We start from the raw sequence: 115343 nt of genomic DNA on the forward strand, positions 1-115343 counted from the left end.
TAATGACTCCTGATCTAACATTGCATCCACGCCGCCTCTTCATTTTCAGAATCAGTGGCAATTGTGCCTCAGGTGGGTCAATTTTAAATTACCGTTAGTGGGTCAGTTTTACATTGCCGGTGACAAATGCAATTTGAATCCCATTTTAAATTCCATGGCCTAAAGACCAGGCTACAGATGGGTGCTTTAGCCCCGCAGGCTAAGAATTTTGCAAATTACACAGCTAAGTAGTACTTTTGACTAATAAATCGTTCTAGAAACCAAAACAATAAATTTAGATATATGCAACATACTGTTTTTATTATATATTTTGATTGGTATTCAATTTGCTTTTAAATACATCAAAGCACACAACGACAGTCATAACGAGGAAGATAGATGGACATTTTACTAGTATTTGTTTTACCCATAGTCATTTTGGCCATGGTTTTTGGGCATAAACAAAAAATGATGGATGCAAAATTGAAATTGGAAGCGGGCTCTGGCAATGTCACCGCCTTAGAAGCTGAACTTAAAGCAATCAAGGAGCGTCTCAACACCCTTGAAGCTATCGTTACTGATGACAAATACCAACTGAAACAAGAATTTTCAAAATTATAAACTGTCATTTAATAACCTAGAACCAAATTCACTATAAAAAGCGTGCAGTTAGACACGCTTTTTACGCGTTTATTCTGTACAATTCCTGCCATTATAAAGTTCCACTCCTTACTCAATCAGTTAATAAGATAATCGATTCATGAAAATACTTATCATTGGCGGCGGTGGTCGCGAACATGCTTTAGCATTCAAATCAGCTCAAAATGACTATGTAGAAACCGTTTATGTAGCTCCTGGAAACGCTGGTACCGCAATAGAAGATAAATTGCGCAATGTCGATATACAAGCAGATGACGTCGCCGGATTACTTGAATTTGCTGAACAAAATGCCATTGATTTAACCATAGTAGGACCAGAAGCTCCCTTGGTACTTGGTGTAGTTGATGCATTTCAAGCTAAAGGCTTAACCATATTTGGACCGTCTAAGGCGGCTGCGCAATTGGAAGGCTCTAAAGCCTTTACCAAAGACTTTCTAGCTCGTCATAACATCCCTACGGGTGAGTATCAAAACTTCACTGAAATTGAACCTGCATTGGCATATTTGAAACAAAAAGGCGCGCCCATTGTTATTAAAGCCGATGGTTTAGCCGCAGGCAAGGGTGTAATTGTAGCAATGACAGAGCAAGAAGCTGAAGATGCAATTCGTGATATGTTAGCTGGAAACGCCTTTGGTGACGCTGGCAGCCGCGTGGTTATTGAAGAATTTTTGGATGGCGAGGAAGCCAGTTTTATCGTAATGGTAGATGGTAAAAATGTCCTATCTTTTGCCACCAGCCAAGATCACAAACGAGTTGGTAATGGCGATACTGGCCCAAATACAGGCGGCATGGGAGCATACTCACCGGCTCCAGTAGTCACCCCAGAAATCCACCAGCGCATAATGGACGAAGTGATTTACCCAACAGTTGAAGGAATGGCAAGTGAAGGCAATCCTTATTCTGGCTTTTTATATGCTGGTTTGATGATTATGGCTGACGGCACACCTAAAGTAATTGAATACAATTGTCGATTCGGCGATCCTGAAACCCAACCCATTATGTTACGTTTGCAATCCGACATTGTTGCCCTTTGTTTGCAGGCCACAAAAGGCAAACTGGATGAAGCTAATATTGAATTTGACTCCAGAGCGGCAGTAGGGGTAGTTCTTGCGGCAGGGGGTTATCCTGGAAGTTATGCTAAAGGGAAAGAGATCCAAGGGCTAGAGCTGGCTTCACAGACCGAAGGTAAAGTATTTCACGCTGGCACAAAATTAGTGGATGCTAAAGTCACCACTAACGGTGGCAGAGTGTTGTGTGCCACCGCTTTAGGAAACTCAGTAACAGAAGCCCAAAAGAACGCCTATAATTTAGTTCATAAGATTAATTGGGACGGTATGTTTTATCGCGACGATATTGCCTATCGCGCCATTGCTAGAGAACAAAATTAAATTGGATATCAAAGATAGCAAACCAGGCCAACAGGGTGATCCATTACATGGCATCACCCTAAAGAAAATGCTTGAAGCACTGCATAAAGAGTATGGCTTTGAGGGCTTAGGTTGGAGAATTAAAGTAAAATGCTTTATTGAAAATCCAAGTATGAGCTCAAGTCTGAAGTTCCTTAGGCGAACGCCGTGGGCCCGCAAGAAAGTCGAAGAACTCTACTTATCTACCTTCTGTAAAAAGTAGATTTTCGATAGTAAGCGCTCGCTTACGAAGCCACATATCTAACGTTGCTGCAAGGCTGCGTACATCATACAAGGCGTTGTGAATATGCCCTTGCAGTGATATTCCATGGAAACGAGCCAAAGCACCACTTGACTGTTCAACGCCTTGTAAACCTAAATTGCGAATAATCATCTGCAAATTGTGAAAGCCACGTTGAAAATCTGGTAGTTGTAAGGAATATAATTCACAATTTTGACGTAGCACAGATAAATCGTTGCCCCATGAAAATACGGGGATATCCCCTTAATTACAGAAAAGATGGAATTGTTTTAATGCAGAAGCAAAATCAACCCCCATTTCATCAATCATAGCTTGTTCAATACCGGTTAAGTTTGTTATGTAATCACTAAGTTGCGGGTTAATAGTGGGGCGTATTAATTCATTGAAACTAGCCAGTATTGAAGCTGAGTCACGGGTCATACGAATTTTAACCGCAGCAATTTGAATAAGCTCTCGATGTTCCCAGTTTTCAGACCAGTTTCGCTGCTTGGAACCATGCCAGGCAGTAAATTCCTTATCAAAGAGCACACACTCAAGTACTTGCATCAATTTCCACAAAGCATATAGTTGATTTAATCTATAAACTTATAATGTCTCAGTATTATATAAAGTCAAACCATTATGCTTAACCAGTTAGTTTTAGGTTCGTTCATCATCATTTTAACGATTATCGTTCAAGTGATATTTTTAGGTATATTATCATCTCGTTTTGACCAGATACGAAAATTTGAAACCAGAGATTATATGCACATCAAGAGTCCTATTGTCATTGTACTATCGGTTCTGTGGTTAGTCTTAGGCATCACTATCAATACCTGGATATGGGCATTTGCGTTTCTGTTTGTTGGCGAATTTACTGAGCTGGAAGAGGCACTGTACTTTGCCATTGCGTCCTTCACAACACTTGGATTCGGTGATGTGATTTTAAGCCAACAATGGCGAATTATGGGCGCACTAAGTGCCGTAAATGGACTCCTAGTCTTCGGCTTGAATTCTGCATTTCTAGTGGAATTAATCGGTATCACTTGGGGTAAGTACAAACCCAACAGAAAATAACCTGTCACTACGGGGTAATATAGATGCTTGCTAAAACATTATTAAAGACCTTTGCTATTATAAAACCCGACTTATCAGTCGCGACAAAAGACGTTAGCGACAGTATTTACCAGCAGCTAGACCACGAGTTTTCAGGGTTTAAAGATCATTCTTTAGTCTCAGCCCATAGCTTTAAGGAGAATTGGCAAACGTGGGAAATGCACCCTACAGGAGACGAGTTAGTGGTTTTGTTGTCTGGACAATGTAAGTTAATCATCCGCGTGGGGAAGCAAGACCAAGAACAAATATTAAAACAACAAGGTGACTTTGCCGTCGTGCCAAAAGGTCATTGGCACACCGCCCATTGCAACGAACCTACCAGTTTACTGTTTATAACCCCAGGTGAAGCCACCCAAAATTCAAGCACCCCAAATTAGCTTAATTTCAGAATTGAATTAAACTTTGCCAGCGTAAATGACTTGACCATTTGGCTCGCCTTGCTTATAACTAATGGTCCTTAATCCTCGAAACGTTCAATATGTCTGTAAAACACCCAATTATTGCAATAACAGGTTCCTCCGGAGCAGGTACAACTACGACGACGAATGCCATTAGGCATATATTTCGTAATTTAACTGTCAATGCGGCCTCTGTTGCGGGCGATAGTTTTCACCGTTTCACACGTCCGGAAATGGAAGTTGAAATTCGTAAAGCCCAAGAGCAGGGCCGGCATATTAGTTATTTTGGACCAAGAGCCAACGACTTTATTATGCTCGAAAAACTGTTTGCTCAATATGGTGAAACAGGTACAGGTCAGCATCGTCAATATTTGCATACTTTTGACGAAGCAGTGCCTTTCAATCAGATGCCCGGCACTTTTACGCCTTGGCAAGATCTCCCTGAAAACACTGATTTATTATTTTATGAAGGATTGCATGGCGGTGTCACCACCCCAGAAGCCGATGTCGCTAAGCATGTTGATTTGCTGGTAGGCATGGTGCCTATTGTCAACCTAGAGTGGATTCAAAAGATTATTCGCGATACCACAGATCGCGGCCATACTCGCGAAGCTGTGATGAGCAGTATTGTGCGCAGTTTGGAAGACTACTTTCACTATATTACTCCGCAGTTTTCAAATACCCATGTTAATTTTCAGCGGGTGCCTACGGTAGATACCAGTAACCCTTTCAGCGCCCGAGAAATTCCAACTCAAGACGAAAGCTTTGTCGTAGTAAGGTTCCGCCGTGAAATGAGGACTGTAGACTTCCCTTACTTATTGAAGATGATAGATGGATCTTTCATGTCTAGAATCAATACTTTAGTGGTACCAGGCGGTAAAATGGGACTCGCCATGGAATTGATTTTATCCCCCTTGATAGAAGAACTATTGGAGCGGAAGCGTAAAGCAGGCTTCCAAATGGATTGGGTTAGCAAAGAATAATGGGTAGCCGGTCTGACTCAATTCGTTGGGGTATGATTGGTTGCGGTGGTGTGTGCGAAAAGAAAAGCGGCCCTGCCTATCAGCAAGTGGCTGGATTTGAATTATATGGAGTAAGCGCTCGCTCACCCGGAAAATCTGCAGAATTTGCTTCTCGCCACGGCATTCCCCATCACTATACTTGCCCACAAGCGTTGATTGATGATCCCAATATAGACGCTGTTTACATAGCAACCCCACCTGATAGTCACTGTGATTTAGCGCTGAAAGTCGCCAAAGCAAATAAGATTTGCTGCATAGAAAAACCAATGGCATTGAATTTCAATCAAAGCCAGCAAATACAGAACACCTTTGAGTCTCAAAACCTTCCCCTTTTCATAGCCTATTATCGACGTTCATTGCCCGGTTTCGTTGCACTCAAAAATGTTTTGGAAAAAGGAACAATTGGCACCGTTAGACAAGTTTCATGGCTTTATAGCCGCTTCCCTTCAGATAAAGACTTACGTCAAATACCCAACTGGCGTACCGACAAAAGTGTTGCCCTCGGTGGATACTTTGATGATCTTGCCAGTCACGGATTAAACGTCATGACGTTTTTGTTGGGACCCGTGCGGCAAGCACAGGGAATTTGCCGCAATCAGCAAGGCTTATATTCAGCCCATGACGCTATTGTTGCCAACTTGCTGTTCGAATCTGGTGTAACTGGCATCGGAAGCTGGAACTTCGCCTGTGATTCATATCAAGACAAAGTGCAAATACTCGGCAGCAAAGGGCGTATAGAGTTTGCAATATTTGGCGATCAACCAGCCAGTATTTTTACCAATAATGGTAGTGAGTCCCTGGCGATGCCCACCCCAGATCCCATTCAAGGCCCTTTTGTACAAGCCATGGCCGACCATTTACGCGGGTTGAGCGTTCATCCCAGTCAGGCAACTAGTGCCAGCCACACCAATTGGATAATGGATAAAATATTAGGTGTGCTATAGCAAAATCACTCCATAACGCGGTGCCCCCACTACCCGTCACAAACAATTTGTAACACTCCACTGAACATTGTTACTTTGCTAATCTTTTGAATTCCCTAGTATTCATTTATAGTGGTGTGATTAGCGGATTATTTCCTTTTGAGGGTCGACATGGGACAAGAAACACAGAAAGTATTGGTTGTTGATGATGATATGCGCCTACGTAGCTTGCTAGAACGCTATTTGGTGGAACAAGGTTATCAAGTGCGTTCAGCGGCCAACTCTGAACAAATGGATCGCTTTCTAGAACGTGAAAATTTTCACCTGTTAGTACTGGATCTGATGTTACCTGGTGAAGATGGCCTCTCTATATGCCGTCGTTTGCGTCAAAAAGAAAACGAAATTCCAATTATCATGTTGACCGCAAAAGGCGACGAAGTAGACCGTATCATTGGTTTAGAAATGGGCGCAGATGATTATCTGCCGAAACCTTTTAACCCCAGAGAATTACTGGCGCGAGCCAAAGCAGTATTGCGTCGAAAAACCACCGAAGCGCCTGGTGCTCCATCCCAGGAAATGCAGATAGTGGAGTTTGGCCAATACAAATTAAACCTCGCCACACGGGAAATGTTTGCAGACGGCGAAGCGCTAACCTTAACCAGTGGTGAGTTTGCGGTATTAAAATCATTAGTCACCCACCCCAGAGAGCCGCTATCAAGGGATAAACTCATGAATTTAGCAAGGGGTAGAGATTACAGTGCTTTAGAACGCAGTATTGACGTTCAGGTATCGCGTTTAAGACGGATGTTGGAGATAGATCCTGCCAACCCTCGCTATATCCAAACGGTTTGGGGATTAGGATATGTATTTGTTCCCGATGGCGAAGCTCAGTAAATGAAGTTATGCCATGCTAGCTAGATTGAAACACTACTGGTGAGAATCTTTCCTAAAAGTGCATTTGGACAAACCGTCTTATTGATTGGCGTGTTATTGCTGATCAACCAAGTAGTGTCATATTTATCAGTAACTTACTATTTTATTCGACCCAATTACCAACAGATTAATTCCTTAATTGCCAAACAAATTAATATGGTATTTTTGGAAGAAGTCGATTATCTCCATCCACAAACTCAACGGCATATTTTCGATGCGACCAATATTCGCATTTACAGCGAAAAACAAGCTGTCGAAAGTGGCTTGCAACAAGCTATTTATTATCAATTTTTCTCTCGTCAAATTTCCGATTTATTGGGAGGAGAAGCAGACGTTAGGATTTCAGTTTCTGAACCATACCTAATTTGGGTTAACCCTCCGCAAGATCCAAAAGTGTGGATCTCCATTCCCATGGCGAGTTTTAGCGAAGGTGATATTTCCCCGCTAACAATCTATTTGATTGTCATCGGCGTGTTGAGCGTAGCTGGCGGTTGGATTTTTGTGCGTCGCTTGAATAAACCCATCCACGCCTTGCAAGTGGCAGCGCTAGAGGTGGCGAAAGGCAAGGTTCCTGCACCGTTAAAAGAAGAAGGCGCAAGTGAATTAATTGCAGTCACCAGCGCATTTAATCAAATGTCGAAGGGAATTAAACAATTAGAAGATGATCGAGCACTATTAACCGCGGGGATATCCCACGACTTGCGCACACCATTAACACGCATAAGACTAGCAACTGAAATGCTTCCCGACGAACAACTATGGATAAAAGACGGGATCGTTCACGACATAGAGGATATGAATGACATTATCGATCAGTTTATTCATTATGTGCGACAGGATACCCGAGAACGTCGAGAGTTGCTGTCGCTGAACGAGCTTATCGAAGATGTTGTCCAAGCTCGTAATATTCAAGAAAATTACCATATCGATACCCAATTGACAGAATTGCCAAAGGTCATGATAAGACGGATTGCGATTAAACGCGTATTGGATAATCTCATTGAAAATGCCTTTCGTTATGGCAGTGAAAATATCCTAATCACTAGCTGTTATGATAAACCCAAGCAACAAGTGTGTTTTGAAGTCCGAGATTACGGACCTGGCATCCCAAAAGAAAATATTGAAAACTTGTTTCAACCTTTTACTCAAGGCGACACCGCCAGGGGCAGCGGAGGTTCTGGTCTTGGCCTTGCCATCATTCAACGAATTGTTGCCCTGCATAAAGGAAACATCGAACTAAGTAACCACTCTGACGGTGGCCTTGTGGCAAGAGTCACTCTACCTATTGATTAACCATCGAAACAATAGCCGAATTCTTGGATAACGAGCTCGTTCAATAGTGATTACTAATTTTCAAAGACAATAAATTTATTTTCTTAACTAAAGTAACCTAGTGCTTTGATTTCACAGTATTATTCGTTTCTTTCTGTGTGTTTAAGCTTGGTCTACTTTGGAATGATGGCCGTATAACTAGACACCTATTTTTCAAGCAAATTAACATCACCTAGGTCGAAAACTTTTCCATCGCTTGCCTGCCATTTACGCTTGTAGTCGCTGAGTTACATGTTAATTCCACTTCGGTTATAAATAACGCTCCAGCTTTTACCGCAAATATACTCAGTTGCGCATTAAACAAGAGTTGATTTTGTCAGGCTTAATTTAGCTTTAGACCTCTGTATGAATTAGAGGTCTTATCATAGGAAAGTTAGCGTAGTTTCCACTTTTGTAGGGGAACTAGACGTATAGGTTAGAATTATTAACCTTGCCCCCATAATGGTTGCGTGTTTATTGACATCTTGCCATCAACAAATCCAAACCCACCAGAACGATCCTTTGCGATTAAGGCGGGGCCATCTAAATCCACAAAGTCTGCTTCGGCGGCCAGTAAATAGGCTGGAGCCATAGCCAAAGATGAGCCAACCATACAGCCCACCATAACTTTAAAGTTTTGTTGCCTTGCTAGGCGCAACAAAGTTAATGCTTCAGTCAATCCACCGGTTTTGTCGAGCTTGATGTTCACCGCTTGATACAACGGAAGTAGTCGCTCTAAGTCATCGCTGGTGTGACAAGATTCGTCGGCACAAATAGGAATACTAGACTTAAAACCAGCCAAGGCCTGGTCATTACCACTAGGCAAAGGTTGCTCAATTAACGCTACATTGCAGGCGCGTAAAGGTTCAACAACCTGTTCTAACAACTCGATACTCCACGCTTCATTGGCATCAACAATAAACTCACAGTTTGGGCACACGCGGTGAATCGCCTGCATCCTTTTCACCACGTCGACCTCATCAAGCTTCACTTTAATAACTTTGTTTGCGGTTAACTCAAGGGCGGATTTTGCCATATTCTCAACACTATCAATGCTAATAGTTTGCGCACTGTGACAATACGATAACTGCGGCATGCTGACCAACTCAGCGACACTGCACTGCAGTTGGTTACTGCGCAAATCCCAAAGCGCACAATCTAAAACATTTCTCGCTGAACCTGCGGGCAACAAATTGCTTAATTGGTTCTGCTGTTCTGTACTGACAATCTGGTTTTTTATATTGTCTATTTGTGCACATACGCTCTTTATTGTTTCACCATAATGAGCATAGGGAACAGCTTCAGCCCAACCTTGATGTATGCCATCAGAAATAGAAACGACTACCACATCGGCGGCGGTCTTTTCGCCACGGGAAATCCTAAAAGGTGTAATCAGTGGAAAGCTGTCTGAAACAACCCGAATATCTAAGCTCATAGCAAATTATCTACAATCGAGGTGACACCATGGCGAATTGGATCGCTACAAGGCAAACCTGTTTGTTCACTGAGCTCTTTACATATTTGTAATGCGGCCTCATCGTCAACAGAAGCAGTATTTACTGCAATACCGACCACCCGTGCATGGGGATTTGTGAGCTTTGCAGCGCTCAAATTAAGCATTATGGTTTGCTCTATAGAAGGTAAAGCTTGATGCGTCAGTCCGCGCATATGGTGTCGACCTAGGGCATGGCAAATCACTAGCGCATCTGGTTGAGAACCATGTAATAACCCTAAGCTTACCCCCGCAAAAGCGGGATGGGATAAGGAACCTTGCCCTTCTATGATGTCCCAGTGATTCGCGCTGTTTTTGGGACTAATGGTTTCCGCTGCACCGGAGATGAAATCGGCAATAACACAATCAATGGCAACGCCTGATCCCGACACTAAAATACCACTTTGCCCGGTTGCTCTGAAGGTTGCTGGAAGTTGACGATGCTGAATCTCTTCTGTAAGACTAAGAGACGTGTACATTTTACCAACCGAACAATCTGTACCTACTGTCAAAAGACGATTACCTTCGCGTTTTTTACCTGTTCCGGTTCGAAAACGCGTGACAGGATGACGAATATCAATCAGTTGTAGATTGAGTGCTTCAGCCTTACGTTGCAACTCTGGAATATCACTGAGCTTGTCGTGTAAACCACTAACTATATCCATTCCAGCATCCATAGCTTCAAGTATGGTTGGAATCCAATTTGAATCAATGAATCCACCGCTATTAGCAAACCCGAGTACAAAGCTTTTAGCGCCCCGTTGAACTGCCTCTTGAATGCCCATCGATGGACAGCCAGTGGTTACGCTGCATCCAGGCAACCGGTATTCAGCTAAACATTTTTCAGGGCTCCATTCAGCAGCGCTGCGAGCCATTTTAATGCTAAGGGAATCCGTAGCGTTTCCTACAAATAGCAAATACGGATAGTTAATTTTCATCAAAATTCCTTTAAAATAGATATCACTCCATGGTAAAGATATTTGGTGTTAACTAAATTAGTTTGATTTAGGTGAGTCATAACTCTAGGTTATTATCGAGCATTAACTAACTTCAGTTCAGCCCTTACAAAATCCAAAAAGTGCTCACAAATCCGTGACAGTGGTCTGGTTTCTAAATGTAACCCTTTAATTTTGAAATCCAGAGCTGGATTAAAAGGAGAAACACCTACATTGTCAGTCATATTACTCATAGCGGTCAGCTTGTCGATGGTGCAACAGCCCATTCCTTTATCCACCAAACTCGCAGCAATGTAATAGGTATCCACTTGCATGTTACTGTAGGTTTCCATTCCCAAAGACTCGAAGCGACCTAAGACTAAATCACCAAGTGGCCCACTATCCCAAATACTAATCAGTTCTTGCTCAGCAAGTGACTCTACGTTAACAACTTGAGTATCCTTTGGAAACGATTCCTTAGGATATAAAATCACCACTTCACTGGTTCCTATCTCAACTTCTTGGATGCCAGGCAAAGGAGGAGAAGAATACAGCAGCGCTAAGTCACATTTGTGTTCTAACAATGTCTGTAGTGCATCATCATTATGCATTGTTTGTAATTTGAACTGAACCTGAGGGTGTACTTCTTTGAATTTAGCAATAGAGCGAGGAATAACGCCAAAACCAAGACCAGGTGTTAGCGCTATATCAATGATACCACTATCACTTCGATGAATATTTTCAGCTAACGCATTTATCGAACGAAGCTGTTTGTATAATTTATCAATCTCCGGAAAAAGTGTTTTCGCTTCACTCGTTGGAATAAGCTTACCTTTATTGCGCTGGAATAAATCGAACCCCAATTGTTGTTCTGCATGAGACAACACTTTAGAAACTGAAGGCTGGGATACATAAAGTAATTTCGCGGCGTTAGTAATTGAACCCGTTGTATAGATTGCATGAAATACTTCGATATGGCGTAAACGCATTAATTTCCCCAAGTTGAATTCATCGCAGGATACCATAAGCGTGATTTTGACAGCATTAACATTTGCAGTGCTGCGGCCTCTTAATTTAAAATTAAGAAATCAAAATGTCGTGAATCATAACGACTAAAACACAAACCTAAGCGTACCGCGATCAACAATACTCACCAAGTCGAAATTAGAAAGTCTTTCTGCACTAGCCCATAACCACAGGCTATAACTACCAGATTTTTTATCAATTGTGTTGAGAAACATAATTGTAGAGTGTAGTAAGCGCAAAAATAATAACTTTCTAAGTAATTTAGGAAAGAACCTAGGAAAACACATAATGTCAAAGACCAACACATCACACTACCGAAGAAGTAGGCTAAATATAGCGATACTCGCGGCTATCGGATCACTATCCATCTCAGGCCTAGCCTTAGCCGAACAGCAAGACGGTCAAGATAGTTCATCCATCGAAAAGCAATCTCAACAATCTACCCTAGAACAAGTTGATTCAACAATTGATCGCAATGAACAGTCTAAAGACGTAGAAAAAATCATTGTTGTAGGTTCCAGCATTAAGGGCGCTAATATAACAGGTGCTTTGCCAGTAACCCTGATTGACGCCAGCGATATAGAAGCAATAGGTGCAACTTCTGGGATTGAATTGTTTTCATCTATTCCAAGCAACGGCAATGTTAATTTTAACGGTAATGACGTGGTCAGCGGTGTTTATCAGTCTCGCGGCGACGTAGCGTCAATCAATCTGCGCAGTATTGGTACGGGTAATACCCTAGTACTGTTTAACGGCCGAAGAATGGTTCAACACCCAGGAACACAAACTGAAAATTCAGTACCCGTTACAACTGTAAATATGAACTCAATCCCAGTACTGGGAATTGATCGAGTTGAAATATTACACGACGGTGCAGCAGCAATATATGGTTCCGATGCCGTTGCCGGTGTAGTCAATACTGAGATGCGTAAAGATTTCGCAGGCTATAAATTTGACGTCCAATATGGTCAAGCTGAAAATACCAGTAGAGAGAAATTAAACTTAAACGCATTAGCTGGTTGGGATATTAACGATGGTATGACTAACATTACCACCGCAGTGAACTATTACCATGGTTCAGAGGTGATGGCATCGGAAATCGACTATGCCGCAGATGCAGATAGACGCAGTTTCTTAGTTGGAACCGATTGGGAAGGTGATACGAATTTCCGAAACACTTCTACTACAACGCCTTGGGGTAGATTTGATGCTACTCAGTCAGTCACCGACCTTACATCATCTGCAGGTCGCTTTCACGTTGAACCTGTTGATGCTACTGATAGCAATCAACAATGTATTCTAGCCAATGGTTTATGCCTAGATAGCGGCAGTATTACCACTAACACTCAAGCCTATAATACCAACAGCGTTCGAACGATGATTCCTGAAACTGAGCGTTTGAACACCTTTGTTTACTTAAATCATGAACTTAACGATAACGTGAGTTTATACGGTGAGTTGGGCTACTACTGGGCTGAATCAAACTCGCAACGTGCAGAAACGGCAACGCTTACCTCAGCACCTGTTACTATTGCCAGTACAGCTTACTGGAATCCACTTGGTAGCGGTCCAAATAGAGTATCTGGATATGACATCCCCACTGAAGGTCTAGACGTTCAAATTAACGCCTACCGTGTTGTGGATGCTGGAGCACGTGCCATCAATGTTGAAAATACATCTTATCGTGCTTTAGGTGGTGCCACAGGTTCGTACAAAGATTGGGAATGGGATTCGGCTGCTTTGTATTCAAAAGCGAAAACGGTTGATACCACCCATAATCGTATCAGCCTTAGTTTGTTTCAAGACGCAGTAAATCGTCTTGATGAAAGTGCATATAACACCTTCTGTGGAGCAACCTGTAACTCACAAGAGACTATCGATAGCTTTCTTATCGATGTCAGTCGCTCTGGTGAAACATCACTAGGTTTAGTTGATTTCAAATTTTCTAACGCGAATCTATTTAGCTTACCAGCAGGTAACGTTGGGGCTGCTTTTGGAACAGAAGTACGCTATGAAAGCTTCGAAAATAACTATGATGATAGATTAAACGGCACAACTGTCTACACAGATAGTGTGACAGGATTAGCGTATGCATCCGATGTAATGGGCTCAAGTGGGCAACCTAATTCAGATGGGTCACGAAGCGTAATTTCAGCTTTTGTGGAATTTGCAGGTCCGTTAGTCAGTCCAGAAATGGAAATCCCATTAGTGCATAAACTAGATTTCCAAGTAGCCGGTCGTTATGAACGCTATAATGATGTTGGAGATGTTTTCAAACCGAAAGCCGTGCTAAGTTGGTATCCAGTGGAATCACTGCAAATTCGCGGCTCATATGCTGAAGGATTCCGTGCGCCGAACTTAGAACAACTGCACACAGCAAGTACTACCCGAGTTAACTACCCTGTCGACTACTACCGTTGCCAAGCACAAATCAATAAAGGTGAGTTAGACAGTATCAGCCAATGTAGCAGTGGTGATAGTGCTGAGAACATTCGTTTGGGTAACACTGAACTTGATCCAGAAAAAGACTACAATTACGGCTTAGGATTGGTTTTCACACCTGAATTTGTCGATAATTTAACATTGACCACAGATTATTGGCGCATAGAGCAAGAAGACCTAATTGGCATTCGCTCTTATCAAAATATCGCTGATCTGGATTATTACCAGCGCTTAAATGGTAGCTCTAATCCTAACGTTATTCGTGCTGAAGTGAATGCAGATGACATCGCTTTTTATGAAGGTTCCGGATTAGAAGCTGTTGGTGATATGACTGAAATTATCGGTTTATTTGAAAACCTAGACTCCCGTGTGACTGAAGGTCTGGATGTTGGCGCGTACTATAAGTTAAACAACACCAGTATTGGTGACTTCTCATTCAAATTTAACGCCGCTAAGTTATTAAAAGCCTATCAATCAATTGATGCTGAATCCGCAAATTTGCAAGAGCTAGGCTTAACCCTAGACGACGTAGGTGATTTAATTCAATTAGATGGTCGACCTGAATGGCAAGCAAGTAGCACAATTACGTGGCGTTATAACAATTGGGGAGCTGGTATCTACGGCAAATATGTCGGTGAGTTCTACGATACCAGTGCAGTTAATGATAACACTGGTGAATTTTGGACAGTCGATAGCTGGACAACCTTCAGCGTCTATGGCCAATATACTTTTGATCAAGGCTCATTAGAAGGTACCAAAATGCGTTTAGGTGTTCGTAACCTATTCGATAAAGCACCACCATTGGCTGATGAAACCTATGGTTATGAAGCCAGTCTACACAGTGCTGAAGGACGTTATTTCTATGTTAATTTAAGCATGAGCTTCGATTAAGCTGCGTTTTTTACACTTTTATCGGGCGACTTAGTCGCCCTTTTTCACTATAGAGTACCCCATAAAATGTATAACAATTGGCGACTGCGGTTCTTTTCAATAACATTTGTAGCTCTCACATCTTGTGCCGCTTGCACGCAAAAATCTGAATCAATCGACATTATTATCACAGGTAAAAATATTTATAGTGGTAATGAGCAACCCCCTTTTTCAGGTTATATCGGCATTGATAAGGGCAATATATCTTTCATCAGCGACGAAATGCCTGCGCATATTATTGCAAAACACAATATAGATGCCGGTGATAACATCATCGCGCCAGGCTTTATTGATACTCATACTCATGCCTGCAATGATTTTGGTGAAGACTCCCCAAATACAAATATGAACTACACCACACAAGGTGTAACTACAGTTTTTTGCAATGTCGATGGTGGTGGAAGTGTTGATGTTGCAGCAAAGTTTAACCAATATGAGCAACAAGGAATAGGTACGAATGTAGCTCTCTATGTAGGCCACGGTTCAATTCGTAAAGCGGTCATGGGTATAGAAGATCGCATCCCAACAGATGCTGAACTTGAGCAAATGGAAGACTTAGTGGAACAAGCAATGAAAGCTGGAGCCTTAGGACTTTCTACAGGCCTCTACTACGTACCCGGAAACTACGCGATGACCAGTGAAGTGGTAGAGTTAGCAAAAGTCGCAGCACGATATAACGGAGCCTATGACAGCCATATTCGCGATGAAAGTAGTTACAGCATCGGGCTAGTTAACGCGATTAAAGAAGTTATCCAAATTGGTCAACAGGCTGATATTCCGGTGCACGTTGCTCATATCAAATCGTTGGGCGTTGACGTGTGGGGAAAAAGCGAAACCGTTATTCAATTAATAGATGAAGCTCGACAACAAGGCATAGACGTAACTGCAGATCAATATCCTTGGCGTGCATCAGGTACCAGTGTGGCCGGCAGTTTGGTGCCAAGATATATAATGGCAGGTAGCAAAGAAGCATATCTTGCACGAATGGAAGATGACACTTTGTGGCCATCATTAAAATTAGAAATGGCAGAGAATTTAAGACGCAGAGGTGGTGCAAAGTCATTACTTATTAGTGATCCTAAACGCCCTGACATACGTGGAAAAAATCTAGCTGAAGTAGCCAGTTTATGGGAAGTTGAGCCCATTGATGCAGCCCGTCAAATTATTCTTCAGGGCAATGCTCGAGTGGCTAGTTTTAATATGTCTGAACAAGATATGAAAGCTTATATGACGCAGCCTTGGGTAATGACATCTTCAGATGGCAGTACTGGCCATCCTCGAAAATATGGAACTTTCCCGAAGAAGTTCCGTGAATATGTGAAAGAAAAAGGCTGGTTGAACATCCAAGAGTTTATTCAACGCAGTAGTTATTTAGCCGCTAAATCCTTTGGATTAACAGGTAGAGGAGAATTAAAAGCAGGTTACATTGCCGATATCGTCATATTTAATCCTGAGACTTATCAAGAAAAAGCGAGCTACTTGCAGCCTACCGAACTTAGCGAAGGAGTAGAATGGTTAATAGTGAATGGCCAACTTGTCATTGAACAAAGTGTTGTTAATCAAACCTTAGCAGGGCTACCCATCCGTCAATCTTCAGTATCAAGGTAAAATTACCATGCAGAACTTCTTTTTAGCGCTCGTCAGTGTTGTGCTTTTATTTGCCGCTTCTATTAGTCATACGGTCAATGCTGCACCTAAGGCTAACGGCTTTTTCGCTCCTTCAGCGGTTTTTGATCCTAGTATCACTACACCTGAAGATTTTCTCGGTCATGGGTTAGGCCAAAAGATGGTTCAGAACAACATGATGACGGCCTACTTTCGTCAGTTAGCTGCGCAATCTGAGCGAGTCAAATATGAAATAATTGGCTATAGTAATGAAAACCGACCAATCGTTACTTTAACAATAACATCACCACAAAACATGGCCAACCTACAGCAAATTCAAGCAAACCATATGGCCATACAAACTCCCAAAGGGAAAAGCACCATCAGTGCAGATATGCCGGTAATTAGCTGGATTAATTTTGGTGTGCACGGTGGCGAAGTCAGCTCAACAGATTCAGCGCTACCCATTGCATATCATTTAGCTGCGGCGCAAGGAGAAGAGATTGATAACTTACTGCAAAACAGTGTCATTCTGCTAACTGCCAGCTTTAATCCAGATGGCAATAACCGAGAGGCGACATGGAATTGGCAATATTCATCCAATGTTTCGATAACCGATCCTAATCATGCTTTACATGGCGCTCCTTGGCCCTCAGGTAGAACTAATCATTACTGGTTTGATTTAAATCGACAATGGATGTTACAGCAACAACCTGAACCAGTAAGTTGGGTCAATAAGTTCCATCAATGGCGACCAAACATAGTTGCAGACTTTCATGAAATGCGCTCATACAAGTCATTCTATTTTCACCCTGGCGCACCGGATCGTGTGCATCCTCTGATTAATAAGCAGGCCATGAAACTACTTAGTGATGTAGTGCAGGGACCGCGAGACTTCTTAGACAGTGAAGCGCAGCTCTATTTTAATCAAGAATCTTATGACAATTTTTATTTAGGAAAAGGCGCAACATATCCTCATTTGTTTGGCAGCTTAGGAATACTTTTTGAACAGGCAAGCTCGGCTGGCCTACTCGAAACACCTAGAGGAATATTGTCATTTGAAGAAAATATTCGCACTTATTACCACGTGGCTTTAGCTCTTCTCAAGAATGCCAGTGAAAAGCGCCAAGCCTTGCTTGCATTTCAACAAGAATTTGCGAGCAACTCGGTGAAAATGGCCAAGCAAGATGACATTAAAGCATATATCTATAGTGCCCCTGAAGATCCCGTTAGATTGTTCCATTTTAATCAACTGTTAACTCGCAATAAAATCCAGGTTAAACCGCTTACTAAAGATTACGAAGTGAACGGTAAAACGTATCGCAAAGACGAAGCATTTATCGTTGAGTCAGAGCAAGACAATTACCGAATGCTTAAAGGCGTATTTTCAAAGATAACTACGTTTGAAAATAATACCTTCTATGATGTCTCTGGATGGACATTGCCTCTTGCTTTTGGGATTGACTTCGAACCTCTCACTCGCACTAGATATAAAACGGGCTCAGCAATTACCGTTGCGTTTCCAGCACAGCAACCGCCAAGTAAAGCGGGTGTTGCCTATGTGTTTGATTGGAGCCACTACAACGCGCCGAAGGTACTCAATACGCTACTTCAGCAGGGATATCTACCTCGAATTGCCACTGCACCTTTTAAGACCCAAACCGATAAAGGTCTTCAATCATTTGGACGGGGAAGTGTCATAGTACCGGTGATCAAACACATAGGTGCTAATTCACATCTATCTAGCGAAAATTTGTATAAAATAATGCAGCAGGCTGCCATTCAAGATGGCGTAGCAACCTATGCATTAAACAGTTCCCACACCACCAGCATTGGCATGGATTTAGGCAGTAATAGTATAGATGCCGTTACTCTACCAAAAGTCGCACTTGTTATTGGCTCGGGTATGTCACCTTATCAAGCTGGTGAGGTTTGGCACTTACTAGACAAACGTATGCATATGCCTGTTGTTTTGATAGACAAAAGTAAACTTACTAGCGCTGACTTATCAGTCTATACCCACCTAGTCATGGCGGACGGAAAATATTCGGATATTAGTAATTCGTTACAAGAGAAGATTTCGACCTGGGTGAGAAAGGGTGGCTCACTAGTAGGCATTGGAGACGGTGCTCGCTGGGCAGGAATTAATTTACTGGATATTAAAGTGGCTGAGATTGGCAAGGGAAAATTGGCCTCACAACCGCGAATTGATTATTCGGCCAAGGCAATGGTTAAGGCGCAAGGTATTATCGGCGGCGCGGTAATGGCTGGCGATTTAGATATTAGTCACCCATTGGGTTACGGATATACTCGCCGAGAGATTGCCAGTCAGCGTAGCGGTCTTTTAGCATTTGAACCGCCGCAAAATCCCTACGCCAGTGTGATAAAAATTACGCAAAAGTCATTATTGAGTGGTTACGCTTCGGCTGAAAATCAACAACAATTAGCAGGAAAAAGTAGCTTAGTAGCAGAAAGAAAAGGCAAAGGTAGTGTTATCTTATTTACAGATGACCCAAATTTTCGTGGATACTTTTATGGTACTGAAAAACTATTTCTAAACAGTCTGTTTTTCTCGAAACTATTTAATGCACCTTAATCGTTAAAAACACGCAAATAGCTAAATAGGCAAACCACAAAATAAGCCTCCAAGTTATAACCTGTAGTTATGATTAGGAGGCAATTTGTGAGGTCTTGATATTATGTTGCTGTGATAGGCTTTATTTAATTCATAACTAGACATATCCGTTGTTTTATTCCTCATGCATTATAATAAATTCGCCCTTTATCTATTCATTCTGGCTTTGTTCTGCGCGTTTTATATCAATACTTCAATCACACCCAATTGGGTAGAACAGCAACACTCTTACCCAACCTATAAAAATGTTGCGGGTGAACTAGTTTACAAAATCAATAATCATGAGTTTGAAGTCAAGGAAATAGTTAATTACCAGTTTTCTCCTCTGCGACAAAGCGCTTTAGATCAATATGGTAAGCCGGCGTTATCAGAGCAATGGGTAAAGATGCCCGACCAACAACGGGTGTTGCTCAAAACCGCGTTCCATTTTGGTATTTGGTCGTTATTACCCGCTATTATTGCTATTGCATTATGTTTGCTTACCAAACAACCGATCCCAGCTCTACTAGGGGGCATAATTATCGGCGCAGTTATGTTAGGCCGTTATGATATTACCGATAAAGTCCTGTTACCTAGTATCGCCTCAGATAGCGCTGCGACTATTGTTTTATTGTACCTTTGGTTGCTTGGCGGTTTAATGGGTGTTTGGACTCGGACAGGGGCCGCACAAGCGTTTGCTCAGGCGATGACCCGACACTTTGTGAAAGGACCTCGATCGGCGAAATTGATTACTTGGATACTAGGTGTATTCTTTTTTCAAGGAGGAACAATTAGCACAGTATTAGTGGGAACAACAGTTAAGCCTTTCGCCGATGAAGCAAAAGTCAGCCACGAAGAAATGAGCTATATTGTCGATTCAACGGCATCGCCTATTGCGTCGGTCTTAGCCTTTAATGCGTGGCCAGTTTATGTGCAATCTTTAATATTTGTACCTGGAGTCGCTTTTCTTGCGACTGAATCTGATCGTATCCGCTTTTTCTTCACCAGTATCCCTTTTAGCTTCTATGGAGTTCTCGCGGTATTGGGTACGCTCTTATTGTGCTTCAACGTTACCTGGCATTGCGGCAGCCGCATCCGTATTGCCCGTTTACGGGCGCTCAATACTGGCAGACTCAACGCTAAAGATGCTCATCCAATAAAGAACCAAGGAGTACAAAAATCTGAAGTTCCCAGCCATTATTCGCCTAGCGTTTATGAATTTGTAGTGCCATTGGTCACTTTAATTTCTATCGCAGTATTGACGTTTATTACTTTAGGCTCGCCAAAAGTGAATTGGGCATTCGCGACAGCACTTTGCTTGTCTTGTGTCATGGCGTTAGCAAAAGGAATGACGTTAGACGAATTGCTTGGTGGTATCGGCAATGGCCTTAAATCTGTGGTTGTTGCTTCTGTATTGTTGGTATTAGCAATTACCATTGGCGGTATCAATAAAGAAATTGGTGGCGGTTTATTTTTGATCGATTTGCTTGACCATCAAATACCATTTTGGATATTACCGATTATTCTTCAAATTTTAACTATGATTATAGCATTTTCAACTGGTACAAGTTGGGGAACATACGCAATTGCATTCCCTTTAGCCATGCCGTTGGCGTGGGCAATTGGGATCAATCAAGGAGTTGCTCACCCAGAAATCTTCATGGCAATTTGTTTCGCCACTGTGTTGAATGGTAGTGTATACGGTGATCAATGTTCGCCTATTTCGGATACAACTATATTAAGTGCGATGACCACAGGTTGTGATTTAATGGATCATGTTAAGTCGCAAATAATACCCGCAAGCATAGCTGCCACATGCGCAGCTATACTTTGGACTTTATCAGCTTTACTTTTGGTCTAGGCGACGGTCAGATGATTTGCAGCCGCACCAAATTATTGCGTTTGCTTTGGGGCTGCATATGCGCCGTTATGGATAGATTCCACATCTACGGCATCGAAGCTGTATTCTTTATGGCAGTACTGACAATTCAATCTAACAGCACCATCTTCTGCGACAATATTTAGTAACTCTTGTTTATCAACATTGGCGATTGCCGCGGCACTTCGCTCTTTGCTGCAACTACAAGAGAATTTAACCTCTTGAGGCGGATAAAGTTCAACTTCTTCCTGGTGATAAAGTCGGTGCAATACATCAGTGGCGGGTAAACCTAACAACTCTTCTGCGGTAATAGTTTGGCTGATAGTACTTAAATGAGCGAATTCCTCATGTTCAGATTCGTTAGTCATTTCGCTGCTTGTGGGTAAAACCTGCAGAAACAAACCACCCGCTCTATTTACACCATCACTTGCAGAGGTTTTTAAAATAACCTTAGTAGGTAATTGCTCAGATTGGCTAAAGTACCCTTCAAGACATTCAGATAAGGTTGGCTTGTCTACAGCGACTATTCCCTGATAGCGCTCCCCTTCTTCAGGGGTAATGGTAATTACCAATACACCTTTAGGTAACAAATCGGTAAGGGATGCAGGCAGTTCTTTTACATCACTATCCCACCTAGCCACACCACGTAACTTTTGATCGTGAGTGCCATTGATTACCGCATATTTGATACAGCCTTCACTTTGCAATTGCAGGGCAATTTCACCTTTGAACTTTAAGGTTGCAGTTAGAAGAGATGCCGCTGCCATTAGTTCGCCGAGCAACTTTTGAATAACAGCAGGATACTGCTGCGAATCCAGAATTTCTTGATAACTGTTTTCTAGTTGGACAAGTTCACCGCGTACATTGGCGTTGGTAAAGACATAACGATGTAACTGATCAAAATGGGACATAACTTTCTCTTACTGCTGTTTAAATTGAATAATTTTGCGACGTTGCTTTTTATCCGGTCGACTTTCAGGTCGCGGACTATGAAATGCGCTTAATTTTCGCGCTTCTGCATTTTTTTCACGTTGCGCGATACTTTTTTCGGTTTCCCCATAAAGTAATTGAGCTTGGGGAGCACTGACTCGTTTGTCACTTAACCCTTCAACAATTACTTCCTTGCTATCGAATCCGGCAGGGAGCACAATTGTCGCACCCAATTCGACACTTCGACTGGCCTTTGCTCGTTGTCCATTATATTGCACCTTGCCAGATTGCACCATGTCTCGAGCTAAAGATCGGGTTTTAAAAAACCGTGCAGCCCAAAGCCACTTATCCAAGCGAACTATTTCAGTGTTTTTGTTGTCTGTCTTATTCTTCATATATAGAGCCTATTGCGCGTAAGCTTAAAAACCTTTGAACTGTAATTATATGGTAATGTTAATCTTTAATAGTTGTGACCCTCTAATCTACTGGTTATCATTGTCCCCGTTTAGCGACAATAATCGACCAAGAAGTGGTAAAAGATGAGCCTTAGTAGTACAAACTTAAGTCAAATATGGCTGCAAATTAGCAAATATCAATCACAGATTAATCTGTTGGTGGTTATTTTGTTAGTTTTGTATCTTTTGGCTTTTCTCGCACAGATGACTTGGCGGCTGATTCCTGAGCCGGAATCGACAGCTAAACCTAGTTTTCAAACGAGTCAAACAGGTAATAATTCGAATAATTCAAGTTCACGGGTGAGTTTGTCGCAACTAAAAAGTTTAAACCTGTTTGGCGATTTAACAGCAAAAGAAAGTACGCCTGTTAAACAAGAAATCACAGAGGCTCCTGAAACTCGTTTGAACTTAACCCTTACCGGTGTCGTCGAAACTGACGAGCCTGGCATTGGTGCAGCCATTATTGAAAACCGTGGTTCACAAAATACCTATGGCATTGACGACGAAATTGATGGTACAAACGCAAGCTTAGTTGAAGTCTTTGCAGATAGGGTAATTATTAAAAATGGCCCTAGACGTGAAACCTTAATGTTAGACGGGTTAGAATACTCAAAAGAAAGCCAAGCTTATCAAGCCCCTGTTGAAGTGGCCAATAACAATACAATAGACGATAAAGAACAATTTACTGAATTAACGCCAGATTTGGTGGAAACGACTCGCGAAATACGCCGTAATCCCAGCGGGTTTACAGAATATTTTATGGTTTCGCCTGTTCAAGGCCAAGGTGGTTCAATTGCTGGTTATAAAATAGCACCAGGTAAAAATCCAAGCTTATTTAAAGGTGCGGGGTTTAAAGTTGGCGATGTGATTACAGAGATAAACGGCTTAGATTTGACTGATCCTGACCAGGCTATTGAGGCCTTGGCAGCGTTAAATCAATCAGATTCGCTACAACTAACAATTAGTCGAAGTGAGGAACTTCTCACTTTGTATTTAGATTTCCCTGAAGGGGAAGAAGAACAAGATATATGAGGATTACCCCTATGACGCAAACAAGCCGTAGTAGATTTAGAGGCTTATGTTTGGCAGTGTGTGCAGTGTTTTTAACGGTGTCTACCATGGCATCAGCTAAAGAGTATTCACCCAATTTTAAAAATGCTGAAATCTCCGAATTTATAAATATTGTCGGTAAAAACCTGCAAAAAACTATTATCGTAAGCCCTGATGTCCGCGGCAAAATTAGCGTACGCAGCTATGATCTTTTGAATGAAGAACAATATTACCAATTTTTCCTAAACGTATTACAAGTATACGATTTTGCTGTGGTAGAAATGCCCAACGGCATTTTAAAAGTTGTCAGAGCCAAAGACGCAAAAACATCAAACATTCCGGTGATTCAAGGAACACCTTTTGATGGCGATGAAATGATCACCCGTGTGGTCCCAGTATATAATGTACCTGTGCGAGAGCTTGCGCCCATTCTTCGACAATTAAACGATCAAGCCGGCGGCGGTAACGTAGTGAGTCATGATCCTTCAAACGTAATGATGTTGACAGGCCGAGCTGCGGTTGTGAACCGTTTGGTGGAAATCATCGAGCGTGTCGATCAGGCTGGTGATGAAGAAGTTGAAATTATTAAACTAAAATATGCATCGGCATCAGAGATGGTAAGAATTGTTGAAAACATCAATAAATCATCGACTAAAGCCCAAACAACGGGTAAATCTGAGCCTCGCCTTGTTGCCGATGACCGTACCAACAGCGTTATTGTATCTGGCGATAACAAGGGCCGTAAACGCCTCATTGATTTAATCACTAAAATGGATCAGGAACTGGAAACCAGTGGTAATACTCGAGTCATTTTTGTTAACTACGCCAAAGCGGAAGATTTAGTTAAAGTACTGCAGGGCGTCAGTGCGAGTATTCAAGCGGAAGAAAAAGGCGGACAGACAAGCGCCAACACCCGCAGTAGCTCGTCAAATAACCGAGAAGTGAGTATTGATGCCCATCCAGACTCTAATGCCCTAGTGATTACCGCAGAACCTGACATGATGCGTTCGTTAGAAGAAGTCATACGACAGCTAGATATTCGTCGCGCCCAGGTCACCGTTGAAGCCATTATTGTTGAAGTATATGAGGGTGACGGAACGACCTTAGGTGTGCAATGGGCAAGTGAAGACGGAGGTGGTCAACAATTTACCAACGGTGTGGTTGGTATAGGCTCTTTAGCAGTAGCTGCAGATGAAGCTGAAGACCAAACTACCACCACAACAGGTTTCGACGACGATGGTGACCCCTACTCTTACGATTCAGTCACCTCTGGCGATTTTACCTCATTAGCATCTTTGCTTGGCGGCCTAAACGGTTTGCTAGTTGGTGTGGTCAAAGATGGTTGGGGAGCGGTATTACAAGCGGTTAGTACGGATACCAACTCCAATGTGTTATCGACACCGCATTTAACCACGCTAGACAATGAAGAAGCCTTCTTTATCGTCGGTCAAGAAGTTCCGATTATTACGGGCTCTTCTACCGGCTCAAATAACGCTAACCCTTTCCAAACCGTTGAACGTCAAGAAGTGGGTATCAAACTTAAAGTTACCCCGCAGATTAATGAAGGTGACGCGGTACAATTACTAATTGAGCAAGAAGTGTCCAGCGTGAGTGGCGCAACTTCAGTTGATATAGCGATTAACAAACGTGAAATCAAAACCACGGTAATTGTGGATGATGGCGGCACTATTGTTTTGGGTGGCTTAATTGATGATCAAGTTCAAGAAAGTGTTTCAAAGGTACCTATTCTCGGGGATATTCCATTCTTAGGTAACTTATTTAAGTCAACGACCACCAGCACGACAAAACGAAACTTGATGGTATTTATACGCCCGACCATCGTTCGCGATGGTGCTACAATGAACAGTATCAGTCACAAAAAATACAACTATATTCGCGCACAACAATTGAAGCGCAGTGCAGCAGGAATTCCATTAATGCCCACACAAGAGACGCCTGTGTTGCCGGCTTGGGATGATGAGTTAGCCTTGCCGCCGACCTTTGACCAGTATTTGTTAGAAAAAGAGCAGGAAAGCGAAAACTAATGAGTATTGAAACAGCTGATAATGCCGAGCTCAATATAGAACAGTCGAGCCCTGACGCTGACTTAATGTTAGCACCAGAGACAGCTCAAGAAGAACAAACTGAGCAGCATAAACAATTAGCGTTTAGCTTTGCCAAACGACACAAGGTGTTACTAGACACAGGTGAGCAGCCGGCGGTTTTATACCATACGGCTATGACCGACTTTTCTATTTTTATTGAAGTTCGACGATTCCTGCAGGCTGATTTTCAATTAAGAGAAATTGCCGACGAGCAATTTGAAAATCTGTTAACCAACGCTTTTCAACGAGACTCCTCTGCAGCCAAGCAGTTAATGGAAGATATTGGCAATGAAAGCGATTTATTTGCCTTAGCCGAAGAGCTACCTGACACCGAAGACTTATTAGAAAACGAAGATGATGCACCGATCATCAAATTAATCAATGCAATGTTAAGTGAAGCAATTAAAGAAGGTGCGTCAGACATTCATATTGAAACCTTTGAAAACCAATTGATTGTGCGTTTTCGGGTAGATGGCGTTTTACGAGAAATACTGCGACCAAACCGTAAACTTTCTTCCATGTTAGTTTCTCGTATAAAAGTGATGGCAAAGTTAGATATCGCCGAGAAACGCGTTCCTCAGGATGGCAGAATCACCCTCAGGATCGCCGGTCGTGCAGTCGATGTGCGGGTTTCGACCATGCCTTCAAGTCATGGCGAACGTGTGGTTTTACGTTTATTAGATAAAAATAATGCACGCCTAAATCTAACAGATTTGGGCATGACTTTAAAAAACCGCGAAATCTTCTCCACTTTAATTCGAAAACCCCATGGCATTATCTTAGTGACCGGCCCAACGGGTTCAGGTAAAAGCACCACCTTGTATGCCGGGTTGAGTGAAATAAACTCTAAAGACCGTAATATATTGACGGTTGAAGATCCCATAGAATTCGATTTACAAGGTATTGGCCAAACTCAGGTTAATCCTCGCGTCGACATGACATTTGCACGAGGCTTACGTGCTATATTACGACAAGATCCTGATGTGGTTATGATCGGCGAAATCCGTGATCTTGAGACTGCGCAAATTGGTGTACAAGCCAGTTTAACGGGGCACTTGGTATTGTCCACATTACACACCAATACTGCAGCGGGTGCGATAACTCGACTAGAAGATATGGGAATAGAACCCTTCTTGTTGTCTTCTAGTTTATTGGCTGTTTTATCTCAGCGCCTGGTAAGAACCCTATGTGCAGATTGCAAAACTCCCCACCTGCCAAGCGAAGCTGAATGTCAAATCCTGGGCTTAGATCATGCCATCAACAGCCAAGAAATATACAGCCCTAAAGGCTGCGCAGCGTGCAATCAGACCGGCTATCGCGGTCGAACAGGTATCCATGAATTGCTCGTTGTTGATGAGGAAACTCGTGACATAATGCACAATGGTCATGGTGAGCAAGCTATAGAAAAACACGTTCGTAAAAACACCCCAAGTATTCGCGAAGATGGCTGTAACAAAGTACTGCTAGGATTTACGTCCTTAGAAGAAGTACTGCGTGTTACCCGAGAGGATTAGTCGTGGCCGCCTATGCTTACAAAGCGATAAGTCAATCTGGTCGCAACAAAAGTGGTGTTTTAGAAGGGGATAATGCTCGGCATATTCGTCAACAACTGCGAGAATTAGAGCTTATTCCCCTAGAAGTTGAGCAGGTAACTGAACAGCAACAACGTGACAATAAAAACCGTTTCACTTTATTTACGCGGGGAATATCCGCCAGTGATCTTGCCCTTTTAACACGCCAAATAGCCACCTTGGTTGAGTCAGCCTTGCCCATTGAAGAAGCGCTTTTAGCCGTTGCTGAACAATGTGAAAAGCCCCGCCATAAAAATATGATGATGGCGGTTCGCAGTAAAGTGGTCGAAGGCCATTCACTTGCCGATGCAATGGGTGAGTTTCCGCAAGTGTTCGATGAGTTATTTCGAGCAATGGTTGCGGCAGGTGAAAAATCAGGACATTTAGACACAGTACTGAATCGACTGGCGGATTACACCGAGAAAAGTCAACGTACGCGCAGCCAAATCACCCAAGCGTTGGTATACCCAGCTATCATGTTATTTTTTGCCTTTGGTATTATTTTCCTCTTGTTAACTGTGGTTGTTCCGAAAATCGTAGGCCAATTTGACAACATGGGACAGGAACTTCCAGCCATTACCAGCATCTTAATCTCTGTAAGTACCTGGTTGCAGAGTTATGGTTTGATTGCAATGATACTAATAGTTGTACTGGCCATTGTAATTAAACGAATACTCCAACAGCCGCTGATGAAAAAGCGTTATCACAAGTTTATTTTGCAAGTACCACTGATTGGAAAAGTATCCAAAGGCCTGAACACGGCGCGCTTTGCCAGCACTTTGAGCATTCTCACCGCAAGTGCGGTCCCTTTGTTGGAAGCCATGCGCATTGCCGGTGATGTACTTGAGAACTTGCACATCAGGGAAGCTGTGGCAGAGGCCGCAGTGAAGGTAAAAGAAGGTTCTAGCTTACGCGGTGCATTAGAAAAAACCAAAATGTTTCCACCAATGATGATGCACATGATTGCATCAGGTGAAAGAAGCGGTGAGCTTCAACAAATGTTAAAACGAGCAGCAGATAACCAAGATAGGGAATTTGAAGCCCTTGTGGGTGTCTCTTTAAAAGTTTTCGAACCGATTTTGATTGTTAGTATGGCAGCAATTGTATTGTTTATTGTACTGGCTATCCTACAACCAATTTTAGCGCTTAATAATATGGTGAATATGTAATGAAAAAGAACAACCCTAGACAGTCTGGTTTTACCTTAATTGAGGTAATGGTGGTGTTATTGATTATTGGAATCATGGCAGGTTTAGTGGCGCCGCAAATACTGGGTAATCAAGAAGAAGCTCAACGAAAAGCGGCGGCTATTGATATCCAATCATTAGAAAGTGCATTAACCCGTTATAAATTGAGTAATAACCGCTTTCCAACCACAGAACAAGGTTTAGAAGCCTTAGTGAGTGAACCTACCATAGATCCAATTCCACGTAACTATCCTACTGGCGGCTACATCAATCGTCTTCCTAATGATCCTTGGGATAACCCATATCAACTGGTTAGTCCGGGTGAATTAGGCGTAATCGATGTTTTCTCAAATGGCCCTGATGGCGAACCAGGTACGGAAGACGATATTGGTAACTGGAATCTTGGCGATTACCTTAACTAACCATTGAGTTACCCATAATGCGAGCACGGTCAGCAAAGTACCATTCAGGATTTACTCTCATCGAGATCATGGCGGTGCTAGCAATTATGGGAATTGTCATCAGTGTCATCTCGTTTAATAACTTTGCTCCCACCCCGTCTGAAGAATTGGAAAAACAGGCTAAACGCTTCCAAATTGTTGTCGATATGGCATCTGATTTTGCAGTATTAAACCAACAAGAAATTGGTATACGCATTGAACCAGAAACCGCTGAATACATATTTATGTGGTTAGATGACGAGCAAAATTGGCAGTTATTAGAAGGGCAGCAGGCATTTGGCCGTTATCAACTTCCCCAACCTTATGCTCTGGAATTAGAGTTAGACGATTTACCTTGGGTGGAAGAAAGCAATTTATTTAGTGACGGCATTTTTGATGAATCCCTGTCGTTCGAAGAAGACCGCGTTGACATTGGCAATGAAGAAGAAGAGAAAAAGCTACCGCCTCCACAAATCATGTTGTTATCCAGTGGCGACGTAACCCCCTTTAGTCTGACGATGATGTACGAACCTGACTTTTCTACTGATGACCCTGTGTATTTTAAATTAAATTCCTATGACTCTGTGCCCATAGAAAGACTCGGGCCTTTGGACAGTGACATATGAAACATAACACCAGTCAGCTAGGATTTACCCTGCTAGAGGTTATGTTGGCGCTTTTAATATTTGCGATCACGGGTACCGCCATCATGAAATCGGCCACAGACCACTTAAATGGTGTTAGCCAAATAGAAGATATTACGTTTGCCACTTGGGTCGCGAATAACCGTCTGACCCAAATCAACATTGAAAACACTTGGCCGTTAAAGGATAACTTAAAGGGCGAAGAAAAAATGGCTGGCACCACCTGGTATTGGCAACAGAAGTTATTAGCCACACCCGATGAGACTTTAATCGGCGTTGAAATTATTGTGGGTAAGGATGAAAACTTCGAACGCACAATCACCAGTGTGACCACTTACATGGCGCAACCCAAGAGCACCATAAGATGATAAGGAACAAACAGCAGGGCTTCACCCTTATTGAAATTATGATTGCGGTTGCAATCTTCACCCTGATTGGCATTGCTTCCACCAGCGTAATGACCGCGGTAATCGATAGTGATGAGCTGTCTGAAAATCGTTTTGAAAAGCTACAAACATTGCAAAGAGCCATGCTCACCATTGAAAGAGATATGCTGCAAGCCGTGCCAAGGGCAGTGCGTATTGACGGCCAAGAAAACACCCAAGTCATGCGAGGCGAAAAGAACTTGTTGGAGAGCGAAGCTGACGGCATTGCTTTTGTTCGAACAGGTTGGCAAAACCCGCAACTAATGTTGCAACGCAGTACCTTGCAAAGCGTAGCTTATCGCCTACAAGAGGGAAAATTAGAGCGTTTGTTTGGTAATTACGTCGACAACGTGGTTGGGTTTGAGCCCAAAGTCAGGGTGTTATTAAATAACGTTGAGGACTTTGAAATTCAGTTTTTATTAAATGCTGGCGAAGATGCTAGTGATTCGGAAAGCTGGGATGACAATTTCGCGCAAGACACGCTTCCTGTAGCTATCAAACTAACGATTACCAGCCAGGAATTCGGAGTGATTCAACGGCAATTTTTAATGAGTAGCGCAGACTCGTGAATACTAGGCTTTTGAATCAACAGAGGCAGCAAGGTGTCGCACTAATCATAGTGTTGATGATTGTCGCATTGGTCGCCATTATTGCCACCGAAATGGGCTCTAGATTACAACTACAAGTGACGCGTGCCACCAATATTAAAGATAATAATCAGGCCTTTTGGTACGCAATGGGAGCGGAACAATATGCCATCAAATCTGTCCGCCTATTGTTAGAGTCCAATTCCGATGTGGTCTCGTTGGAAGGAGGTTGGTCTGAAGAGTTTACGTTTCCTCTAGAGGGGGGCGGGATACAAGCTCAACTAACCGACATGCAAACCTGTTTAAATCTAAACGCCATTGATTCAGTAAATCGAGTCCAACAGGGGGGCAGTCAAAGTGACAACAATAATAATGACAACAACAACGACAATAATAACGATAGCAATAGCGAAGTAAAAAGGACCTTACGGGGTAACACCAGTGGTGATATTAATTCTGCGCCTGAAGAAGCTTTGGCTTTTGAGCGTTTACTTACCAGTACGGTTCCAGAACTAGACAACTATTCTGTAGAAGTCGTTAGAGACTCGTTAATTGATTGGCTAGACCAAGATGACAACATGTCCCAAAGCGGTGCTGAAGATGCCGATTACGCTGCGTTAGTAAATCCTTACTTAGCCGCAAACAACTTAATGGTCAGTAAATCGGAAATTAGATTGGTTAACGGCGTTAAACCCCAATGGATTACAGAACTGTTGCCGATGATCTGTGTTATTCCCAATGTTTCCGAAATGAAAATTAATGTGAATACCATCACCGAAGAGCAAGCTCCTGTGCTGGCAGCATTAACTGGCGCACCAATTTCAGACATACAAAGCCTTATTAGTAATCGTGAACCAGATGGCTACCAAAACGTACAAGATTTTTTAGCTGAAACACTATTTACTAATCACACATTAACCGATCAACAACAAAGTTGGTTTGATGTAAAAACAGAATACTTTCTATTACATACCAAGACCCGTTACAATAACGCCACATTTGCTATGTCTTCCCTACTGAAAGTAGAAAATAACGACCAAATAACCGTCATACGACGAGAATTTGGAGGAGTACTTTAATGGAACATCTGGTTATTCGCCTAGGTTCAACCACACATGACCCGGTAAATTGGTTAGTTTGGTCAGGTCAAGAGCATGAGATTATTGCTTCTGGCGTGCTAGATAACGCGGAGCAACTTAAATCTTTGTCCGAACGCGCAGGTAAGCGTCCTATTACCGCCTTGGTTCCTGGTTGTGACTTTTTGCTAAAATGGGTAGCTATGCCCGCCAAAGCATCGCGAAAAGCGCTAGCGGCAATACCATATATGCTCGAAGAAGATTTGAGTATGGAAATTAGCGAGCAATTTTTTGCCTTAGGGGAAAAAGACGGCAATATGCAAGCGGTTGCGGTAGTAAGCCGGGACAAGATGCAAGACTGGATACAGGCCATCAAAGAAGCAGGCTTATATTGCAATAAAATGCTCCCCGATGTACTAGCTCTTCCCTATGTAGAAGATGCGTGGAGCTTAGTCACCCTTGGTCAGCAAGCCATCATACGTCAGGATCAATGGCAAGGTTTACAAGGCGAAGCAAGTTGGTTGTTACAAGCCACCGAGCATTTCGCCAAACAACAAACGACCCCTTTAAAAGTAGCTAATCACAGTGATTTAGATATTTCTCATTTGGCCAACGTTGAACAAATCGAGCAGCAACTGGATTTACCCATGCAACTGCTGGCAACCGGTGCCCTGAACACGTCGTTCAACCTATTACAAGGCGAATTTAAAGCTAAACAACAAAGCCGCAGTCAATGGCGTCAGTGGCGTGTTGCTGCAGTATTAGCGGTTATTGCTTTATTAGTGACTTTGGTCGATAAAGGCTTGCAAGTGAATCAATTGAAACAACAAAGCGCCGATCTAACCAAACAAATGCATGAACAATTTGCTAAAGCCTTCCCCAGTCAACCTAAGCCAACTCGAATTCGCTTAGCAATGGAAAGGGAACTGAAAAAGCTAAACAACGGTGGTGGACAGGCTTCAATGCTGGCCATGATGTCACAACTTACTGAAGCCTTCCAAAGTAGCCAGGTTAAACCGCAAACCATTCGTTTCGACAGCGCCCGCTCAGAGTTACGGCTGCAGGCCGTGGCCAACAATTTTGAAGCTTTAGAAGAGTTTAAACGCTTAGCTCAGGATAAAGGCTTCGAAGTAGAGCAAGGTGCAATTAACAATAAAGACGACCAAGTCATTGGTTCGTTATCCATAAGGAGCTGATATGCAAGATTTATTGGATAAATTTAATCAGCTATCTGAGCGCGAAAGAATATTAGTGGCAGTGTCAGGGGTATTGCTAATAATTTTTCTGTTTTATTACATAGTCTGGGCCCCCATTGATAAATCATTAGAAACCCAGAGTAAGTTAGTTGCCACTAAACAAACGGATCTACTTTGGTTTAAACAAAATGCCAATCGCGCTATCCAAATGCGCAGCGGCAATGGCGCAGCGACAGTCTTTACAGGTTCTCTTCCACAAGCGGTGAACAAAAGCGCAGGGCGAGTGAATATTGCCATATCAAGAATGCAGCCCCAAGGCGATGAATTAAAAGTATGGGTCGATCAAGCTCCCTTTAACGACGTACTAAGTTGGTTACAAAGCTTAGAAAACCTCGGTATACGCATTATCAACGTTGATTTGGCGGAAGCCAACGTATCAGGCATGGTAAAAGTCAGAAGTTTGCAGTTAGGAAAATCATGAAGCAAGTTGTTAAATGGAGCCTTTTAGGGATTCTAGCCTATTTGGTTTTGCTTATTATTAAGTTACCCGCTAGCCAAGTTATTTACCGCGTGAATCAATCCAACGATTTAAGTATTGAAGGGGTTCGAGGAACCATTTGGAATGCTTCAGCAAGCAGAATTAGTGCAAATAACCTAACTATTGAAGATGTTAGCTGGCAAGTTTCATTTTGGGACTTACTAGTGGGTCAATTGACGTTAGACATTGACGGTGGTGATATACGTGCAAATGACAAAGTCTCAATTAAAGGGCTTGTCAGTCTTGATCTATTTGATCCAAATCATGTGCAATCTTCTAACTTAGCGGTTTATTTACCAGCCGACATGGCAATTGCTCAAGTCCCTTTACCCATACCTGTAAATGCAGGAGGCCGCTTCAAAGTGGCCATAACTAATTTAGACTACGCGGGGAAATGTGTCGACCTATCGGGCAATGGTCAATGGTTAAATGCTCGGCTAGAAGGACTTGTGGGCCTGAATGAACCTTTGAGTTTAGGGAACTTCACAGCAGATTTAAGTTGTATTGAAGATGATATATTAGTCAAAATCACGCCGCCTAATGTATTTAACTTAACCGCTGATGCGCGGATCCCCAAAAACTTCAAAGTGAAATTAAATGGCCAGTTCAAACCCGAAAATACTTTACCCAAGCAGGTTCGGGACGCAGCACAGTTTTTTGGCCGACCAGATAAGCAAGGGTTTTATAAGTTAAAACTATAGATAGCTAAGGAAACTCAGTTTTCCTTAGCTACTGCGCCGGGTATCACCCGCAAATTACATGATTGGATTGTTTTTAATATCTTCAATCAAGAATCGGTAGTCTTGTATACCCGAAAATTCCTCACTTTTACGAATTTCACCTTGGCTATCGGGGTTTTCCACAGCCAACAAATGCGCAATTCCGAACTCTTTAGCAGCGTGTAAAATCGGCACACTGTCATCAACAAACAAGGTACTCTTTGCATCAAACCCTAAGCGTTTCTGTAGTTTTTGCCATAATAGCTGGGATTCTTTCGTTACCCCAAACTCATGGGTAGAAATTAAGGTGTCGATATGACTGTCTAATTGCGTCTGTTCAATTTTAAGGGACAAGCTGCCAGGGTGTGCATTGGTTACCAACACAACTTGTCTGCCGCTACTATGCAGCGCATCTAGAAATGGCAAAGTATCTTCACGCATACTGATTAAATGTTTAATTTGGCGTTTTGACTCCATAATATCCATATCCAACTTTTGCGCCCAATAATCGAGGCAATACCAATTTATTGTGCCCATGACTTTTTGATACTCTAAGTGAATATATTCTTTTGCTTTTTCGAGACTGATGGCTTTTTTATGTGCTATCTTTTGCGGCACGACTTCCATCCAAAAATGGTTGTCGAAGTGTAAGTCGAGTAACGTTCCATCCATATCGAGTAAGACAGTTTTAATTTGGTTCCAGGGCAACATTGGCAAGTCGGTTATCCATGAGTTAAAGTAAGACAAAATAGTAGTAAAAGTGCAGCATCCATATCATGGAAACTGCCGTTAGTTTAACGTGATAGGTAAATGAATAAAATAGACCCGAACAAAACTCTGCCCCAAATCCATCAACGAGAAATCGTCGCAAAGAGCGGTTTATTTCGAGTCGAACGTATTGATCTTGAATTTTCCAATGGTGCTACACGCCAATTTGAAAGAATGGCCGGTTCTGGTAGTGGCGCAGTGATGATTGTCCCTTTCATAGATCCTGAAACCATTTTGCTCATTCGAGAATATGCCGCAGGCACACATTCATATCAATTAGGTTTTCCTAAAGGTTTAATTGATCCTGGTGAGTCTCCCCTTGAAGCCGGTAACAGAGAATTAAAAGAAGAAGCTGGATATGGGGCAAACTCGTTAAAAGAGATCCATACTGTGAGTATGGCGCCAACATTTTTTGATGCCAAAATGAATATTTTATTGGCCCAAGACTTATATGAATGCAGATTAGAAGGCGATGAACCTGAACCTTTAGAGGTTATTCCGTGGTCTATTCATGATATAGACACATTGTTGGCACGTGAAGATTTCATTGAAGCGCGCTGCATTGCAGCATTGTTTTTGGTACAAAAGTATTTGGCGCAAAATTCATCAGAGGAAAAATAATGGCAGTAGACCCTCGACAAAATTTGTTAGACATTGCAAAGTTTGCGGCTAAAACCGCAGGCGAAGAAGTGTTGAAGATCTATGATAGTGGCGATTTTAAAGCTTACGAAAAAGCAGATGAATCCCCAGTGACTTCAGCTGATTATAAAGCCAATGAAATCATCATGGACATACTGCAAAAGCAAACCCCTGAGATTCCCATCATGTCAGAGGAAAGCAATAATGGTGACTTATCCAGTCGTCAACATTGGCAACGTTATTGGTTAATCGACCCTATTGATGGAACCCAAGAGTTTATTGCTCGCAGTGGTGACTTTGCCGTCAACATAGCGTTAATTGAAAACAATGAACCTGCTTTGGGGGTGATATACTGGCCCGCTGGTGAAACGCTGTATTTTGCCAGCAAAGGACATGGAGCTTATAAGTCTTGCTCCCTAGAAAATAATAAACAGATCCATGTCCGTAAATTTGAAGAGCCCGAAACCGACGTGGTGATGATAGCCATTAGCCGCCGCCAACCCCGTGAAAGAATAATGAACCATATGAGCGATGCGCGTTCATATCAAACACTCCCCCTAGGAAGTTGTTCTCTTAAAGCCTGTTTTATTGCCGAGGGGAAAGCAGACGTATTTTTACGTGTTGGGGTAACGGGTGAATGGGATACAGGCGCTTCCCAATGTATTGTTGAAGAAGCAGGTGGTAGCGTACTTTCAGCTGAATTCCAACCACTTACTTATAACCGACGAGATACGACTGACAATCCAGACTTCGTAGTGTTAGGGGATCATAAAGTAAACTGGCAAAAAATCGTCGAATATAAATAAGGAATCGTAAATGAGAAAACATAGTCTAATAAGTTTAGCCGTTTGCTGTGCAACATTCGGTGCATTCGCCCATGCAAGTTGGACCCTCGATAATGATTCATCTACCCTGAGTTTCATTTCGACTAAAAACGAGCACATTAGCGAAATTCATCAATTCACTAAATTATCGGGCCAACTTAGTGACTCAGGCCAACTCAAAGCGGCCGTGCACCTGAGTTCAGTGGAAACCAATATTCCCATTCGCAACGAAAGAATGCAGACATATCTTTTTGATGTGAAAAGCACGCCCGAAGCAGTAATTACCGCGCAAATACCCAAATCTGTCATGGAGATGAGCCCTGGCACAACAGAAATGGTGACACTCGATAGTGAGATTACAATCAAAGGAAAATCTGCAGCATACAAAGTTGCATTAAGCGTCAGTAAAGATCAAGACGGCAATTTCCACGGAACAACCGTTGAGCCAGTTTTAATTAAAGCGGCAAGCCATGATTTAGACCCTGGCGTCGCTAAATTACAAGAACTGGCTGGATTAAAAAGCATTGGTTTAACCGTACCAATGACATTTTCCGTGACATTTACCCAATAATGCATAGCACGGGCTTCGGCCCGTGTATATAAACCCAACCAACACACCTGTAGCATGGTCTTCAGGCCATGAATGTAAAACCCAATCAATACACCTGTAGCATGGTCTTTAGGCCATGAATGTAAACCCAATCAACACACCTGTAGCATGGTCTTTAGGCCATGAATGTAAACCCAATCAACGCACCTGTAGCATGGTCTTTAGGCCATGAATGTAAAACCCAACCAACACACCTGTAGCATGGTCTTTAGGCCGTGAATGTGAAACCCAATCAACTCACCTGTAGCATGGTCTTTAGGCCGTGGATGTGAAACCCAACCAACACACCTGTAGCATGGTCTTTAGGCCATGAATGTAAAACCCAATCAACACACCTGTAGCATGGTCTTTAGGCCATGGATTTTCCAGGTTTGCAAAATTTGCGCGGGACTAAAGCACCCGCCTACAGACAACGAAGCAATGCAATAGCAGGCATCTGTAGCACGGTCTTTAGGCCGTGAATTTTATAGCTTTGCAGAATTTACGCCGGGCTAAAGCACCCACCTACAGGCTAGGTCTCAATTTGGTCTTTACTTACAATATTTACGCTTTCGTGTAATTCAGAATATTGCACAAATGCCTGACCTGACTTGAGCTGCATCATCACGTGATTTACTTTCTGCTCGAGGTCGTATTCCATTTCACCATAATCTGTGCCCTCTTGAAGAACAAAGGCTTCCACTAGGTTTTGTAATGTTTCAGGAGCGATCTCATTTAAAGGAATAATCATTCTTATACACTTGTGTTGATTGCAAAAGGCGCAATAAAATCAGAAATACGTTTATGAAACCAGATATTCGGATTCCAAGGAGTTCCTTGTAAAAACCCGACGTGGCCACCAGTTTCACTCAATTCCAATTGTACCGCTTCAGAAAGTTCATGTTCTTCAGGCAGCACTGCTTCATTCATAAACGGATCATCAATTGAGTGGAGCACTAAAGTAGGCGTTTCGATATGCTTAAGGAAACTAATTGCACTGCATTTTTGGTAATAATCATCGGCATCGGCAAAGCCGTGTAAAGGCGCTGTCACATTTTGATCAAACTCTTTAAAGTTAGTCAATTTGGCGGCCTTTTTGTCATCAATAGAAAGTAGCCCTTTGTAATCTATAATGCGCATTTTGGCGCGCAGGGTTTTCACCATACTTTTTAGTAAATAACTCTGATAAACCTTAGAGAAACCCTGATTAATACTTTCAGCGCATTCAGCCAACTTGAACGGCGTAGATACTGCCACGGCAGCCTTTAAAAATGATTGCTTTGGCGTTTCTCCTAACAGTTTAAGTAGCATATTAGCACCTAGTGAAAAGCCAATAGCCACTTTAGGTAAGTCGGGAAATTGTTTGTTCAACCAATCCATGAAAAAGTTCGCATCTTCGGTTTCCCCAGAGTGATAAGCCCGAGAAGTCTTATTCGGCTCACCACCACAGCCCCGGAAATGCATTAACACAGTTTGCCAACCTTGAGACTGCAATTCAGCCATTAAGTCATTGGCATAGTGGGATTTTACTGACCCTTCTAAGCCATGGAAGATCACCGCAATACCTTTACTACTGGGGGTTGCTTCCGGCTGTCCCCAAACCACACTGACTTCGTCATTATCCGGTAACTGTAACTTTTCTACTCGTAACGCTAGCGGACGTCGACGTTGAATAAACCTAGGCCATAGCGTCTGAACATGACGATTCCTAGCCCAAAACGGTGCTTTGAAGTCGCTTTGCTTTATTCTATTTTGTTTAAGGTCAATGACTGTTTTATATTTTTGGTTCATATTTCAGGATTAGTTTGATTGTTGCAAATGAACTCGGCTAATTGCTTAAGAATACACTTTAAATCATCATTATTTTGGTATTCAAGTGAGTTTAAATAGTGCTCAAAATTAGATTTGGCCTGTTTCGTTAAACGTGTTTTATTACAAAATTCTATAAGTTGTTTTTGTTGCGCTTTTTCAGCCTGCAATTCTTGCTCTAAAAGTTGAGCATACAACGCTGGTTGAGGGTTTTTAGCTTCAATGCGTAATTTTCTTATACCCTCAACCTCTTCTACAGATTGCGCAATAAACTTAGTTAATCGTATAAATTGTTTCACACTGAGTTGTCGATTATGCCTATCTAAAAAAGCGCAAAGAAGCAACAGGTTGACGTTTAAAGAATAATCATTCTGCAAACACAGAGCTAATCGTTTAACTTCTGAATTGGCATAATGAAATAAGGAGAACTGCCAAAAATCTTCAGCTAACCATTTGTTGTTCATCAAATACCTGTTGTTTTAATTCCAACTCTTCTTGGGCCTCCATCCAGCGCATTTCTGCGTCTTCTAAGTCGCCCTTAATATTGGCTTGTTCAAGTAATAACTGCTTTAACTTAGCTTTATTTTCTTCAAGGTAGAGATCAACGTCAGTCAGTGCTAATTCTAATTTTTCTAAAGCAAGGGTGCATTGATTCATTTGCTTTTCCGCAGACTGAATAGTCTTGCGTAGCCCTTGAGTTGCTTGCCTAAACTCAGCTTCTAAGCGCTTTACACTTTTTCGATCAACTTTACTTTCAACGGGTTTAGATGTTAAAGAATCATTATTCTTGTTATTCGTTTTCTGAGTAGCGTCTTTTAATAACCAATCTCGATAATCATCTAAATCGCCATCAAAAGACTGTACTTTTCCGCTATCCACTAAATAGAAATCATCGCAAACAGAGGTGAGTAGAAAACGATCATGTGATACTAAAACCATTGCCCCTTCGAAACTTTGCAAAGCGATATTTAGGGCATGACGCATTTCAAGATCGAGGTGGTTAGTAGGCTCATCTAATAACAATAAGTTTGGTTTTTGATAAACCAATAATGCTAATACTAACCTTGCTTTTTCGCCACCCGACATAGGTTCAACTTTGCCTAACGCCTGATCTCCATGGAAACCAAAACCGCCTAAAAAGTCACGCAGAGTCTGTTCTGGAGCTTGCTTGTCTAATCGATAAAGGTGATCTAGAGCACTGTCTTGAGGGCGTAAAAATTCTAGTTGGTGCTGGGCGAAATAACCAATACTCAAACCAGCAGACGTCATGTATTCACCGCTCATGGGCGACTTTTCATTTGCCAACAACTTTATCAAAGTAGATTTACCCGCACCATTTCGTCCTAATAACCCAATGCGGCTGCCAGGCACCAAATTTAAATGCAAACTATCAATAATCACAGTGTCGTCATAGCCCACTTGCACCTGCTCCATTTTCACCAACGGATTCGGTAGCTTAGGAGGTGTAAAAAACTCAAACGAAAACTGCGATTGAGCATGGGCTGGCAGCAAATCTTCCATTTTTTCTAATTGCTTAATCCGGCTTTGCGCCTGCTTGGCTTTACTCGCTTTGGCTTTAAAACGATTTATAAATGATTCTAAGTGAGCGACTTTAGCCTGCTGCTTTTGATATTCCAAATCTTGTAAACGCAAACGTTCTGCACGCTGGCGCTCAAAGGAGGCATAATTACCTGTATAGGCAATTAACTTCTGACTTTCGACACTGAGTATTTCAGTCACAGTGTTATCCAAAAAGGACTTGTCATGGGATATAAGAATTAATGTTCCTGTATACCGGGTTAACCATCTTTCTAACCAGATAACTGCATCCAAATCCAAGTGGTTAGTCGGTTCATCAAGTAACAACAGATCAGAATGACATAATAATGCCTGGGCTAGGTTAAGACGCATTCGCCAACCACCGGAAAAGTCTGTTACTGGATTTTTAATTTGTTGGTGGCTGAACCCCAGACCTGCGAGAATAGTCGCTGCTCTTGAATCAATATCGTAGGCTCCAGCTTGTTCTAATTGACCATGAATTAAGGCGATTTTCTCACCATCATGGCTTTCTTCAGCTTCTGCCAGCTTTTGTTGTAATTGGCGGTACAGCACGTCGCCATCAATCACATAATCTAATGCGCTGCGATTTGATGCGGGGGTTTCTTGAGCCACTGACACAATTTGCCAGTTTTTAGGTACTTGGCACTCTCCTGCATCAGGTTGTAACTCCTGTCGCAGCAAAGCAAATAAACTCGACTTTCCACAACCATTTGAACCAATAAGTCCCACTTTGTGGCCAGGGTAAATAGTCGCGGTAGCATGTTCTAGGAGGACTTTACTGCCTCGCAATAAAATCAGTTCTGAAATTTGGATCATTTACGAAGAATACTAATCAAATTAGTTGAATTGGCGTATTATATACCTATACCACTTTAAATTGCGCGTTTGTGCAACAATGAAAGTTAATTAGCCTAATCAAGTAGTAAATATTAATGACTAACAAAACTAAAAAGCGCTTCGTGGCCGGTGCCATATGCCCCAACTGCAAAGCACAAGATACCATAATGCTGTTTTTCGAGAATAATGTTGAAAAGCTAGCCTGTGTAAAATGTGATTACACTGAGTCACAAACAGAGCAACACGTTGACTCCGCTAAACGACAAAATGAAAGTGTTATTGGCGTGTTTAAGCCCTAAAACAGGTTAGCGGAAGTCATCTTTTTCCATGGTTGTTGAATAAACTAGAGTCAATAGCGTTCAACAACCGAAGAATACTCGAACCTTGAGTTGGCAATGTTAATAGTGGGGTGGAGGAGCTTCTTCTGTGGAATCTGCAATATTTGAAGGCTCAATCTGTTTCATCCTCTCGGTCATATGCTTAAGCTGGAAGGCCATTTTGTCGATTTGAATCTGTTGGTCGGCCAATGCTCTGTTTAGTTGTTCAATAGTGTCTTCTTGAAACGCCAACTGCGTCTGCAGGTGCGCTATTTCATTGTGTAAATCGGTACTCATATTTGTACTCATATTCCTATTCGATTGCCCAATACTCGGCAAGTCCGCTGCTACTTTCAGATAATAACTGATTTTTTTGTTCGAAGCTCACCGCATAAACCACCGCACTTTGAGGTTGCGTGCCGTCTTTGGGGGTGACACGCCATTCTTGAATCTCACTGCCCGTAGAAACTGACCAGAGATTTAACGATCTTCCCGGCGAACCCGTGGCTAAATATTTACCATCTTCGGAAAAGGTAGCGGCACTAAAGATTTTTTGCCGTTGTATAAAAGATAACTGACTTATTTCTTGCCCAGTTTGCAGGTCCCATATTTTTGCGCCTCGTTTACTGTCTGCAGTAAACGCATAGCGGCCAGCATCATCTAACGCAACTTTTGTTACACGGCTGGAGTGAGTAAACCGATGGACAACCTGACCACTACGAGTATCCCATAGGTAAGCAACATAGTCATTGCCACCGGTGAGCGCATAGAACCCATTGGGCGATATATCTACACTATTGATTTTCTCTTGATGACCAAGAAACTCCAGTCGGCGCCCTGTACTGGGCTCAAAAAACATTGCTTTGCCATTCCCACGGCCAACTAAAATACCACGCCCATTGTTACTTACAGCTATATCGCGAACACTGGCTTCATCTATTCGCCAAAACCCTTCAGGTTCCCCTGAGGATAAGTTCCAAAGTGCAAAAGCATCTCTATCTGCAGTTACCACATAGCTGCTATCGGCAGCTATGTGCACTATGCCAACAGTGTTGACAACATGACCTTCTCCTTCATGGCTCCATTTGAATTTTTCGGTTTGCGCGACTAAATCCCAAACTAAAACCCCCTGTTGGGCGGTGGAAACTACAGCAATTTTATTATCCACAGAAATATCAGCTGCATAGGCTCCCTCGATGGCATGACGCACCGATTTATCGGGCTCACTAATGGCACCACTGCATCCAGCAAGGATAAAGATTAGCGGGATGCAAGCTTTTCTAAGTAGATTTTGTAAAATCATTCGGTCGGCTGTTTTGTACATACTGTCTATTCAAATTTGTGTATTAGTTCAGTTCGTTTAGTATATACCCAAGTCACCTTAAAATGCGCGTTTGAGAACGATTGGTGAGTTAAATACCAAGCCGTGAACGAGTAAATTCACCTACTCGTTTACAGTTTGTTGCTAGCATGTTTAGACAGATAGATTTAAACTGCCCCGCAAATATATATGAGATTGTTGAGTCTAGGTCCCAACAATGAAAAGACGCATTTGAATGTTTGCTTAAATAAATAAGCAAATTGATTTTTTAGAAATTTTGGAGAAATTGAATGAAAAAGGCAGCTATTGCATTAGTCGTCGCATCTGTTTTCGGCATAACTGCTTGTCAACAAAAAGCCGATCCGTTAAAAGTTGAAGAAGTGAAGTTCACATCTGCTGAAGAAGAGCAAGCTTATGCGTTCGGCGCAAGTGTTGGCGGTTTTGTTGAACAACGTTTGGCCACCCAAGAAAGTATGGGCGTTGAACTAGACAGAGCACTAATTTTGAAAGGCTTTGCTGCTGCTATGCAAGCACAATCTCAATTGGAGCAAGGTGAAATTCAAAAATTGAATGCTGATATTGATAAAGCTATGCAAGCAGGTCAACTGGCATTAGCAGAAAAAAATATCGAGAAAGGAAAGCAGTGGCTAGCTGAGAATGCGAAAAAAGAAAACGTGACTGAAACAGAATCAGGACTTCAATACGAAGTCTTAATTTCTTCAGAAGGTGAAAGCCCTTCAGCTGAAGACACCGTAAAAGTTGATTACCGCGGTACCCTGTTAGACGGCACAGAATTCGATTCTTCATACAGCCGAGGCGAGCCGGCGACTTTCCCACTCAATCGCGTAATCGCAGGTTGGACTGAAGGTGTTCAATTAATGACTGTTGGTTCGAAATATAAATTTTATATTCCGTCAGAGCTTGCTTACGGCGAACGCGCTACAGGTAAAATCACGCCAAACTCAACACTAATTTTTGAAGTTGAACTTTTAGACATCTTAAATAAAGAAGCTGTTGAATAGATCGCTATTTTTTAAATAAGTAAGTCAATAAAAAGCCGGAAGTCAAAACGACTCCCGGCTTTATTTTTTATCAGCATTTTCCTTGCTGAACCTAATTCCACGATTTTTATTGGTCTTTCTAATCGACCTTAAGGCCCAAATTTAATTCGGGTTTAAATTTTAAATTGTACTACCTAATTGTAATGAAGGTGCAACACGATAAGTGTTCAACACCGACAGTTTTTACCGATAGGCCTCCTTTAAAAAGTCACCTTCGATTAATTTACGTTATATAATAAAACCCTGTAACATGCTCGGTAGGAAAGTCAGCTACAGCGTACGTTAAAACGACATTTTAGTTATCTACTTTAAGCTTCAGGACGTCGTTTAACTATCTTTAATATTAGCCTAAAATGTCGTTTTTGGCTGCTAAATATAATCGTTTTTTTGGAACATTTTTGACTAATAAAACATCAGTTATAATTTATAGTTAGGTTACTAAATAGCCGTCGACAACTAAGTCTTTGAATACAAAACAGTGTTTAACAAATAAAGAGGTTTTTCGATTGAGAACCCCGTTAATAACCCGCAAGGGATATCAAAAATTACAGAATGAACGCGACCACCTTTGGCGCGTTGATCGTCCCGAAACAACGAAAAAGGTCACTTGGGCCGCTAGTTTAGGCGACCGCAGTGAAAACGCAGACTATCAGTATAATAAGAAGCGTCTGCGTGAGATTGACAGACGCATTCGATATCTAACCAAGAGTCTCGAAAATTTAAAAGTTGTCGACTACTCCCCACAGCAAGAAGGCAAAGTGTTTTTCGGTGCTTGGGTGGAAATAGAAAACGACGACGAAAAAACCTTAAAACTGCAAATCGTCGGCTATGATGAAATATTCGACCGTAAAGATTGTATTTCCATCGACTCTCCCATGGCTCGCGCCTTATTAAAAAAGGAAGTTGATGAAGAAGCGACCGTACGAACCGAGGCTGGCGAGTTCAATTGGTTAATAAAAAGCATCGAATATGAAAAATAACCGCTATTAGGTGTTTTTTATCATCTGTCGCACTGGTAAAGTTGCGGCTGTTTATTTCTGGGCTCTTAGAAGCCCATTTTTAGTTTTTCAAGGCAAATATGCCTTATCAAGGGTCTTGTATGATCATCGAAAAAATTGCTAGCGAGCTTAACGTCGAGCAGAAACAAGTTAATGCGGCTGTTGAACTATTAGACGGCGGCGCCACAGTACCATTTATCGCGCGTTACAGAAAAGAAGCCACTTTTGGCTTAGATGATGCGCAATTAAGAACTTTAGAACAGCGCTTAGGCTACTTACGTGAAATGCAGGAGCGTAAAGTAGTGATTCTGAAATCCATTGATGAGCAGGGCAAACTCACCCCAGAGTTGAGTCATAAGATTCAGGCATCTGAGAATAAAACCGAATTGGAAGATCTATATTTACCCTTTAAGCCCAAACGACGCACCAAAGGACAAATCGCAATAGAGGCCGGTCTTGAGCCACTAGCAGACACGCTGTTTGCAAATCAACAATTAGATCCTCAGGAAGAAGGCGAAAAGTTTGTTAATCCAGAAGCAGGTGTTGCAGATGCAAAAGCTGCTCTAGACGGCGCTAAATATATTTTAATGGAACGTTTCTCTGAAGATGCGGCCTTGTTGCAAAAAGTTCGTCGTTATTTGCAGCAAAATGCTCATATCAGAAGTACCGTGGTCAACGGTAAAGAAAAAGAAGCAGCCAAATATTCAGATTATTTCGCCCACAGTGAAAAAATCAATAAAGTGCCCTCTCACCGCGCCTTGGCCATGTTTCGTGGGCGCAATGAAGGACTACTTCAAGTTAACCTTGATGCCGATCCACAACGAGAAGAAAACGATCGTAGTGCCTATTGTGAGAGCATCATTCGCGACCATCTAGATTTACAATTTAGTGGGCAACCTGCTGATGCGTGGTTAACCACGGTAGTGCAGTGGACTTGGAAAGTAAAAATCCAACTGCATATGGAATCAGAACTGTTTGGAGCAATCAGAGAGCAAGCCGAAGAAGAAGCGATTGGCGTATTTGCTCGCAACTTAAATGACTTGCTAATGGCCGCTCCTGCAGGAGCAAAAGTTACCATGGGACTAGACCCTGGTTTAAGAACTGGCGTAAAAGTAGCAGTAGTAGACACCACCGGTAAAGTGGTTGCGACCAACACAATTTTCCCTCACGTACCACAAAATCAGTGGGACAAATCACTGCGCACATTAGCCAATTTGTGTAAGCAACACAAGGTTCAACTAATCAGCATTGGCAATGGCACAGGCTCGAGAGAAACAGACAAACTCGTGGCAGAGTTAATTAAATCTGCGCCTGAATTAAACCTGCGTAAAATTGTCGTCAGTGAAGCAGGTGCATCGGTATATTCTGCATCAGAACTAGCTTCTCAAGAGCTGCCAGGAATGGACGTATCTTTGCGCGGGGCAGTGTCCATCGCTCGCAGATTACAAGATCCCCTTGCTGAGCTTGTAAAAATCGAACCTAAAGCCATTGGCGTTGGTCAATATCAGCACGATGTAAGCCAAAGTAACCTTGGCAAATCCCTAGAGCATGTTATTGAAGATTGTGTGAACGCGGTGGGTGTGGATGTAAATACTGCCTCACCTGCATTGCTATCCCATGTATCAGGGTTGAATCGCACGCTAGCGCAAAACATTGTTATGTTTCGCGACCAGCATGGAGCCTTTAACCAACGCAAAGATTTACTCAAAGTAGAAAGGTTAGGTCCAAAGGCTTATGAACAAGCTGCTGGTTTCTTACGCATCGTGAATGGTAGCAATCCCCTTGATGCCTCAGCAGTCCACCCAGAAGCTTACCCTGTGGTTAATGACATCGTTGATAAAACCGCCTGTGCCGTCAACGATCTGATTGGCAATAAAGATATTTTAAAAACCTTATCTCCTGAAACCTATACCAATGATAACTTTGGTTTACCCACTGTAACCGATATTATCGCGGAATTAGAAAAACCTGGACGTGATCCTCGACCAGAGTTTAAAACCGCGGCTTTCAAAGAAGGCGTCGAAAAAATATCTGATTTGAAAGAAGGCATGATTCTAGAGGGTGTGGTTAGTAATGTAGCCAACTTTGGGGCCTTTGTGGATGTGGGAGTTCATCAAGACGGTTTGGTGCATATTTCTGCAATGACCAATAAGTTTATTTCTGACCCCAGAGAAGTCGTAAAAGCAGGTGACATAGTCAAAGTTAAAGTCATTGAAGTGGATGAACAGCGCAAACGAATCGCGTTTACTATGAAATTAGATGACAACTCGGCTAAGCCTCACAGACCGAGAGAAAATTCATCGAGAACTGACAACAGAAGTAGCAATAAAAGTCCTCGTCCGGCTAAAAGTCAAGGTCGAGATAATACCCGCAAGCAACCATCTGCACCAGGCAATGCGGCTATGGGGAATGCATTTGCAGATGCATTTGCAAAAGCAAAACAGAAGTAAAAACGACCATCCTCATTGGGAAGTTGTCAATATCCCCACGGACAAGGTTATGCTTGTTTGTGAGGATGTTGGCACCAAAGCCGACTAACAGCTAATAGTGAATCATTAACAATCAATAAGGTTGATTGCTAAATTTAAAGGGAGAAAATAAAAGTAACCACTTACTTCAAGTGGACTTTAGGCACTGAGTTGTAATTGTGAAGAGCGAGGTTCAGATACTTTTTGATAGAAATTTTCAATCACGGATACTCGCTGTAAGATTCCGCCATCACGATTTTCAAGGCGCTCGCGGTTTTGCTCAAGACTGGCAATATCCGCACCTCGATCTAACGAGCGAGTCGGAGGCTCGGCAGCAAACCCGTCGACAATTTCATCTAAATCGGGAACATTGGCGGTAAGGGGCGATTCCGTTGACTCTTCAACAGATGAGCTATACGAATCACTAAATTGTTGCTCGATATTATTAGTAATAGCTTGTTTAGCACTTTCCGCTTTTTCCTTAGCGATATCAGAACGCGCTTCTGTTGCTATTTTAGTGGCTTCACTTGCAACCCGTAAATCTTGTGATGAAGGATCTGCTGGCGCAAGAGCTGCAGCCCTTACCTGCTGCATTTTACGAATAGTTTCTTCAGGAGTTTCCTCCTCCGAAATGTCGATAGACACTTCGCCACTAACAGCATACTGATTACCATCAGGCCCGTTTTCATATTCATAAGTGGGCGACGCAGCGTACTGTCCGCCTACGGCAGCGTGGGCTTGTTCATGTGACCGAACTTCGGCATCACGCTCTTTTAATTCCTCAATTTCTTGCTGATCGGCTAGTTGTTGCTGCTGCTGTTTACTTTCCGCGTCTTCTTTGCCAGCACTAGGATCTTCAGCATTATCTTTATCTGCTAAATTTTCTTGTGTCGCACCGCTTTGAGTTTGACTGTTCTGTTGAGCTTGAGGTCGCTCATAGGTCACCTGAACTTGTTGACTAGGGGTTTTTACACGATCTGACTCCGAGCCTAAGCCACTCTCAGCTGCAGAATTTTCAGCATTGCTGGTCTGTGGGATCGTTTCCCGCTGTTGATTATCCCTACGAGCAGCGTCAGTGCTGACATTATTCGTTGGAAATAATATGGCGGTTGGGGTGGGAGTGACAATATTCATGCTAAAAGCTCGATATCCTAAGCCAGCTCATCAATGATACGACCGACAGTATCATTAGCCACTTCCAATACTTTGCCAGATGCTAACGCATTACGACTGTTAATTTGCAAAGAAAGTAAATTATCAGTTAAAGAATCACCGCCACTAGGTAGTAGCTGACTAACCTGACCTAACTGTTGGGTTGCAGCATTGGCTAATAGATCTTGAGTCGTCTGACCCTGACTATTATTCTGCGCAATCGATATCGAGGCTTCTGTAATGCCCTGCTGCGCACGATTCAACCCAAGCGTTCCAGATATGATCGCTGAATTTACATTATTTGTTACATCAAATGCCATAGATAACCCCCATTACCTGTGCAAATTATAGCCTATTTAGATTAAATTGGAAACTTAGGGAGTGATGTTTAAACACTTGTATAAAATCTGCATAAATTCCTCTGAATGGGAAATGAAAGGGGCATGGGAAGCGTGGGCAAAAACATGCGACAAATTAGAGGGTTGAATACTCTCGATTAACGGGATCACTTTTGCTGGAACTAAACTATCTAAGCGACCATACAAGCGAAACGTAGGGCAGTTTATTGCACTTAATTGCGAGCGCAAATCGGCATTAGCCAAAATATTCAGTCCGGCCCTCAATGCGATATCGTCTGGAATGGGGTAATGCTGGATGTGAGATTTGATTAACTTAATGTCTTGTTTAGCAGACTCGCTACCGATGGCTTGAATTGCCATAAAACGATCCAGAGTTTTACTGAAGTCTTTTTCCAGTTGTTGAGTAAATACTTGTAAAACATTCGCTTTTATTCCTGGCCAGTCTTCAGATTCCGAAAACTTAGGAGAGCTTGCGACTAACACCAAGCTTTCAACCTTATCAGGATGACTAATGGCAAGTTGTTGGGCAACTAACCCACCAAGCGACCAACCTAGAAAACTAGACTTGTCGGGAATACAGTCTGCAACCATACTGCTAATAGAATCTAGGTCGTAATGTGCGGGCAAGACATCAGCATTGCGTCCAAAACCTGGCAAATCCAACAATGTTATCCGAAAGGACTGTTCCAAAATATGACTAATAGGTTCCCAAACACCGCTATTGAGCCCCCAACCATGTAAAAGCACCAAATTAGGACCTTGTCCTCGTGTTTCAAAAAATAAGGGATTACTCATTGGATTCTCATTATATAAGGTATGTTATGGGACTAGATTTTTTTCAAATTGCATCTATCAATATTAGCAAAGGCCGTAATTTTAGTAAAAAACTCGCAACTTGGTTGGAACTAAACCAGCATTGCCTTTTGTGCCACCAATCTAGTGGTTATTTAATTTGCAGCTACTGCGAGGGGGATATCAGCTACTTTGATCATCAAAAATACGACAATAATTTGCTCAATAATGTAGCCGTATATCTGGGATTAAGTGCAATAAATTTTGACAGTTTAACGGCACTTGCCGAATACCAATGGCCACTGTCACAGTTGATCACTCGACTAAAATTTAATAGCAAAAGCATCCACGCTAGGGGTTTAGCACAATTGTTTTGTAGTCACGCGCTTGCCACAAAAACACAGTTGCCACAGGCCATTATCCCAATTCCGCTGCACAGTTCAAGATTAGCCCAACGCAAGTATAATCAAGCCGCTATTATCGCATTGGAAATAGCCAAAGAAGCGGATATTTTGTGTTTAACCGATACCCTATCGCGAACCAAAAATACCTCAGCACAAACCGAATTAACTGCCCATCAACGACAACTCAACACCCAAGGTGCGTTCGCAATAAACTCGCCTTTACCGCAACCTTTAACTCATATTGCATTGTTTGACGATGTAGTGACGACTGGAGCAACCATGAGTTCAGCCGTCGAGGTGTTGCGTAGGGAGTATCCCGAAATGCAAATTGACGCTTGGACAATTTGCATTACACCGAAAAAGAATCAAACTAACTCAGCCTAAATTAGTCGATAAATTGAGACATAAATATGGCGTTACCCATTAGCCTGCTGGTTCCGTACCAAACACCGCGGAAGTTAGGGTTGTTTACAAAGCCAATCACACGGCCCTTACCAAATCGGTGAGCCACTATGGCTGCAGAGTCAGAGATAAGATCTTGCATCTCATCGGAGGCAAAACCGGCCATTAGCGGCTTTTCAACATACTTGGCTGGAGTAATAAATGGTTGTTCTGGCATCAATAGCACTTCTGTGGTGTTGCGAAACACCGGTAACAAAGAACGGTTATATCCGAATCCTAATGGATGACTGATATCTAATCTAGTTTCAAACACCGCTCCAGCAATGCGTTGCTTAGCTGCAAACGCCTCTCGATCAGCAAAACTGAGATTTTTGGCATTAAATGCGTCCTGAATTTCAGACCTTTTCATAAAGGTGGCTTTTAACCAGCCATTATCACTTAAAAATTTGGTACCACTTTGCTGACCAATTAATACACCGCCATTATCAACCCATTCAGCCACTTTTTCGATAACGACTTCGGACAGATTTTTGTATCTTCCACTGACCCAAATCATATGGGTATAGGCTGATAAATCGACCCCAGATAAGCGATCCATGTCAACCATTGACACTGGCATGCCAACCCTAGTATCTAAGTAATGCCAAGTTTCACCGGCTTCGTATTGATTGACTCCTAAGCCACCAACTATCATCACTTTAGGGAGCGTTATGGGAGCCATTTTAGCGCTGCCTAAATCAATACCTTGTCCAGTTAGTCCGCTTTCAATCGACCAAACCGGGATATTCATTTCGGTGGATAAGGATTGAATTTTCGAAAACATATCATCAGGTTGATCTAGCCCAACAGGAATGACTATAGAGCCCGATGAAAAACTAATAGTGCCACTGCTAGTTTTCGCTGAAAACGCGGTTTCAGCAGCTCTTACTTGAATACCACTTTGTAATAACCGTTGCAGCAATTTAGGTGCTTTGAAGTCTTCCCAACTAAAGCCATACGCATAAGCTTCAGGATTTAACTTAGGTAACTTCGCCACTTTCAATTCTGCTTGCTTGTCAGAATATGAGATTTTCCGGAAATCTCCTTTGTCTACTTCTGTGTATTGCAAATTAAATGCTAATGGCAAGTTCCAATTAGAAACATCGTAAAAGGTATTGTCGTCAAACCGCTTGCGAGTCGAAAATATCGACTTCACTAAACGATACCGAGACTGGTTAGTAGGAACAAAAATGCTATCTACTGAATTGTATGTAACATCATCTATTTTAACGTTCTTATTTAACGAATAATGCTCAATTTTATGTTGCTGTAGAATTTTCTTTAACTCATTGAATCGACTTTTATCATGACTTTCACTAAGCAAATAGCCTTTCACTCGATCATCTTTTATCAGCTCATTAGTGTGTTGATTAAAATTAGATTGATAGTCAACAAGGGCTTGTTTGTTTGCCAGCGCACCTTTGAAGGTTGATAAAGAAGTAGTGACTTGATTTTGAATCGTTTCAGAAAAGGTTAGCTGTCCATTATCGGTGTCTCGCAAATGGCCACGACTACTGGCTTGTTCGAACAATATGCCAATGGTGCCTAAACCATCGGGATAAGTAGAGCCTTTACCATAGTAGAAGTCGTCATAAGCCTCCTGAGTAAAGTACAGCTGTTTAGTATCATCCAAGGCGGCAGCGTGAAAGTTCGCAAGAGCCTCTGTGAGTTGCACATTTTGCTCTGGTGTCCAGGGGTTTTTGCGTGATGAAATACCTGGCTGAAAAAAGAACGTACTGTTGGAGCCCATTTCATGAAAGTCGGTTAATACATGGGGACGCCACTGCTGAAACTGCTTAATGCGAGCTCGAGACTCAGGATGAGTTAATAGTAACCAATCACGGTTCAGGTCAAACCAATAGTGATTTACCCTGCCTCTAGGCCAACGTTGATTTAATTCTCTACTATTAGGATCTGCAACCAAGTTTTGACTTTTATGCATATTCGCCCAATGTGCAAAGCGTGCTAAACCGTCTGGATTAAGGGCAGGATCCAACAATACAATGTTGTTTTCCAATAGTTTATCTACTTCAGGCCCTTGCGCTGCGGCTAAATAATAAGCCACGAGTAAGGACGCATTTGCCCCTGAAGATTCGTCACCATGAACACTGTAGCCCATCCACAATATCAAGGGATCTGTGTCATTTGACTTGGCCCCTTGTTCAATAACCTGCAAGTGACGTTTCTGAATGCTTTTAATGTTTTTTTGGTTATCAGCAGAGGTGATAGTCATCAACAGAAGACGACGATTCTCGTAGGTTCTGCCGGTTTCAGTTAAGCTAACTCTATCCGAGGATTCCGCCAATATTTCCATATAACGAACGATTTGATCATGGCGAGCATGCCATGTCCCCACGGGAGAACCTAGTACTTCTTCAGGCTTCGGAATACTTGTGTCATAGCTCACTGTTTTAGGAAGGTAATCTAAGTCAGATAAGGCGGAAGCAGAAAAGGATAAACATAAAAAAAGTACGGTGGCGCATAAACGCTTTAAATTCATATAAAACTCTTTAAAGTAGATTTTAATTATTATTTTGACTAACGCTTAAGGACTAAAGCCATCTGGCCTTCAACGACTGGGGCAGTTCCTTTTTATTTTGTGTATATTATGCATCAATTCTTTGTTAGTTAAAAATTTCATATACAGAATCACATTACTTGAGTGTTTTACTCAAGTATTTCTGCTAAACTAGCGCTCTAATTTGAAAAGATCAGGAATGATTGATGATTAATATTTCTGAAAGTGCCCAAGCGCACTTTACTAAATTGCTTGAAAAACAAGAGCCCGGCTCAAACATTCGTGTCTTTGTGGTTAATCCTGGTACACCAAGTGCTGAGTGTGGCGTGTCTTATTGTCCACCAGATGCCGTCGAAAAAACCGATGTCTTACTGACATTTAATGGTTTTGACGCTGTTGTCGACCAAGAAAGTGCCCCCTTTTTAGAAGAAGCGGAGATTGACTTCGTTACCGACCAAATGGGTTCACAACTTACCTTGAAAGCGCCAAATGCTAAAGCCCGCAAAGTAGACAGTGATGCGCCACTCGCGGAACGCATTAGTTACATGATTGAAGCGGAGATAAACCCACAACTAGCCAGTCATGGCGGCAAAGTCATGTTAATGGAAATCACTGACAATGGTGAGGCAATATTACAATTTGGCGGTGGTTGTAATGGTTGTTCAATGGTGGATGTAACCTTAAAAGATGGTATTGAAAAACAAATGTTAGAAGCCTTTGCTGGTGAAATAACGGCTGTTAAAGATGCCACTGAGCATACCGCTGGTGAGCACTCTTATTATTAGCCTGAACACGTCCTATTTTTAACATTCGATCATGTTTAAAAACTGGCTGTATAAAATGGGGAGCAATCCCCATAAAAGTTGGGCCGATTTTAAAATCGGCCTCGCTATTTTTATGGCTGGGGTGATATCCATTTTCGCAGGTTTAAAGCTATGGATTTGGTTGCAAATTCCGGGAGTTTTAATGTTAGCCTTAGGGTTATTTTTCGCTGCAAAAGGGTATTTAGGTATATTTGCAAATCGATTTTCACAAACCCTTAATCGGTTTGAACAGGCCAGCGGTAAAGCCAAAGGAAATACCCCGAAAGACTGATCCCTCTGGCCCCCAAAAATGCTAACAAGGCTATCCACAAGGCTAAATTACCCATATCTTGGTAAAACCACCAAACCGGAAAATACACCAACACCGCACTTATCAACATACTATCGCGCATCGCATTAGCCCGTGTTAAGCCTACAAAAACACCATCCATTAGAAAACACCAATGTGCCACTATGGGTAGTAACCAGATAATAGGTAAAAACTCAGCAGCAGCCTCTTGCAAGGTCGGTAAATCTGTCAACAAAGCGATGATATTGTTACCCCAAAGCACAAAAACTAAGGTATAGACCACAGCAAAAGCGCTGGACCAAATAAGCCCTAACGCAACATTTGCTTTTAATGAGCGCTGATTAGATGCCCCCTTGGCCTCTCCGACTCTGGCTTCAACTGCAAATGCAACCGCATCTAAACCCAACGCAATAAGCACAAAAAACTGCATTAATAAGGCATTTATTGCCGCTGCTTGTACCCCTAAACGGATACCTTGAAAGGTCATGAATACCAAACAGGCTTGCAACGCTAAATTGCGGATCAACATGGCGCTATTTAAGCGAGTTAAGATGGCCAAGCTTTCGACCTTGAGCCATTCTCGTTGCGGTAAAATACCTTGTCCTTTAAAGACAAAGAACAATCCCACTAAGGTAATGCAATATTCAGCGATAACAGTGGCAGCAGCCACACCGGCAACCTGCCAGTCAAAAACAAACACAAAGAGTAGATTCAGAACTATATTCAACAAGTTGGCAAAAACTTGGCTGTACATCACTAATTTATTTCGTTGTTGACCGAGTAACCAACCAATGAGTGCCAAATTAGCCAAGGCTGCAGGAGCTCCCCACACACGAACATTAAAGTATTCGACAATCACTTGAGAAACCAATTCATTTGCTTCTGAAAAGTGTAGTCCCACAGCCAAAATAGGCTGCTGAAATAACAACAGTAAAACTGCAATTATGCCCGCACTAAACATACTCTGATAAAATACCTTAAAGCTCGCTTGAGTCGACTTTTGTCCTTTTGCTTGGGCACTTAGCCCTGTAGCAGACATGCGAATAAACCCGCAAATCCAGTAAATTTGAGTTAGTATTAGAGTGGCAACTGACGCACCGGCTAAAATATGGCTACCTTCCATGTGCCCGAGTACAGCAATATCAACAAATCCCATTAAAGGCGCAGTAATATTTGCCAATAACATTGGAAAAATTAACGCAATCATTTCTAGATGGGCGTTTTTTTGCCAGAATAAGGGTTTTGATGCGGTTGAAGTAGGAAGCTCAGGCAATGATGAAATCCAAAATGAGTGACACAAGTAAAGTTAAGTATTATTCCATTTTTTTAATGCTTGGCGGCTTTTTATTTCTAGTCGTTAGCAAAATAGCTTATGCAAATCCTCAGCATGGTGTGGTATTGCTATATCACCATGTGAGTGAGGATACGCCAGCAAGTACTTCTATTAGTCCCGACAAGTTCGAAGAACATATGGCGTACTTGAAACAAAATCATAAGGTTGTTCCATTACAAAGATTAATCGAGAATATTCAAAACGATCAACCTTTACCTGAAAACAGTGTTGCTATCACCTTCGATGACGGCTATCGAAACATAGCTGAAAATGCACATCCAATTCTACTCAAATATGATTTCCCATACACTATCTTTATTAGTCCTGATTTAATTGGCAAACAAAAACATCAACTCAATTGGTCTGAAATAACAGAACTCAGTCAACAAGGAGTCACTTTCGCTAACCACACGAGTATTCACAAACATTTGCTTTTGGATAATGATCAGGAGGGGTGGTTGGCTAATACCATTGAAGACATCGAACATGCTGAGCAAAGTATTAAGCAGCATACTGGCTTCAACTTAAAGTACCTTGCCTATCCTTATGGCGAATACAATCAAGCCCTTAGTCAAGCGCTACTGGATAGAGGTTTCATAGGGTTTGGGCAACAATCTGGAGCTATCTCTAAAAATAGTGATTTCGGCGCATTACCACGTTTCCCCGCTGCGGGCATATACGCCAACCTAAACACCCTAAAAGTAAAAATGAACACCTTAGATATGCCGATAATCAGCAAAAGTATAGCAGAGCCACAACTAAGCCTTGCCGAACGAACACCGTCTCAAACCATTAAGGTTGAATTAGATGACATGCATAAAAATCAACTATCGTGTTTTTTCGCCGGACAACCAATCGATTTGAGTTGGGAAGATAATGCTTTTACTTATCACATTCAAACTAAACTCCCCAAGGGACGTTCAAGAATAAATTGCACGGCGCCGAGTATCGCATATGCGGGTAAGTACTACTGGTTTTCGCAACCTTGGTTTGTACCTGATGAAAACGGCAACTGGCTGGATTAAAAGCGCTTTTTATTTAATAAAGATAAAGTAATGGAGATGGTGAAAGGAAACTGTTTATGAAAATAACCAAAGAGCAGCCAATTTCTGAGCAAGTCATTGCGCTTTTAAAAGCCCATCATCAAGAAATGTTCGAACATTCCCCACCAGAGAGTGTGCACGCATTAGATGAGTCTAAATTTAATGCAGACGACATCACTTTCTGGGGGTTATGGCAAAAAGATAAATTGGCGGGATGTGGCGCCCTTAAAGCGCTTTCAGATAAACATGGTGAGATAAAGTCTATGCGCACCTCGAACCAGTTTCTGCGTCAAGGGGTGGCAGCCAAGATGCTTGCTCACCTAATCAGCGAGGCGAAACAACGGGGCTATCATCGCCTTAGTTTAGAAACTGGAAGCATGGCGTTTTTTGCGCCAGCTAGAGCCTTATATGCGAAACATGGGTTTATACAATGTCCACCTTTTGCAGACTATGAAGAAGACCCCCATAGCGTTTGCATGACCTTAGATATTCCCAGTAACGACTAAAATATCGGTTTGCTGGTATTTGCGTTTTGCGCCAGATGGGTTGCAAAAAAACTTAGTGTGCGTTGCCAAGCCAGTTCCGCCGCAGGTTGATCATAACGACTGGTAGAATCATTATGAAACCCATGGTTCACATCTTGGTAAGTATGGGCAACATAATTTGCGTTATTTGATTCTAAAACCTTTTTATATTCTGGCCAGGTAGCATTTACGCGCTTATCTAACCCCGCAAAATGCAGTAACAGTGGCCCTTTTACATTATTAACAACATCCTCTTTTCCAGGCGTTCCATAAAATGGCACAGCAGCGTTAATCACCTTGGGTAGGGTGGCAGCCAGCATATTACTGATATAGCCACCAAAACAAAATCCGACAACGCCCAGCTTTCCGTTGCCTTTTTCATGGGATTTAAGCATTAATGCGGCAGCTTTAAAGTCTTCCTCGATTTTGACTCTGTCCATTGAACGTTGCATTTTACGCCCATCATCATCGTTACCTGGATAGCCACCTAAGGGGAACAACGCATCAGGTGCAAAGGCGATATAACCTGCTTTAGCGAGGCGACGAGCCACATCTTTAATGTAGGGATTAAGGCCACGATTTTCATGCACCACCAGTACAGCGCCAAGATTCTCGTTCTGTGCTTTAGGAAGCACTAAATATCCACGTCCTTTGCCATGGCCTTTGGGAGAGTCGAATTCTAAGTAAGATGCTGTTATCTCGGGATCATTAAACGAAACTTGCTCCGCTTTAGCATAATTAGGGGTCAAGGAAGCCGCAATTGTAGAGATTGCCAAGCCGCTGATGGCTAAACTAGATAGTCGCGTGATAAAGGTACGTCTGTCTATATCACCATGGGCGTATTCGTCATACCAATCAAAGGCTTGCTGGGGAATTTTAACCGTTTTATCACTCATCACATCGACCTCTTTTGTTGGTTGTTTAAAAAATTGAATAAAGCTTCTGTAACCTTACACTAAACTTTTTTGCATGTGAATGTGGGGTAAGAAACCCATTTTTTTCGCTTCTTTGCTTGGTTGAGACTTAGATTTTTCCTTAAAGCCAAATTTAATATAAGCCTGAATTGCAATATCATTGTCTTCCATCACATCTAATACAAGGGTTGATTTGCCTAAGTTTATAGCCACTTCTTGGCAGTAATTTAGCAAATTAGTCGCCACTCTCTCCCTGCGCTTTGAGGGTTCAACAGCCAAATGACCAATACTTAACTCATTGCTGGATGGTGCTCTTACCAAAGTCGATAAACCTTCACTGTTTTTTAGGATAGAAGCGGTTTCTGCAACACCAAAATGGGTCATTAAACTGGCTAAAGTCTGTTGTTTAAACAAATCGCTCATTGGTGCTTGCCAGTAACTGACGCAGCCACATATAACATCCTGTTTAAATGCCACTATTTGATTTAGGTAACCAAATTGCCCATCGGGAATTTGTAGAGCTGTTTCTAGAAAATCTACACAGATTTTTTGTTTTTGTTGCAGGGTTAAAGCCGTTTGATGACTAGTGAGTAAGCTTACTAAGTTGTCCGGACCAGACAAAAATAGCAACTGCGCCAGAGAGCGATAGTCACTTTGTTTTGCTCGGGTAATGAACATCTTATTGGAATTACATTGAAACGACGATAGGCATATCTTCGACTATTTGTGAGCCTTCACTCACAGGTATGGAGCCAGGTTCAAGTGTTGGTTTGAAACGCCCAACTACCTCGCCTTTTGGGTTAATCAAGGTGATGGAGGCACTATGATCCACCAAATAATTGGGATCATCCGTGTTATCGCTCATGGCGTACATCATGCCCATTGATCTAACCAATGGAAACAACTGTTTATGTTCGCCAGAAGTGGCCCAAAAATCAGAATTAAAAAAGTTTATATATTCTTTTAAACGCGCTGCGGTATCCCGTTTTGGATCAACAGATAAGAACCAAATCTTGATTGGGTAATCACTATTAATCGCCTGCAACTGAGGATAAATACCTTTGAGCTCAGCTAAAGTAGTAGGGCAAATATCAGGACAAAATGTATAACCAACGAAAGCTAACGTCCAATAACCTTCAAGCTGTTGATTGCTAAATAGATCATCATTTTGATCATAAAGCTCAAACTCTGGTAACGCCCGTGCTGCCGGGTACTTTTGCAGATACTTAACCTCAGCAACATCAGGTGGCGCAATTACTATCGAAAAATACAAGCCTGCTACTAATGCAACAATAGCGACTATGCCAATTAATAAGTTTTGTTTCATAGGGTGAATTTTAAATAATGGTCAACGAGTAATACAACAAAGAGTACCATCAAGTGCACGATTGAAAAACCAAAGGTTTTCATCGCTGTGTTTTCGTTAGCTGCATATTTTAATTTCCACGCGTAATACATAAAGCCAACATTCAATAAACCTGAACCTAATAAATAGATAACCCCAGACATTCCGGTTAAATAGGGCAACAAACACACAATAGTAAGTAATAAGGTATAAAGTAAAACTGAGGTTTTGGTAAATTCCACTCCATGAGTCACAGGTAACATGGGAATTTCAGCTTTCGCATAATCTTTCACTCGATGAATAGCTAACGCCCAGAAATGAGGAGGGGTCCAAGTAAAAACTATAAGCACCAAAAGCAATGCATGGGAATGAATTTCACCAGTAACCGCCGTCCACCCTAGCAAAGGAGGAGCGGCTCCGGCTAAACCGCCAATGACGATATTTTGCGGAGTAGCTCGCTTCAAAAACATGGTATAAACACCAGCATATCCAACTAAGCTGGCCAAAGTTAATAGTGCAGTTAGGCGGTTAACCCAAAGTTCCAGACATATATAACCTGCAACTCCCAACACAAAAGCAAAGATAGTGGCGCGCAATGGACTTATTTTGCCTTTCGTCACTGGACGATTAAAGGTCCTGGCCATTTTGCTATCGATATTCCGATCGACCACATGATTAATCACCGCCGCAGAAGACGACAATAAACCAATGCCCCCTAAGCCAGCAATTAATACCTGCCAACTCACCCATGTCTCAGTGGCTAGGCACATTCCAACTAACGCGGTCAGTAACAACAGCATCACTACTTTGGGTTTAGTTAATTCATAGTAGTCACGCCAATTAGCGACTTGCGAAGATGATTTTGCATAGTTTGCTTGCAGCGTTTTATTCACGTTGATCTCCTAAGTCTTTCTGTAAAGGGTGTAACAGAGTTTCACCATCACTAACAGTAAGCATGCCGCTACAGCATTGTGTAAAACAGCTACAGATAAAGGCAGACTGAACACTACATTGCTCACTCCAAGCATAACTTGTAACCCAAGAATCAAAACCAAACTGATAGATAAACTCTTTATTAATTGAGAGGATGCAACGGCGTATAAACGAATTGCTAACCAACATAAATATACAAATGTCACGATAGCACCCAATCTATGAGTAACATGCATCGTCATTCTTTCAGCCCAATCATGCACCCCAAATTCATAATTTTCTGCATGGGGAATACTATAAGCCCCCGCATAGTCCAATTGACTCACCCAATCACTTTCACAGAAAGGAAATTCGGTACAGGCTAAAGCGGCGTAATTTGCTGAAGTCCAGCCACCTAGGGCTATCTGACCGATTAAAATCAAAATTCCCAAGGCGCAGTATTTAGCAAACACTTTCATCTGTGAGTCACCACCAGGTATCCGATAGGGTGTTAATCTCAGATATAATAAATACAGACAAGACAACACCGCAAAACCACCTAGTAAATGCCCCATAACCACCAGCGGCATCAAGTTAAGTGTTACCGTCCACATTCCCAATGCTGCCTGGAAACAAACTAAACACAGTAAAAAAAACGGTAATTTAACTGGACTGTGAAATGATCGTTTAACTAAGCTAACGGCAAAGATAACTAAAATGAATAAACCCAAAGTACCTGCGGCGTAACGGTGGATCATTTCATTCCAAGCTTTATGCGCCTCAAAAGTGCGTTCTGGAAATGCATCCTGGGCGGCACTAATATGGGTATCACTAGCGGGTACACTCAAATGGCCGTAGCAGCCTGGCCAATCAGGACAACCTAATCCAGCATCGGTTAAACGAGTGTAAGCCCCCAACACTATTACCACTATTGCTAGCACCACTGAAGCCAGCACTAATTTTCTCATTGCAACCGTTCCTTACCCAATGCGAGACAGCTTTAATAACTTGCGTAAATCGGCCAAAATGTCGCGGCTCTGTTGAATCGCGTCTTCTTGTTGTTGTTTAATTGGATACTTTAAAATGACATTTCCTAGAGTATCAGCAATGAAAATACCATCTGCAGACTCATCTTTAAACAAATTATTTACATTTTGCTCATCAGTTTTTAACACCTTGATATTTGGATGACGTTGCATGTCGGTCAATTCGATTTGTTCGCTTTTTTGATGAGTCAAAACCAAAGGCTCAACCCGATCAGATTCTTTCCCTAAAGCGACCCAAATCTGGTTAAGGCTATAAAGTGCATTTTCACATCCTTGTCCACAATCCTGAGGCATAATAAACAGTAGTCGCCACAAAGGTTCTCGCTCAGCAACCACAGCACTCAAATCTAGTGGCGGTGTAATCAATTCACCTTTATTTGTTGCTCCTTTATTGAACCAATCGAAGGTTAATGCTAGGTAAGCAAGCACCACTGGAAGAACAAACACTATGAACATAATAATAAGTGTTTTCGATTTTTTGTTGTTAACAACTTCAGACATCTTTAGGTGCGTTCCTTTTTCGTAATGCGACAACATAAATAACAAAACAAGCCATTGCCAAAGCAAACCACTGTATTGCATAACCATAGTGTTTTTCAGGAGCCATAACTACGGGTACCCAATGGCGAGAAAAGCCAATGGGAAACGCCGGATCTAATTGCAAAACCATGGGTAATACCTCCGTCCCTAAAAACTTCGACATCAGGGTTAAATCGATACTTTGTACCAATACCGGCCAACTGTCGGTAATTCGTGCCGTTTCTGTCACCATTGGGTTAACGGTGGGAACCCAGCTTGTGCCGAACAACACTTGTTCATAAGTGGGTAGATCAAATTTAGGTAAATCATTGCGATACTGACCGCCTTTAACCCAACCTAAATTAGTAATTACAACACCAAACTCGGTGCGAACAGGAACTAAAACATGAAAACCTACCTGGCCATTTTCAATTCGGTTATCAAGTAAAAAGATCTTATTCACTAACATTCGACCTTTGAATTCTAATGGCAAGTCTCGCTTGTCCTGACGTTCTAAAATATCTTCAATATTCAGGGGGTTCGTTGCCTTTCTCAATTCAATTTGTTGAATGCGATCCGTTTTATAATGCCCACGCTGCAATTGCCATACGCCCAAAGAACACAAAATTGCTACTGCCAACAACACTAAAAATGTGGCAAAGTAAGGGTGTTTGGAACTATTCGATTTAGTGACCATAATTCTTAAGGAGTGATCGATTTGTTAGTTAAACTATTAGTTGGCGGCTTATTGCTTTTTATGCTCTACAATCTTTTTCGCGCCATGATAATAATGTTAAAAAACGACCCCAATCAACCTCCTATGAGTAAATTTATCGGCCGCCGGGTTATGACCTCCGCAATTATTGTGATTTTGTTATTGCTCGCTGTAGCAACGGGACTTATTACTCCCAATCCGCGTCCCTATTGAGGGACGCTTAGGTACCTCATTGTATTTACAGTATGTAGACAAAGAAAAATAGCATTACCCACACTACATCTACAAAGTGCCAATACCAGCTACCGGCCTGAAATGCGAAGTGATTATCTGGTGTAAAATGACCTTTGAGCACTCTGAAAAATAATACAATCAAAATGATTGTCCCCAAGGTAACATGCATTCCATGAAAGCCTGTTAATAAGAAGAATGTATTACCATAGACGCCTGATTGTAAGGTCAGATTCATTTCACGATAGGCGTGCACGTACTCTTCAACTTGCAAGGTTAGAAAGAAACAACCAAGTAAAATTGTCACACCCAAAAATGCAATCAACTTGCCGCGTTGTTGCTTCTCCAGCGCCACATGAGCAAAATGACAAGTAACTGAAGATATTAACAATATTATGGTGTTGTACAGAGGTAAGCCCATCCAACCCATTGCAGTTGTCTCAACACCACCAGGGGTTTTAGTTAATGGCCATACAGCTTCAAAATTAGGCCATAACACTTCAGCTGTCATGGCATTGTTGCCCGCCCCGTCTAGCCAAGGCATAGCAATCATTCGAGCATAAAACAGCGCGCCAAAAAATGCCGCAAAAAACATCACCTCAGAGAAAATAAACCACGCCATACCTTGGCGGTAAGAGCGACCTAATTGAGCGCTGTACTTGCCGGCCATAGATTCATGGATCTGATTTCTGAACCAACCGACTAACATAACTAACAAAGTGGCTATGCCGGCAAGAAGCGTCCAGCCACCATAGCCACTTTCACCTTTGGTTTGTTCCACGACAAAATTGCCTGCACCAAACGCAATCAGAAATAAAGCTATCGCTCCAACAATGGGCCAAGGGCTTTGGTCTGGAACATAATATTTTTCATAAACTTGTTGTTGTGCCATTTTTATTCCTTTTATCCTTGATTCATTGCAACGCCTTCGGCACTTGCCGTTACGTCATACAAGGTATACTGAAGGGTGAAAAATTTAATATCTTTTGGTAACTGTGGATCAACGTAAAACTTCATAGGCATAATCGCTTCTTCACCAGCAGCCAAAGGCTGATTATTAAAGCAAAAGCACTCTGTTTTATTCATATACAAAGCTGCCGTTCCTGGTGAAACAGAGGGAACGGCTTGTGCCACATAGTCTTTGTGAGTGTTATTTTTAACGTAAAAATCTACCTGATTCATTTCACCCGGATAGACTTCGACCTTGCGGGTTTGCGCTTTGAACTCCCAAGGCATACCCGTGTTTGTGCGGGTAATAAACTCAATGGTTATCATCCGAGAGTGATCAACTTCAATTGATTCATATATCGCTGCGGTATCACTGGTTTTGCCATTAATGCCAGTAACTTGGCAAAACACTTCGTATAGCGGAACCAATGCAAAAGCGAAACCAAACATGCCAATCACCACAGCCACCAGCTTTAAGACCAGTTTACCGTTGTTAGATTGGCTGTTGTTTGAACCCTCAGTCATGATGAATCACACTTACTTAATCACTGGCGGTGTATCGAAGGTATGATAAGGCGCTGGAGAAGGGATCTCCCACTCCAAACCTTCTGCACCTTCCCAGACTTGGTCAGACACAGGCTCACCGTGTTTACGACATGCTTTTATCAGCAAGGCAAGGAAGATCAGTTGAGACAGTCCGAATGCAAATCCACCCAAGCTTATCCATTTGTTAAAGTCAGCAAATTGCAAAGCGTAATCTGGAATACGACGAGGCATACCAGCTAAACCAACAAAATGCATTGGGAAAAATAGTACATTGACGGAAATCAGCGAGCACCAAAAATGCCATTTAGCCAAAGTCACATCGAACATTTTGCCAGTCCATTTGGGTAGCCAGTAATACACCGCTGCCATGATGGAAAATATAGCGCCTGTCACTAATACATAGTGGAAATGAGCCACTACAAAATAGGTATCGTGATATTGGAAGTCCACTGGTGTAATCGCCAGCATTAAGCCAGATAGCCCCCCAATGGTAAACAATACAATAAATGCCAAAGCAAATAGCATAGGCACTTCAAATGAGAGTGAGCCTCGCCACATGGTTGCTACCCAGTTGAAGACTTTGACTCCAGTGGGTACCGATATCAACATAGTGGCAAACATAAAGAATAGTTCAGCACCGACCGGCATTCCCGTAGTGAACATATGGTGAGCCCAAACGATGAATGACAGCAAAGCGATGGAGGTTGTGGCATATACCATAGAGGCATAACCAAATAATTTTTTCCTTGAGAACGTCGGCACTATAGCTGAAATGATGCCGAATGCAGGAAGGATCATGATATACACTTCTGGATGCCCGAAGAACCAAAATATATGCTGGAACATCACGGGATCACCACCGCCAGCAGCATTGAAGAAGCTCGTTCCGAAAAATTTATCGGTTAACACCATGGTCACTGCACCAGCTAGAACTGGCATAACAGCAATTAACAGAAACGCGGTAATTAGCCATGTCCACACAAATAGTGGCATTTTCATCCACGTCATCCCTGGTGCGCGCATATTGAAAATAGTCACTATCACGTTAATCGCCCCCATGATGGAAGAGATCCCCATAATATGCACCGAAAATACGAACAAGGCTGTGGTGTCATTACTGTAAGTTGTAGAAAGAGGTGCATAGAAGGTCCAACCGAATGCTGGACCACCGCCTTCCATAAACAACGACGCCAGTAGTATGGTAAATGCCATTGGCAATATCCAGAAACTCCAGTTATTCATTCTCGGTAATGCCATATCCGGCGCACCAATCATCATGGGTACCAGCCAATTTGCTAACCCAGTGAATGCAGGCATAACCGCACCAAATACCATGATTAGGCCGTGCACTGTAGTCATTTGATTGAAGAAGTTCGGATCAACTATCTGCAAACCCGGCTGAAATAATTCAGCACGTATTACCATGGCCATCGCGCCGCCAGTTAAAAACATGATGAACGCGAACCACAGATAAAGGGTTCCGATATCTTTATGGTTTGTCGTAAATAACCAACGCTTTATGCCACTAGGAGCATGATGGTGATGGTCGTCATGATCGAGTTCGGTTGTCGCTGTGCTCATAACTGCTCCCCTTATTGACCTGTCATTACGGCGTTAATATCTTTGGCTTGGACCATGTCGCCGGTATCGTTACCCCAAGCATTACGTTCATAAGTAATAACTGCAGCCAGTTCACTCATGGTTAATTGTTTTCCAAAGGCTTGCATGGCAGTCCCCGTTTTACCGTTTACAACGATATCGATGTGAGCCGCCATATCATTGAGAACCATGTCACTGCCGACCAAAGCGGGAAATACGCCGGGTAAACCTTGCCCATTTGGTTGGTGACAAGCAGCACATGCACGCATGTAAACCTGTTCACCATTGCTCATCAATTCTTCCATGCTCATATTCATGGCGAGCAATCGTTGCTCTTCTTCTTTTGCTTTGCGCTGCACTTCTTCTTGAGCGTTTATCCATTGTTCATATTCGGCAGGTTCTTTGGCGATAACAACAATGGGCATAAAGCCGTGATCTTTTCCACATAGCTCGGCACATTGACCGCGATACACACCTGGTTCAATGACGTTTGCCCAAGCTTCATTAATAAATCCAGGGTTTGCATCTTTTTTAACCGCAAAGTCAGGAACCCACCATGAATGAATGACGTCATCGGAGGTCACAAGAAAACGGACTTTTTTACCCGTTGGAATAACTAAAGGACGATCAACTTCCAGGAGGTAGTTGTGGCCTTTTTCAAATTTGTTATTGATCTGTTCTTGTTGAGTGGCCATCACGGAGTAATATTCAACATCGTTCTCCATGTATTTATAATGCCACTTCCATTGGGAACCCGTCACCAGAACAGTGACGTCTGAATTTTCAGGATCTTCCATTGCGATCAATGTTTTAGCTGCTGGAAATGCCATTACCACGAGAATAATGAAAGGGATTATTGTCCATGCAATTTCCACTTTGACACTTTCATGAAAATTAGCAGGTTGTGCGCCTCTGGATTTACGATGGAAAATCATACTCCAAAACATCACACCGAATACCAACACTGCAATTACGACACAAATGAAAAACATCAGCATATGCAAGTCATAAACTTGACCACTAATTTCTGTCGCGCCTTTGCGTAAATTTAATTGATACTGATCAGCAGTCGAAGTCGATTCTGCGGACACTGTAAATGCAATTAGACTGGTCAGTATTACCAATATGCTGGACCATATCTTTTTCACTCAACACCTCCTGATGATGTAAGCCTTTTCCAAAGGAGCAAAGCAGAGTAATAAACCGCAAAAGACTCTAACATGGTAAATGACTTGAAAGCTTAATGTTACACAACTGTAAAAACTAGTATAAGAATTACTCAACTAAAGTCTGACGTCTAGTGTTTTTTGTTAAAATTTTAATCAACCGGTTGATTTTCAATCAAAATAGAGGGAAAAGTTATCTTTTATATCAATTTGAAATAGATACACTGAATATGGAATTTGAACTGGTAATTTTTGTCTTTAAAACGAAAAATTCCTAACTGAAGCGGTTCCCAAGCTCCATGATATGAAATAAGTAAACGAAATTTTGTTGAGAAAAGTGAATTTATTGAAGGGGAGAAAATAGATAATTAACAATTTAAATTTTTTAAATAACCAAATACAAGTCATTAAAAAGGTGACTAGATAAGTCACCTTTTTGGAATTATTCAACTTTAGACAATTTGGTTTACATCCAATCAGCGTTACGAATAACCCCCACGGCAATACCTTCAATGTTGAAAGGTTGAGAGGCTAAATCCACTTTAATAGGATTAAAATCATCATTTTCAGCATGTAGGATGACTTCCCTTCCACGCTTTTCAAGACGCTTAACCGTAACGTCTTCATCTACTCTCGCCACAACAACCTGACCATTATGAACATCTGTAGTGCGATGAACAGCTAGCAAATCGCCATCCAAGATACCGATATCTTTCATACTCATGCCGCTAACTCGCAGCAAAAAGTCTGCGCTAGGTTTAAATAAGTCCGGATCAACTTTGTAGTGACACTCAACATGCTCTTCGGCCAAAATAGGTTCGCCCGCAGCCACACGCCCAATTAAAGGTAAACCGGCTTCTTCCAATTCATCTTCCAAAGGAACATTCAGTTTAATTCCTCTTGAGGTACCGGGAAGAATCTCAATGACACCTTTGCGGGCCAGTGCCTTAAGATGCTCTTCAGCCGCATTAGCCGATTTAAATCCCAATTGACGCGCAATTTCAGCACGCGTAGGCGGCATTCCCGTTGCTAGCATGGTTGTTTTTATTAATTCAAGAATTTCGCTTTGTCGTGGTGTTAGTGGACGCATAAACAGCCTGTTTTTCTATACAGTTTAACTGTTAGTATATACAGTTGCGAAGATAACACAAATTTTGTTTTTCATTTATTGCTGAATTATCAAAAACCTATTCAGCTAATTAGGGTGACTTTACATGCCGTAACAATATAAAATGGTTGTTCAACTTAATAGACGTTAGTCTGCGCATTTTAGTATGCAAACATGAATAGAGTTGTACTCTTCATGCTATGCTTTTAACGATTTCGAAACCTCAAGGTGTTAAATATGGATTGGCTGCATAATTTGCTGCTTTCGATTTTTGCTTTTCCCGTGAAATGGCTAGTTAAAGTCAATAGTATTCCCACTGACATTGAAACTGAGTTAGGAATAGATAAAAGCAAACCTATTGTATATTTGCTTAGAACCCACTCGATTACCGATCAACTTGCCCTAAAAATGTCTACCAAGAAGGTTGATTTGCCCAACCCGACCAAGAAAATCGTTATTGGCGGAGAAGAACACAGTGCCAGCGTTTTCCTAGAACAACCTCAATCCGTCATAGGTAGAACCATTAAAGGGACTAAAATTGCGGCAGATTTAACCCATCTATTTCAGCTCCACAAAGACAATACAGATCTAGATTTGCAAATCGTCCCAGTCACGGTTTTTTGGGGACGTGCTCCTGGCAGAAAATCTAACGGTTTAGCCGATCTCCTTGCAGACAAAGCATCGCCAAGTTGGTTACGAAAGTTTTTTATAGTGCTGTTTTTAGGCCGTGATAATTTTGTTTCTTATAGTAAAGCCGTATCTTCAAGGGATATGACCAAACTCCCTGGCACTGAAGCTGAAATCGCACACAAATTAATTCGCTTGGCAGGCACGCATTTTCACCGAAAAAGACAGGCATTTAACGGTCCAATGCTGTTAGAAAAGCAAGAATTATATAATTCAATTCTTGGTTCAGTGACGGTCATCAATGCCATCAATGAAGAGTCTAGACAAAAGAAAATACCTTTGTCCAAAGCCAAGGCCAATGCAAAATCTTACATCAACGAAATTGCCGCGGACTACCGTGAAGGGTTGATCCGTTTCGGCGATCGGGTGCTAACGCGGATCTGGAATAAAATATACGATGGAATCGAAGTAGGTCACGCGGATAAAGTCAGAAAGCTCGCTCAAAATGGTCATGAAATCATATACGTTCCCTGCCATCGCAGCCATATGGACTACTTACTGTTAACTTACGCAATTTATCACCAAGGCTTGGTTACTCCGCATATCGCTGCTGGAATTAATTTAAACTTTTGGCCTGTTGGCGGCATTTTCCGGCGCGGTGGCGCATTTTTCCTACGCCGCAGTTTTGCTGGTAACAAACTCTATATAAGCGTATTTCGTGAATACTTAGAACTGTTATTTAACAAAGGCTATTCCGTTAAATATTATGCTGAAGGCGGACGAAGCCGCACGGGACGACTGTTACCTCCGAAAACCGGAATGTTAGCAATGACCTTGCAGGCCATGATTAAAGGGGTAAATCGCCCAGTGAGCATAGTGCCTGTGTATATAGGTTATGAACACGTAATGGAAGTGGGCAGTTACCTTAGTGAGTTAAAAGGCAATACTAAGAAGAAAGAATCGATATTTGGTTTATTTTCTGTCGTCAGAAAGCTGAAAAACTATGGCCACGGATTTCTCAATTTTGGCGAACCTATCCAGCTTAATAATTTCCTCGATGAGCAGGTACCCGATTGGCGTGACGCACAAAACAGTGAAGTTGATAAAAAACCAAGTTGGCTCACTCCCACAGTAAATATCCTTGCCAACCAAGTCATGGTGCGAATTAATCAGACAGCGGCGATAAGTGGTATGTCATTGTGTGCATTGTGTTTACTTTCTGCTAAGAAAAACGCCATGGGGCAATTGGAATTAGAGCAGGCTGTTGATGATTATATTCATTTACTAAAATTATCGCCGTACAGTGAACTGGTGAGCCTGCCGGATAAGAATGGCCATGAAATTGTAGAACAAACCCTAAAACTGGGGAAAATGAATGTCTCGGAAGATAGCTTTGGCAAGATTATCTCTCTAGAACAACGTAATGCCGTAATGCTAACTTATTATCGCAATAATATTTTGCACTTGTTCGCCATCCCTGGGTTAATTGCCGCCATCGTGTTTGCCCACAATGGGTTAGGTAAAACCAAACTGCTTGATCTTATTATGCGCCTTTATCCGATGTTGCAGCGAGAGTGGTTTTTGTATATGTCGCCTGAACAAGCAAAAGAATATGTGGAAGGGCTAATTGATAGCATGTTAGAAATGGGCATGATTGTCACAATAGGGCGTAAATTAGCCCCCGCCGAGCCGACAGCGAATTCATTTTATTCATTATGGTTACTCAATCGTTGTATTCAAGAAACCTTGCAACGTTATGCCCTAGTATTGTCTTTGTTAGCAAAAGAAAAGAAAATGAGTCGCAGCGCTTTAGAACGGCAAAGTGCCAAGTTTGCAGAACGCTTAGCCGCTTTGCACGGTATCAGTTCGCCGGAGTTTTTCGATAAAAATGTATTGGCAAGCTTCGTGAATGCACTACGGGAAAATCAGCTTCTCGCGGACAGTGAAGATGGTCAATTGCAACATTCAGAAACAAGCGAGACCTTGCGCCAAGATATCATTGCATTAATCGCACCTGAAATTGCACAGCGTTTGGAAAAGCTCTACGCACTGCAAAACTAATCGCATAAGCAAAAATAAAAAGGCCTGAGTCCGATACAATATCGAAATCAGGCCTTGGTTACCCCTTAGCAATGAGCCCAACTAAATGGGGTCACTTCATTAAGGAGCCATTTGCATTTTTTGGCAACTATTTAGCTAAATCAGATAAAAAGAATTGATAAGCTGGATTGCTTGTTTGTTCGTCATATTGATAGCCAAGTTTATCTAGATGCTGATCGAAGTCGACTCTCCCTTGATCAGGTAAATCAAACCCAGCAAGCACTAAACCTTCGGCAGCACCATGATTCCGATAATGGAATAGCGTGATATTCCATGACTCACCAAGAGTATTTAAGAACTTCATCAAAGCTCCGGGGTATTCCGGAAACTCAAAGGAAAAGATGCGCTCATTGAGTAACGTAGGTGGACGTCCACCCACCATGTAACGCACATGCAGCTTAGCCATTTCATTTTCAGACAAATCAAAACACTGATAGCCGCTATCGGTGAGTAACTTCTCTAATTGATGATATTCTTCTCGTCCAAAGCGTAATTTTATACCAACAAAAATATGGGCTTCACCATCATTGGCATAGCGATAATTGAATTCAGTAATGGTTCTGCCACCTAGCAATTCGCAAAAGCGTTTAAATTCACCTTTCTGTTCAGGGATTTTAACGGCAAAAACCGCTTCTTTTTGCTCTCCTAGCTCACAGCGTTCAGATACGTATCGCAGGGTATGAAAATTGATATTCGCACCACATAAGATGCCACCAATTTTTTTGCCCGATAGAGTATGCTCACTAAGGTACTTTCGAATCCCGGCCACAGATAAAGCACCAGCAGGTTCCGCAATCACTCGAGTATCATCAAAAATGTCTTTGATAGCAGCGCAAATTTCATCGGTATTGACGGTAATAACATCATCAACATATTGCTGACATAAGCGAAACGGCTCGGTTCCAATCGTCTTCACTGCCACACCGTCAGCAAATATGCCCACCGACGCAAGTGGCACAGGCTCACCTGCTTGCAATGCAGCCTGTAAGCAGGCAGATTCATCAGATTCTACCGCAATGATTTTCAAATCCGGTCGTAACTGCTTAAGATAAACGCTGATACCAGCAGCCAAACCACCCCCACCAACAGCGATGAATAAGATATCTAAGTCAGGCAACTGCTCAAGCAGCTCTCTACCAATAGTGCCTTGGCCAACAATGACGTCTTCATCGTCAAAAGGGGCAACCATAGTGTAGCCATTAACTTCGGATAGACGCAGCGCTTCTGCTTTCGCCTCATCAAAGCTAGTGCCATGTAGCACAACGTGGGCATACTCACCACCAAAGCGCCTTACCGCATCCACTTTAATATCTGGGGTAGTTTCTGGCATCACTATTGTAGCTTGGATCTTTTTAATCTTAGCGGAATAAGCAACACCTTGGGCATGATTGCCTGCTGATGCGGCAACCACACCTGCCTGCAATTGCTGCTCAGATAAACATGCCAATTTATTATAGGCACCGCGCAGCTTGAAGGATTTCACCGGTTGCAGATCTTCGCGCTTTAAATAAATATCATTACCTAAAGCACTAGATAAACTGGTTAACCGATTGAGCTCGCTATTTACTGCCACATCATAAACCGGTGACAGTAAAATACGTTTCAAATACTCATTAGCAGATAAACTCATTTAGTCTTCCAATTTCGAAGCATCACGTACTCCGCCTTTATCGGCACTTGTGGCTAATAACGCATATGCTTTTAACGCCAGGGAAACCTTACGCTGACGCGTTGCTGGCTTCCAAGGTCTAGGACTATTATTCATGGCATCGCGGCGAGTTTGTAACTCAGCATCACTGATATCAATTCCAATTTTGCGACCGGGAATATCAATCAAAATGGTGTCGCCTTCTTCCACTAAGCCTATGCCACCGCCACTCGCAGCTTCTGGCGCACAGTGACCAATGGATAAACCAGAAGTACCACCTGAAAATCTTCCGTCAGTGATCAAGGCACACTCTTTACCTAAACCTTTGGCTTTTAGATAAGTGGTTGGGTACAGCATTTCTTGCATGCCCGGTCCGCCTTTAGGACCTTCGTAACGAATAATCACCACATCACCGGCAACAATCTGATCACCCAAAATAGCGGCGACAGCTTCATCTTGGCTTTCAAAAATACGCGCCCGCCCCGTAAATTTGTGGATAGACTCATCTACACCCGCAGTTTTTACAATACAACCATCTTCAGCAATGTTACCAAATAAGACAGCTAAGCCACCCTCTTCGCTAAATGCATTATCGATACTGCGTATACAACCATCGGTACGGTCAGTATCTGCTGTGGGCCAGCGACAATCTTGGCTGAAGGCTTTAGTCGTGCGGATCCCTGCAGGGCCGGCTTTATAAAATTCGATAGCTTTTTCGTTAGCTGGGTTGGTTATATCCCAATCCGCAATGACTTCGCCTATTGACTTACCCAACACATGAGGACAGTCGGCATGCAATAAACCCGCACGATTTATTTCCGCCAAAATGCCTAATACACCACCGGCACGGTGCACATCTTCCATGTGGTATTTAGGTGTAGAGGGCGCAACTTTACATAGATGCGGAACTTTACGAGATAAACGATCAATATCATCGAGGGTAAATGGAATCTCTCCTTCTACCGCTGCGGCTAATAAATGCAAAATGGTATTGGTTGAGCCGCCCATGGCGATATCCAGGCTCATGGCGTTCTCGAAAGCTTTAAAATTCGCGATATTGCGAGGTAAAACAGAAACGTCATCTTCTTTATAGTAACGACGGCAAAGCTCAACAATTTGTTTACCAGCTTGTTTGAACAATCCTTCACGATCCGCATGAGTTGCCAACATAGAACCATTACCAGGTAGCGATAAACCTAGAGCCTCAGTTAAGCAATTCATGGAGTTAGCGGTGAACATACCAGAACAAGAACCACATGTAGGACAAGCTGAACGTTCTACTTCTTGACTGTCGTCATCAGTCACGTTGTCATCAACGCCAGCCACCATAGCATCAACCAAATCAAGTTTGATGATTTGATCTGAAAGCTTGGTTTTACCCGCTTCCATGGGACCACCGGAAACAAAAATAACGGGAATATTCAAGCGCATCGACGCCATCAACATTCCCGGCGTGATTTTGTCACAATTAGAGATACACACAATGGCGTCTGCACAGTGGGCGTTCACCATATACTCCACTGAATCGGCAATGATTTCTCGTGAAGGCAAACTGTACAACATTCCGCTATGACCCATAGCAATACCATCATCAACCGCAATAGTATTGAACTCTTTAGCCACACCACCCGCTTCTTCGATACTGCGGGCAACCAATTGGCCCATATCTTTTAAATGTACGTGCCCAGGAACAAATTGAGTAAAAGAGTTAGACACTGCGATAATGGGCTTATGAAAATCGCCATCTTTCATGCCAGTGGCACGCCACAAAGCTCTGGCACCTGCCATATTGCGGCCTTGTGTGGTAGTGGATGAACGTAACTTTGGCATGGTAAAACCCTCTAAATTGAAATCATGTTTACGAAATTAATATGTTTTTGTTTCAGCCTTTAAAAACAAAAACCCCCGCGTTTTACTGCGAGGGTTTGGCAAATCTATAAATACACCTACCCTCGCTAGAGTTTCCCCCGCGCGTCAATAATCACAATCAACATTTGCTCGATAGTTGTATTAAATTTGGTATTCATATTAATAAGATCGTCACTGTTGTATAGAAATATCATGTAACCCCCCGCAGAATCAAGTTTTCAAAGGGCATATATTATTCTTTATACGCCATTTAATTTAATTAACTGGGATTAGAAAAGGGTGAATAGGCTGAGTAATTAGGAACGAGCATCAAAACTAGACCTAAGTTTCTGGCAAAAACATAAAATACTTTCTATTTTTAGCATACAAGTTAAACGCACTGCATAGGGAAGTGTTGATGTCGTTAGCCGTCGTATATTCGCGGGCATCTGTGGGCATAGATGCGCCATTAATCAGTATTGAAGTGCACTTAGCCAACGGCTTACCTGCATTTAATCTAGTAGGATTAGCTGATGCCGCTGTGCGCGAGTCCAAAGAACGGGTTAGAAGCGCCTTGCTCAACTCAGGGTTCGAGTTTCCAGCTAAACGCATTACCATCAATTTAGCGCCAGCCGATTTGCCTAAAGACGGAGGTCGCTTTGATGTACCAATCGCCATCGGTATTATTGCCGCCAGCGGATTAATTGAGATTGAGCAGTTGGAAAAATTTGAGTTTGCCGGAGAGCTAGCATTAACCGGCAGCATTCGCCCCATCTCTGGTGCTTTGCCGTTTAATTATGCTTGTAACAGTGCTAAACGCACAGCCATTTTACCGAAAGAAAACGCCTCTGAAGCCTGCTTAATAGAAGGTAGCAAAGTATTTGCTTTCAATACCTTGTCGCAACTGTATTTACACCTCTGTGGTCAGCAAAAGCAACCCTTAGAGCAACAAAAAAGCAGCATACGCCCTCAGCAATACGAATTTGATATGGCTGACATCAAAGGCCAACAGCTGGCAAAACGCGGATTAGAAATTGCCGCCGCGGGAAATCATAACATTCTATTTGTTGGGCCGCCTGGCACGGGCAAAACCATGTTAGCCCAGCGTTTGCTAACAATCTTACCGCAAATGTCTCAACAACAAGCCTTAGAAACCGCCACTGTATATTCCATTAGTGGCCACGAAGTAGATCCAACCACCTGGCTGCTGCGCAAATTTCGGCAGCCTCATCATACATCATCAGCCATTGCCCTAGTTGGAGGAGGTAGTAACCCTAAGCCCGGTGAGATAAGCCTTGCCCATAATGGTGTGTTATTTTTAGATGAATTGCCGGAATACGAGCGACGAGTATTAGACGTGCTACGGCAACCCATTGAGTCAGGGGTGGTGTCTATTTCGCGAGCATCCAAACAGGTAAAGTACCCCGCTTCGTTCCAACTTGTGGCGGCAATGAATCCAAGTCCAACGGGTAGCTTACGAGATGGTCGCAGTACTTCAGAACAAGTTTTAAAATACATTAATCGCATTTCCGGGCCGTTTTTAGATCGTATCGATTTACAAGTCGATGTGCCTAAGTTAAGCAATGATGAAATGTATGCTCATGTTCAATACACCTCTGAAACCAGTTCGCAAGTTAAGTCAAGAGTGCTTCAAGCTCGAGAGCGACAAATGCAACGAGCTGGAAAATGCAATGCCCAATTAAGCGCCAATGAAATGGAAACGCACTGTCCACTTGCCCCCGCAGATCGCCAGTTTTTGCAATCTGCGGTGGAACAGCTAGGTTTGTCTATGCGTGCTTTTCATCGTGTAATTAAAGTTGCTCGCACCATTGCTGACTTGTCATTAGAGCCACAGATTACACGAGTTCATTTAGCAGAAGCCCTTGGCTATAGGGCTCTAGATAATATCATCAACGAACTGCGTTATTGAAACTCTGGCTGATTAAAGAACTCTTCAATTAAGGTTTCAGATTGCCGTGACTTTAAACAGCACAAACCAAGTTGATAGGGTTCAATATTGTTGATTCTTATTCGATTTACTCGTCTGCTTGCCATGGAATTATCGAGCACCACCTGGGGTACGATTCCCAAACCACAACCTAAGCCAACCATACTAACAATTGCCTCATTTCCGCCTACCGTGCCATATACTTTGGGTCGTATGCCCATTTCAGAGAACCAATGATGAACGATCCGTTTTGAAGGTCCACCTTCTGGCAGTACTACTTTGTGATCACGCCAATCCACCTGTTCGAGGGTAGTAATTTGTGAATCTTTGGGTGATATCAGTAACAAGGGAATGGTATCTATCTGTTGAAACTTGATATCTTTGGGCATATCGGGGGCAAAAATCGCAATGGCCACATCCACTTCTTTATTTGCCACTTTGGAAACCGATAACCAGGGATCCCCTGTGGTTAATTGCACTTCAACTTGTGGGTGCTTATCTCTAAAAACAGTCAAAATAGTTGGCAAATGACTTTGGCTGGCCGTGACTGAACAATATAACTTAATTTCCCCAGTTAACATGGGATTGAGCATATCAAGGTCGGCCTTCAAGCTATTCCAGTTTGATAATACATCTTGACTAAATGCCAGCATTTTTTCCCCTGCAAGGGTCATTTTCACCTTACGATTGTCGCGTATGAATAGCTCTGCCCCACATTCTTCTTCCAAGCGTTGGATAGCCCTGCTCAAGGTTGATGGGCTAACAAAAAGCGCGTTTGCGGTTTTGCCAAAATGTAGGCTTTGGGCAAGATGTTGGAACAACTGTAGAGAGCGAAAATCCATAACGTTTCATTTTTTGCAATACTGTATTGCGAATATATCATTTTATTCAACAGAGAGTAAGCAGTAGACTCTATCCATCACAAGTCGTCACTGACTCGATAGAAAAATTAAACAGTAATTTCTGTTCACTCATTGAAAGAACGGAAATGCACATTTTCCAAGTAAAAAATACAGTAGGTACACAATGGCAAATTACTTCAATACATTATCTCTGCGCCAGCAGTTAGACCAATTAGGTCGTTGTAGATTCATGCAAAAAAGTGAGTTTGCTTCAGGTTGCGACGCCCTTAAAGGACAAAAAATTGTCATCGTTGGATGTGGTGCTCAAGGTTTAAACCAAGGTTTGAATATGCGCGATTCTGGTTTGAACATCTCCTATGCGTTACGCCAGGCTGCAATTGATGAAAAACGTGACTCTTACCAAAGAGCCACAAGCAATGGTTTCGAAGTGGGTACATATCAACAATTAATTCCAGAAGCCGACGTCGTATATAACCTTACGCCTGATAAACAACACTCAAGTGTCGTTGAAGCCGTCATGCCATTAATGAAAGATGGTGCCACACTAGGTTACTCTCACGGTTTCAACATTGTTGAAGAAGGTCAGCAAATTCGCTCTGACATCACAGTGGTAATGTGTGCGCCTAAGTGCCCTGGCACTGAAGTACGCGAAGAATACAAACGTGGTTTCGGTGTACCTACGCTAATTGCAGTACACCCTGAGAATGACCCTCAAAATAAAGGCTGGGATATCGCCAAAGCCTTAGCTTCAGCTACCGGTGGTGATCGTGCTGGTGTACTTGAGTCTTCTTTTGTTGCTGAAGTTAAATCAGATTTGATGGGTGAACAAACTATCTTATGTGGAATGCAGCAAACTGCAGCTATTCTCGCTTATGAAAAAATGACTGCCGATGGCATGGATCCAGCCTACGCTGGTGCGCTAATTCAATTTGGATTAGAAACCATCACAGAAGCGCTTAAGATTGGTGGTGTCACTAACATGATGGATCGCTTAAGCAATCCAGCTAAATTAAAAGCGTTTGAGTTATCCAATCAATTAACTGCAATGCTACGTCCTCTTTTTGAAAAGCACCAAGATGACATCATCAGCGGTGAGTTCTCGAGAACTATGATGGAAGATTGGGCGAACGGTGATGCAAATCTGCTTAAATGGCGCGAAGAAACTGGCCAAAGCGCATTTGAGAATGCACCTGAGTTCAGCGGGAAAATTGATGAACAAACTTTCTTCGACCAAGGTATTTTCATTGTTGCCATGATCAAGTCAGGTGTTGAACTTGCCTTTGATGTCATGGTCGAAGCAGGAATACTACCTGAGTCAGCTTATTATGAGTCGTTACATGAAACACCGCTTATTTCAAATACTATCGCTCGTAAGCGCTTATACGAAATGAACGTGGTTATTTCCGATACAGCTGAATACGGTAACTATTTGTTCGCCAATGCTGCAGTGCCACTATTGCGTGAAAAATTGATGTCTACAATCTCTTCAGAGCTTGTCGGTAAGGGGTTAAGTAACACATCAAATAGTGTCGACAACAAAGCATTAGTCGAAGCAAACAAAGCGATTCGTTCAAGTGGAGTGGAAGCCATAGGTGAAACTCTACGTGGATATATGACTGACATGAAAGCAATTGTTGATGTTGCTTAATTAAGTTAGTCATAGACAGTACCAATTTCTGTCGTTAGGTGCTTAAAACTAAGCCCTTTTTGCCCGGTCATTTGACCGGGCTTTTTCTATTTAATAGATACATCTTTTTGATGATAGCGAGTTAAAACGTGTCTAAAATCTCAGACTAGAATAAAAGTTTGGCATTTTTTTTACCTTTGTTACACTGGTGATGATAATTTAATCAATTAAAAAAAGAGCGAGAATATTATTATCCGTAAAAAATTAGATATGTTTATGGATAGCATCTAAGAGTTAAAAAAAATGCATTTTATGGCAAAAATTGCAAAATTGGGCTGGAAAATTAACTCAAAGTCGTATTAACTCTATCTCTTGATCAAAAAGATCTAACTTCTTTTAAAGTAAAAGAAAAATAATAATTAAAAGTCGCAAAAGCGATACAGTAATACAATTATAATAAAAATTATTTAATTTATTGATTTACATAAACTAAGCCGTAATTTGTAGCCTTAAGTTGAATCATAATGTGATTCGAAGACACTTTTTAGTCTCTGATCAGAAACACAACTTTATTTAAATTTTTCCCGATGCGACTCGATTCGGGGTTATAAGCGTTGGCCTTTTTTTTGCATTAGATGCAGGAAAATTGCGGTATCATAATAAAAATTTTGTTCTAAGTGGAGAGCACTATGAGTTCATCAATATCCAGATTCACTCAAATGGGCGATTGGATCTTCGAAGTGAAAATGGTTAGAGCACTTCGCGTTAAAAAATACGGGGAGCCATATACTGCTCTAGCAACATTGACAGCGAATGGGGAGTCAATGTACATAGATAGTCAACTCACCCGAGAGAATGACGATTTTTCCCGAAAGGATTTTCTAACCTTCTATAAATTTTGCCAAGCGTTAGAAATGAAAAATGTGATTTATGATAAAGTGAAAAACGGTGTACGACATCCTCGCGTTGTAGACATCGTAGAAAACGTCAACCCCTCACCTATAGTGCGTCTTGTTAAGTAAGCGGCGTTTTATTCAAGAATAACAAAATAGACATTACTTGAACGGAATTAAGTTCTCTCTATTTTGTTATTTTGCGGGTGTTACACACCTGTGTTCGTTTATCTTTAGATCCAGCTAACCGAAAGCAAACCAAAGTAATCAAGCCAAAGACTAGAAACCCTAAAGCGATAGGTAATATATCGGTTTTCACAAAACTGCCAATTATCATTGCAACCGGCACAGCAAAGGCGCTACTAAGTGAACCTGTAATCGCTGCCCCCAATCCTGCGATATGTCCCAATGGCAACATTGCCAATGAATTGAGGTTGCCAAACAACACACCAATAAAGAAGAAATTCACAAACAAAATGGCAATGGTAACTAATAGCGGCGGCAATCCTTGATAATAGAAAGTGACGAGAACAAAAATAGTCGACATCACAACAGTCCCACAAATCGCTAAGGTACAAAGCTTGTGCATTCCTAAACTCATCACCAAAGTACCGTTGATAAACGACGCTATGCCGATGGAGAACGCTAAGACGGCGAATATTAGGGGGAACATATCACCTTGTGAGTAAAAGTCTTCAAAAATGGTTTGTGAAGCACTTAGGTAAGCAAGGAAAGAACCAAAAATACAGCCCATGGATAAGGTGTACATCATTACCGTTTTTTGAGTCAGAATAAACTTACTAGAAGCCCACAAACTTGAGAACGTAAAAGGTTTGCGTTTTGATTTAGGTAAGGTTTCAGGTTGACGGCTGAAAAACCACACTGCCAGAGCAAACCCGATTATCAAAAAGGAAACAAATATTTCCCGCCAAGAGGCAAAATATAAAATGGTCTTACCAAAAGCAGGGGCAATCATTGGCACCAAAATGAATACCATCATGATAAATGACATCACTCTGGCCATAGCCTCACCTTCAAACTGATCTCGAATTAACGCAATACTGGCGATTCGAGGGCCAGAAACACCAAATGCTTGAATCACCCTACCAAGCAACAACATTTCCATTGATTGGGAAAATAAGCATATGACTGTGCCCAATGCAAACACGATCAAACCTGATAATATTGCTGCTCTTCGTCCTTTGGTATCTGAGTAAGGACCATAATACAGTTGCCCGAACGCCATTCCCAAAAAGAAAATGGATATAATCATGTGGGTGTATTGAGGGCTTTCACTGCCCAGATCACTGCCAATTTGATTGAGTGCCGGTAACATAGCATCAATACTCAACGCTACGATCGATGTCATAAATGCGGTTAAGGCAACAAATTCAAACAGTCCAAGTTTAGGTTTAGAATGTTCGACAATCTCTTCGGTGGTCATTAGTTCGATTAAGTCCTTTTTAATAAAGATGTTACAAGTAAAACGGTAGGTCGTCAGTTACAAATAACGTTAAGGTTAAATTATATAGGAATAGAAGATTCAATTTTAAGATATACGCTATAAACCAGATTAAAATCGTATTATAACGCGTATGTATTCAACCAGTAATTGTTAAAAGTCATAGAAAAATTGACCACTTTATGATTATCACATCAATCCACGCTTAAATCAGTTACCAAACCATTTTTCAGGCTATATACCCAACTGTGAATCTTTAATTTTTGACCACGGGCAAGGGCATCTCTAATAATTGAGTTGCGTTTCACATTTTCAGTTTGTTCGAGTACATTAATTTCACACAGTCGCGCCGATTTTGCGGCACCATTTAGCTTGTTCAGTTCTTTTTCGTGTTTACACGCAATATCACGAATGTGCCCCAGCCAATTGTCCACTAAACTTAAGTTAAGGGGCTCTTGTTGAATTGCTGCATCGATACCACCACAACCATAGTGGCCACAAACAATAACATGCTCAACTTTCAGTACATCAATGGCAAACTGCAAAACAGAAAGACAATTAAAATCCGTATGAACAACAAGGTTGGCCACATTTCTATGAACAAACACTTCTCCTGGGGGAAGGTCGACGATTTGATTTGCAGGCACACGGCTATCTGAACAACCAATCCACAAAAACTTGGGATTTTGCTGCTGTGCCAAGGACTCAAAAAAGTGTGGCGTGACTTTAGTCGTTCTTTCTGACCATTTACGATTATTCTCTAACAACTGTTCGATTTCGTTCATGAAAATTCGTCTAAAATCCAAAGTTGCGCCATGATACAAAAACCAGCGCAACTCGCATAGAAAAATAATCCACAACTCCCTATCAAAAATTGCTAAGGAAGGGATGTGCAATGCTCAAAAGTGGAACGTGACTTCACATTTCAGTTTAGGGGAGATTGAGATTCAAATTCCTCAAGCAAACGTTTGAATTTTAACTGTCTTTTGTGCATCCATAGCCACATTAAAGGCATACAAACAATGTTCAGTATTAACATAACTTTTGCTTTTCGCACTAATTCCTGTTGTTCAACAAAGTCGCCCCAGAAAGCAAAGGCCGCATAACCAACAAAGAACATGGGGGTGATGTAGCAAAGCACCTTGTTGACATAAGCGATTTTTATATTCTGCTGATATTGCAGTTTTACCCGTTGGATAAAATCTGATGTTGTTGCTGTTTCAGAGTTGAAACCCAAAGAAAATCGTCTTAACCATAAGAGATAGAAGAACCAGATGCAGACAAATAGAAATACAACACCAATCCAAACACCTTCAAAAGTAGATAATTCCTTAGGGAAAAACCACAAGACTAAAGGCACAGACATAACGGCTAATCCATCCAACATTATATACAAATATTGTTTCATCCTCATTAGCCACCATTGGCGCTTTAAAGATTGAACATTCACTTTAGTCACATCTTGTTGCTGCCAGATTTTGTCTAAATTGAAGTCGTCATTACTCATGATTAATTATCTCCGTTAAAGACTTTTTTGCGCGATTGAGAATCACCCCAACATTAGTTGAGCTAATGCCGCACACCTCAGCAATTTCCTGATAACCCAATCCCTCCATTGACATAGTCACGATTTGCCGAGATTGAACAGGAAGTTGACGAACCGCCTGAAGTAATAAGTTAACCTTATGCTGTTTCGCCAAGTCAGATTCAGGTGAGGGACGACGGTCAGTAAAGGCGCCGTTAGTAGCCGAGGTGGCACTGGTAGAGTGGGGACTTTCTATCTCACAATAGCGTTCACTGGAGGGCTGTTTCGCATGATAAGCAACATGGGTCACCGCTTTATTATGGGCAACCCGTAAAATGTACGTTTTAAGGCTACTATTCCCTTTAAAAGCTTTTAATGATTGCCACACCGCTAAGCTTATTTCTTGCAATAATTCTTGTTGCAAGTGTTGATTGGCCTCGTAACTAGAGGCAATTCGGCTTAGTAGTGGTCCATATTCGGAAACAATGGCATTAAAATCCTTGCTCAATGGTGATCCCTGCAACCTTAAAATTTAAACTCTAGGGTATTAGTCTCCCCCCTGAAAAAAATATTACACAAAATCTGTAATGTTTTTTTCAAAGACAAGACTAAAGCATTAAGCGGTGAATAAACAGAAGCTTTGAATGTGCACTAAATGAATAGAGAAGGTTTTTTATATCACTCACTTGAACCGTTTTTAATAACTAACATAGAGGAAATATCATGAGCGGATTAACAATTACATTAATCATTGTGGCTAGCCTGTCTTTATATTTAGCTGCGGCTTGGCTAGACACAAAACACAATTGGAAATTCATAGATTGGTTCAATGGAGACACCGAAAATCCATTTAAAGCCACAAAAGAGCAGCAATTTCAAACCACTATCAATTATAAGGATCAGGAAATAAAAGACTTAAAAGAGCGTATTCAAGTGCTTGAGAAAATAGTCACCGAACCTGCTTATGAACTCAACCAAAAGATAAACTCACTTTGAGCTATTCCATTACAGCGTGGTTTATTAGCTTTATAAACCACGTTTTTTTAGCTCATTAGCTGGATTTAATCGTTAATTTGGCGGGCTTTAACCCTCTTTAACAACAGCGGCACCTTGCCCATTGCAATTCCATTTCCCAGTAACACTATAAGCACCCCAACCAATGCAGGGAATTGCCACTGATAGCCTTCGAACAACGTTGAAATACCTAACGCCACTAAAGGATACATTAACACCACATAAGCAGCTTTGTCTGAACCAATTTGTTGGACAAGTTTCATATAAGCGCCAAAAGCTAAGACTGAACCAAACACAGCCAGGAAAAGCAGCGACAGGTAATAGTCAGTTGAACTGGGTAATATCAATTCCGCACCATTCAGAAAGGCGTAACCGTATAGAAAAACCAAGGCATAGGTCATTGCCCAAAAATTCATTTGAATCACCGGAGTTCCGTGGTCCAGTATGCGTTCTGAGATAACGTTTCCCAGCGCTGCACAGACAAACGATATACATGCCAGGGTAATTCCCAACGACAAAAACATATGGGTTTGTGCATGTTCAAATTGCGGTACAAAAATCATCGCCATTCCCAGTAAACCAAAGGTTGCGCCAAGCACCACCTCTAAACGAATCGGCTTTTTTAAAAGTAGGCGACGCATAATCACATTAATGTAAATAATGCATGAACTCATAAGCGCGACCACCGCGCTCACTAAATACTTTTGGCTTTCGTATAAAAAGCTGTAATCAAGAGTGTAAAGACAGAGCCCCACAGCGGCCATTTTAATATGAATATGCATGGGTAATTTCAGTGGCAACTTCTTATACCAACACACACAACCTAGAATCACAGAAGCGATAGTAAATCGGTAGGCAACCGATAATACTGGATCCACGTCACCCAATTGAAAAGTTATGGCTATCCAGGTTGAGCCCCAAATTAAAGTGCAGCTAATAAAAAGTTGTATATTTGACACGTTAAGGCTCGTTCAAAGTGATTAGTTAGGGATAGTAGCAAATCGTTTTCAAAGGCACGAATTAAGAGTATGCTGTTTTAGCACATTATTGACATTTCAATCATTAAAAGGGACGTTTCAAATGAAAAAGTTAATTGGCTTGTTGCTGCTTTTTTTAGTCATACTTACTGCTATCTTATGGATTCGTACGGAAACCGTCTTTGTAGATAAACAACTTCAAGTTCAACAAATAGAGCGTCAATTACCATTGGATAAAGACGCCGTTGTCAGCAGACTAGCCAAGGGCATTCAATTCAAAACCATATCCTATGATGATCCTAAACAGTTTGATGACAAACCTTTCATTGATTTAAGACGTCATATTCAACAAAGCTACCCACTCGTGCACCGAATTGCACAACAAAAGACTTTCAGTGAACATAGTTTATTGTATTACTTTCCTGGCACAGATAAGACCTTGAAACCGGCCTTATTTATGGGACATATGGATGTGGTTCCCGTGGACGATGCAACCTTAGATAAGTGGCAACAACCGCCTTTTAGTGGCGCTGTCGTAAACGATGTTATTTGGGGAAGAGGCACACTAGATGACAAAGTGACGGTATTTGCACTATTAGAATCCATGGAATTATTGTTACAGCAAAACAAGTCGTTCAAGCGCGGAATATATTTAGCTTTCGGTCATGATGAAGAGATCGGCGGCTATCAAGGGGCGGCGAAAATTGCAGAATATTTGCAAGACCAAGGTATCGAGTTTGAATTTGTATTAGATGAGGGCGGAGCCATAACACAAGGCATCATCCCAAAAGTCGAACAACCTGTTGCAATCATTGGTATTGCTGAAAAGGGGATTGTAAACCTTAAACTGACAGTTGATTCCCAAGGGGGGCATTCCTCTCAACCGCCAGAACATTCAGCCCTTGGAATATTAAGTGATGCTATTGTTAACATCGAAAATAACCAATTCGATACCGATTTAACCTTTAGCAAAATGACATTTGATGCCATTGCCACGTACGCTCCAATGAGCAACCGTTTGCCCATGGCAAATTTATGGTTATTCGAACCTGTTGTCAGCAATGTAATGTTAGATACGCCATCAAGTGCTGCAAGCATCAGAACAACCATCGCCGCCACTATGGCAAGTGGTAGTTCCAAGTCAAACATATTACCTTCTCAGGCATCTGCGGTGATAAACTTTCGAATATTACCCGGGGATACAATTGAAACGGTCAAACAACATGTTATCAATGCCATTGATGATGAACGAGTGGTGGTCAGCGACTTCATGGGAACCGAGCCTTCGGCGGTTTCTCCCACGGGTAGTTTTGCTTACAAGCTGATTGAAAAGCATATACGTCAGCAGAATAACGAAGTACTTGTTGCGCCATATTTGCTCGTTGGAGCCACAGACTCTCGATATTATAATGCCCTCTCAGACAACATTTATCGGTTTATGATGATACGTTTGGATCCTGACGGCCTAACGCGCTTTCATGGAATCAATGAACAATTACAAGTGGCTGACTATCTAAGTGCAATTCGCTTTTTTCATGCCGTGCTGCAAGAAACCAGTGGTGTCTCAGTACCCCTAAGTGCGAATTAATAGTCAGCTATGATTATAGATACGTATAGACTAAATAGAAAAGAGGGGCACAAATCAGCCAACCAACAAAGGTGCATTTGAAAAAGCTATCACTTGGTGCATCATAGGTAAATGAAGTAGGTTGTTGCGGTGTATCAGCAAAAGGCCTCAGCAGCCTATAAAGTTTGAAAAATCCCAATCCTACCAGGATTGGGATTACGACCACGGCAACAATAAATAGCACAAAGACCCAAGTTTCGAGGGAACCTCTGGCCATTTTAGCGCCTTATGGAATCATAGTTATCCACGAATTTCACCGTCACCATAAACCACAAACTTCTCTGTAGTTAATGACTCGGCACCCATTGGGCCATATGCATGCAATTTACTGGTAGAAATGCCAATTTCCGCTCCCAAACCTAGCTCTCCACCATCGGAGAAACGGGACGATGCATTTGCCATCACGACCGCAGAATCCACAACGCGAATAAATTCATTTGCAGCTGAGTAGTCTTGCGTCACTATCACCTCGGTGTGTCCTGACCCATACAAGCCAATGTGTTCTATGGCATGTTCGAAATCATCCACAACTCGTATTGCAATCTCTAAGGCTAAATATTCCGCATGCCAATCATCAACGGTGGCGGGCTCAGCACCGTTAAAATAAGCGATGCTCTTTTCACAAGCGTGGACTCTAACCTGATGCTCAGACAACATCTTTGCCGCCATGGGTAAAAACTTGTCGGCCACTGACTGATGCACCAACAGGGTTTCAAGAGAATTACACACACTTGTGCGCTGGGTCTTTCCGTTTTCTAAAATGGATAGACCTTTGTTTAGCTCCGCATGCTCGTCAATGTACAGATGACAAACCCCCTTAAAGTGCTGAATAACCGGAATACGACTATTTTCCGTAACAAAACGGATCAAGCCTTCGCCCCCACGGGGAATAATCAAATCAATGGACTCATTAAGAGTCATTAATTCATTCATAACGCTGCGATCGGTATTCGGTACAACCACAACAACGTTAGGATCCAGTTGATGTTTCTCAAAGGCCACCTGAATACACTTTGCCAAAGCTAAATTGGAATGAATTGCTTCCTTACCCCCTCGTAATATCACGCCATTACCGGCTTTAAGGCACAGTGCTGCAGCATCAATGGTGACATTAGGACGAGACTCATAAATCATGGCAATGACCCCTAATGGAATACGCATTTTACCCACGCGAATGCCACTTGGACGTTGTTGAACATGACTTATTTCACCCACAGGGTCCCCTTGCTGGACGATTTCAAGAACAGCATTACGGATCCCTTCCAATCTTTGTTCGGTTAATCGTAGGCGATCTTGCATGGATGCATCGATTTGATTTTCTTGAGCGGCATCTAAATCTTTTTGGTTAGCAATTAAAATTTGCTCTTTCTGCACAATTAACTGATCGGCAATTTCAGTTAGCAGTGCATTTTTTGCCTGACTCCCTAAAGAAGAGTAGGCTCTTGCCGCTTTTTTTGCTGCCGCTGCTGCTGCTGCGATTGAAAATGTCATGTAAATATACTCACTGTTGATAACAAAACTGATTAATAATCCTAAAGTAAAACCATATCATCTCTGTGCACCACGGCTTCACCCGATGTGTAACCTAAAACACTTTCGATTTTACTGCTTCGTATTCCTTTTATGCTGTGCAAATCAGACGAATTATATAGTGCCAACCCCTTGGCAAGAGCATGATTTTGATATTCGATAGTGACGGCGTCACCTGCACTAAAGGTTCCCATCACATCGACAATGCCACTTGGCAATAACGAAGCGCCTTTGTTAAGAATGGCAGTTTTAGCACCAGAATCAATGACTATTTTACCACCACTTTTGAGGGTATGTTTTAGCCACTGACGGCGTGCATTTTCACGACTCGCGACCGGCACAAAACGGGTTCCTTGAATCTTCCCATCTAACAATTGGTCAAAGACTTCGCCTTTTTGACCATTAACAATAAGGGTTTGGATACCACTTTGGGTGCATTTCTGGGCGGCTTGAAGCTTGGTTATCATACCACCAGTCCCCATTTTTGTACCTGCACCACCAGCTAAAGCAAAAATATTTTCATCGATACAAGACACTTCAGCTATGAGGCTAGCATTTGGATTAACTCGCGGATCTTGATCATATAAGCCGTCGACATCAGAACAAATTATCAGAGTATCAGCTTGCGAGACAAGTGCAGTGTAAGCACCTAAATTATCATTGTCGCCAACTTTAAGCTCATTCACTGCCACAGTATCATTTTCATTCACTATGGGTAATGCTTGATGATTTAGCAGCTCTCGCAATGTATTTTTTATATTGACGTAGCGAGTTCGACTATGCAGATCATCGTAAGTTAATAATAATTGCGCACAGGGAAAATCAAAAAATCGCGACCAATTAGACATCATCTGCATTTGCCCAATGGATGCCATGGCTTGTTTTTCTGCTATAGATGGTGTGTGGTGTATCGGAATATTTCCTCGCCCCGCTGCTACGCTGCCCGAAGAAACTAAAATAACTTCCTTCCCTTGTTCTCGGCTTGCGGTAATAAAACGCGCGATTGCCAATAAATAATGCCCACTGCAATGCTTTCCATCTGGCGCAATTAATGCGCTACCGACTTTTATAACAGCACGCTGCCATTCAAACTCTTGCATTCGTTTTCTCTACAAATAGAATTATCCGTAGATTACGACAATTCACAAACTAAACAAGGCATTAGGGTTATAAGTTATGGAAAAATAGGAAGGTTAATCTTTCGCGGCCGCAGCTAACTGTTCTTTTAACCATGTTTCGGCTGAATCTACGTCATCAAAAAATTCAAATTGTTCGCCGGCATTTTGATAAATCGCACCTATATGTTGTTTCGCGAAATTAGGAGAATCACAATCATTCACCAATATTGCGCTAGCAATACGATTCATGGTTTTCTCTTTGCGGACAATTTCCGTTAAACGTTGCCCTGCTTCGTGAACGTAGATACATTCGCCGTGCAAAATGACTAACACAGCCCAAGGCTCCTGAACAAGCTGTTCAAGCATGGGGTTGGCTTGCTCACCAGATTCATCTAACGATTCGAGATTCCAAGGACCCGTCCCTTCAAGCCGCAAAATTCGATCTTTAACGAACAAATCTAACGTACCATGGGCTTCAAACAGTCTGGGCACGAACACACCTCCGCGGTTAGTTTTTTACTCATACGAAGAGTATATTTGTTATTTCAACTCAATACTAACAATTTAAAAACATACCTAATACTCAACTCACATTAAAAGCACTTGGTTTGTTATGCGACGTCGATTTTATCTAAATATTTAGCCAATACTCGAAATTTTAGATAATCCAGAAGCTCTTGCTCCTGCTCTGCGATATCACCATCAATGAGACAAATTCCTTGGGCTATAGCCAAGGCTTTTTTAGCATTAAAGCTTAAAGGATCTTTTAGAGACATCACAAATTCTTTTGCTTCACCATTTTCCACAGCATCTCGCACCTGATGAATGGATTGGCGTTGAAACTCTTCTAAGTCTTCCTCGCCCTGCCAGTTTATATGGCGATAAACGGAATCGTAATAATCTTGTTCAGATAGGGTGATTTTGCCATCGATACGATAGAACACCATGCATAACTTTAATAATGCTTCATTGAAAGACTGTTCCATTTCAAATTCTACTCCGATATAAGACAAGGGTTTTATTTGCATTAAAAAAGGCATATTTCACCACAATGCGAATAAAACCAGGCTCGGTTTAACAGTAAAACAAGAAATGGGGACTAAATCTGTTTTTCCAATTCAGGTTGGAGCAGTTAGTTGTCTGTTGGTTGAAGAAGTTGATCTATCTCTTCACGCTGATCAAGGCAAAACAAAACAACCACGTCACCGGGTTTGGCTAATTCAATTGCCTGCTTAGCTCCAGTGAATGGTGAGTCTACGCAATCAATAACCGCTTCGTCGACACCTTTGCTTAGCAGATGATTTTTTACCAGATGTAATAACTCATCGGGTTGGCGGCCGCGCAGATAACGTTCTAATTCCGCAACCACATAACGGTCTGCCTGTAATTTTTGAATTTCGTCGGTGAGTTGTTTGATATCTTCATCGGCTCGATCACCAGCATTACTGAACATCACAATGTAGCGTTTCGCCGGTAATTGTTTAGCAGTATTAATCATCGCTTTAACGCTGTGCGCATTATGGGCAAAATCAACCATCACAGTCGCCCCTTGATAGTCATATAAATTGCCTCGGCCAGGGTTATCCTTTGCCGAGCTACCAAAGTTAACTAGGCCTTGCTTGATCGCTTGTAGAGGTAGTTTTAAGGCCATACATAAGCCGATTACCCCTAAGGCATTTTGGATATTATGTTTAGCCGCACCCTGCATGGTCATGGGTACCGCTTTGACATCTTCAATTATCTGCTTTGTTCCATCGGCAAACACATAAACAAATTGATGGTTATCCACAAATACACACGGAAAACCTGCTTGCTGATTTTGAACAATCAGAGGATTGTTCACATCTTCACTAAACCAACAAATCTGACAGTTCACCTTTTTGGCTTGTTCCACCACTAAATGATTGTCGGCATTCAGTACCAAGGTAGAGGTGTTAGCCAAACCTTTGGCAACAACAAACTTAACCTCAGCTAACTCTGCAACAGTATTAATTCCATATTGACCCAAGTGATCACTTGCGACATTGGTGATGAGCGCGGTATTTACCTTATCTATTGGGATCCCTCGACGTAAAATGCCTCCCCTAGCCACCTCTAGAAAGGCCATTTCAGTGCGTTTGTCACGCAGCAACATCCTAGCGCCGCCAGGACCAGAATAGTCACCTTTATCGATAATCTCATCACCGACTTTGATAAAGTCAGTAGACGTGACTCCAGCGCAAATGCCTGCTGCTTTGGCAATTTCACTGGCTAAGCGCACACTAGTCGATTTTCCGTTAGTTCCTGTGATGAAAGCCCGTGGAATATCCTGATATTTTCCCCATTGCAGTTGGCTATCAGCAGGCAGCTCATCGATGGGCCACACGTCAACTGTAGATCCTGTTCCTAAACTAAATTCGTCGTCATCACTGATAGCTGTAACATCATGATCTTTAGCCATGGCCAAGATATTTAGCAACTCAGGATTTTGCTCCTCAGCCAGTGCAACCTGCAATTGTTCAACTCGACTTTGCCAATCAATGTCTGCTAGCTGGCAGAGTTGTGAAACAGTCAACTCCCAAGCCAGTTCAGCTAGGTCACAAGCCGTGTAAAGCGCATCCATGGGCGCACTAATGGCCAAACTTGCGCCACCCGCATAGAGCCGGGTAGTAGTGTCTTGTTGCCAATTCATGTTAAGCAACAATTTATCAACCCAGCGCTGCCAAGTGCTGATCACCGTCTGACGATCGATGCCATCGATAAAAACATCTAAAATAGCGCCGGGTTTATCCCACAATAGGTTGGGTCCGGTAAGTCGCCTTACTTCATCTAGTTCTAAACGCATTAGTCGGAATCTTCATCGCGTTCAACCACTAAGCGTACACCTCTTTCATCTTGCACAAGGGTTTGACCAGCATCGAGTTCAAATTTATGCTCCACTGGCGCATAAAGTTTTTCTGGATAATCTTGGGAGGGAACTTCTTCGTTCGACGCACCATCACGATCGGCTTGGAAATGCACAATCTGCTTCCAACAACGGGTTATATTGTCGCCGAGAATAATCAGTAAATCGCCTTTCTGACAATCGGCAAGGGCCTTATCGACAGCGTCTTTTTCAGAAGGAATCACTTGAATATCGTCATCCGACATACCTTGCTCGAGGTAAGTTTTACGCAACAATTGCGGAACTTCGTCAACCCCGCGTCCTCGGCGGTCGTCATCAGCTTTACAAATAACACTATCAAAGCCTTTCGCCGTTATAGTAGCGGCTTCTATTACATCTTCATCTCGCCTATCACCAGGCATGGCAATCACTAAACGACGTTTACCAGTAACGTCTAAACGCATGGCTAAATCGGTGATCGTTTGAATCGCTGCAGGATTATGGGCGTAATCTAAGATTACCTTAAAGGGGTGTTCATCATAAATATTCAGGCGACCCGGAGCTTGATAGAAGGAAGTATTGAAAATTCGCAGACCCTGTCTAATATCTTCCAATGACGTATTGAAGCAGTAGGCCATTGCAGTGGCGAACATGGCGTTCTGTACGTTATGCATTGCCTTGCCTTCAATCGTCGCAGGAATAAGGTGCGTCCATAACAGTGGGATATGTGAGCCCTTGTCATAAATGGTGATCATGTCACCGTTTATACCTTTTTCCAGCACCACGGCTAAACCACCACTGCGAATATGCTCTCGGACTAAGCCATGGCCGGAGTCGGTAGTGACATAACAAATGCGTTTAGCTGAACAATAGTCGGCCATTTCCAAGCAATGTCTATCGTCTGCGTTGAGCACAACACAGTCTTTAGCCACTTCAACCACCACACGTTTAATTTGCGCCAGCTGTTCTAATGTATTTATGCCCCTTTGACCTAAGTGATCTGCACTGATATTCAAACAGGCACCCACATCACATTCACTGTAACCAAGACCACGCTTGAGTATGCCGCCTCGTGCGGTTTCCATTATCGCGAAATCAACACTGGGATCGCGCAACACGATTTGTGCTGAGGTGGGGCCAGTCATATCCCCTTTTACGGTTAGATGACCATCAATATACACGCCATCTGTGGAGGTCATGCCAGTGGTATAGCCAACACTCTTCATGATACTGGCAAGCATCCGCGAGGTGGTGGTTTTACCATTGGTGCCGGTAATTGCGGCGATGGGAATACTCGAATTAGCCCCCGGTGGAAATAGCATATCCATCACTTTTCCAGACACATCCCGAGGGGTTCCTTCACTGGGAGCAACATGCATTCTAAATCCAGGCGCGGCGTTACATTCACAAATACCGCCACCAATTTCTTTATAGGATTTGCTGATATCATCGGTGAGAAAGTCGACGCCACCAATATCTAAGCCAATGGCTTTTATTGCCCGTACGGCCATGTCTCGGTTGTCTGGGTGCACAGAATCCGTGACATCGATGGCGGTGCCGCCAGTAGATAGGTTTGCTGTGGAGCGTAAGTAAAATTCTTGCCCTTCTTCCAACACGGTGTTTTTATCATAACCCGCTTCTGCCAATAAGCGTTCTGCCTGGTTATCAAGCTCTAATCGGGTCAGCACTTTTTCATGACCTATACCGCGGCGGGGATCCTGATTAACTATATCCACCAGCTCTTCAATAGTGCTAGAACCATCGCCCACCACATGGCCTGGAACACGTTTCGCCACAGCAACTAATTCATCGTTTACCACCAACATACGGTGATCAAATCCGGTTAAATAACTTTCCACTAACACGGCGCGGCTCGTACCGAATTTCTGCGCTTCATTGAAAGCAGTAACCACCTCTTCATCATTAGTCAGGTTGATGCTAACCCCTCTACCGTGGTTAGCATTGAGTGGCTTAATCACCACTGGGAATCCAATACGGTTAGCCGCTCTTACCGCTTGACGCTCACTATAAATCATCAATTGTTTGGGCACAGGAAGGCCTAAATCATTTAACAAATTATGGGTGTCTTCTTTGTCACAGGAAATTTCAACTGCAATATGCTTTGTTTCACTGGTAATCGTGGCTTGGATGCGCTTTTGGTATTTGCCATGTCCAAACTGAACCAGACTATAATTATTCAATCGCAACCACGGAATGTTTCGCTCTTCAGCGGCTTTGACTAAACTGCCGGTACTAGGACCAAATTCTTTTTTCTGCGCCATACGCACAAAATCTTGTAGCTCTTGACTGAAATCGAAGTCGTCATCGATGTCGGCGTTAATTGCAGTTTGGACATTCTCCGGCAACAAGTGAGTAAGCAGTCGCATACCCAAAGCGCCCGCTTCTAAGCCAACATCTTGTTGTTTATATTGATAAACCACATTGTAGCAACCGGGTTTATCTAAGCTACGAGTGCGACCAAATCCCACAGGCGAACCGGCTAAATTTTGTAGCTCTAAAGCCACGTGCTCCCAAATATGTCCCATCCACGTACCTTCATCATCCCGCAGACGACGGATAAAGCCGCCTTCTTCTTGATAAGAGCAGCCGTGACTGTGCAAGCTTGGTATCGCATTGACCAAACCATTAATGAAATCCTCACCTAACTTTACTGAAGGCCAATTTTCAAGCTCTCCTAAGTCGATTTGATATCGAATAACAGGAAAGTTAGCGTAAACATTTGGACCGACATAAACGTTTCTACTGAGGATCTTCATATTATTGGGTTTCCTTGTGTTAATTGCTTTAACAACACGCTTAACGTGAATCACATTGATGAAAGGGAATAGAAAACAATACTACAAGTAATAGACTTAAGATATGGCAGTTTTAGCTTATAGAATTGTAGTAACTAGGCTATATAAAAACAGTGGTATTCGCCACTGTTTTTATATTCAGCATAAACCTAGAATTAGGCGAATGCTTGACGAGTGCTAATATTGTATCGACTGCCTGAGGCAAGAATATGCACCTTTAAATTAAGCAAGGTTAAGGCGTCACCTCTGCGCGCTTCCGCCATTGAGGAATACTCGATATCGGCAGGATCAACAACGGTTATTGCGCCACTACCGACAACCGTAAATTCATTATTATCATCTATAAAGGCTGCGGTATCTTCGTCTAAGCCGATTCCCACTAAAAATGGATTATAGGAAACCGCACTCAACAACCGTGATAAACGATTACGCTCATTGAAATGTTGGTCTACCACTACGGTGTTGATCAACCCCATACCCGGCGCTAAATTTACACCGTCTTCGGTAGGCACAATTCCAGTGCTTCCACCGGTAATCATATGCTGAGAAACGATTGCCGCTCCGGCAGAGGTACCTGCAACATGCACACCTTTAGCGTTAATTTGTCGAATGGTTTTGGCAATGGGCGTGCCACCTAAAATAGTCGATAAACGTAATTGATTGCCACCAGTGATAAACACCGCTGTGCAAGTCAGAAGCTGCTCAACATAATCCGGGTTTTGCGCATCTGCGCGTTCACGAATAGGCAAGGAAATTGTTTTTCCTGCACCTAATTCATGGAATAAATTTTCGTATCGCTGACCAGTATCATCTAACTGTGAAGCGGTTGGAATAACACAAATCACAGCGTCAGCACCACCCGCGAGCTCAACAAATTTTGTTAGTATTTCTGGGTTATCTATTTTCTCTTCGGCGCCGCCGATGGGGATTACATAACCACGTTGCTGTCCTTCAATATTAGGAGACGGCATATTCAATCCTCAAACGTACCTTTTTTTACAAAAGATTTATCAAAAATGTGCCACACACCAAGGGCCATCACGTGGCTGATGCGGGACGAATCGTCAAGTATAACAAGATCTGCGTCAAAGCCAGCCTGTATCTTGCCTTTTTTATGAAAATTCATCAAAGAAGCCACATTTGATGTAAAAAATGGCAGACAATCTTGCAATGGGACGCCATTTTCAAGCAATTCATATAAAACCTGTGTCATGGACTCTGAATTCGCAAAGTCCATTTTGGTTAGGTGCCCTTGTTTATCAAAGCAAGGTAAGCAGCCCCCACCATCGGAACTAATGGTTAGTTTGTCTTGGGGGTAGTCACTGGCGAGATATCGACTCAGGGCATCTGCCGGCTCGTAACCTTCACCGTCGGTTTCAAATGCAGTCACATCAATCCAACACCCTTGATGCGCTAACTCACACGCCTCTTCAAATAAAAACCGTTGGCGATTTACATGGGTAGGATTGAAGGTTCTAGCCGGTATTTCTGAAGCAGATAAAGCTTCACGCACCAAACTCAATCCACGCTCACCATCTCCTAAGTGCAGATGAACAGTGCCAGCTTTGCCTGTCATTAACCTTGCCACATGGGCTTCAGAAGCCACTTTTAGTAATTCATTGAGGGTAGGCTGGCTAGAACGGTGGTCACTGATGGCTAACTCTCCCACCGCTACTATAGGATCGACAAACACGATATCGGTCTTAATGGAACCCGTTAACGTGGTTGGCGGTAAGTGATAACCGCCAGTGTAACAATAAGCAGATAAGCCTTCTTCCCGCAAACCATATACCTGAGCAACCAAGGATTCGGTGCTACGAGTTGTGTCATCTGTGCCTAACAACCCAACGGCAGTGGTTACACCAGCACGGGTGAATTGACTCAAAGGAACCGGCGGTACTCGAGTGGCAAATCCTGCTTCTCCGCCACCACCGGTGATATGAGTATGGGCATCAATTAAGCCAGGAATGACCGTTGCCCCTTGCAAGTCAAGCTGTTGCACATCAATGAGAGAATCGAGATTAGGCAGACTATCGAAAATCTGTAAAATTGTTCCACCTCCCACTAAAAGATGCCGATTACCAAGGGCTTCTGGGGCAAAAATGTTGGCATTTTTTAATAGGATTAATGACTGTTTATTCAACCCGATCTCCAATAAGGTGTTTTCGCTTAAGACTGAAATCTTAAGTAATAAATCGTAAAAGAAGATTATACACTAGCCATGGGGATAATTTATATCTGCTTGCGATTGCAGAGGGTTTAAGAGGTTTTGTAGTGTGCCAACTCAGCGATCCCTCAACGTTGGCACTATATTTTGTCTCAAACGTATATGTTTTTGTCCCAAATCTGATAGTCAAATGACAAACAACACACACCAGACTGTAACACTATAATTTTATAGATTTACCACTCTCCGGTATTTTCCATTGATGCCCAAGGCTCTTGAGGGGCAAGAGAGTCGCCTCGTTGCAGTAGTTCAATAGAGATATTATCAGGGGAGCGCACAAAAGCCATGTATCCATCCCTAGGCGGACGATTGATCACCACACCAGCATCACTTAGTTTCTGACACAAAGCATAAATATCATCAACTTGGAACGCTAGATGTCCGAAGTTTCTGCCACCTGTGTAGGTTTCTGGATCCCAGTTATAGGTAAGTTCTACTAATGGAGCATCATCTTTTTCCGCCCGTTCCACGTCCTCGGGCGCAGCTAAATAAACCAAGGTAAACCGACCTTTTTCATTTTCAATTCGCTTGCTTTCTTGCAAACCCAAGTGTTCACAATAGAATTTTAAAGATGCCTCTAAGTCTGCGACTCGCACCATAGTATGTAGAAATTGCATGAAAAATTTGCCTCTTGAGTAAGGTTAAGCTTGTGTAATCGATTAGGCCAATCCAGACATCTTAGTCATGATTGGCTGGTCATATAGTATGGTGGGTGATTTTGATTATTCAATCTTTTAGTAAGGTTGTTGCATGGAAAATGGCATTTTCAGATTTGTTTCTGTTTTTGGAGGATTGCCAATCATCTCATCATAGGGTGAATCATGCACCATAACAGACCTAAGTACCGTAAATTCAGCAAAAGCGTCACGAACTTGTTGGGTGCTGTGGAAACGCATTAACTGACCGTTTTCATATAACATTCCCTGATTATTGCCAACGTGCAGCTTAAGCAAGTAAATATTCATCTCAAATGACTGCAACTCTAGTTCATCTATAATTTGTTTCTGATTAATTAATTGTTGGTATTCGAATTTCATCTTTGGCTTATCTCAAGATAGATTTGAAGACTGCTATTTTATACGGGTGATAGCAGTGATTGGTTCATGCAAGAACTTGGAGTCACTAACCTGAGTACACTGATAAAACAGACATGCCTTGAAATTTCCTGCTAGATCCCAATCAAAATAGTAGAAACAAATAGTGACATGAGATTTGGAAGTAGTAGTATCTAATGTGTGTTTATTTTTAAAAATAGGTTTAGGAAATTCTCACTTTAATTAGCCAGGGAATGACTTAGGCCATAGGTAGTTTGGCAGCAAAAGATAAACAATTTGTGGACTTTAGTTAAAATAATTCAACGATTTGCTTCCTAGCTTGTCATAATATTATCTGGTTGCGTGTAATTTAGGAAAGAAAATGACTGACGAATCAAACCCCAAATCCATCAAGCCGCACATTATTTTAGCAGTGATTGTGATCTGTGTTTTAGTAATAGGTTATTTTGCTTTTAGCGGCAGTAATGACACTGAAGAACTCCCTGAGCCAATCATTGAAACCCCGATCCCCGATCCTATTGTAGAGGTTGAAGAACAACCAGAATTCGACGAGTACGCTGTTGAAGATGAAGGGGAAACCTTAGAGGAAGAGCCGGTTATTGTTGATTTACCGCCCCCCGAGCCGATTCCGGAGCCAATTGACACTAGCGATGCAGCAGTCAAAACATCCATCATCAGTTTAGCGGATTATGAAGCTGCTGCGAGTTTATTGGTGAATGATGACCTACTTAGACGCTTCGTTGTGTTAACGGAAAACGCGGCTAATCACGATATTGCAACCAATCATCAGGTTATAGTGCCACCGGATCAAAAGTTTCGAGTGTATGAGCAGTCTGACAAGAGTTTTATTGATGCGGCTAGCTTTAAACGATACACACCCTATGTGGAAACCTTAGATTCCATGGATACCAACGCGTTAATTTCACTTTACGAAACCTATAAACCTACAATTTCCGATATTTACGCTGAAATTGGTGATCCCGATGACGATTTTACTTATGTGTTAATGGATGCCATTAATCATTTGTTGGATACCCCTGAGGTTCCCGTGCCAATTGAGGTTTATACCGACAGCGTAATGTACAAATTTGCCGATGAACGCTTGGAAAATTTAACTTCGGTGCAGAAGCAATTGCTAAGAACTGGCCCAGAAAACATGCGTCGCATCAAAGCTAAATTGCGGGAAGTACGAGATGCACTTCAGTAACAAGGGGTTTCCGAAGATTGATAGGGTGACTATCTAATGGATTTGTCTGAATTACAAAACCAACTAGCCCAACAACAAGGAAAAATCCCACCGGTAGAAAAGTGGGATCCTGATTTTTGTGGCGATATTGATATTCACATCAAGCATGATGGAAGCTGGTTTTATATGGGCACACCCATTGGACGTAAACCGCTAGTGAAACTCTTTGCTAGCGTTTTACGTAAAGATCAAGACGAGTATTTTTTAGTGACGCCTGTGGAAAAGGTGAGGATCAAAGTTGATGATGTACCGTTCATAATCACTCAGTGGGACAAACAAGAAGACTTACTCACTTTTAGCACCCAAACTGACGATAACTTTGTAGTCAGTAGTGATAACCCCGTTGAAATACGCCAAGACGCTGCAACTCAAGCCATGCTCCCCTATGTTAAAGTAAGGCGCAACTTGTGGGCTCGCTTGCATCAAAATGTGTATTATCAACTTATTGAATTAGCCGAGGAAGTCACAGTAGAAGGCGTTCGTCAGTTGCAACTTAACAGTGGAGACTACAGCTTTACCTTAGGCACATTTTAAACAAAAGTTTACACTTATTTTAGGCGCTACTTTTGACCTGTTTGATAAATTAACCTAATGTTGATACTTCATCCAATATTGGCAGGGACTCCTTGATGTTTAGCCGTAACGCTCTATTTATAAAAACCTCTTTTCTACTTCTTACTACCGCAACACTTAATCTTAGTCATGCAGCCACCATCATTCATGCGGGAAAGCTCATTGGCGCAGATACTGACGATGTAAAAAATAAGATGTCGGTTATTGTTGAGGACAATAAAATCAGTCGAATAGACAAGGGCTTCACAGCAGCAGGCGACGATGATGAAGTCATCGATTTATCACAGTACACCCTAATGCCCGGCTTGATGGACATGCATACCCATATAAGCAGCCAATTTGAAGGCCCTAGCACATACATGGAAGGCTTTGTTTTAAACGAAGCAGATTTTGCCATCAAAGGCGTGGTCTATGCTAAAAAAACCTTAGATGCCGGCTTTACTACAATACGCAATCTAGGAGATGGCTATAACGAAACCGTAGCGTTGCGCAATGCCATTAATAGTGAAAAGATCCCCGGCCCACGGATATTCACCGCAGCAATGCCCATCGCCACAACAGGCGGACATGCAGATGCAACCAATGGTCAAGCCAAAATCATTCGTCGTGACTTAGGCCCAGAGGAAGGCGTCATTAATGGTGTTGCTGAAGCTAGAAAAGCCGTTAGACAACGCTATAAAGACGGTGCGGACCTGATAAAAATTACCGCCACCGGTGGCGTTTTATCAGTGGCAAAAAGCGGCCAAAATCCGCAATTCATGGACGACGAATTGAAAGCTATTGTGGATACAGCTAAAGACTATGGCATGACAATAGCGGTGCATGCCCATGGCAAAGAAGGCATGCGAAGAGCAATATTAGCTGGCGTGACCTCCATTGAGCACGGTACATACATGGATAAAGAAATCTTCAAACTCATGAAGAAACATAATACTTACTATGTTCCCACCATCATGGCAGGCGATTGGGTGGCTGAGAAAGCAAAAATTGACGGTTTCTTTCCAGACTTAGTCCGTCCTAAAGCAGCACAAATTGGTCCGTTGATTCAACAAACCTTTGCAAATGCCTATAAATCTGGTGTCAAAATCGCATTTGGCACAGACTCTGGTGTATCAGCCCATGGCGACAACGGTCTAGAATTTGTGCTCATGGTTGAGGCAGGCATGAAGCCAATAGAAGCCATACGCAGTGCAACTTATCACGGTGCAAAATTACTCAATGAATTAGATAATTTAGGAACCATAGAAGTAGGTAAATTTGCCGATATGGTTGCCGTTAAAGGCGACCCACTAAATGACATAAAAGAGATGCAAGATATCGACTTTGTAATGAAAAACGGCGAAGTTTTTGTCCATAAACAGTAAACAATAGGCTGGAGCATCTTTTTTCAAACTTCCGGAATGAATATTGGTTGTGCTCGGGTCTCTAATTAAAAGTAACAATAAAACCGTAAACCATTAAGTAATCAAACAAATACATGGAGAAAAGAATGAAATTACGTTCAACAGCTATTGCTTTGCTCACTACCCTAGGGTTAACGGCGAGCCTACCTTCATTGGCAGCCCATCACGAAGTGGGCGATTTGATCAAGTCAGCGATGAAATCAGATGTCAGAACAGAGGCAGAGAAAGAGCGGGACCGCAACAGAAAGCCTGTTGAAACTTTGGAATTCTTTGGCCTTGAACCTGACATGCGGATACTTGAATTGTTACCTGGAGGTGGTTGGTACACCAAAATCCTTGCTCCAGTAGTGCATGATAAAGGCGAATATTATGCTGCTATTGGCACTGGCAATATTAAAAAGTCACTAAGTAATCAGCCAGGTTTTGAAAAAATGAATATTATCGCTGAAGATGCAAAGCTGTATCGTAAAGACGGAGCGCGCTTTTATTCATTAGATTTAGATACATTCGGCGTTGACGATCTTGATATGGTGCTTACCTTCAGAAATTACCACAACTTTTCAGAAGAAGGCCGCAAAGCGATGAATGTTGCAGCGTTTGAAGCATTGAAGCCTGGTGGAATCTATGCAGTTGTTGATCACACTGCGCGCCATATGGAGCCAGCAAACAGTTCAAACGGCAGACGCGTTGATCCTGTATTGGCTATTAAAGAAATTATCGAAGCTGGATTTGAATTTGTAGATTATAGCGACCTACATTATCGTGAAGACGATGAGTTAGAATATGAAGTAGGCGCAAAATCAGTAACCGGCAACACCGACCGCTGGACCATTAAATTCCGTAAACCAGAGTAATTTCAGCGCCAATTTTGAAATGATATAACTTAGTCGGGGCATTAGCCCCGAAAAAAAACCTATCTGTAGTCGGGCGCTTTAGCCCCGAGGAAAAATCCTATCTGTAGGCGGGCGCTTTAGCCCCGAAAAAAAACCTATCTGTAGTCGGGCGCTTTAGCCCCGAGGAAAAATCCTATCTGTAGCCGGGCGCTTTAGCCCCGAGAAAAAACCTTGCCTGTAGCCGGGCGCTTTAGCCCCGAGAAAAAACCTACCTGTAGTCGGTGGCTTTAGCCCCGAGAAAAATAACCTATCTGTAGCCGGGCGCTTTAGCCCCGAAAAAAAACCTATCTGTAGCCGGGCGCTTTAGCCCCGGAAATATAAACTAAATGCCTTTGCGGATTAAATAAATATAGGGGGCGGATTCGGTATGGGAACGCACCAAGGTATGACCCATAAACCGACAAAAACTCGGCACATCACGGGTTGTAGAATGGTCATCGGCAATAACGCTCAATGACTCACCTTCTTGCATCTTGCGCACTTTCATTCTGACCATCATAACTGGCTCTGGACACCTCAGGCCAAGGGCGTCCAGATGATAATCAGCTGAGAACTCTTGTGGAACTGAAAAATCAGATCCCATAGTCCTGCCGATATTGCTCAATATTCTTCAAATGCACAGCCATCTCTGGCTGGTCCTTCAAGTACTCCACCAAATCGGCTAAGCAGATAATGGAAGCCACTTGTGTACCAAAATCACGCTCAACCTCTTGAATAGCAGACAGCTCACCTTTGCCTTTTTCCTGACGATCTAATGCAATCAAGACACCCGCGAGGTTTGCGCCCTGAGCATCAATAAGCTGCATGGATTCACGAATAGCAGTGCCTGCGGTGATCACATCATCCACCAGCATAACTCTGCCACTCAAAGGACTGCCCACCAAAGTACCACCTTCACCATGATCTTTCGCTTCTTTGCGGTTAAAGCAATAAGGCGTATCGATGTTGTGTTTGTCAGCCAAGGCAACCGCGGTAGTGGTAGCAATAGGAATACCTTTATAAGCAGGACCAAACAACACATCATATTCAATGCCAGAATCTATTAACGCTTGGGCGTAATATTGTCCTAATTTAGCCAAATCGTTTCCAGTGTTGAACAAGCCAGCATTAAAAAAGTAAGGGCTTTTTCGTCCTGATTTCAAGGTAAATTCACCAAACTTTAAAACCTCGCGGGCAAGGGCGAATTCAATAAATGCTTTTTGATAATCTTGCATGTTTTTACTAACCCGTTCTTAATTTAATGCGCTCTTTTGTTCATCGAATAACTCACGAAGACCATGTTTCGCCAACTCAAGCATTTCGCTCATTTCGTCAAAACTGAAAGGTTCGCCTTCGGCAGTACCTTGAACTTCAATTAACTTGCCAGTTTCAGTCATCACCACGTTCATGTCTGTTTCAGCATCAGAGTCTTCCAAGTACTCTAGATCAGCGATAGCGTTACCTTTATAAACACCCACAGATAACGCGGCAATCATAAACTTAAGCGGATTCGCTTTTAAAATACCTTTGCTGCGCATATAAGTTAAAGCATCAACTAGAGCAACACATGCTCCGGTAATAGACGCGGTACGAGTACCACCATCAGCCTGAATAACGTCGCAATCTAGGGTAATCGTATTCTCACCCAACAATTTTAAATCAACGGCTGCGCGTAAAGAGCGAGCAATTAAACGTTGAATCTCTAAAGTACGCCCACCTTGCTTACCACGAGCGGCTTCACGACCTGAGCGAGTATGGGTAGAGCGTGGAAGCATGCTGTACTCAGCAGTTATCCAACCTTTACCCTGGCCTTTCATAAAGCGCGGCACACCTTCTTCAACGGTAGCGTTACAGATAACTTTGGTATTACCAAATTCAACCAACACCGAACCCTCAGCATGACAGGTAAACTGGCGAGTAATAGTAACAGGACGGATTTGACTGGCAGTTCTTCCACTTGGACGCATTTTTATACTCCTAATTGATATGGCGCAGGATTATACAGTAACTCCACCAAATGTTGCAGTTAGCAATGAAATAAATCCCAAACCTGTAGTCGGTGGCTTTAGCCCCGAGAAAAATCCCTTACCTGTAGTCGGGCGCTTTAGCCCCGAGGAAAAACCCTTACCTGTAGTCGGTGGCTTTAGCCCCGAGAAAAAACCTTGCCTGTAGTCGGGCGCTTTAGCCCCGAGAAAAATCCCTTACCTGTAGTCGGTGGCTTTAGCCCCGAGGAAAAACCCTTGCCTGTAGTCGGGCGCTTTAGCCCCGAGGAAAAACCAAACCTGTAGTCGGGCGCTTTAGCCCCGAGAAAAATCCCAAACCTGTAGTCGGGTGCTTTAGCCCCGAGAAAAATCCCTTACCTGTAGTCGGGCGCTTTAGCCCCGAGGGTTTAATTGATATTTAAACCACATGGCCTAAAGACCACGCTACAAAAAACACTGCGGATTGTGTTAATAAGGCGTAAACTATGCCAGCATTAAAACTTTAAATTACCGAGGAATTCCCATGATATACAGCATGACCGCATTTGCCCGTAACGAAATAAAAGCAGAATGGGGCACCGCAATCTGGGAAATTCGTTCGGTAAATCAACGCTACTTAGAAACCTTTTTCCGCCTTCCAGAGCAATTTCGTTCGCTCGAACCAATGCTCCGCGAACGCTTCAGAAAACGCCTACAGCGCGGAAAAGTGGAATGTGCATTGCGCTATATTCCAAACGACGCAGCGGCAGGCGAATTAAGCCTCAATGAAGATCTCGCTAAACATCTTTTAAAGGCCGCTGACTGGGTACAATCACACGGTCAATCAAGCGGTGTAAACCCCGTCGATATCCTACGCTGGCCTGGCGTAATCGCCACTGTAGAAACCGATATGGACAGCATTCAAACCGATATTATGAAAGGATTTGATACCACTCTAGATGATTTCATCCAAGCGCGCGCGGCTGAAGGTGTTAACTTAAAAGAAATGATCGAACAACGCCTCGATGGTATTCAAGAACAAGTGAAAATTGTCAGCGCCAGAATGCCAGAAATTATCACATGGCAAAAAGACCGCCTACTCAGCCGTTTCGAAGAAGCAAAAATAGAACTTGAAGCAAGCCGAGTCGAACAAGAAATGATCATGCTAGCCCAAAAAGTTGACGTTGCCGAAGAACTCGACAGACTCAACTCCCACATAGGCGAAACCCATAAAATCCTCAAAAAAGGCGGTGCATGCGGCCGACGACTCGACTTCATGATGCAAGAATTCAATCGCGAATCAAACACTCTAGGCTCAAAATCCATCCACGCCGACATCACCCAATCAGCAGTAGAACTGAAAGTTTTGATTGAGCAAATGCGCGAACAGATCCAAAACATCGAATAATTTTTTTACCCGCCCAAGAATGTCTTAAAAGCCCTGTTATTTGCTTGTAAATACAGGGCTTTTTTATTTTCCCTTTCAAATCAATCAGTTGGAATCACCGATGCGGCGGGGTTCAATCCTCTGGTCGATATCGCTTTCTAACCAGTCCACTGCTCCCGCCCTAATACGAATGGACCGGAAAAAAGCGAAACTATAACTTCATTTTTATCATGATATTGAAAATATAGTTTCACTATGAATGCCGCCGGATTAAGAGTAAAATAATCACCCAAACACTTTTATGCGCATAAAAATGTAAAATATCACACTTTTATGCGCGTAAAAATGTAAAACAGGTTATAGTATAGGCTGGTTAACAATCTTAATTGGCGGGAAATGACAATGCAGCGCAACTTACTCAACGCCCTAATAGCATGGAAAAATCAATCTGTGCGCAAGCCATTATTGATCGATGGCGCAAGACAAACAGGTAAAACCTATCTGCTGCAAGAGTTGTTTGGGAACACCTTTGCCAACATCCTTCGTATCGACTTCCTTGAAAATCCTGCCTACAAAGAAGCGTTCGATGGCTCACTGTCACCTGTCGAGTTAGTAATGAACATTGAGTTGTTAACCAACCAAGCGTTCAACCCAGAAACCGACCTGCTGATTTTAGATGAAATTGGTGAATGTGAACGTGCCGTTACTTCGCTTAAGTATTTTGCCGAAAAAGCACCGTCCTATTTTGTCGCAGCCAGCGGTTCGAACATTGGTTTGCTCAACACCTTCCCTGTGGGCAAGGTAGAACAATACAATTTACGACCACTGACCTTCCAAGAATTTATATACGCATCCAACGAGCAGGCACTGATCAAAGCATTTGATAGTCAAGCAAGCACACCGGCGGCGCACACTAAATTGATGGATAAACTAACAGACTACTTTTTTACCGGTGGTATGCCCGAAGCCGTTTCTGCTTGGTATCAGTTTAAAGATTCAAGCATTTTAGATCGGGTTGAAAGAGTCACTAAAATTCATGCCGATTTAGTAAAAGGTTATCGCCGCGACTTCGGTAAGTACGCGGGCAAGGTCGATGCCACACTGATTGAATCGGTGTTCAATAGCATTCCAGCGCAGCTATCACTTGTGAGTGATGAGTCTGTTAAACGTTTTAAATTTAAACATGTGCATGAGCGTAAATCTCGTTATAGCGATTTTGAAACCGCGATTCATTGGCTTAACTGTTGCCGCTTAGCCTTGCCAAACTATCCTATTGAAGGATTGCCGAAATCTCCTCTGGCGGCTTATAAAAAAGAGAATATGGTTAAGCTATTTATGTTTGATGTGGGCCTGCTCAATCATATGCTGGGCAGTAGCTATAAAGAGTTAAAGCAACAAAACTATGACTATAAAGGATATGTGGCAGAAAACTTTGTGCAGCAGGAACTCACCGCCATTGGCGTTGACCCAAGTTATTCATGGAATGACGCCCGCGCCGAAATCGAATTTATTTTGGCAACAGATGAAGGAGGTATCATCCCAGTTGAAGTAAAAAGTGGCAAACGTACAAGAGCAAAATCGCTGGCGTCCTACATTGAAAAATGCGCACCAAGTAAAACATTTAAGTTAACTGGCACACAAGGCTCATCAACTTCTGAACGAACCAATATCGTGATGCCCTTGTATTTCACCCAATATTTACCACAGAGATGGTAAAAGCGCTTTGACTATAATCTCGAAGTCCACACAAAGTGACTTTATGTGTAACAATTTTTAGATCTGAATTTTGACATTCGGCCTCTCAGCCAGTCAACGTTTAACCAGCACCGAAGGCTGGTTGCATTAAATAATGAAAAGTACTACTAAGTCTTAAAGACTTTCTCCCATGAATGCAGTTTGAGGGTTTAAACCACGTTAATAATGAAGTAAGAAGGTGTTTATTTTGTCTAAATTAATCATTAGTGAAACACAAGATAAGTTCATTGGTTGTATGCTCGGTGGAGCAATTGGGGATGCGTTTGGCGCGCCCGTGGAATTCATTTCACGGGAACGGATTATTGCCTTGCATGGTCAAGAAGGGGTGACTTCGTTACTACCGGCTTACGGAAAAGTTGGCGCCATTACCGACGACACTCAAATGACGCTTTTTACCGCTGAAGGTTTGCTAAGAGCCTATGTTAGGGGGAAATACAAAGGAACCACATCGTGGTTAGGCTGCATTGGTCATGCTTATCAGCGCTGGTTGCAAACTCAATCCTATGACTCACCTAGCAATCTCACCGTCAGCAATGATGGCGTGCTTTGGCAATACCGAGAGCTTCATGACCAACGAGCACCGGGTAACACCTGTCTAAATGCACTTAGCGTAGCAGGTGGGTTTGCAGAGTTGGCTTTAAATGATAGCAAAGGCTGTGGTGGCGTAATGCGTGTTGCACCTATTGGCTTATTTTGTTGGCGCTTAAAAGACAGTTTTAGTCTTGACGATTGTTTTAAGCTTGGCAGTGATGCCGCTCAACTCACTCATGGTCACCCTACTGGGTATTTAGCCGCTGGGGCGTTTTCTGCCATCATTTATCAACTATTAGAGGGTTATACCCTAGTCGACGCCGCACTTACCGTTATTCCATTACTTAAAGAGCAACGCAACTCAGAAGAAACAATCGAAGCCATAGAGCAAGCTCTAATGTTATCGAAAACAGAACGCGATTATGCAAAAGCAATTCAACAATTGGGCGAGGGGTGGATAGCCGAAGAGGCACTGGCCATTTCACTATATTGCACCATAGTCGCCAATAACTTTAATCATCTGATGACCATATCCGTTAGCCATGACGGTGATTCTGATTCTACTGGTGCTATCTCAGGAAATTTGTGGGGCGTGCTTTATGGTGTAAAAAGTATTGATGAGCAACTTGTTGAACAAGTGGAATTAACTGAAACTATTCAAGACATAGGCAAAGATTTGTTTGAGTTTCCGACTTGGGAGATAGGTCCGTATTCGTCGAATGGGGAATTCGAGGATCTCATTTCAACAAAATATCCGGGATACTGAATTACCCAATAAAAAAAGCCTATCATAATGATAGGCTTTTCAAATTTAGTAATCAGAGCGCAGTTGCGCGCTCATTACCCAGATTGGCTATTACTCAATCTTATTTTTCGATGACTGCGAACTTACCGTCGGTGTGCACAAATCCCCAAATAGTGTTGCTATCTTTCACATAGCCCCAGTAGCGTTGTTGGCAATTAGCCACTTGGTAACCACCTTCTGGATGTTGGTCAGTCAGTCTGTAATAGGTTGAGTAGTGGTCAGAGTAACCGCTTTCGACGTAACACTCATCAGCAAACGCCGGCACCCATGACTGTGTTGCTTCGTCATAGCGACCAATGGTTAAATCAGTCAAGGTATAGCCTTCAGGTGCGGTCATCACTAACGTCATGGCGTCGGCAAAATCTAAACCATCTGCCAGATAACGTCCGTTCCAGTTGGCGTCATTACCACTAGGATTACCGTTAGCAAGGTCAGGGTTCAATGATGCTTCAATATCGGTACCTTTCACAAATTTTCCATCACGTGTGGTGTGAGTTGGATTATTCACTTCTTCACCGTTTTGGTTAACATAGGTTAGTGAAGCAGACTCTCCCTCAGCCAAAACACCAGCATCGACGTCTACAACTGGAGCAATTAAATCACCATATTGGTTAAAGTACGAACCTTCCTGGGTTTGGTTTCCACTGAGGTATAACACGTCAGATAAAGTGGTAGCGTCGCTATCCACAAACCAACTCATGGAGAATAATTCACGCAGACGTTCCACTTCACCTACAGTAGCGGCATATGAGCTGTTGTAGGTCAGGTTGTAGCCATCGATGATGGTTGCTTGTGAGCCTATATAGCCATCTTCCGCTGGTGTTTCAGAATGGGCATAATAATTTTGGTCAGGCGCAACCACTCTAACGGTTGCGTCAGTGGTACGGGTGTTTTCATCTAACACTTGCCATTCAACTTCGTTACAAGTTTCAGTTGTACTTGCGCCAGCTACCATGTAGTCGCCAGAGTACGTACACCATGCATTTGTATCGTAATCATAATGAGCGCCCAAGTTCATATCCACTTCAGTCAGTGTATGGTCAGCGTAGTATGCTTTGCTGGTAATCTGACGACCGTTAACTTCAACAACCACAAATGAAATGCCATTTCCTAAATCAGACGTTACGCTTGCGTACTTGGTCCCTTCGCTGTTGGTTAAATTTCCCCCAGTGATGGAGTCATAAAAGTTGTTAATGAATAATCCCGTTTCATGGTCATCGTGCATACCGTATAAATCTTCGTAAGCTTTCCATGATGCATTGCCACCGATGATTTGAGTGAAGCCATTGGCGGTATCTTTATCATCAGAGGTGGGGTGAATTAAACTACGAGAGTACTGATGATCATGTCCTGCAATATAAGTAACTTGGTAATTGTTGAACAAGTTTAATATGTCCGCAGCCAGGCCAGGCTCTGCTTCATCTTGCAACTGTAAGTAACCCAATTGGCCGATATCGTAACCATTTAAGCTTGGCTCTTCTAGCTCTTCGTATGCACTAGTTGCGTTCTCTAAGGCATTGCTATAAACCGCAATTTCTTCAGCAGATGCACTATTTGCAACGGCATTATCTAAGGTTGCTTGAGCCGCTTCTTTAGCTTCTTGTAAAGCAATTCGTTCAGCTACATATGCATCGTAAATTTCAACTTGATAGGTTTGAGGACGCTTTTTAGTTGATAGCGGCTCATGCCCAAACGCCACAACATGATCTACGTCTTCGGCGTTGGCGATAATAACTTCTTTCAACCAGTCTCTCAAAATAGTCCATGTACCTCTATAAGCGCTGCTATATAGCTCTGCAAAATAGAAATCTAAAGCGATAAACATGGTTTTATCTTCAATGAAATAATAAACCAAGTCTTCTGCACCAGGGAAACCAATGGCTTTACCATTGTCTAAATGTTCGCGAACTAAGGCACCAGTATATGCTTGATACAGTCTATAACCTTGGTCAAAATCAACCTGCTCATAACCTTCATAAGGGTTAATATCATTGTAAACATTATTGACTGACTGACGTTCCCACTCTTGTTCGTTGGTAAACCATGCTGGCCAGTTTCTACCATTAACAACTTCGTGATTACCCCGTGCAGGAAAGATACTGACTCCAGCGTCGGTCAATGGTCCTGCAACTTTCTCCATCCACTGCACATAGTCAGACTCAGCTCGGTACTCAGTGATATCACCAGTTGCTAAAACTAAATCAACATCTAGCTCTATCATTTTATCGGTAACGGCTTCTACTAAAGGTAAAGGCAGGACTTTCCAGTCAGGACCAAAATCTTTACGATCTTCAGGCGCAACAACAATAGGTTCGCCGGCACTATCTACTTCAATATATGGGTGGAAAGGGTCTTCAACATTAACTAAGTAGCTAACACCATCTTCATCCCAATCGTTGGCTTTTACCGCGTCATTTTGACTTTCAGTGCCCGCATCGTAATAACCATCACCGTTGTAGTCTACGCCAACGTATTCTTTGATGGACAAGGTGTTACCGTCTTTATCAACGTCAACATACCACGACATATTGTCATCATCTCGGCCTTGAGTATCCGGGAAAATAGCAAAACGTAAAATCTTATCTGAATCTTCAGTTAAGATATTCGCACCGGAAGTGGCGTTACTTCCCAAAATAGGTGCTTGCGCCGTTAAAGCATCGAGGGTTGTTTGCAAGGCTTCAATTTCGGCCTGTAACCCAGCAATATCCTCATCAGTTGTGGCACTGTTGGATGCTTCCTGTAAGGCTACTAACTCTGCAGTCATGGTGTCTATCTGTGCTTGCATTGCAGCAACAGTCGCGTTCAAGGTAGCAACTTCTGCTTCATTGGCAGTATCTATGTTGTCGAGTTCGCTTTGTAACTGTTCAACTTGCGATTGCAGTGCACTCACTTCAGCGTCGTTGTCGTCGCCAATGTTACAGGCACTCAGCACGCTTACAGCGGCTAAGGTTAGCGTGAATTGTTTCAACTTCATGGTAATTTCCTCATTAAAATAATAGTTTTGGGCGAACGTCACTCCGCTTTTTGGGTGACATTACACAAGCTTCTTTGCCCATAAGACGGCGCTAAAATTAATAAGGGGACAGTGTTTTTTTTATATTTTTCAAACAGGAAATTGTCACCAAAATGTCACAATAAAACCGTATTATCGCGCTCCCGCGTAGTTGTAATGCTGAATATTAATTGGCCTGATTAGCATGTTTTCACTGACTGGTTTCATCTAATTTTTTAGATAAATTTCAAAGTGTTAGTGGTATCGCCAAATGAAGCGTTAGGATTGCCTCGTATTTCGACTTTATAAGTTCGAGCGGATATTCTTATGAAAAAAAATGATCCTTTCGTTAAGCTGATGCCCAAGATTAGAACCTTTGTTCAAGCACGTACCCAAAACGTTGACGTGACTAACGACGTGCTGCAAGAAACTATGTTGCGGACGATTCGTAATAATGCAAAGCAAGATTCAGAACAAAAGTTAGATAATCCCCTCGCATACTTGATTACGGTTGCCAAATCAGCGTTATTTGATCATTGGCGAACGGAAAAAAAACATCTAAGCCAATCAGATATGGTCGACGAGCACACACAAGGTCTGGGCTTAGAAGATAATTTCATTAATTTAGAGCGGGTGAAAATACTATCCAAAGTGATGGAAGATATGCCGCCTTTGCGCCAGCAGGTTTTTAGAATGCGCCGCATAGATGGGATGAGTAGAGAAGCAATAGCAACAGAGTTAGAGTTATCCGTAGAGTCTGTAAAAAAGCACATTAATCGTGCCATGGTAGATATTGCTTTATGCGCGGAAAAAAATGAATGGAAATAAGCATAAAAAATGTCACCTTTCCAAACAATTAGACGTTTAATAAAGAAAATGAAGCAAAATCACCAGGTACATTGAGAACAGTACATGAACAAACAAACATTAGAACAAGCCGCAGATTGGTTTGATCAACAAGACTCTCTTGAGGGTGCACAAGCAACGGAATTTAAGCATTGGTTGGCCACCCCCGAAAATGCTGACGCATACCGCAAAATCAGTCAATTAATGCAGTCTGCAGAAGTAAACGCGGTACTCAACAATAATCTGACAAGCACAATAAGCACTGAAACCCACGAAAAGGATCCCTCTCAGAATAAAGGTAAATCCAAAGTTTTTAGCTTCTATCAATTCAACCCAATCAACATAGCTGCAAGTTTGCTATGTATCGCATTTATTACCTCATTTTTTATTTTTCAGCAAAACACAACTAATGATTCTTCGTCATTAGTCGCTGTACCCAAGCCAATATATCAACAGCAGTTTCAAGCCCCTGTAGGTTCTCGTTCATCGCAAGTTTTGCAAGATGGCACGCAAGTTCACTTGAACGCTGATAGCCAACTGGAAGTGCAGCAAACCAGTACTTCTCGTTATGCCCAAATGACCCATGGACAAATATATTTTGATGTTGCTAAAGACAAAACACGTCCGTTTGTGATTGATGTGGGGGAGTTACAAATACGGGTACTGGGTACAGCATTTGATGTAGACCATACCAATGCGCGTACTTTGATTAGCGTTTATGAAGGCAGAGTGCAAATAAACGCAGATGACGTATTTACCTTAGTTAAAGGCGAACAACTTATAGTGGAAAACGGTCGAGGCAGTAAAGTCACTTTCAAACAGTTGGCCATGCTACCGGCATGGCGCAGCGGTTGGTTAGAAGTTGAACAACAACCACTGCAAGACGTAGTCGCGCATATGCAACGATATATTGAAAAGCCGGTTGAGATTGTCACTCAAGATCTACTAAATCGTAAAATTAGTGGTCGTTTCCCACTTGATAAAGCGGAACAATCCTTGGCGTTAATAGCCAGTGCGCACCAATTCACCGTGACCTATGAAGCCAATAAGATCTTGCTTAGCAAATAAGAAAATATCCATCCAATTTGCGTATAGTATTCTAATCGCAGGGATGCGATTGCCAGGGTCTTGTTTTGCTAGTCTAGATACATACAATAATCGACAATTCCGCCGTTATATTCCGACGCATTACCTATTATTGAGTTTGTTTTGTTGTATGCCGCCAGCAATGGCAAAAAATAGCAATTATTTACAGGAAGATGCTCAAAAAGAGCAATTTATTCGAATTCAAAACAGCTCTATTGATGCGGCAATGAAACGCCTATCGTCCGTTTACCAAGTCCCCGTTGTGATCAACGGAGTCAGCGATAAAACGGAAACTAACATTAATATTGAGGGTTTTTATAGCCTCACGGTAGCATTGGATAAGATCACCAGTAATAGCCTTTGGAATTACAATATCACCCCAATTGGCATTGAAGTATCCCGTTCAGCCAAACAAGTTTCAACGCCTTCCCAAAGCCACATCAATGAAATCATAGTAACGGGGCTTCGTGCATCTTTAGATAAAGCAAAACAACTAAAAACCCACACTGTGGCGGTGTCAGATGCCATTGTATCTGACGATATGGCAAATTATCCCGATATAAACATGGCTGAATCACTGCAAAGAATCCCGGGCGTGGTGATCACCAGAGAAGCCGGGGAAGGCCGCCAAGTTTCCCTACGTGGCACCTCGCCGGATTTCACCTTGGTCACCATAAATGGCATGCCTGTGCTGGCAAACAATGATTCCCCCATGGACAGTCGGGTGCAAAAGCAACATGATCGCTCATTTGATTTCAACGTGTTTTCATCTGAACTATTTAGTCAAGCGCAAGTATTAAAATCATATAGCGCAGAGCAAACGACCGGCGGGCTAGCAGGCACATTAGCATTGCAAACCCAACGTCCATTTGCGCAAAAAGGATTCCAATTTGTGGTAGCGCCGCAACTTGGAATGAATGAATACTCTAGTAACGCCGCGCCGCGGATAACAGGATTGATCTCAAATACCTGGGGAAATTGGGGGGCATTGTTGTCGGCCTCCTACGGCAAACGATTTGTTGAGGAACGTGGGGCAAATACAATTAGATGGCGGGCAATCTCCCCTAGTGGCATTTCATTAGACTCGTTATCTTTAGAAGTACAACAAGCCTTCGCTAATAATGACGTTATCATGCCCCGGGGGAATCGTTATTCTCTTTGGCGAAGTGAACAACAAAGACGTGGGCTAAACGTGTCCTTTGAATACCAGAATGACAAAGCTAACGCACGTTTAGACATTCTCCATGCGGTGTTAAGTGCCAATAGAAATGAGTTCCACCTATATCCGCGCGGCGAGCAATCAACCCCTATAATAACCGGCATAACTGAATTTGTAGATGCGCAACTAAATGCCAATAATGAACTAGTCTATAGTGTTTACAATAATGCCAGAGTAGCAACAGAAAGCCGTGCACAAAGTACCGAAACAGTCTATAAACAGGCAGTATTCAACAGTTCATTTCCCCTATCCAACAAATGGTCACTGGATATACTGCTAGGGTTAGAAAAGTCTAACTATGACATTCCCACCAGCAACAAAATTTATACCCAAGGCATGTCAGATATTAGTATTGATTACCGCGCAGACCGCTTTTTTGCAGACATTCAATATGGTAGTGATCTCAGCCAACAAGACCTATGGGAAATGCGCGAAATTGATTTAGAAGAGTATTTTGCAACCACCCGCTATCAACACGGAAAAATAGCCTTGAACTACCAGGCCTCACCGAATATTTTGTGGCAATGGGGAGTTGAACATACCACCTTTAACACCCAAACATTATCGGTTTATCAAGGTAATTTATTGTTGGATGAATGGTCGACAACAACTCAATCTTTGCCTTCTGATTATACCCAACTTGTTGATTCTCATCCTAATGTCAATTGGTTGGGCTTACAAACCCACAAGGCAATTCAACACTTTGGAATTGATCCCTATTCACTGGCTAACAATAACGCCTTAATTGAACAGTCTGAGGATGATTTAAAAGAACAAAAATCCTCTGCATTTTTTACCATGCAGTGGCAATACGATAAATTTTTAGTAGTAGCGGGAAGTCGTTATCAACAGGAAATAACCGATGTGACTAATCCTTTTACTGGTCAACATCTCAGCTACAAACATGTAAATTGGTTACCTAGTGTGAACCTGATTTGGCAACCATCATTAAGTTATACTCTTAGATTCAGTGTGTCTCGTAATTTAGCCAATCCATCACTTAGGGATTTAAAAGGCTATGCCAATTATGATCCTACAGAGCAAACTATATATGCCTCAAATCAAAACTTGCAGCCCTATTCCTCGACGAATCTTGACCTTTCTTTTGAGTGGGAGGCAAAGGAGCATATATCATTCACCCTAACG

At 42.3% G+C, this 115343-nt stretch carries 106 protein-coding genes (1 of these 106 running past the window's edge); 53 read left to right on the forward strand and 53 right to left on the reverse strand.

What is annotated here, in order from left to right; translation table 11 throughout:
- The first annotated feature begins 378 nt into the window (after positions 1 to 378).
- The 3 genes from ACYVIL_RS09495 (at position 379) to ACYVIL_RS09505 (ending at position 2267) form a co-directional block, all read left to right on the forward strand.
- Positions 379 to 600: a hypothetical protein gene (locus ACYVIL_RS09495; RefSeq protein ID WP_303474768.1), complete on the forward strand. Its 222-nt coding sequence runs from the start codon at positions 379 to 381 to the stop codon at positions 598 to 600.
- 139 nt (positions 601 to 739) lie between these two features.
- Positions 740 to 2026 carry a phosphoribosylamine--glycine ligase gene (gene purD / locus ACYVIL_RS09500; protein ID WP_303474767.1) on the forward strand — a complete coding sequence of 429 codons (1287 nt, stop codon included), beginning with the start codon at positions 740 to 742 and terminating at the stop codon, positions 2024 to 2026.
- A gap of 1 nt (position 2027) precedes the next feature.
- A complete protein-coding gene (locus ACYVIL_RS09505; protein ID WP_460312301.1) occupies positions 2028 to 2267 on the forward strand; it encodes a VF530 family protein in 240 nt (79 codons plus the stop codon).
- On the opposite strand, the gene ACYVIL_RS09510 is transcribed toward ACYVIL_RS09505, so the two are convergent.
- Both ACYVIL_RS09510 and ACYVIL_RS09515 read right to left on the reverse strand, forming a co-directional pair.
- Positions 2244 to 2510 carry a 3'-5' exonuclease family protein gene (locus ACYVIL_RS09510; RefSeq protein WP_460312302.1) on the reverse strand — a complete coding sequence of 89 codons (267 nt, stop codon included), beginning with the start codon at positions 2508 to 2510 and terminating at the stop codon, positions 2244 to 2246. The two genes, ACYVIL_RS09505 and ACYVIL_RS09510, sit on opposite strands and share 24 nt — an antisense overlap.
- A gap of 39 nt (positions 2511 to 2549) precedes the next feature.
- Positions 2550 to 2852: an exonuclease domain-containing protein gene (locus ACYVIL_RS09515; RefSeq protein ID WP_460312303.1), complete on the reverse strand. Its 303-nt coding sequence runs from the start codon at positions 2850 to 2852 to the stop codon at positions 2550 to 2552.
- Positions 2853 to 2927: 75 nt separating this feature from the next.
- Here ACYVIL_RS09515 and ACYVIL_RS09520 point away from each other — a divergent pair, with 75 nt between their 5' ends.
- The 6 genes from ACYVIL_RS09520 (at position 2928) to envZ (ending at position 7970) form a co-directional block, all read left to right on the forward strand.
- Positions 2928 to 3362 (forward strand): ion channel, encoded by a 435-nt coding sequence (locus ACYVIL_RS09520; protein WP_460312304.1) that lies wholly within the window; start codon positions 2928 to 2930, stop codon positions 3360 to 3362.
- Positions 3363 to 3385: 23 nt separating this feature from the next.
- On the forward strand, positions 3386 to 3778 hold the full coding sequence (locus tag ACYVIL_RS09525; RefSeq protein WP_460312305.1) for a cupin domain-containing protein: 393 nt from the start codon (positions 3386 to 3388) through the stop codon (positions 3776 to 3778).
- A 101-nt stretch (positions 3779 to 3879) separates the two neighbouring features.
- Entirely contained in the window at positions 3880 to 4782 is a 903-nt protein-coding gene (locus tag ACYVIL_RS09530) for a phosphoribulokinase (RefSeq protein WP_303474762.1), read from the forward strand.
- The gene (locus tag ACYVIL_RS09535) at positions 4782 to 5765 is read left to right on the forward strand and encodes a Gfo/Idh/MocA family protein (RefSeq protein WP_460312306.1); all 984 of its coding nucleotides are present in this window, start codon (positions 4782 to 4784) and stop codon (positions 5763 to 5765) included. Before ACYVIL_RS09530 ends, ACYVIL_RS09535 begins: the two co-directional genes overlap by 1 nt.
- A 150-nt stretch (positions 5766 to 5915) precedes the next feature.
- A complete protein-coding gene (gene ompR / locus ACYVIL_RS09540; protein ID WP_303474760.1) occupies positions 5916 to 6638 on the forward strand; it encodes an osmolarity response regulator transcription factor OmpR in 723 nt (240 codons plus the stop codon).
- Between the two features lie 39 nt (positions 6639 to 6677).
- A complete protein-coding gene (gene envZ / locus ACYVIL_RS09545; protein WP_460312307.1) occupies positions 6678 to 7970 on the forward strand; it encodes a two-component system sensor histidine kinase EnvZ in 1293 nt (430 codons plus the stop codon).
- Positions 7971 to 8433: 463 nt separating this feature from the next.
- Here envZ and dgcA read toward each other — a convergent pair whose 3' ends face one another.
- The 3 genes from dgcA to ACYVIL_RS09560 form a co-directional block, all read right to left on the reverse strand.
- Entirely contained in the window at positions 8434 to 9423 is a 990-nt protein-coding gene (dgcA, locus tag ACYVIL_RS09550; protein WP_460312308.1) for an N-acetyl-D-Glu racemase DgcA, read from the reverse strand.
- Positions 9420 to 10418 (reverse strand): N-acetyltransferase DgcN, encoded by a 999-nt coding sequence (gene dgcN, locus ACYVIL_RS09555; protein ID WP_460312309.1) that lies wholly within the window; start codon positions 10416 to 10418, stop codon positions 9420 to 9422. The genes dgcA and dgcN overlap by 4 nt, the downstream gene beginning before the upstream one ends.
- A 92-nt stretch (positions 10419 to 10510) precedes the next feature.
- Complete coding sequence (locus ACYVIL_RS09560) at positions 10511 to 11404, reverse strand: LysR family transcriptional regulator (RefSeq protein WP_460312310.1); 894 nt, start codon at positions 11402 to 11404, stop codon at positions 10511 to 10513.
- A gap of 325 nt (positions 11405 to 11729) precedes the next feature.
- On the opposite strand from ACYVIL_RS09560, the gene ACYVIL_RS09565 reads away from it, so the two are divergent.
- The 4 genes from ACYVIL_RS09565 (at position 11730) to ACYVIL_RS09580 (ending at position 20893) form a co-directional block, all read left to right on the forward strand.
- Positions 11730 to 14774, forward strand: a complete 3045-nt coding sequence (locus ACYVIL_RS09565) for a TonB-dependent receptor domain-containing protein (protein ID WP_460312311.1) — start codon at positions 11730 to 11732, stop codon at positions 14772 to 14774.
- Positions 14775 to 14840: 66 nt separating this feature from the next.
- Positions 14841 to 16421, forward strand: a complete 1581-nt coding sequence (locus ACYVIL_RS09570) for an N-acyl-D-amino-acid deacylase family protein (RefSeq protein WP_460312312.1) — start codon at positions 14841 to 14843, stop codon at positions 16419 to 16421.
- 7 nt (positions 16422 to 16428) lie between these two features.
- On the forward strand, positions 16429 to 19014 hold the full coding sequence (locus ACYVIL_RS09575; RefSeq protein WP_460312313.1) for a M14 family zinc carboxypeptidase: 2586 nt from the start codon (positions 16429 to 16431) through the stop codon (positions 19012 to 19014).
- Positions 19015 to 19177: 163 nt separating this feature from the next.
- A complete protein-coding gene (locus ACYVIL_RS09580) occupies positions 19178 to 20893 on the forward strand; it encodes a Na+/H+ antiporter NhaC family protein (RefSeq protein ID WP_460312314.1) in 1716 nt (571 codons plus the stop codon).
- Positions 20894 to 20925: 32 nt separating this feature from the next.
- On the opposite strand, the gene hslO is transcribed toward ACYVIL_RS09580, so the two are convergent.
- Together hslO and hslR are read right to left on the reverse strand one after the other, a co-directional pair.
- The gene (gene hslO / locus ACYVIL_RS09585; protein ID WP_460312315.1) at positions 20926 to 21822 is read right to left on the reverse strand and encodes an Hsp33 family molecular chaperone HslO; all 897 of its coding nucleotides are present in this window, start codon (positions 21820 to 21822) and stop codon (positions 20926 to 20928) included.
- Positions 21823 to 21831: 9 nt separating this feature from the next.
- Positions 21832 to 22236 (reverse strand): ribosome-associated heat shock protein Hsp15, encoded by a 405-nt coding sequence (hslR, locus tag ACYVIL_RS09590; protein WP_303474757.1) that lies wholly within the window; start codon positions 22234 to 22236, stop codon positions 21832 to 21834.
- 144 nt (positions 22237 to 22380) lie between these two features.
- On the opposite strand from hslR, the gene gspC reads away from it, so the two are divergent.
- The 12 genes from gspC to ACYVIL_RS09650 all read left to right on the forward strand — a co-directional run bounded on the left by gspC (position 22381) and on the right by ACYVIL_RS09650 (position 33816).
- Entirely contained in the window at positions 22381 to 23328 is a 948-nt protein-coding gene (gene gspC, locus ACYVIL_RS09595; protein ID WP_460312316.1) for a type II secretion system protein GspC, read from the forward strand.
- An 11-nt stretch (positions 23329 to 23339) separates the two neighbouring features.
- The gene (gene gspD / locus ACYVIL_RS09600; RefSeq protein WP_303474755.1) at positions 23340 to 25391 is read left to right on the forward strand and encodes a type II secretion system secretin GspD; all 2052 of its coding nucleotides are present in this window, start codon (positions 23340 to 23342) and stop codon (positions 25389 to 25391) included.
- A gap of 65 nt (positions 25392 to 25456) precedes the next feature.
- Positions 25457 to 26965: a type II secretion system ATPase GspE gene (gene gspE, locus ACYVIL_RS09605; protein WP_303474772.1), complete on the forward strand. Its 1509-nt coding sequence runs from the start codon at positions 25457 to 25459 to the stop codon at positions 26963 to 26965.
- A gap of 2 nt (positions 26966 to 26967) precedes the next feature.
- On the forward strand, positions 26968 to 28191 hold the full coding sequence (gene gspF / locus ACYVIL_RS09610; RefSeq protein WP_303474754.1) for a type II secretion system inner membrane protein GspF: 1224 nt from the start codon (positions 26968 to 26970) through the stop codon (positions 28189 to 28191).
- Complete coding sequence (gene gspG, locus ACYVIL_RS09615) at positions 28191 to 28631, forward strand: type II secretion system major pseudopilin GspG (protein WP_460312317.1); 441 nt, start codon at positions 28191 to 28193, stop codon at positions 28629 to 28631. The genes gspF and gspG overlap by 1 nt, the downstream gene beginning before the upstream one ends.
- 17 nt (positions 28632 to 28648) lie before the next feature.
- Positions 28649 to 29275 carry a type II secretion system minor pseudopilin GspH gene (gspH, locus tag ACYVIL_RS09620; RefSeq protein ID WP_303474752.1) on the forward strand — a complete coding sequence of 209 codons (627 nt, stop codon included), beginning with the start codon at positions 28649 to 28651 and terminating at the stop codon, positions 29273 to 29275.
- Positions 29272 to 29661 carry a type II secretion system minor pseudopilin GspI gene (gene gspI / locus ACYVIL_RS09625; RefSeq protein WP_303474751.1) on the forward strand — a complete coding sequence of 130 codons (390 nt, stop codon included), beginning with the start codon at positions 29272 to 29274 and terminating at the stop codon, positions 29659 to 29661. The genes gspH and gspI overlap by 4 nt, the downstream gene beginning before the upstream one ends.
- The gene (gspJ, locus tag ACYVIL_RS09630; protein ID WP_460312318.1) at positions 29658 to 30287 is read left to right on the forward strand and encodes a type II secretion system minor pseudopilin GspJ; all 630 of its coding nucleotides are present in this window, start codon (positions 29658 to 29660) and stop codon (positions 30285 to 30287) included. Before gspI ends, gspJ begins: the two co-directional genes overlap by 4 nt.
- Complete coding sequence (gene gspK, locus ACYVIL_RS09635; RefSeq protein ID WP_303474749.1) at positions 30284 to 31384, forward strand: type II secretion system minor pseudopilin GspK; 1101 nt, start codon at positions 30284 to 30286, stop codon at positions 31382 to 31384. The genes gspJ and gspK overlap by 4 nt, the downstream gene beginning before the upstream one ends.
- The gene (gene gspL / locus ACYVIL_RS09640; protein ID WP_460312319.1) at positions 31384 to 32577 is read left to right on the forward strand and encodes a type II secretion system protein GspL; all 1194 of its coding nucleotides are present in this window, start codon (positions 31384 to 31386) and stop codon (positions 32575 to 32577) included. The genes gspK and gspL overlap by 1 nt, the downstream gene beginning before the upstream one ends.
- Position 32578: 1 nt before the next feature.
- A complete protein-coding gene (gene gspM / locus ACYVIL_RS09645) occupies positions 32579 to 33058 on the forward strand; it encodes a type II secretion system protein GspM (protein ID WP_460312320.1) in 480 nt (159 codons plus the stop codon).
- Entirely contained in the window at positions 33055 to 33816 is a 762-nt protein-coding gene (locus ACYVIL_RS09650; RefSeq protein WP_303474746.1) for a type II secretion system protein N, read from the forward strand. Before gspM ends, ACYVIL_RS09650 begins: the two co-directional genes overlap by 4 nt.
- Positions 33817 to 33870: 54 nt before the next feature.
- Here the strand turns inward: ACYVIL_RS09650 and yrfG are convergent, their stop codons facing one another.
- A complete protein-coding gene (gene yrfG, locus ACYVIL_RS09655) occupies positions 33871 to 34551 on the reverse strand; it encodes a GMP/IMP nucleotidase (protein WP_460312321.1) in 681 nt (226 codons plus the stop codon).
- 93 nt (positions 34552 to 34644) lie between these two features.
- Between yrfG and nudE the strand changes: the two genes are divergently transcribed.
- The 3 genes from nudE to ACYVIL_RS09670 are packed head-to-tail and all read left to right on the forward strand — an operon-like array spanning position 34645 to position 36636.
- A complete protein-coding gene (gene nudE, locus ACYVIL_RS09660; protein WP_460312322.1) occupies positions 34645 to 35223 on the forward strand; it encodes an ADP compounds hydrolase NudE in 579 nt (192 codons plus the stop codon).
- Positions 35223 to 36047: a 3'(2'),5'-bisphosphate nucleotidase CysQ gene (gene cysQ / locus ACYVIL_RS09665; protein WP_303474743.1), complete on the forward strand. Its 825-nt coding sequence runs from the start codon at positions 35223 to 35225 to the stop codon at positions 36045 to 36047. The genes nudE and cysQ overlap by 1 nt, the downstream gene beginning before the upstream one ends.
- Positions 36048 to 36057: 10 nt before the next feature.
- Positions 36058 to 36636, forward strand: a complete 579-nt coding sequence (locus ACYVIL_RS09670) for a YceI family protein (RefSeq protein ID WP_303474742.1) — start codon at positions 36058 to 36060, stop codon at positions 36634 to 36636.
- Positions 36637 to 37186: 550 nt separating this feature from the next.
- Here ACYVIL_RS09670 and ACYVIL_RS09675 read toward each other — a convergent pair.
- From ACYVIL_RS09675 to ACYVIL_RS09690, 4 genes are read right to left on the reverse strand one after another with little or no spacing between them, the layout of a single operon-like run.
- Positions 37187 to 37405, reverse strand: a complete 219-nt coding sequence (locus ACYVIL_RS09675) for a YheU family protein (RefSeq protein WP_303474741.1) — start codon at positions 37403 to 37405, stop codon at positions 37187 to 37189.
- A 2-nt stretch (positions 37406 to 37407) separates the two neighbouring features.
- Positions 37408 to 38445: a hydrolase gene (locus ACYVIL_RS09680; protein WP_460312323.1), complete on the reverse strand. Its 1038-nt coding sequence runs from the start codon at positions 38443 to 38445 to the stop codon at positions 37408 to 37410.
- Positions 38442 to 38927, reverse strand: a complete 486-nt coding sequence (locus ACYVIL_RS09685) for a TIGR02444 family protein (protein ID WP_460312324.1) — start codon at positions 38925 to 38927, stop codon at positions 38442 to 38444. Before ACYVIL_RS09685 ends, ACYVIL_RS09680 begins: the two co-directional genes overlap by 4 nt.
- Positions 38905 to 40839: an ATP-binding cassette domain-containing protein gene (locus tag ACYVIL_RS09690; protein ID WP_460312325.1), complete on the reverse strand. Its 1935-nt coding sequence runs from the start codon at positions 40837 to 40839 to the stop codon at positions 38905 to 38907. Before ACYVIL_RS09690 ends, ACYVIL_RS09685 begins: the two co-directional genes overlap by 23 nt.
- A gap of 116 nt (positions 40840 to 40955) precedes the next feature.
- On the opposite strand from ACYVIL_RS09690, the gene ACYVIL_RS09695 reads away from it, so the two are divergent.
- Positions 40956 to 41159: a YheV family putative zinc ribbon protein gene (locus tag ACYVIL_RS09695; protein ID WP_460312326.1), complete on the forward strand. Its 204-nt coding sequence runs from the start codon at positions 40956 to 40958 to the stop codon at positions 41157 to 41159.
- 99 nt (positions 41160 to 41258) lie between these two features.
- On the opposite strand, the gene ACYVIL_RS09700 is transcribed toward ACYVIL_RS09695, so the two are convergent.
- Both ACYVIL_RS09700 and ACYVIL_RS09705 read right to left on the reverse strand, forming a co-directional pair.
- The gene (locus ACYVIL_RS09700) at positions 41259 to 41474 is read right to left on the reverse strand and encodes a SlyX family protein (RefSeq protein WP_303474736.1); all 216 of its coding nucleotides are present in this window, start codon (positions 41472 to 41474) and stop codon (positions 41259 to 41261) included.
- 16 nt (positions 41475 to 41490) lie between these two features.
- Positions 41491 to 42480, reverse strand: a complete 990-nt coding sequence (locus tag ACYVIL_RS09705) for a WD40 repeat domain-containing protein (RefSeq protein WP_460312402.1) — start codon at positions 42478 to 42480, stop codon at positions 41491 to 41493.
- A 308-nt stretch (positions 42481 to 42788) separates the two neighbouring features.
- On the opposite strand from ACYVIL_RS09705, the gene ACYVIL_RS09710 reads away from it, so the two are divergent.
- From ACYVIL_RS09710 to ACYVIL_RS09720, 3 genes are all read left to right on the forward strand, one after another.
- Positions 42789 to 43520 (forward strand): FKBP-type peptidyl-prolyl cis-trans isomerase, encoded by a 732-nt coding sequence (locus ACYVIL_RS09710; protein WP_303474734.1) that lies wholly within the window; start codon positions 42789 to 42791, stop codon positions 43518 to 43520.
- A gap of 545 nt (positions 43521 to 44065) precedes the next feature.
- The gene (greB, locus tag ACYVIL_RS09715) at positions 44066 to 44539 is read left to right on the forward strand and encodes a transcription elongation factor GreB (protein ID WP_303474733.1); all 474 of its coding nucleotides are present in this window, start codon (positions 44066 to 44068) and stop codon (positions 44537 to 44539) included.
- 119 nt (positions 44540 to 44658) lie between these two features.
- The gene (locus ACYVIL_RS09720) at positions 44659 to 47007 is read left to right on the forward strand and encodes a Tex family protein (protein WP_460312327.1); all 2349 of its coding nucleotides are present in this window, start codon (positions 44659 to 44661) and stop codon (positions 47005 to 47007) included.
- 177 nt (positions 47008 to 47184) lie between these two features.
- On the opposite strand, the gene ACYVIL_RS09725 is transcribed toward ACYVIL_RS09720, so the two are convergent.
- From ACYVIL_RS09725 to bioH, 3 genes are read right to left on the reverse strand one after another with little or no spacing between them, the layout of a single operon-like run.
- Entirely contained in the window at positions 47185 to 48159 is a 975-nt protein-coding gene (locus tag ACYVIL_RS09725; protein WP_303474731.1) for a putative metalloprotease CJM1_0395 family protein, read from the reverse strand.
- Between the two features lie 17 nt (positions 48160 to 48176).
- Positions 48177 to 48497, reverse strand: a complete 321-nt coding sequence (locus tag ACYVIL_RS09730; RefSeq protein WP_303474730.1) for a hypothetical protein — start codon at positions 48495 to 48497, stop codon at positions 48177 to 48179.
- A gap of 54 nt (positions 48498 to 48551) precedes the next feature.
- A complete protein-coding gene (bioH, locus tag ACYVIL_RS09735; protein WP_460312328.1) occupies positions 48552 to 49331 on the reverse strand; it encodes a pimeloyl-ACP methyl ester esterase BioH in 780 nt (259 codons plus the stop codon).
- A gap of 26 nt (positions 49332 to 49357) precedes the next feature.
- Here bioH and ACYVIL_RS09740 point away from each other — a divergent pair, with 26 nt between their 5' ends.
- Positions 49358 to 50116, forward strand: coding sequence for a ComF family protein (locus ACYVIL_RS09740; RefSeq protein WP_460312329.1), 759 nt, complete (start codon positions 49358 to 49360; stop codon positions 50114 to 50116).
- Between the two features lies 1 nt (position 50117).
- Here ACYVIL_RS09740 and ACYVIL_RS09745 read toward each other — a convergent pair whose 3' ends face one another.
- A complete protein-coding gene (locus tag ACYVIL_RS09745) occupies positions 50118 to 52673 on the reverse strand; it encodes a M14 metallopeptidase family protein (protein WP_303474727.1) in 2556 nt (851 codons plus the stop codon).
- A gap of 224 nt (positions 52674 to 52897) precedes the next feature.
- Between ACYVIL_RS09745 and nfuA the strand changes: the two genes are divergently transcribed.
- Positions 52898 to 53476, forward strand: coding sequence for a Fe-S biogenesis protein NfuA (gene nfuA, locus ACYVIL_RS09750; RefSeq protein ID WP_303474726.1), 579 nt, complete (start codon positions 52898 to 52900; stop codon positions 53474 to 53476).
- A gap of 254 nt (positions 53477 to 53730) precedes the next feature.
- On the opposite strand, the gene ACYVIL_RS09755 is transcribed toward nfuA, so the two are convergent.
- Entirely contained in the window at positions 53731 to 55077 is a 1347-nt protein-coding gene (locus ACYVIL_RS09755; protein WP_460312330.1) for an MATE family efflux transporter, read from the reverse strand.
- Between ACYVIL_RS09755 and ACYVIL_RS09760 the strand changes: the two genes are divergently transcribed.
- Both ACYVIL_RS09760 and ACYVIL_RS09765 read left to right on the forward strand, forming a co-directional pair.
- Positions 55077 to 56162, forward strand: coding sequence for a polysaccharide deacetylase family protein (locus ACYVIL_RS09760; RefSeq protein ID WP_460312331.1), 1086 nt, complete (start codon positions 55077 to 55079; stop codon positions 56160 to 56162). The two genes, ACYVIL_RS09755 and ACYVIL_RS09760, sit on opposite strands and share 1 nt — an antisense overlap.
- A 56-nt stretch (positions 56163 to 56218) precedes the next feature.
- Positions 56219 to 56686, forward strand: a complete 468-nt coding sequence (locus ACYVIL_RS09765; protein WP_460312332.1) for a GNAT family N-acetyltransferase — start codon at positions 56219 to 56221, stop codon at positions 56684 to 56686.
- Here ACYVIL_RS09765 and ACYVIL_RS09770 read toward each other — a convergent pair.
- Genes ACYVIL_RS09770 through ACYVIL_RS09800 form a run of 7 tightly spaced genes read right to left on the reverse strand, consistent with a single transcriptional unit; the run spans position 56683 to position 62137 of the window.
- The gene (locus tag ACYVIL_RS09770) at positions 56683 to 57600 is read right to left on the reverse strand and encodes a dienelactone hydrolase family protein (RefSeq protein ID WP_460312333.1); all 918 of its coding nucleotides are present in this window, start codon (positions 57598 to 57600) and stop codon (positions 56683 to 56685) included. The two genes, ACYVIL_RS09765 and ACYVIL_RS09770, sit on opposite strands and share 4 nt — an antisense overlap.
- 54 nt (positions 57601 to 57654) lie before the next feature.
- Positions 57655 to 58296, reverse strand: a complete 642-nt coding sequence (locus ACYVIL_RS09775; protein WP_460312334.1) for a GNAT family N-acetyltransferase — start codon at positions 58294 to 58296, stop codon at positions 57655 to 57657.
- A 10-nt stretch (positions 58297 to 58306) separates the two neighbouring features.
- The gene (locus ACYVIL_RS09780) at positions 58307 to 58945 is read right to left on the reverse strand and encodes an SCO family protein (protein WP_460312335.1); all 639 of its coding nucleotides are present in this window, start codon (positions 58943 to 58945) and stop codon (positions 58307 to 58309) included.
- The gene (gene cyoE, locus ACYVIL_RS09785) at positions 58942 to 59856 is read right to left on the reverse strand and encodes a heme o synthase (RefSeq protein ID WP_303474718.1); all 915 of its coding nucleotides are present in this window, start codon (positions 59854 to 59856) and stop codon (positions 58942 to 58944) included. The genes ACYVIL_RS09780 and cyoE overlap by 4 nt, the downstream gene beginning before the upstream one ends.
- 9 nt (positions 59857 to 59865) lie before the next feature.
- Positions 59866 to 60843, reverse strand: a complete 978-nt coding sequence (locus ACYVIL_RS09790) for a COX15/CtaA family protein (protein ID WP_303474717.1) — start codon at positions 60841 to 60843, stop codon at positions 59866 to 59868.
- Positions 60844 to 60855: 12 nt separating this feature from the next.
- The gene (locus tag ACYVIL_RS09795; protein WP_460312336.1) at positions 60856 to 61422 is read right to left on the reverse strand and encodes a hypothetical protein; all 567 of its coding nucleotides are present in this window, start codon (positions 61420 to 61422) and stop codon (positions 60856 to 60858) included.
- Positions 61415 to 62137: an SURF1 family protein gene (locus tag ACYVIL_RS09800; RefSeq protein ID WP_460312337.1), complete on the reverse strand. Its 723-nt coding sequence runs from the start codon at positions 62135 to 62137 to the stop codon at positions 61415 to 61417. The genes ACYVIL_RS09795 and ACYVIL_RS09800 overlap by 8 nt, the downstream gene beginning before the upstream one ends.
- A gap of 21 nt (positions 62138 to 62158) precedes the next feature.
- Between ACYVIL_RS09800 and ACYVIL_RS09805 the strand changes: the two genes are divergently transcribed.
- A complete protein-coding gene (locus tag ACYVIL_RS09805; protein WP_303474714.1) occupies positions 62159 to 62368 on the forward strand; it encodes a DUF2909 domain-containing protein in 210 nt (69 codons plus the stop codon).
- A 25-nt stretch (positions 62369 to 62393) separates the two neighbouring features.
- Here ACYVIL_RS09805 and ACYVIL_RS09810 read toward each other — a convergent pair whose 3' ends face one another.
- The 5 genes from ACYVIL_RS09810 to lexA all read right to left on the reverse strand — a co-directional run bounded on the left by ACYVIL_RS09810 (position 62394) and on the right by lexA (position 67735).
- Complete coding sequence (locus ACYVIL_RS09810) at positions 62394 to 63278, reverse strand: cytochrome c oxidase subunit 3 (RefSeq protein ID WP_303474713.1); 885 nt, start codon at positions 63276 to 63278, stop codon at positions 62394 to 62396.
- Between the two features lie 11 nt (positions 63279 to 63289).
- The gene (locus ACYVIL_RS09815) at positions 63290 to 63859 is read right to left on the reverse strand and encodes a cytochrome c oxidase assembly protein (protein ID WP_303474712.1); all 570 of its coding nucleotides are present in this window, start codon (positions 63857 to 63859) and stop codon (positions 63290 to 63292) included.
- Between the two features lie 12 nt (positions 63860 to 63871).
- Complete coding sequence (ctaD, locus tag ACYVIL_RS09820) at positions 63872 to 65461, reverse strand: cytochrome c oxidase subunit I (RefSeq protein ID WP_303474711.1); 1590 nt, start codon at positions 65459 to 65461, stop codon at positions 63872 to 63874.
- Between the two features lie 11 nt (positions 65462 to 65472).
- Positions 65473 to 66627, reverse strand: a complete 1155-nt coding sequence (gene coxB / locus ACYVIL_RS09825; RefSeq protein ID WP_460312338.1) for a cytochrome c oxidase subunit II — start codon at positions 66625 to 66627, stop codon at positions 65473 to 65475.
- Between the two features lie 484 nt (positions 66628 to 67111).
- Complete coding sequence (gene lexA / locus ACYVIL_RS09830) at positions 67112 to 67735, reverse strand: transcriptional repressor LexA (protein ID WP_460312339.1); 624 nt, start codon at positions 67733 to 67735, stop codon at positions 67112 to 67114.
- 255 nt (positions 67736 to 67990) lie between these two features.
- Here lexA and plsB point away from each other — a divergent pair, with 255 nt between their 5' ends.
- Entirely contained in the window at positions 67991 to 70441 is a 2451-nt protein-coding gene (gene plsB / locus ACYVIL_RS09835) for a glycerol-3-phosphate 1-O-acyltransferase PlsB (protein WP_460312340.1), read from the forward strand.
- A gap of 127 nt (positions 70442 to 70568) precedes the next feature.
- Here plsB and ilvA read toward each other — a convergent pair whose 3' ends face one another.
- Together ilvA and ilvD are read right to left on the reverse strand one after the other, a co-directional pair.
- Positions 70569 to 72110, reverse strand: coding sequence for a threonine ammonia-lyase, biosynthetic (gene ilvA, locus ACYVIL_RS09840; RefSeq protein WP_460312341.1), 1542 nt, complete (start codon positions 72108 to 72110; stop codon positions 70569 to 70571).
- Positions 72111 to 73958 carry a dihydroxy-acid dehydratase gene (ilvD, locus tag ACYVIL_RS09845; RefSeq protein ID WP_303474707.1) on the reverse strand — a complete coding sequence of 616 codons (1848 nt, stop codon included), beginning with the start codon at positions 73956 to 73958 and terminating at the stop codon, positions 72111 to 72113. It lies immediately after the preceding gene.
- 436 nt (positions 73959 to 74394) lie between these two features.
- On the opposite strand from ilvD, the gene ACYVIL_RS09850 reads away from it, so the two are divergent.
- Complete coding sequence (locus ACYVIL_RS09850; RefSeq protein ID WP_303474706.1) at positions 74395 to 75906, forward strand: YifB family Mg chelatase-like AAA ATPase; 1512 nt, start codon at positions 74395 to 74397, stop codon at positions 75904 to 75906.
- Here the strand turns inward: ACYVIL_RS09850 and ilvY are convergent.
- Positions 75900 to 76766, reverse strand: coding sequence for an HTH-type transcriptional activator IlvY (ilvY, locus tag ACYVIL_RS09855; RefSeq protein ID WP_303474705.1), 867 nt, complete (start codon positions 76764 to 76766; stop codon positions 75900 to 75902). The two genes, ACYVIL_RS09850 and ilvY, sit on opposite strands and share 7 nt — an antisense overlap.
- Before the next feature lie 184 nt (positions 76767 to 76950).
- Here ilvY and ilvC point away from each other — a divergent pair, with 184 nt between their 5' ends.
- Both ilvC and ACYVIL_RS09865 read left to right on the forward strand, forming a co-directional pair.
- Complete coding sequence (gene ilvC / locus ACYVIL_RS09860) at positions 76951 to 78435, forward strand: ketol-acid reductoisomerase (protein WP_303474704.1); 1485 nt, start codon at positions 76951 to 76953, stop codon at positions 78433 to 78435.
- A 668-nt stretch (positions 78436 to 79103) separates the two neighbouring features.
- Positions 79104 to 79436 (forward strand): hypothetical protein, encoded by a 333-nt coding sequence (locus tag ACYVIL_RS09865; protein ID WP_303474703.1) that lies wholly within the window; start codon positions 79104 to 79106, stop codon positions 79434 to 79436.
- 58 nt (positions 79437 to 79494) lie between these two features.
- Here ACYVIL_RS09865 and ACYVIL_RS09870 read toward each other — a convergent pair whose 3' ends face one another.
- From ACYVIL_RS09870 to ACYVIL_RS09885, 4 genes are all read right to left on the reverse strand, one after another.
- Positions 79495 to 80751 carry a multidrug effflux MFS transporter gene (locus ACYVIL_RS09870; protein WP_303474702.1) on the reverse strand — a complete coding sequence of 419 codons (1257 nt, stop codon included), beginning with the start codon at positions 80749 to 80751 and terminating at the stop codon, positions 79495 to 79497.
- A gap of 212 nt (positions 80752 to 80963) precedes the next feature.
- The gene (gene can / locus ACYVIL_RS09875) at positions 80964 to 81554 is read right to left on the reverse strand and encodes a carbonate dehydratase (RefSeq protein ID WP_460312342.1); all 591 of its coding nucleotides are present in this window, start codon (positions 81552 to 81554) and stop codon (positions 80964 to 80966) included.
- Positions 81555 to 81694: 140 nt separating this feature from the next.
- Positions 81695 to 82276 (reverse strand): hypothetical protein, encoded by a 582-nt coding sequence (locus tag ACYVIL_RS09880; protein WP_303474700.1) that lies wholly within the window; start codon positions 82274 to 82276, stop codon positions 81695 to 81697.
- Entirely contained in the window at positions 82269 to 82802 is a 534-nt protein-coding gene (locus ACYVIL_RS09885) for an RNA polymerase sigma factor (RefSeq protein WP_460312343.1), read from the reverse strand. Before ACYVIL_RS09885 ends, ACYVIL_RS09880 begins: the two co-directional genes overlap by 8 nt.
- A gap of 215 nt (positions 82803 to 83017) precedes the next feature.
- Between ACYVIL_RS09885 and ACYVIL_RS09890 the strand changes: the two genes are divergently transcribed.
- Positions 83018 to 83290: a hypothetical protein gene (locus ACYVIL_RS09890; RefSeq protein ID WP_460312344.1), complete on the forward strand. Its 273-nt coding sequence runs from the start codon at positions 83018 to 83020 to the stop codon at positions 83288 to 83290.
- A gap of 65 nt (positions 83291 to 83355) precedes the next feature.
- Here ACYVIL_RS09890 and ACYVIL_RS09895 read toward each other — a convergent pair whose 3' ends face one another.
- A complete protein-coding gene (locus tag ACYVIL_RS09895; protein ID WP_303474697.1) occupies positions 83356 to 84267 on the reverse strand; it encodes a DMT family transporter in 912 nt (303 codons plus the stop codon).
- A 121-nt stretch (positions 84268 to 84388) separates the two neighbouring features.
- On the opposite strand from ACYVIL_RS09895, the gene ACYVIL_RS09900 reads away from it, so the two are divergent.
- A complete protein-coding gene (locus tag ACYVIL_RS09900) occupies positions 84389 to 85873 on the forward strand; it encodes a M20 family peptidase (protein ID WP_460312345.1) in 1485 nt (494 codons plus the stop codon).
- 279 nt (positions 85874 to 86152) lie between these two features.
- Here ACYVIL_RS09900 and ACYVIL_RS09905 read toward each other — a convergent pair whose 3' ends face one another.
- The 10 genes from ACYVIL_RS09905 to ACYVIL_RS09950 form a co-directional block, all read right to left on the reverse strand.
- Entirely contained in the window at positions 86153 to 87403 is a 1251-nt protein-coding gene (locus tag ACYVIL_RS09905) for a glutamate-5-semialdehyde dehydrogenase (RefSeq protein ID WP_460312346.1), read from the reverse strand.
- A 41-nt stretch (positions 87404 to 87444) separates the two neighbouring features.
- Positions 87445 to 88542: a glutamate 5-kinase gene (proB, locus tag ACYVIL_RS09910; protein WP_303474694.1), complete on the reverse strand. Its 1098-nt coding sequence runs from the start codon at positions 88540 to 88542 to the stop codon at positions 87445 to 87447.
- Positions 88543 to 88635: 93 nt separating this feature from the next.
- Positions 88636 to 89052 (reverse strand): hypothetical protein, encoded by a 417-nt coding sequence (locus tag ACYVIL_RS09915; RefSeq protein ID WP_460312347.1) that lies wholly within the window; start codon positions 89050 to 89052, stop codon positions 88636 to 88638.
- 119 nt (positions 89053 to 89171) lie between these two features.
- On the reverse strand, positions 89172 to 89600 hold the full coding sequence (locus tag ACYVIL_RS09920; protein WP_303474692.1) for a tellurite resistance TerB family protein: 429 nt from the start codon (positions 89598 to 89600) through the stop codon (positions 89172 to 89174).
- 92 nt (positions 89601 to 89692) lie between these two features.
- On the reverse strand, positions 89693 to 91384 hold the full coding sequence (locus ACYVIL_RS09925; protein ID WP_460312348.1) for a Mur ligase family protein: 1692 nt from the start codon (positions 91382 to 91384) through the stop codon (positions 89693 to 89695).
- Positions 91384 to 94200 carry a cyanophycin synthetase gene (gene cphA / locus ACYVIL_RS09930; RefSeq protein WP_303474690.1) on the reverse strand — a complete coding sequence of 939 codons (2817 nt, stop codon included), beginning with the start codon at positions 94198 to 94200 and terminating at the stop codon, positions 91384 to 91386. Before cphA ends, ACYVIL_RS09925 begins: the two co-directional genes overlap by 1 nt.
- A gap of 194 nt (positions 94201 to 94394) precedes the next feature.
- Complete coding sequence (locus tag ACYVIL_RS09935) at positions 94395 to 95210, reverse strand: cyanophycinase (RefSeq protein ID WP_303474689.1); 816 nt, start codon at positions 95208 to 95210, stop codon at positions 94395 to 94397.
- A gap of 2 nt (positions 95211 to 95212) precedes the next feature.
- Entirely contained in the window at positions 95213 to 96382 is a 1170-nt protein-coding gene (iadA, locus tag ACYVIL_RS09940) for a beta-aspartyl-peptidase (RefSeq protein ID WP_303474688.1), read from the reverse strand.
- Between the two features lie 260 nt (positions 96383 to 96642).
- Positions 96643 to 97083, reverse strand: coding sequence for a VOC family protein (locus tag ACYVIL_RS09945; protein ID WP_460312349.1), 441 nt, complete (start codon positions 97081 to 97083; stop codon positions 96643 to 96645).
- A gap of 117 nt (positions 97084 to 97200) precedes the next feature.
- Complete coding sequence (locus ACYVIL_RS09950) at positions 97201 to 97503, reverse strand: DUF6482 family protein (RefSeq protein ID WP_303474686.1); 303 nt, start codon at positions 97501 to 97503, stop codon at positions 97201 to 97203.
- A gap of 379 nt (positions 97504 to 97882) precedes the next feature.
- Here ACYVIL_RS09950 and ACYVIL_RS09955 point away from each other — a divergent pair, with 379 nt between their 5' ends.
- The 4 genes from ACYVIL_RS09955 to ACYVIL_RS09970 all read left to right on the forward strand — a co-directional run bounded on the left by ACYVIL_RS09955 (position 97883) and on the right by ACYVIL_RS09970 (position 101597).
- Positions 97883 to 98728 carry a DUF3014 domain-containing protein gene (locus tag ACYVIL_RS09955; RefSeq protein ID WP_303474685.1) on the forward strand — a complete coding sequence of 282 codons (846 nt, stop codon included), beginning with the start codon at positions 97883 to 97885 and terminating at the stop codon, positions 98726 to 98728.
- A 36-nt stretch (positions 98729 to 98764) separates the two neighbouring features.
- Positions 98765 to 99301, forward strand: a complete 537-nt coding sequence (locus ACYVIL_RS09960; protein ID WP_460312350.1) for a DUF1285 domain-containing protein — start codon at positions 98765 to 98767, stop codon at positions 99299 to 99301.
- Positions 99302 to 99396: 95 nt separating this feature from the next.
- A complete protein-coding gene (locus tag ACYVIL_RS09965; protein WP_303474683.1) occupies positions 99397 to 100704 on the forward strand; it encodes a metal-dependent hydrolase family protein in 1308 nt (435 codons plus the stop codon).
- A gap of 125 nt (positions 100705 to 100829) precedes the next feature.
- The gene (locus ACYVIL_RS09970; RefSeq protein WP_460312351.1) at positions 100830 to 101597 is read left to right on the forward strand and encodes a class I SAM-dependent methyltransferase; all 768 of its coding nucleotides are present in this window, start codon (positions 100830 to 100832) and stop codon (positions 101595 to 101597) included.
- A gap of 361 nt (positions 101598 to 101958) precedes the next feature.
- Here ACYVIL_RS09970 and tusA read toward each other — a convergent pair whose 3' ends face one another.
- Genes tusA through rph form a run of 3 tightly spaced genes read right to left on the reverse strand, consistent with a single transcriptional unit; the run spans position 101959 to position 103582 of the window.
- A complete protein-coding gene (gene tusA, locus ACYVIL_RS09975) occupies positions 101959 to 102219 on the reverse strand; it encodes a sulfurtransferase TusA (RefSeq protein ID WP_303474681.1) in 261 nt (86 codons plus the stop codon).
- Entirely contained in the window at positions 102209 to 102850 is a 642-nt protein-coding gene (gene pyrE / locus ACYVIL_RS09980) for an orotate phosphoribosyltransferase (protein ID WP_303474680.1), read from the reverse strand. Before pyrE ends, tusA begins: the two co-directional genes overlap by 11 nt.
- Positions 102851 to 102868: 18 nt before the next feature.
- A complete protein-coding gene (rph, locus tag ACYVIL_RS09985; protein WP_460312352.1) occupies positions 102869 to 103582 on the reverse strand; it encodes a ribonuclease PH in 714 nt (237 codons plus the stop codon).
- Positions 103583 to 104120: 538 nt separating this feature from the next.
- Here rph and ACYVIL_RS09990 point away from each other — a divergent pair.
- The 3 genes from ACYVIL_RS09990 to ACYVIL_RS10000 all read left to right on the forward strand — a co-directional run bounded on the left by ACYVIL_RS09990 (position 104121) and on the right by ACYVIL_RS10000 (position 108015).
- The gene (locus tag ACYVIL_RS09990) at positions 104121 to 104984 is read left to right on the forward strand and encodes a YicC/YloC family endoribonuclease (protein ID WP_460312353.1); all 864 of its coding nucleotides are present in this window, start codon (positions 104121 to 104123) and stop codon (positions 104982 to 104984) included.
- Between the two features lie 381 nt (positions 104985 to 105365).
- Positions 105366 to 106679, forward strand: coding sequence for an ATP-binding protein (locus ACYVIL_RS09995; protein WP_460312354.1), 1314 nt, complete (start codon positions 105366 to 105368; stop codon positions 106677 to 106679).
- A gap of 226 nt (positions 106680 to 106905) precedes the next feature.
- The gene (locus ACYVIL_RS10000) at positions 106906 to 108015 is read left to right on the forward strand and encodes an ADP-ribosylglycohydrolase family protein (protein WP_460312355.1); all 1110 of its coding nucleotides are present in this window, start codon (positions 106906 to 106908) and stop codon (positions 108013 to 108015) included.
- Positions 108016 to 108115: 100 nt separating this feature from the next.
- Here the strand turns inward: ACYVIL_RS10000 and ACYVIL_RS10005 are convergent, their stop codons facing one another.
- The gene (locus ACYVIL_RS10005; RefSeq protein WP_460312356.1) at positions 108116 to 111028 is read right to left on the reverse strand and encodes a metallophosphoesterase; all 2913 of its coding nucleotides are present in this window, start codon (positions 111026 to 111028) and stop codon (positions 108116 to 108118) included.
- Positions 111029 to 111373: 345 nt separating this feature from the next.
- Here ACYVIL_RS10005 and ACYVIL_RS10010 point away from each other — a divergent pair, with 345 nt between their 5' ends.
- The 3 genes from ACYVIL_RS10010 to ACYVIL_RS10020 all read left to right on the forward strand — a co-directional run.
- A complete protein-coding gene (locus ACYVIL_RS10010; protein WP_303474674.1) occupies positions 111374 to 111874 on the forward strand; it encodes an RNA polymerase sigma factor in 501 nt (166 codons plus the stop codon).
- Between the two features lie 84 nt (positions 111875 to 111958).
- The gene (locus ACYVIL_RS10015) at positions 111959 to 112960 is read left to right on the forward strand and encodes a FecR family protein (protein WP_460312357.1); all 1002 of its coding nucleotides are present in this window, start codon (positions 111959 to 111961) and stop codon (positions 112958 to 112960) included.
- A 160-nt stretch (positions 112961 to 113120) separates the two neighbouring features.
- Positions 113121 to 115343, forward strand: the 5' portion of a protein-coding gene (locus tag ACYVIL_RS10020; protein ID WP_460312358.1) for a TonB-dependent receptor. It continues 630 nt past the right edge of the window; the window shows 2223 of its 2853 coding nt (coding positions 1-2223); its start codon is at positions 113121 to 113123; the stop codon falls past the right edge of the window.

It is taken from the genome of Aliiglaciecola aliphaticivorans (assembly GCF_054782055.1).

Bases quoted from the DNA above. Each gene is read 5' to 3' on its own strand.
- ACYVIL_RS09865 (WP_303474703.1), top strand. From the start codon at position 79,104: ATGAGTTCATCAATATCCAGATTCACTCAAATGGGCGATTGGATCTTC.
- dgcN (WP_460312309.1), bottom strand. From the start codon at position 10,418: ATGAAAATTAACTATCCGTATTTGCTATTTGTAGGAAACGCTACGGAT.
- ACYVIL_RS09800 (WP_460312337.1), bottom strand. From the start codon at position 62,137: ATGGTCACTAAATCGAATAGTTCCAAACACCCTTACTTTGCCACATTT.
- gspC (WP_460312316.1), top strand. From the start codon at position 22,381: ATGAGCCTTAGTAGTACAAACTTAAGTCAAATATGGCTGCAAATTAGC.
- ACYVIL_RS09705 (WP_460312402.1), bottom strand. From the start codon at position 42,480: ATGATTTTACAAAATCTACTTAGAAAAGCTTGCATCCCGCTAATCTTT.
- ACYVIL_RS09890 (WP_460312344.1), top strand. From the start codon at position 83,018: ATGAGCGGATTAACAATTACATTAATCATTGTGGCTAGCCTGTCTTTA.
- ACYVIL_RS10010 (WP_303474674.1), top strand. From the start codon at position 111,374: ATGAAAAAAAATGATCCTTTCGTTAAGCTGATGCCCAAGATTAGAACC.
- gspG (WP_460312317.1), top strand. From the start codon at position 28,191: ATGAAAAAGAACAACCCTAGACAGTCTGGTTTTACCTTAATTGAGGTA.
- tusA (WP_303474681.1), bottom strand. From the start codon at position 102,219: ATGGGATCTGATTTTTCAGTTCCACAAGAGTTCTCAGCTGATTATCAT.
- gspJ (WP_460312318.1), top strand. From the start codon at position 29,658: ATGATAAGGAACAAACAGCAGGGCTTCACCCTTATTGAAATTATGATT.
- ACYVIL_RS09970 (WP_460312351.1), top strand. From the start codon at position 100,830: ATGAAATTACGTTCAACAGCTATTGCTTTGCTCACTACCCTAGGGTTA.
- ACYVIL_RS09815 (WP_303474712.1), bottom strand. From the start codon at position 63,859: ATGACTGAGGGTTCAAACAACAGCCAATCTAACAACGGTAAACTGGTC.
- ACYVIL_RS09520 (WP_460312304.1), top strand. From the start codon at position 2,928: ATGCTTAACCAGTTAGTTTTAGGTTCGTTCATCATCATTTTAACGATT.
- nfuA (WP_303474726.1), top strand. From the start codon at position 52,898: ATGATTAATATTTCTGAAAGTGCCCAAGCGCACTTTACTAAATTGCTT.
- ACYVIL_RS09745 (WP_303474727.1), bottom strand. From the start codon at position 52,673: ATGAATTTAAAGCGTTTATGCGCCACCGTACTTTTTTTATGTTTATCC.
- hslO (WP_460312315.1), bottom strand. From the start codon at position 21,822: ATGTCCCATTTTGATCAGTTACATCGTTATGTCTTTACCAACGCCAAT.
- ACYVIL_RS09525 (WP_460312305.1), top strand. From the start codon at position 3,386: ATGCTTGCTAAAACATTATTAAAGACCTTTGCTATTATAAAACCCGAC.
- pyrE (WP_303474680.1), bottom strand. From the start codon at position 102,850: ATGCAAGATTATCAAAAAGCATTTATTGAATTCGCCCTTGCCCGCGAG.
- ACYVIL_RS09945 (WP_460312349.1), bottom strand. From the start codon at position 97,083: ATGCAATTTCTACATACTATGGTGCGAGTCGCAGACTTAGAGGCATCT.
- rph (WP_460312352.1), bottom strand. From the start codon at position 103,582: ATGCGTCCAAGTGGAAGAACTGCCAGTCAAATCCGTCCTGTTACTATT.
- ACYVIL_RS09560 (WP_460312310.1), bottom strand. From the start codon at position 11,404: ATGCGTTTACGCCATATCGAAGTATTTCATGCAATCTATACAACGGGT.
- ACYVIL_RS09765 (WP_460312332.1), top strand. From the start codon at position 56,219: ATGAAAATAACCAAAGAGCAGCCAATTTCTGAGCAAGTCATTGCGCTT.
- ACYVIL_RS10015 (WP_460312357.1), top strand. From the start codon at position 111,959: ATGAACAAACAAACATTAGAACAAGCCGCAGATTGGTTTGATCAACAA.
- ACYVIL_RS09575 (WP_460312313.1), top strand. From the start codon at position 16,429: ATGCAGAACTTCTTTTTAGCGCTCGTCAGTGTTGTGCTTTTATTTGCC.
- gspL (WP_460312319.1), top strand. From the start codon at position 31,384: ATGGAACATCTGGTTATTCGCCTAGGTTCAACCACACATGACCCGGTA.
- ACYVIL_RS09730 (WP_303474730.1), bottom strand. From the start codon at position 48,497: ATGGCATTTGATGTAACAAATAATGTAAATTCAGCGATCATATCTGGA.
- ACYVIL_RS09685 (WP_460312324.1), bottom strand. From the start codon at position 38,927: ATGAACAACAAATGGTTAGCTGAAGATTTTTGGCAGTTCTCCTTATTT.
- ACYVIL_RS09935 (WP_303474689.1), bottom strand. From the start codon at position 95,210: ATGCCGTCTCCTAATATTGAAGGACAGCAACGTGGTTATGTAATCCCC.
- ACYVIL_RS09760 (WP_460312331.1), top strand. From the start codon at position 55,077: ATGATGAAATCCAAAATGAGTGACACAAGTAAAGTTAAGTATTATTCC.
- proB (WP_303474694.1), bottom strand. From the start codon at position 88,542: ATGCAAGAGTTTGAATGGCAGCGTGCTGTTATAAAAGTCGGTAGCGCA.
- dgcA (WP_460312308.1), bottom strand. From the start codon at position 9,423: ATGAGCTTAGATATTCGGGTTGTTTCAGACAGCTTTCCACTGATTACA.
- ACYVIL_RS09920 (WP_303474692.1), bottom strand. From the start codon at position 89,600: ATGCCTTTTTTAATGCAAATAAAACCCTTGTCTTATATCGGAGTAGAA.
- hslR (WP_303474757.1), bottom strand. From the start codon at position 22,236: ATGAAGAATAAGACAGACAACAAAAACACTGAAATAGTTCGCTTGGAT.
- cphA (WP_303474690.1), bottom strand. From the start codon at position 94,200: ATGAAGATCCTCAGTAGAAACGTTTATGTCGGTCCAAATGTTTACGCT.
- ACYVIL_RS09565 (WP_460312311.1), top strand. From the start codon at position 11,730: ATGTCAAAGACCAACACATCACACTACCGAAGAAGTAGGCTAAATATA.
- ACYVIL_RS09670 (WP_303474742.1), top strand. From the start codon at position 36,058: ATGAGAAAACATAGTCTAATAAGTTTAGCCGTTTGCTGTGCAACATTC.
- ACYVIL_RS09580 (WP_460312314.1), top strand. From the start codon at position 19,178: ATGCATTATAATAAATTCGCCCTTTATCTATTCATTCTGGCTTTGTTC.
- ACYVIL_RS09965 (WP_303474683.1), top strand. From the start codon at position 99,397: ATGTTTAGCCGTAACGCTCTATTTATAAAAACCTCTTTTCTACTTCTT.
- purD (WP_303474767.1), top strand. From the start codon at position 740: ATGAAAATACTTATCATTGGCGGCGGTGGTCGCGAACATGCTTTAGCA.
- ACYVIL_RS09740 (WP_460312329.1), top strand. From the start codon at position 49,358: ATGGGACTAGATTTTTTTCAAATTGCATCTATCAATATTAGCAAAGGC.
- gspI (WP_303474751.1), top strand. From the start codon at position 29,272: ATGAAACATAACACCAGTCAGCTAGGATTTACCCTGCTAGAGGTTATG.
- ACYVIL_RS09955 (WP_303474685.1), top strand. From the start codon at position 97,883: ATGACTGACGAATCAAACCCCAAATCCATCAAGCCGCACATTATTTTA.
- ACYVIL_RS09810 (WP_303474713.1), bottom strand. From the start codon at position 63,278: ATGGCACAACAACAAGTTTATGAAAAATATTATGTTCCAGACCAAAGC.
- ACYVIL_RS09770 (WP_460312333.1), bottom strand. From the start codon at position 57,600: ATGAGTGATAAAACGGTTAAAATTCCCCAGCAAGCCTTTGATTGGTAT.
- ACYVIL_RS09900 (WP_460312345.1), top strand. From the start codon at position 84,389: ATGAAAAAGTTAATTGGCTTGTTGCTGCTTTTTTTAGTCATACTTACT.
- bioH (WP_460312328.1), bottom strand. From the start codon at position 49,331: ATGAGTAATCCCTTATTTTTTGAAACACGAGGACAAGGTCCTAATTTG.
- ACYVIL_RS09780 (WP_460312335.1), bottom strand. From the start codon at position 58,945: ATGAAACAAAACTTATTAATTGGCATAGTCGCTATTGTTGCATTAGTA.
- ilvC (WP_303474704.1), top strand. From the start codon at position 76,951: ATGGCAAATTACTTCAATACATTATCTCTGCGCCAGCAGTTAGACCAA.
- ACYVIL_RS09650 (WP_303474746.1), top strand. From the start codon at position 33,055: ATGAAGCAAGTTGTTAAATGGAGCCTTTTAGGGATTCTAGCCTATTTG.
- ACYVIL_RS09950 (WP_303474686.1), bottom strand. From the start codon at position 97,503: ATGAAATTCGAATACCAACAATTAATTAATCAGAAACAAATTATAGAT.
- ompR (WP_303474760.1), top strand. From the start codon at position 5,916: ATGGGACAAGAAACACAGAAAGTATTGGTTGTTGATGATGATATGCGC.
- ACYVIL_RS09710 (WP_303474734.1), top strand. From the start codon at position 42,789: ATGAAAAAGGCAGCTATTGCATTAGTCGTCGCATCTGTTTTCGGCATA.
- ACYVIL_RS09695 (WP_460312326.1), top strand. From the start codon at position 40,956: ATGACTAACAAAACTAAAAAGCGCTTCGTGGCCGGTGCCATATGCCCC.
- ACYVIL_RS09850 (WP_303474706.1), top strand. From the start codon at position 74,395: ATGTCGTTAGCCGTCGTATATTCGCGGGCATCTGTGGGCATAGATGCG.
- gspM (WP_460312320.1), top strand. From the start codon at position 32,579: ATGCAAGATTTATTGGATAAATTTAATCAGCTATCTGAGCGCGAAAGA.
- ACYVIL_RS09960 (WP_460312350.1), top strand. From the start codon at position 98,765: ATGGATTTGTCTGAATTACAAAACCAACTAGCCCAACAACAAGGAAAA.
- nudE (WP_460312322.1), top strand. From the start codon at position 34,645: ATGAATAAAATAGACCCGAACAAAACTCTGCCCCAAATCCATCAACGA.
- ACYVIL_RS09870 (WP_303474702.1), bottom strand. From the start codon at position 80,751: ATGACCACCGAAGAGATTGTCGAACATTCTAAACCTAAACTTGGACTG.
- ACYVIL_RS09795 (WP_460312336.1), bottom strand. From the start codon at position 61,422: ATGTCTGAAGTTGTTAACAACAAAAAATCGAAAACACTTATTATTATG.
- ACYVIL_RS09790 (WP_303474717.1), bottom strand. From the start codon at position 60,843: ATGAGAAAATTAGTGCTGGCTTCAGTGGTGCTAGCAATAGTGGTAATA.
- ctaD (WP_303474711.1), bottom strand. From the start codon at position 65,461: ATGAGCACAGCGACAACCGAACTCGATCATGACGACCATCACCATCAT.
- ACYVIL_RS09530 (WP_303474762.1), top strand. From the start codon at position 3,880: ATGTCTGTAAAACACCCAATTATTGCAATAACAGGTTCCTCCGGAGCA.
- ACYVIL_RS09990 (WP_460312353.1), top strand. From the start codon at position 104,121: ATGATATACAGCATGACCGCATTTGCCCGTAACGAAATAAAAGCAGAA.
- ilvY (WP_303474705.1), bottom strand. From the start codon at position 76,766: ATGGATTTTCGCTCTCTACAGTTGTTCCAACATCTTGCCCAAAGCCTA.
- gspE (WP_303474772.1), top strand. From the start codon at position 25,457: ATGTTAGCACCAGAGACAGCTCAAGAAGAACAAACTGAGCAGCATAAA.
- ACYVIL_RS09905 (WP_460312346.1), bottom strand. From the start codon at position 87,403: ATGACATTTTCAATCGCAGCAGCAGCAGCGGCAGCAAAAAAAGCGGCA.
- gspH (WP_303474752.1), top strand. From the start codon at position 28,649: ATGCGAGCACGGTCAGCAAAGTACCATTCAGGATTTACTCTCATCGAG.
- ACYVIL_RS09995 (WP_460312354.1), top strand. From the start codon at position 105,366: ATGCAGCGCAACTTACTCAACGCCCTAATAGCATGGAAAAATCAATCT.
- ACYVIL_RS09680 (WP_460312323.1), bottom strand. From the start codon at position 38,445: ATGAACCAAAAATATAAAACAGTCATTGACCTTAAACAAAATAGAATA.
- ACYVIL_RS09515 (WP_460312303.1), bottom strand. From the start codon at position 2,852: ATGCAAGTACTTGAGTGTGTGCTCTTTGATAAGGAATTTACTGCCTGG.
- ACYVIL_RS10005 (WP_460312356.1), bottom strand. From the start codon at position 111,028: ATGAAGTTGAAACAATTCACGCTAACCTTAGCCGCTGTAAGCGTGCTG.
- ACYVIL_RS09700 (WP_303474736.1), bottom strand. From the start codon at position 41,474: ATGAGTACCGATTTACACAATGAAATAGCGCACCTGCAGACGCAGTTG.
- ACYVIL_RS09570 (WP_460312312.1), top strand. From the start codon at position 14,841: ATGTATAACAATTGGCGACTGCGGTTCTTTTCAATAACATTTGTAGCT.
- ACYVIL_RS09495 (WP_303474768.1), top strand. From the start codon at position 379: ATGGACATTTTACTAGTATTTGTTTTACCCATAGTCATTTTGGCCATG.
- ACYVIL_RS09725 (WP_303474731.1), bottom strand. From the start codon at position 48,159: ATGAATATTGTCACTCCCACCCCAACCGCCATATTATTTCCAACGAAT.
- cysQ (WP_303474743.1), top strand. From the start codon at position 35,223: ATGGCAGTAGACCCTCGACAAAATTTGTTAGACATTGCAAAGTTTGCG.
- ACYVIL_RS09535 (WP_460312306.1), top strand. From the start codon at position 4,782: ATGGGTAGCCGGTCTGACTCAATTCGTTGGGGTATGATTGGTTGCGGT.
- ACYVIL_RS09675 (WP_303474741.1), bottom strand. From the start codon at position 37,405: ATGATTATTCCTTTAAATGAGATCGCTCCTGAAACATTACAAAACCTA.
- ACYVIL_RS09690 (WP_460312325.1), bottom strand. From the start codon at position 40,839: ATGATCCAAATTTCAGAACTGATTTTATTGCGAGGCAGTAAAGTCCTC.
- plsB (WP_460312340.1), top strand. From the start codon at position 67,991: ATGGATTGGCTGCATAATTTGCTGCTTTCGATTTTTGCTTTTCCCGTG.
- ilvA (WP_460312341.1), bottom strand. From the start codon at position 72,110: ATGAGTTTATCTGCTAATGAGTATTTGAAACGTATTTTACTGTCACCG.
- lexA (WP_460312339.1), bottom strand. From the start codon at position 67,735: ATGCGTCCACTAACACCACGACAAAGCGAAATTCTTGAATTAATAAAA.
- ACYVIL_RS09775 (WP_460312334.1), bottom strand. From the start codon at position 58,296: ATGTTCATTACCCGAGCAAAACAAAGTGACTATCGCTCTCTGGCGCAG.
- gspD (WP_303474755.1), top strand. From the start codon at position 23,340: ATGACGCAAACAAGCCGTAGTAGATTTAGAGGCTTATGTTTGGCAGTG.
- can (WP_460312342.1), bottom strand. From the start codon at position 81,554: ATGAACGAAATCGAACAGTTGTTAGAGAATAATCGTAAATGGTCAGAA.
- ilvD (WP_303474707.1), bottom strand. From the start codon at position 73,958: ATGCCAAAGTTACGTTCATCCACTACCACACAAGGCCGCAATATGGCA.
- ACYVIL_RS09880 (WP_303474700.1), bottom strand. From the start codon at position 82,276: ATGAGTAATGACGACTTCAATTTAGACAAAATCTGGCAGCAACAAGAT.
- ACYVIL_RS09925 (WP_460312348.1), bottom strand. From the start codon at position 91,384: ATGCGTTTAGAACTAGATGAAGTAAGGCGACTTACCGGACCCAACCTA.
- ACYVIL_RS09720 (WP_460312327.1), top strand. From the start codon at position 44,659: ATGATCATCGAAAAAATTGCTAGCGAGCTTAACGTCGAGCAGAAACAA.